This is a genomic window from Colwellia sp. NW0002-52-1 (genome assembly GCF_057550865.1).
Window position 1 is genome coordinate 1 of sequence record NZ_BAAJLU010000013.1, and the last position, 115,343, is coordinate 115,343.

At 37.7% G+C, this 115,343-nt stretch carries 108 protein-coding genes and 1 tRNA gene (1 of these 109 running past the window's edge); 83 read left to right on the forward strand and 26 right to left on the reverse strand.

From position 1 onward, the window contains the following. Window positions 1-651: 651 nt before the first annotated feature. Window positions 652-1,155 carry a type 3 dihydrofolate reductase gene (folA, locus tag AC27H3_RS12800; protein ID WP_487106758.1) on the forward strand — a complete coding sequence of 168 codons (504 nt, stop codon included), beginning with the start codon at window positions 652-654 and terminating at the stop codon, window positions 1,153-1,155. 371 nt (window positions 1,156-1,526) lie between these two features. On the opposite strand, the gene AC27H3_RS12805 is transcribed toward folA, so the two are convergent. The 7 genes from AC27H3_RS12805 to AC27H3_RS12835 all read right to left on the reverse strand — a co-directional run bounded on the left by AC27H3_RS12805 (window position 1,527) and on the right by AC27H3_RS12835 (window position 10,350). Next, complete coding sequence (locus AC27H3_RS12805; RefSeq protein ID WP_487106760.1) at window positions 1,527-3,545, reverse strand: methyl-accepting chemotaxis protein; 2,019 nt, start codon at window positions 3,543-3,545, stop codon at window positions 1,527-1,529. Window positions 3,546-3,712: 167 nt separating this feature from the next. Further along, the gene (locus tag AC27H3_RS12810) at window positions 3,713-4,525 is read right to left on the reverse strand and encodes a symmetrical bis(5'-nucleosyl)-tetraphosphatase (RefSeq protein ID WP_487106762.1); all 813 of its coding nucleotides are present in this window, start codon (window positions 4,523-4,525) and stop codon (window positions 3,713-3,715) included. Window positions 4,526-4,534: 9 nt separating this feature from the next. Next, window positions 4,535-4,927, reverse strand: coding sequence for a Co2+/Mg2+ efflux protein ApaG (apaG, locus tag AC27H3_RS12815; RefSeq protein ID WP_487106764.1), 393 nt, complete (start codon window positions 4,925-4,927; stop codon window positions 4,535-4,537). Next, window positions 4,920-5,741 (reverse strand): 16S rRNA (adenine(1518)-N(6)/adenine(1519)-N(6))-dimethyltransferase RsmA, encoded by an 822-nt coding sequence (rsmA, locus tag AC27H3_RS12820; RefSeq protein ID WP_085301588.1) that lies wholly within the window; start codon window positions 5,739-5,741, stop codon window positions 4,920-4,922. Before rsmA ends, apaG begins: the two co-directional genes overlap by 8 nt. Further along, window positions 5,738-6,748, reverse strand: a complete 1,011-nt coding sequence (gene pdxA / locus AC27H3_RS12825; RefSeq protein WP_487106766.1) for a 4-hydroxythreonine-4-phosphate dehydrogenase PdxA — start codon at window positions 6,746-6,748, stop codon at window positions 5,738-5,740. Before pdxA ends, rsmA begins: the two co-directional genes overlap by 4 nt. Further along, the gene (gene surA, locus AC27H3_RS12830; RefSeq protein WP_487106767.1) at window positions 6,748-8,049 is read right to left on the reverse strand and encodes a peptidylprolyl isomerase SurA; all 1,302 of its coding nucleotides are present in this window, start codon (window positions 8,047-8,049) and stop codon (window positions 6,748-6,750) included. The genes pdxA and surA overlap by 1 nt, the downstream gene beginning before the upstream one ends. Before the next feature lie 21 nt (window positions 8,050-8,070). Then, entirely contained in the window at window positions 8,071-10,350 is a 2,280-nt protein-coding gene (locus AC27H3_RS12835; RefSeq protein ID WP_487106769.1) for an LPS-assembly protein LptD, read from the reverse strand. A 143-nt stretch (window positions 10,351-10,493) separates the two neighbouring features. Here AC27H3_RS12835 and AC27H3_RS12840 point away from each other — a divergent pair, with 143 nt between their 5' ends. From AC27H3_RS12840 to AC27H3_RS12870, 7 genes are all read left to right on the forward strand, one after another. Continuing rightward, window positions 10,494-11,489, forward strand: a complete 996-nt coding sequence (locus tag AC27H3_RS12840; protein WP_487106770.1) for an aminoglycoside phosphotransferase family protein — start codon at window positions 10,494-10,496, stop codon at window positions 11,487-11,489. 42 nt (window positions 11,490-11,531) lie between these two features. Next, entirely contained in the window at window positions 11,532-12,203 is a 672-nt protein-coding gene (gene murU, locus AC27H3_RS12845) for an N-acetylmuramate alpha-1-phosphate uridylyltransferase MurU (RefSeq protein ID WP_487106772.1), read from the forward strand. Between the two features lie 34 nt (window positions 12,204-12,237). After that, complete coding sequence (djlA, locus tag AC27H3_RS12850; RefSeq protein WP_487106773.1) at window positions 12,238-13,047, forward strand: co-chaperone DjlA; 810 nt, start codon at window positions 12,238-12,240, stop codon at window positions 13,045-13,047. A gap of 171 nt (window positions 13,048-13,218) precedes the next feature. Next, the gene (locus tag AC27H3_RS12855; protein WP_085301595.1) at window positions 13,219-13,509 is read left to right on the forward strand and encodes a DUF2607 family protein; all 291 of its coding nucleotides are present in this window, start codon (window positions 13,219-13,221) and stop codon (window positions 13,507-13,509) included. A 95-nt stretch (window positions 13,510-13,604) separates the two neighbouring features. Continuing rightward, the gene (locus tag AC27H3_RS12860) at window positions 13,605-14,900 is read left to right on the forward strand and encodes a hypothetical protein (protein WP_487106775.1); all 1,296 of its coding nucleotides are present in this window, start codon (window positions 13,605-13,607) and stop codon (window positions 14,898-14,900) included. Then, on the forward strand, window positions 14,884-15,801 hold the full coding sequence (locus tag AC27H3_RS12865) for a metal ABC transporter solute-binding protein, Zn/Mn family (RefSeq protein WP_487106776.1): 918 nt from the start codon (window positions 14,884-14,886) through the stop codon (window positions 15,799-15,801). Before AC27H3_RS12860 ends, AC27H3_RS12865 begins: the two co-directional genes overlap by 17 nt. A gap of 18 nt (window positions 15,802-15,819) precedes the next feature. Then, complete coding sequence (locus tag AC27H3_RS12870; protein WP_487106778.1) at window positions 15,820-16,584, forward strand: metal ABC transporter permease; 765 nt, start codon at window positions 15,820-15,822, stop codon at window positions 16,582-16,584. Between the two features lie 87 nt (window positions 16,585-16,671). On the opposite strand, the gene AC27H3_RS12875 is transcribed toward AC27H3_RS12870, so the two are convergent. The 6 genes from AC27H3_RS12875 to tkt form a co-directional block, all read right to left on the reverse strand. Further along, window positions 16,672-17,451 carry a DUF481 domain-containing protein gene (locus tag AC27H3_RS12875; RefSeq protein ID WP_487106780.1) on the reverse strand — a complete coding sequence of 260 codons (780 nt, stop codon included), beginning with the start codon at window positions 17,449-17,451 and terminating at the stop codon, window positions 16,672-16,674. Beyond that, a complete protein-coding gene (locus tag AC27H3_RS12880; RefSeq protein ID WP_487106782.1) occupies window positions 17,441-18,271 on the reverse strand; it encodes a mechanosensitive ion channel family protein in 831 nt (276 codons plus the stop codon). Before AC27H3_RS12880 ends, AC27H3_RS12875 begins: the two co-directional genes overlap by 11 nt. A gap of 232 nt (window positions 18,272-18,503) precedes the next feature. After that, complete coding sequence (gene fba, locus AC27H3_RS12885; protein WP_487106783.1) at window positions 18,504-19,571, reverse strand: class II fructose-bisphosphate aldolase; 1,068 nt, start codon at window positions 19,569-19,571, stop codon at window positions 18,504-18,506. A gap of 628 nt (window positions 19,572-20,199) precedes the next feature. After that, the gene (locus AC27H3_RS12890) at window positions 20,200-21,378 is read right to left on the reverse strand and encodes a phosphoglycerate kinase (RefSeq protein ID WP_487106784.1); all 1,179 of its coding nucleotides are present in this window, start codon (window positions 21,376-21,378) and stop codon (window positions 20,200-20,202) included. A 71-nt stretch (window positions 21,379-21,449) separates the two neighbouring features. Next, a complete protein-coding gene (epd, locus tag AC27H3_RS12895) occupies window positions 21,450-22,463 on the reverse strand; it encodes an erythrose-4-phosphate dehydrogenase (protein ID WP_487106786.1) in 1,014 nt (337 codons plus the stop codon). A gap of 97 nt (window positions 22,464-22,560) precedes the next feature. Beyond that, complete coding sequence (gene tkt / locus AC27H3_RS12900; RefSeq protein ID WP_487106788.1) at window positions 22,561-24,543, reverse strand: transketolase; 1,983 nt, start codon at window positions 24,541-24,543, stop codon at window positions 22,561-22,563. Window positions 24,544-24,902: 359 nt separating this feature from the next. On the opposite strand from tkt, the gene AC27H3_RS12905 reads away from it, so the two are divergent. After that, window positions 24,903-25,037: a hypothetical protein gene (locus AC27H3_RS12905; RefSeq protein WP_487106790.1), complete on the forward strand. Its 135-nt coding sequence runs from the start codon at window positions 24,903-24,905 to the stop codon at window positions 25,035-25,037. A 214-nt stretch (window positions 25,038-25,251) separates the two neighbouring features. On the opposite strand, the gene AC27H3_RS12910 is transcribed toward AC27H3_RS12905, so the two are convergent. Both AC27H3_RS12910 and AC27H3_RS12915 read right to left on the reverse strand, forming a co-directional pair. Continuing rightward, window positions 25,252-25,326: transfer RNA gene (locus AC27H3_RS12910), tRNA-Arg, on the reverse strand. A 197-nt stretch (window positions 25,327-25,523) separates the two neighbouring features. After that, window positions 25,524-26,687 carry a flagella assembly protein FlgT gene (locus tag AC27H3_RS12915; protein ID WP_487106792.1) on the reverse strand — a complete coding sequence of 388 codons (1,164 nt, stop codon included), beginning with the start codon at window positions 26,685-26,687 and terminating at the stop codon, window positions 25,524-25,526. A gap of 310 nt (window positions 26,688-26,997) precedes the next feature. Here AC27H3_RS12915 and AC27H3_RS12920 point away from each other — a divergent pair, with 310 nt between their 5' ends. Further along, window positions 26,998-27,645 carry a FlgO family outer membrane protein gene (locus AC27H3_RS12920; protein ID WP_487106793.1) on the forward strand — a complete coding sequence of 216 codons (648 nt, stop codon included), beginning with the start codon at window positions 26,998-27,000 and terminating at the stop codon, window positions 27,643-27,645. Between the two features lie 37 nt (window positions 27,646-27,682). Further along, window positions 27,683-28,147, forward strand: a complete 465-nt coding sequence (locus AC27H3_RS12925) for an LPP20 family lipoprotein (RefSeq protein WP_487106795.1) — start codon at window positions 27,683-27,685, stop codon at window positions 28,145-28,147. A 157-nt stretch (window positions 28,148-28,304) separates the two neighbouring features. Here AC27H3_RS12925 and AC27H3_RS12930 read toward each other — a convergent pair whose 3' ends face one another. The 3 genes from AC27H3_RS12930 to flgA all read right to left on the reverse strand — a co-directional run bounded on the left by AC27H3_RS12930 (window position 28,305) and on the right by flgA (window position 29,846). Further along, complete coding sequence (locus tag AC27H3_RS12930) at window positions 28,305-28,736, reverse strand: flagella synthesis protein FlgN (protein ID WP_487106797.1); 432 nt, start codon at window positions 28,734-28,736, stop codon at window positions 28,305-28,307. Window positions 28,737-28,776: 40 nt separating this feature from the next. Further along, window positions 28,777-29,079: a flagellar biosynthesis anti-sigma factor FlgM gene (gene flgM, locus AC27H3_RS12935; RefSeq protein ID WP_487106799.1), complete on the reverse strand. Its 303-nt coding sequence runs from the start codon at window positions 29,077-29,079 to the stop codon at window positions 28,777-28,779. Window positions 29,080-29,153: 74 nt separating this feature from the next. Next, entirely contained in the window at window positions 29,154-29,846 is a 693-nt protein-coding gene (flgA, locus tag AC27H3_RS12940) for a flagellar basal body P-ring formation chaperone FlgA (protein WP_487106801.1), read from the reverse strand. Window positions 29,847-30,030: 184 nt separating this feature from the next. On the opposite strand from flgA, the gene AC27H3_RS12945 reads away from it, so the two are divergent. The 17 genes from AC27H3_RS12945 to fliD all read left to right on the forward strand — a co-directional run bounded on the left by AC27H3_RS12945 (window position 30,031) and on the right by fliD (window position 48,565). Beyond that, window positions 30,031-30,966, forward strand: a complete 936-nt coding sequence (locus AC27H3_RS12945) for a chemotaxis protein (RefSeq protein ID WP_487106803.1) — start codon at window positions 30,031-30,033, stop codon at window positions 30,964-30,966. Between the two features lie 39 nt (window positions 30,967-31,005). After that, window positions 31,006-31,836: a CheR family methyltransferase gene (locus tag AC27H3_RS12950; protein ID WP_487106805.1), complete on the forward strand. Its 831-nt coding sequence runs from the start codon at window positions 31,006-31,008 to the stop codon at window positions 31,834-31,836. Window positions 31,837-31,900: 64 nt separating this feature from the next. Beyond that, window positions 31,901-32,299, forward strand: a complete 399-nt coding sequence (flgB, locus tag AC27H3_RS12955; RefSeq protein ID WP_487106807.1) for a flagellar basal body rod protein FlgB — start codon at window positions 31,901-31,903, stop codon at window positions 32,297-32,299. Window positions 32,300-32,301: 2 nt separating this feature from the next. Beyond that, window positions 32,302-32,721: a flagellar basal body rod protein FlgC gene (flgC, locus tag AC27H3_RS12960; protein ID WP_487106809.1), complete on the forward strand. Its 420-nt coding sequence runs from the start codon at window positions 32,302-32,304 to the stop codon at window positions 32,719-32,721. Between the two features lie 18 nt (window positions 32,722-32,739). Then, on the forward strand, window positions 32,740-33,429 hold the full coding sequence (locus tag AC27H3_RS12965; RefSeq protein ID WP_487106810.1) for a flagellar hook assembly protein FlgD: 690 nt from the start codon (window positions 32,740-32,742) through the stop codon (window positions 33,427-33,429). Between the two features lie 28 nt (window positions 33,430-33,457). Beyond that, entirely contained in the window at window positions 33,458-34,837 is a 1,380-nt protein-coding gene (flgE, locus tag AC27H3_RS12970) for a flagellar hook protein FlgE (RefSeq protein ID WP_487106812.1), read from the forward strand. A 517-nt stretch (window positions 34,838-35,354) separates the two neighbouring features. Next, the gene (gene flgF, locus AC27H3_RS12975) at window positions 35,355-36,098 is read left to right on the forward strand and encodes a flagellar basal-body rod protein FlgF (RefSeq protein ID WP_487106814.1); all 744 of its coding nucleotides are present in this window, start codon (window positions 35,355-35,357) and stop codon (window positions 36,096-36,098) included. Between the two features lie 22 nt (window positions 36,099-36,120). Then, window positions 36,121-36,909: a flagellar basal-body rod protein FlgG gene (gene flgG, locus AC27H3_RS12980; protein ID WP_085301616.1), complete on the forward strand. Its 789-nt coding sequence runs from the start codon at window positions 36,121-36,123 to the stop codon at window positions 36,907-36,909. 17 nt (window positions 36,910-36,926) lie between these two features. Continuing rightward, window positions 36,927-37,634, forward strand: coding sequence for a flagellar basal body L-ring protein FlgH (flgH, locus tag AC27H3_RS12985; RefSeq protein ID WP_487106816.1), 708 nt, complete (start codon window positions 36,927-36,929; stop codon window positions 37,632-37,634). 8 nt (window positions 37,635-37,642) lie between these two features. Further along, entirely contained in the window at window positions 37,643-38,740 is a 1,098-nt protein-coding gene (locus tag AC27H3_RS12990; protein ID WP_487106818.1) for a flagellar basal body P-ring protein FlgI, read from the forward strand. Window positions 38,741-38,759: 19 nt separating this feature from the next. Further along, window positions 38,760-39,752 carry a flagellar assembly peptidoglycan hydrolase FlgJ gene (gene flgJ, locus AC27H3_RS12995; RefSeq protein WP_487106820.1) on the forward strand — a complete coding sequence of 331 codons (993 nt, stop codon included), beginning with the start codon at window positions 38,760-38,762 and terminating at the stop codon, window positions 39,750-39,752. A gap of 52 nt (window positions 39,753-39,804) precedes the next feature. After that, the gene (gene flgK, locus AC27H3_RS13000; RefSeq protein ID WP_487106822.1) at window positions 39,805-41,805 is read left to right on the forward strand and encodes a flagellar hook-associated protein FlgK; all 2,001 of its coding nucleotides are present in this window, start codon (window positions 39,805-39,807) and stop codon (window positions 41,803-41,805) included. Window positions 41,806-41,813: 8 nt separating this feature from the next. Beyond that, window positions 41,814-43,019: a flagellar hook-associated protein FlgL gene (gene flgL, locus AC27H3_RS13005; RefSeq protein WP_487106824.1), complete on the forward strand. Its 1,206-nt coding sequence runs from the start codon at window positions 41,814-41,816 to the stop codon at window positions 43,017-43,019. Between the two features lie 296 nt (window positions 43,020-43,315). Then, window positions 43,316-44,698 carry a flagellin gene (locus AC27H3_RS13010; RefSeq protein ID WP_487106826.1) on the forward strand — a complete coding sequence of 461 codons (1,383 nt, stop codon included), beginning with the start codon at window positions 43,316-43,318 and terminating at the stop codon, window positions 44,696-44,698. Window positions 44,699-45,072: 374 nt separating this feature from the next. Further along, complete coding sequence (locus AC27H3_RS13015; protein ID WP_487106828.1) at window positions 45,073-46,455, forward strand: flagellin; 1,383 nt, start codon at window positions 45,073-45,075, stop codon at window positions 46,453-46,455. Window positions 46,456-46,614: 159 nt separating this feature from the next. Beyond that, on the forward strand, window positions 46,615-47,040 hold the full coding sequence (locus tag AC27H3_RS13020; protein WP_487106830.1) for a flagellar protein FlaG: 426 nt from the start codon (window positions 46,615-46,617) through the stop codon (window positions 47,038-47,040). An 82-nt stretch (window positions 47,041-47,122) separates the two neighbouring features. Further along, the gene (fliD, locus tag AC27H3_RS13025) at window positions 47,123-48,565 is read left to right on the forward strand and encodes a flagellar filament capping protein FliD (RefSeq protein WP_487106832.1); all 1,443 of its coding nucleotides are present in this window, start codon (window positions 47,123-47,125) and stop codon (window positions 48,563-48,565) included. Window positions 48,566-48,755: 190 nt separating this feature from the next. Here fliD and AC27H3_RS13030 read toward each other — a convergent pair whose 3' ends face one another. The 3 genes from AC27H3_RS13030 to AC27H3_RS13040 all read right to left on the reverse strand — a co-directional run bounded on the left by AC27H3_RS13030 (window position 48,756) and on the right by AC27H3_RS13040 (window position 49,888). Then, window positions 48,756-49,133, reverse strand: coding sequence for a hypothetical protein (locus AC27H3_RS13030; protein WP_487106833.1), 378 nt, complete (start codon window positions 49,131-49,133; stop codon window positions 48,756-48,758). Continuing rightward, complete coding sequence (gene fliS, locus AC27H3_RS13035; RefSeq protein WP_487106834.1) at window positions 49,133-49,531, reverse strand: flagellar export chaperone FliS; 399 nt, start codon at window positions 49,529-49,531, stop codon at window positions 49,133-49,135. Before fliS ends, AC27H3_RS13030 begins: the two co-directional genes overlap by 1 nt. A 72-nt stretch (window positions 49,532-49,603) precedes the next feature. Next, window positions 49,604-49,888: a hypothetical protein gene (locus tag AC27H3_RS13040; RefSeq protein ID WP_487106835.1), complete on the reverse strand. Its 285-nt coding sequence runs from the start codon at window positions 49,886-49,888 to the stop codon at window positions 49,604-49,606. A gap of 561 nt (window positions 49,889-50,449) precedes the next feature. Between AC27H3_RS13040 and AC27H3_RS13045 the strand changes: the two genes are divergently transcribed. From AC27H3_RS13045 to AC27H3_RS13205, 33 genes are all read left to right on the forward strand, one after another. Continuing rightward, entirely contained in the window at window positions 50,450-51,928 is a 1,479-nt protein-coding gene (locus tag AC27H3_RS13045) for a sigma-54 interaction domain-containing protein (RefSeq protein WP_487106836.1), read from the forward strand. 436 nt (window positions 51,929-52,364) lie between these two features. After that, window positions 52,365-53,573 carry a sensor histidine kinase gene (locus AC27H3_RS13050; RefSeq protein ID WP_487106837.1) on the forward strand — a complete coding sequence of 403 codons (1,209 nt, stop codon included), beginning with the start codon at window positions 52,365-52,367 and terminating at the stop codon, window positions 53,571-53,573. Then, on the forward strand, window positions 53,560-54,900 hold the full coding sequence (locus AC27H3_RS13055) for a sigma-54-dependent transcriptional regulator (RefSeq protein WP_487106838.1): 1,341 nt from the start codon (window positions 53,560-53,562) through the stop codon (window positions 54,898-54,900). The genes AC27H3_RS13050 and AC27H3_RS13055 overlap by 14 nt, the downstream gene beginning before the upstream one ends. 250 nt (window positions 54,901-55,150) lie before the next feature. Next, on the forward strand, window positions 55,151-55,495 hold the full coding sequence (gene fliE / locus AC27H3_RS13060) for a flagellar hook-basal body complex protein FliE (RefSeq protein ID WP_085301632.1): 345 nt from the start codon (window positions 55,151-55,153) through the stop codon (window positions 55,493-55,495). Window positions 55,496-55,540: 45 nt separating this feature from the next. Continuing rightward, entirely contained in the window at window positions 55,541-57,265 is a 1,725-nt protein-coding gene (gene fliF / locus AC27H3_RS13065; RefSeq protein WP_487106841.1) for a flagellar basal-body MS-ring/collar protein FliF, read from the forward strand. Next, on the forward strand, window positions 57,258-58,310 hold the full coding sequence (fliG, locus tag AC27H3_RS13070) for a flagellar motor switch protein FliG (RefSeq protein ID WP_273311882.1): 1,053 nt from the start codon (window positions 57,258-57,260) through the stop codon (window positions 58,308-58,310). The genes fliF and fliG overlap by 8 nt, the downstream gene beginning before the upstream one ends. A gap of 24 nt (window positions 58,311-58,334) precedes the next feature. Continuing rightward, a complete protein-coding gene (gene fliH, locus AC27H3_RS13075) occupies window positions 58,335-59,129 on the forward strand; it encodes a flagellar assembly protein FliH (RefSeq protein WP_487106843.1) in 795 nt (264 codons plus the stop codon). Between the two features lie 194 nt (window positions 59,130-59,323). After that, entirely contained in the window at window positions 59,324-60,688 is a 1,365-nt protein-coding gene (fliI, locus tag AC27H3_RS13080) for a flagellar protein export ATPase FliI (protein WP_487106845.1), read from the forward strand. Between the two features lie 18 nt (window positions 60,689-60,706). Next, a complete protein-coding gene (gene fliJ, locus AC27H3_RS13085; protein WP_273311886.1) occupies window positions 60,707-61,141 on the forward strand; it encodes a flagellar export protein FliJ in 435 nt (144 codons plus the stop codon). Window positions 61,142-61,353: 212 nt separating this feature from the next. Beyond that, window positions 61,354-63,657 carry a flagellar hook-length control protein FliK gene (locus tag AC27H3_RS13090; protein ID WP_487106847.1) on the forward strand — a complete coding sequence of 768 codons (2,304 nt, stop codon included), beginning with the start codon at window positions 61,354-61,356 and terminating at the stop codon, window positions 63,655-63,657. 102 nt (window positions 63,658-63,759) lie between these two features. Then, complete coding sequence (gene fliL, locus AC27H3_RS13095) at window positions 63,760-64,299, forward strand: flagellar basal body-associated protein FliL (protein ID WP_487106849.1); 540 nt, start codon at window positions 63,760-63,762, stop codon at window positions 64,297-64,299. A 131-nt stretch (window positions 64,300-64,430) separates the two neighbouring features. Further along, window positions 64,431-65,492, forward strand: coding sequence for a flagellar motor switch protein FliM (fliM, locus tag AC27H3_RS13100; RefSeq protein ID WP_487106851.1), 1,062 nt, complete (start codon window positions 64,431-64,433; stop codon window positions 65,490-65,492). A 133-nt stretch (window positions 65,493-65,625) separates the two neighbouring features. After that, window positions 65,626-66,018, forward strand: coding sequence for a flagellar motor switch protein FliN (gene fliN / locus AC27H3_RS13105; protein WP_085301641.1), 393 nt, complete (start codon window positions 65,626-65,628; stop codon window positions 66,016-66,018). Between the two features lie 6 nt (window positions 66,019-66,024). Further along, complete coding sequence (fliO, locus tag AC27H3_RS13110) at window positions 66,025-66,597, forward strand: flagellar biosynthetic protein FliO (RefSeq protein ID WP_487106853.1); 573 nt, start codon at window positions 66,025-66,027, stop codon at window positions 66,595-66,597. Further along, the gene (gene fliP / locus AC27H3_RS13115; protein WP_487106854.1) at window positions 66,581-67,378 is read left to right on the forward strand and encodes a flagellar type III secretion system pore protein FliP; all 798 of its coding nucleotides are present in this window, start codon (window positions 66,581-66,583) and stop codon (window positions 67,376-67,378) included. The genes fliO and fliP overlap by 17 nt, the downstream gene beginning before the upstream one ends. After that, complete coding sequence (gene fliQ, locus AC27H3_RS13120) at window positions 67,378-67,647, forward strand: flagellar biosynthesis protein FliQ (RefSeq protein WP_085301644.1); 270 nt, start codon at window positions 67,378-67,380, stop codon at window positions 67,645-67,647. Before fliP ends, fliQ begins: the two co-directional genes overlap by 1 nt. 2 nt (window positions 67,648-67,649) lie before the next feature. Further along, window positions 67,650-68,435, forward strand: coding sequence for a flagellar biosynthetic protein FliR (gene fliR / locus AC27H3_RS13125; RefSeq protein ID WP_487106856.1), 786 nt, complete (start codon window positions 67,650-67,652; stop codon window positions 68,433-68,435). Next, window positions 68,435-69,565: a flagellar biosynthesis protein FlhB gene (gene flhB / locus AC27H3_RS13130; protein WP_487106858.1), complete on the forward strand. Its 1,131-nt coding sequence runs from the start codon at window positions 68,435-68,437 to the stop codon at window positions 69,563-69,565. The genes fliR and flhB overlap by 1 nt, the downstream gene beginning before the upstream one ends. Before the next feature lie 314 nt (window positions 69,566-69,879). Continuing rightward, entirely contained in the window at window positions 69,880-71,982 is a 2,103-nt protein-coding gene (flhA, locus tag AC27H3_RS13135) for a flagellar biosynthesis protein FlhA (protein ID WP_487106860.1), read from the forward strand. 42 nt (window positions 71,983-72,024) lie between these two features. Next, on the forward strand, window positions 72,025-73,581 hold the full coding sequence (flhF, locus tag AC27H3_RS13140; protein ID WP_487106862.1) for a flagellar biosynthesis GTPase FlhF: 1,557 nt from the start codon (window positions 72,025-72,027) through the stop codon (window positions 73,579-73,581). Between the two features lie 76 nt (window positions 73,582-73,657). Further along, window positions 73,658-74,500 carry a MinD/ParA family protein gene (locus AC27H3_RS13145; protein ID WP_085301649.1) on the forward strand — a complete coding sequence of 281 codons (843 nt, stop codon included), beginning with the start codon at window positions 73,658-73,660 and terminating at the stop codon, window positions 74,498-74,500. 18 nt (window positions 74,501-74,518) lie between these two features. After that, window positions 74,519-75,235 (forward strand): RNA polymerase sigma factor FliA, encoded by a 717-nt coding sequence (locus AC27H3_RS13150; RefSeq protein WP_487106912.1) that lies wholly within the window; start codon window positions 74,519-74,521, stop codon window positions 75,233-75,235. Between the two features lie 62 nt (window positions 75,236-75,297). After that, entirely contained in the window at window positions 75,298-75,681 is a 384-nt protein-coding gene (gene cheY / locus AC27H3_RS13155) for a chemotaxis response regulator CheY (RefSeq protein ID WP_487106864.1), read from the forward strand. Between the two features lie 30 nt (window positions 75,682-75,711). Continuing rightward, complete coding sequence (locus AC27H3_RS13160) at window positions 75,712-76,455, forward strand: protein phosphatase CheZ (protein WP_487106866.1); 744 nt, start codon at window positions 75,712-75,714, stop codon at window positions 76,453-76,455. Between the two features lie 13 nt (window positions 76,456-76,468). Continuing rightward, window positions 76,469-78,574: a chemotaxis protein CheA gene (locus tag AC27H3_RS13165; protein ID WP_487106868.1), complete on the forward strand. Its 2,106-nt coding sequence runs from the start codon at window positions 76,469-76,471 to the stop codon at window positions 78,572-78,574. Between the two features lie 44 nt (window positions 78,575-78,618). After that, a complete protein-coding gene (locus AC27H3_RS13170) occupies window positions 78,619-79,749 on the forward strand; it encodes a protein-glutamate methylesterase/protein-glutamine glutaminase (protein WP_487106870.1) in 1,131 nt (376 codons plus the stop codon). After that, complete coding sequence (locus AC27H3_RS13175; protein WP_085301654.1) at window positions 79,742-80,488, forward strand: flagellar motor protein; 747 nt, start codon at window positions 79,742-79,744, stop codon at window positions 80,486-80,488. The genes AC27H3_RS13170 and AC27H3_RS13175 overlap by 8 nt, the downstream gene beginning before the upstream one ends. Beyond that, window positions 80,485-81,474 carry a flagellar motor protein MotB gene (locus tag AC27H3_RS13180; protein WP_085301655.1) on the forward strand — a complete coding sequence of 330 codons (990 nt, stop codon included), beginning with the start codon at window positions 80,485-80,487 and terminating at the stop codon, window positions 81,472-81,474. Before AC27H3_RS13175 ends, AC27H3_RS13180 begins: the two co-directional genes overlap by 4 nt. A 12-nt stretch (window positions 81,475-81,486) precedes the next feature. Continuing rightward, complete coding sequence (locus tag AC27H3_RS13185; protein WP_085301656.1) at window positions 81,487-82,263, forward strand: ParA family protein; 777 nt, start codon at window positions 81,487-81,489, stop codon at window positions 82,261-82,263. A 4-nt stretch (window positions 82,264-82,267) separates the two neighbouring features. Next, on the forward strand, window positions 82,268-83,164 hold the full coding sequence (locus AC27H3_RS13190; protein ID WP_085301657.1) for a chemotaxis protein CheW: 897 nt from the start codon (window positions 82,268-82,270) through the stop codon (window positions 83,162-83,164). A 76-nt stretch (window positions 83,165-83,240) separates the two neighbouring features. After that, on the forward strand, window positions 83,241-83,735 hold the full coding sequence (locus AC27H3_RS13195) for a chemotaxis protein CheW (protein ID WP_085301658.1): 495 nt from the start codon (window positions 83,241-83,243) through the stop codon (window positions 83,733-83,735). Between the two features lie 57 nt (window positions 83,736-83,792). Beyond that, window positions 83,793-84,260, forward strand: a complete 468-nt coding sequence (locus AC27H3_RS13200) for a DUF2802 domain-containing protein (RefSeq protein ID WP_085301659.1) — start codon at window positions 83,793-83,795, stop codon at window positions 84,258-84,260. Between the two features lie 150 nt (window positions 84,261-84,410). After that, entirely contained in the window at window positions 84,411-85,211 is an 801-nt protein-coding gene (locus AC27H3_RS13205) for an MlaA family lipoprotein (protein WP_233131324.1), read from the forward strand. A 39-nt stretch (window positions 85,212-85,250) separates the two neighbouring features. Here the strand turns inward: AC27H3_RS13205 and AC27H3_RS13210 are convergent, their stop codons facing one another. Next, the gene (locus tag AC27H3_RS13210) at window positions 85,251-85,559 is read right to left on the reverse strand and encodes a DUF6170 family protein (protein ID WP_085301660.1); all 309 of its coding nucleotides are present in this window, start codon (window positions 85,557-85,559) and stop codon (window positions 85,251-85,253) included. 229 nt (window positions 85,560-85,788) lie between these two features. On the opposite strand from AC27H3_RS13210, the gene ribH reads away from it, so the two are divergent. From ribH to AC27H3_RS13230, 4 genes are read left to right on the forward strand one after another with little or no spacing between them, the layout of a single operon-like run. Further along, window positions 85,789-86,253, forward strand: a complete 465-nt coding sequence (gene ribH, locus AC27H3_RS13215) for a 6,7-dimethyl-8-ribityllumazine synthase (RefSeq protein ID WP_085301661.1) — start codon at window positions 85,789-85,791, stop codon at window positions 86,251-86,253. A gap of 12 nt (window positions 86,254-86,265) precedes the next feature. Then, a complete protein-coding gene (gene nusB / locus AC27H3_RS13220; protein WP_085301662.1) occupies window positions 86,266-86,682 on the forward strand; it encodes a transcription antitermination factor NusB in 417 nt (138 codons plus the stop codon). 18 nt (window positions 86,683-86,700) lie between these two features. Further along, window positions 86,701-87,672, forward strand: a complete 972-nt coding sequence (gene thiL / locus AC27H3_RS13225; RefSeq protein ID WP_273311901.1) for a thiamine-phosphate kinase — start codon at window positions 86,701-86,703, stop codon at window positions 87,670-87,672. 2 nt (window positions 87,673-87,674) lie between these two features. After that, entirely contained in the window at window positions 87,675-88,145 is a 471-nt protein-coding gene (locus AC27H3_RS13230; RefSeq protein WP_273311903.1) for a phosphatidylglycerophosphatase A family protein, read from the forward strand. A 260-nt stretch (window positions 88,146-88,405) separates the two neighbouring features. Here AC27H3_RS13230 and serA read toward each other — a convergent pair whose 3' ends face one another. The 4 genes from serA to AC27H3_RS13250 all read right to left on the reverse strand — a co-directional run bounded on the left by serA (window position 88,406) and on the right by AC27H3_RS13250 (window position 93,075). Continuing rightward, entirely contained in the window at window positions 88,406-89,635 is a 1,230-nt protein-coding gene (gene serA / locus AC27H3_RS13235) for a phosphoglycerate dehydrogenase (protein ID WP_273311904.1), read from the reverse strand. A gap of 110 nt (window positions 89,636-89,745) precedes the next feature. Further along, window positions 89,746-90,402, reverse strand: a complete 657-nt coding sequence (gene rpiA / locus AC27H3_RS13240) for a ribose-5-phosphate isomerase RpiA (RefSeq protein WP_487106874.1) — start codon at window positions 90,400-90,402, stop codon at window positions 89,746-89,748. Between the two features lie 172 nt (window positions 90,403-90,574). Then, a complete protein-coding gene (locus tag AC27H3_RS13245) occupies window positions 90,575-91,261 on the reverse strand; it encodes a 5-formyltetrahydrofolate cyclo-ligase (RefSeq protein WP_487106876.1) in 687 nt (228 codons plus the stop codon). 284 nt (window positions 91,262-91,545) lie between these two features. After that, complete coding sequence (locus AC27H3_RS13250; RefSeq protein ID WP_085301668.1) at window positions 91,546-93,075, reverse strand: peptide MFS transporter; 1,530 nt, start codon at window positions 93,073-93,075, stop codon at window positions 91,546-91,548. A gap of 665 nt (window positions 93,076-93,740) precedes the next feature. Between AC27H3_RS13250 and AC27H3_RS13255 the strand changes: the two genes are divergently transcribed. The 18 genes from AC27H3_RS13255 to rfbA all read left to right on the forward strand — a co-directional run. Next, a complete protein-coding gene (locus tag AC27H3_RS13255) occupies window positions 93,741-96,467 on the forward strand; it encodes an SLBB domain-containing protein (protein ID WP_085301669.1) in 2,727 nt (908 codons plus the stop codon). 103 nt (window positions 96,468-96,570) lie between these two features. Then, window positions 96,571-97,851: a Vi polysaccharide biosynthesis UDP-N-acetylglucosamine C-6 dehydrogenase TviB gene (gene tviB / locus AC27H3_RS13260; protein WP_085301670.1), complete on the forward strand. Its 1,281-nt coding sequence runs from the start codon at window positions 96,571-96,573 to the stop codon at window positions 97,849-97,851. Window positions 97,852-97,973: 122 nt separating this feature from the next. Then, complete coding sequence (locus tag AC27H3_RS13265) at window positions 97,974-99,020, forward strand: NAD-dependent epimerase/dehydratase family protein (RefSeq protein WP_487106878.1); 1,047 nt, start codon at window positions 97,974-97,976, stop codon at window positions 99,018-99,020. Window positions 99,021-99,449: 429 nt separating this feature from the next. Next, complete coding sequence (locus AC27H3_RS13270) at window positions 99,450-100,451, forward strand: Wzz/FepE/Etk N-terminal domain-containing protein (RefSeq protein ID WP_487106880.1); 1,002 nt, start codon at window positions 99,450-99,452, stop codon at window positions 100,449-100,451. An 11-nt stretch (window positions 100,452-100,462) separates the two neighbouring features. Beyond that, a complete protein-coding gene (gene wecA, locus AC27H3_RS13275; protein WP_487106914.1) occupies window positions 100,463-101,497 on the forward strand; it encodes a UDP-N-acetylglucosamine--undecaprenyl-phosphate N-acetylglucosaminephosphotransferase in 1,035 nt (344 codons plus the stop codon). 154 nt (window positions 101,498-101,651) lie between these two features. Continuing rightward, window positions 101,652-102,770, forward strand: coding sequence for a non-hydrolyzing UDP-N-acetylglucosamine 2-epimerase (gene wecB / locus AC27H3_RS13280; protein ID WP_487106882.1), 1,119 nt, complete (start codon window positions 101,652-101,654; stop codon window positions 102,768-102,770). Window positions 102,771-102,808: 38 nt separating this feature from the next. Then, window positions 102,809-104,083 carry a UDP-N-acetyl-D-mannosamine dehydrogenase gene (gene wecC / locus AC27H3_RS13285; protein WP_487106883.1) on the forward strand — a complete coding sequence of 425 codons (1,275 nt, stop codon included), beginning with the start codon at window positions 102,809-102,811 and terminating at the stop codon, window positions 104,081-104,083. Window position 104,084: 1 nt separating this feature from the next. Next, window positions 104,085-104,624, forward strand: a complete 540-nt coding sequence (locus AC27H3_RS13290) for an acyltransferase (protein ID WP_487106885.1) — start codon at window positions 104,085-104,087, stop codon at window positions 104,622-104,624. Window positions 104,625-104,646: 22 nt separating this feature from the next. After that, a complete protein-coding gene (locus AC27H3_RS13295; RefSeq protein WP_487106887.1) occupies window positions 104,647-106,257 on the forward strand; it encodes an aldolase catalytic domain-containing protein in 1,611 nt (536 codons plus the stop codon). After that, a complete protein-coding gene (locus tag AC27H3_RS13300; protein ID WP_487106889.1) occupies window positions 106,241-106,903 on the forward strand; it encodes an HAD family hydrolase in 663 nt (220 codons plus the stop codon). Before AC27H3_RS13295 ends, AC27H3_RS13300 begins: the two co-directional genes overlap by 17 nt. 22 nt (window positions 106,904-106,925) lie before the next feature. Beyond that, entirely contained in the window at window positions 106,926-107,651 is a 726-nt protein-coding gene (kdsB, locus tag AC27H3_RS13305) for a 3-deoxy-manno-octulosonate cytidylyltransferase (RefSeq protein WP_487106890.1), read from the forward strand. A gap of 12 nt (window positions 107,652-107,663) precedes the next feature. Continuing rightward, complete coding sequence (locus tag AC27H3_RS13310; protein ID WP_487106892.1) at window positions 107,664-108,887, forward strand: oligosaccharide flippase family protein; 1,224 nt, start codon at window positions 107,664-107,666, stop codon at window positions 108,885-108,887. After that, entirely contained in the window at window positions 108,884-110,185 is a 1,302-nt protein-coding gene (locus tag AC27H3_RS13315) for a hypothetical protein (RefSeq protein ID WP_487106893.1), read from the forward strand. The genes AC27H3_RS13310 and AC27H3_RS13315 overlap by 4 nt, the downstream gene beginning before the upstream one ends. Further along, on the forward strand, window positions 110,178-111,284 hold the full coding sequence (locus tag AC27H3_RS13320) for a hypothetical protein (RefSeq protein ID WP_487106894.1): 1,107 nt from the start codon (window positions 110,178-110,180) through the stop codon (window positions 111,282-111,284). The genes AC27H3_RS13315 and AC27H3_RS13320 overlap by 8 nt, the downstream gene beginning before the upstream one ends. Before the next feature lie 206 nt (window positions 111,285-111,490). Continuing rightward, the gene (locus AC27H3_RS13325) at window positions 111,491-112,198 is read left to right on the forward strand and encodes a WecB/TagA/CpsF family glycosyltransferase (RefSeq protein WP_487106896.1); all 708 of its coding nucleotides are present in this window, start codon (window positions 111,491-111,493) and stop codon (window positions 112,196-112,198) included. 220 nt (window positions 112,199-112,418) lie between these two features. Continuing rightward, window positions 112,419-113,585 carry a nucleotide sugar dehydrogenase gene (locus AC27H3_RS13330; RefSeq protein ID WP_487106897.1) on the forward strand — a complete coding sequence of 389 codons (1,167 nt, stop codon included), beginning with the start codon at window positions 112,419-112,421 and terminating at the stop codon, window positions 113,583-113,585. A gap of 87 nt (window positions 113,586-113,672) precedes the next feature. Continuing rightward, window positions 113,673-114,707: an NAD-dependent epimerase gene (locus AC27H3_RS13335; protein WP_487106899.1), complete on the forward strand. Its 1,035-nt coding sequence runs from the start codon at window positions 113,673-113,675 to the stop codon at window positions 114,705-114,707. A gap of 352 nt (window positions 114,708-115,059) precedes the next feature. Continuing rightward, window positions 115,060-115,343, forward strand: partial view of a glucose-1-phosphate thymidylyltransferase RfbA gene (gene rfbA, locus AC27H3_RS13340; RefSeq protein WP_487106900.1) — the 5' portion only. The gene runs 595 nt beyond the window's last position; only the first 284 of its 879 coding nucleotides appear in the window; its start codon is at window positions 115,060-115,062; its stop codon lies off the right edge, out of view.

Consider the following 115,343-nt stretch of genomic DNA (forward strand, 5'->3'; position numbering starts at 1 on the left):
TGTATAAATATACATACATGGTCTTATATGAACTATACTTACTCTCTAGGAGCTTTTCCAACTCCATCAGAACAATTTAATAGGAGGCAACTTGCCTCTTTTACAGCAAAAAAGTTTCCACCTTATTTATTTTATATATTAATAACAAATCTTTGCAGCCAACACCACTTATTACCTACAGATAAAAACAAAAATTTCACTAATAGACGAAATGAGGCAAGTTGCCTCATTTCATGACTTGGGTGGAAACAAGTTACAACTGCATTTAAATACTTAGTTATTAAACTAAATTACGAATAGGAAGATGTAGCATCAATGTCTGCTTTAGGCCCTTTTAAGCCTTTAGCTTTTAAATCACCAACGGCAACTTTGAGCATAAAGCGGAAGTAGGGGGTATCAAATTGCTAACTTGCAGCTAAGCACAAGAGATCTTTAAAATGGCATGTTGAACCTCAGCCATTGCGGCTGAAAAGCCATTTCTTAAAACAAGTGAATACTTCTATATACGTGTTGAGCTAATAGGCATCGTCGAAAACCATAATTCTTTTCGTTTGAAAGAAGAAGCGTAAACCACAAGATTGCATTTTTGTTGTTTTCTTTAATAACGTATAATATCGAAAAATTTAGTGTGTTGAGAATTAGACAAACAATATGACCATACTTTCTATGATAGTAGCGCATGCCAATGACCGTGTTATTGGTAAGAATAATGATATGCCTTGGCACTTGCCGGCAGATTTAGCCTACTTTAAAAAAACTACATTTGGTAAACCCATTATTATGGGGCGTAAAACCTTTCAGTCGATTGGTCGAGCATTACCAGGACGTAAAAATATTGTGATTTCACGAGACAGTAATTTTAACTTTGCTGGGGTTGAAGTTGTCAACTCTGTAGAAGCGGCGTTAGCGTTAGTTAATGACTTTGAAGAGGTGATGGTTATTGGTGGCGGTGCAATATATCAGCATTGCTTAGCAGCAGCACAGCGATTATATATTACGCATATTAATGCTAACGTTGATGGCGATACATACTTTCCTGAATATGACTTAGCTGTTTGGAAAAAAGTAGCGAGTGAAATTCGACCTAGCGATGAAAAAAATAAATATCAGCTGGATTTTGCAGTTTATGAAAAAGTGTCGGCTAATACTAAATAAACAAATAAGTTAATTTTTTACTCATTTTGTTCATACAGAAATAGAGCAGTTAATAAATTGATCTAACTATAATATCAATTGAAATAAATAATCGATCATTTTAAGGCGGTTTAAATCGTCAATAACTGCGTTGTTTTCAATCACACACGCCCGCTATTATTCGATAATATGCTCCTGTATTGCGCTAATGACTTGCCATTATCCATGTAAGAATCAATCAAACACCTTGCTACTGAAAATTTATCCTCGTTTAAAATTGATCGATTCATTAAATCAATTGGTATAACACGCGCTGCACGGGCTAATTTTTATCGTTATAAAAAAAGAGCGCTTAGCACTCTTTTTTTATTTAGTTATTTGAAAAATATAATTTAAATTTTAAATTCTTGCACTGAATGTTGTAACTCTTCAGCTAAACGCGCAACTTCACTGCTCGACTCAGCTGTTTGTTTTGAACCTGCTGTCGTTTGTTCTGCAATTGCTACAATAGACTCTAAGTTTTCACTAATTTCATGGGCAACAACACTTTGCTCCTCTGCCGCTGTAGCAATTTGAGAGCTGCGATCAAACGCCTCATGCACGGCATGGGTGATAGTATCAAGTGCTTGTTCGGCTTGAACACTTTGTTCTACACAGTTAGTCGCCTGCTTTTTACCTGTTTCCATTACAGACACTGCTTTCTCTGCACCGCCTTGTAATACTTCAATCATGTTTTGAATCTCTTGAGTAGATTCTTGCGTTCTACTTGCTAGTGTTCTTACTTCATCAGCAACAACGGCAAAACCACGACCTTGCTCACCAGCACGAGCCGCTTCAATAGCCGCATTTAGTGCTAATAAATTAGTTTGCTCTGCAATACCCCTAATAACATCAAGAATACTCCCAATAGACGCGCTATCTTGCTGTAATTTATTAATAACTTGTGAAGCCGACTCAACTTCGTTAGCTAACAATTCAATGGTTTGTCGATTGCGACCAGAAATCACCTTAACACGCTCAGCTTCGTCATCAGCTTGCTTAATTTCACCAAGCGCATCATTTGCACTTGATAAAACACTTTGTGCGGTACTGCTCATTTCTGTTGTTGCCGATGCTGCTTGTTCTACTTGAATACGCTGCTCTTCTATTGCTGTTGTACTTTGCGCAGTTACGGCAGAAGTTTGTTCTGCTGCTGTTGCTAGCTGAGTTGAACGACTAACAATACTTTGAATTAGCGTACGTAGGCTTTCAATCAATAAGTTACAATTGTGAGAAAGTTGAGCGAATTCGTCATTGCCACTTTCATCTAATTTACGTGACAAATCACCCGATGCTACAACATGAAGCATTTCATTTACGCGTCTTAGCGGACGAGTAATGCTGGTTAACGTTACCCAGGCAATAATGATGGCTAAAGCAATCGAAATAAAAGTGATTATGGACGTATTGCGGGTACCAGCAGATACTGATTTTTCAATTAATGCACTTGCTGTTATTGTTGTTTTATTTGCTAATTCAACTTGCTTATCTAATATTTCGTTTGCACTATAAATGCCATCTTCAGCTAATTTTAAACTTGTAGTGGCGGCCGAAATTGCAGAGAGTTGGTTGTTTTTGTTTGTGAAAATGTTTTTACTACCACTAATGTAAGCTTGAAGTGTTGAAAAACTATCGGTTAGGTCATCTGCAATATTTGGAGTTCCTTGCAGTTTTAGTTCACTGACTACATCTATGACTGATTTTTCAATGTCTTTGAAGGTGTTTTCTACCTCATGAGTTACTAAGGTAGCAGACTGCTGATCTTTAATTTCACGATACTCAAAAGATGAGCTCACAATGCTATTTAGCAGCATTTCTAAACGTTCAGCTAAACTAACAGCACGTTGTAACTTAGTAGAAGCTAGGTCGTGATCACCAAGATCTAATAAAATAGTTGCGGTATCATCAGCACTTTCTTCAATAGCATCTATTTTTTCAGTCAGTGTAATATACTGTTCAATCGAGAACTTTCTATTATTGAGGACACTTTTTATTTCTTTGTCTAATTTATTATAAATGGGATCAATTTTATGTAAATTGCTCAGAAGAGTAGGTTCGTTCTGTACTATGTTTTTAAGCTTATCTAAATGTTCTCTAAAATCGATAGTTTCTTCATTAAAAGCTTTTTGATTTACTGCAAGTGGTTCTAATGAGGTCTGATAATACGCACGTAATGTAAGATTACCAATATTGGTGAGATTTTTAGCTAATATATTGCTTTCTTTTAAAGTGGGTATAGCAAGTTGATCTTGTTGCTTTGTGGCATCACTAATAGTATTTAAACTATTCCAAGATATTACACTAGTTAGAATGAGTAAAACTGAAATAATGGTAAAACCACCAATTATTTTCATTGCTACGGTTAATTTCATAGAGCCCACCAAGATATATATTAAGTCATTATTTGCTCGCACTATAATTCGAAAATGGAAGTGTGTTTGAGCGTTAATTATTATTAGACTACAAAGGAATGTAGGTTAAGTATTCAGGTTAGTATAACAAGCTAAATTACATTTTAAACTAATGGTATGCTTTATATTTAACTTTTATGTGATTGCTCAGTAAATATTTTTTTATCATGCCATCTGATCATTGTCATGTGTTGCCCCCAAACACAGCCAGTATCAAGCGCATAGAGGTTTTTAGCACTGCATTGGCCCATTAACGCCGCCCAATGACCAAATACCCAATTTGTTTTGTCGCTAAGGTGTTTAAACTTAAACCAAGGTGTTAATTCTTTCGGCGCGTCAGCAGGAGCTTCCTTGCAATTAAAGTCTAAACTACCGTCGGCGTTACAATAACGCATACGTGTAAGAGAGTTAATGGTAAATCTAAATTGTCCTAGCTCATCTTCTGCTTGCAGCCAATTCGATGGTTGTTCACCATACATGTTATTTAGCCAAGCGGTACTTGCTGAAGAAGTTAAGTGTTGATGTGCTATTTTTGCTTGTTTGAGTGCAATGGTGGGTGTCCATTGTGGTGATATTCCAGCATGACTCATGTAAGTTTCTTCATTAGGAAGTTTTTGAATCAGTGGTTGTTGAATTAGCCACTGCATTAATGCTGGAGCATCTGAAGCAGATAGCAGGCTTGCTAATAAATCTTGCTTTTTTATTTTTTTAATCCCCTGATAAACTGCAAGTAAATGTAAGTCGTGGTTACCTAAAACTACTTTAGCATTATCACCTAGCGACTTAATAAAACGTAATGTTTCAAGAGAGTTTGGACCGCGGGCAACAAGATCACCCGCGATGTAGAGTTGGTCGCTATTATTGGAGAATCCAACCTGAGTGAGTAATGCATTTAGTTCGCTAAAGCAGCCTTGAATGTCACCGACGAAATAAATAGCCATTGTAGCTCACTAGTTCAGTATATTGGGTTTTGCCAATCGAAATGGTGGTATGTCAACTTGGATGAGTTCAGCTGAATGGGTTTGCATTTGATAGTGTCCTTGCATATTGCCTAAAGGAGACTTCAGTACGCAGCCACTCGAGTAGGTAAAGCTTTCGCCAGACTTAATATAAGGTTGTTGACCAATTACACCTTCACCTGCAACTGTGTTAGTTTCACCATTTGCATCAGAAATTAGCCAATATCGACTAAGCAACTGCACGGTTTCCGCACTATTGTTTTTCACCGTGATGGTATAGCTAAAAACAAATTGTTGATCTGCTTCGATAGACTGCTGTGCAATAAACTTGGTAACAACATCTACGTCAATATCAGTTGAATTAGCTACTTTTGTATTACGCATTTTCTAAATCTACTGGGTTGTCAGTAACGAAGTTTGCAAGCATTACAAAATCAGCTAATGCTAAGTTTTCAGGGCGTAGTCCAGGGTCTATGCCTAATTCAGTTAACTGTTCAGCAGAAATTAATTTTTTGAAACTGTTACGAATAGTTTTTCTGCGTTGATTAAAGGCAGCCAAACAAACTTTGTTAAGTGAATTAATATCTTTAACTGGGTTTTTGATGGTTTTATGCGGTATTAAACGCACGATAGCTGAATCAACCTTTGGCGCAGGTTTAAATGCTTCAGGGCCTATCTCCATTACTGGGATCACTTGGCACTGATATTGAGTCATAATCGATAAACGCCCGAACGCTTTGCTGTTTTCACCTGACGCCATACGCTCTACCACTTCTTTTTGCAGCATAAAGTGCATGTCTTTTACTTTGTCTTTAAAAGTAAGCAAGTGAAAGATTAAAGGTGTAGAAATATTGTATGGCAAGTTACCAAAAATACGTAATGGCTTGTCACTACTCGCTAATTGAGAAAAATCGAACTTTAGCGCATCTTCTTCATGAATAGTTAGCTTTGAAGCTAAAAAAGGATGATGACGAAGTCTATGGGCGAGATCTCTATCTAATTCAACAACATTAAGGTGACCAGCTCGCTCAATAACAGGCTCGGTAAGTGCGCCTAAACCAGGACCTATTTCAACTAAGTTTTCACCCGGCTCAGGGTTTATAGCATCAACAATGTCGCTAATAATTGCATCATTATGTAAAAAGTTTTGTCCGAAGCGCTTTTTTGCTTGATGACCTAAATGGGAGTTTTTGCTCATAGTGTATTTTGCTCTAATGCATCTTTTTCGTGATTATTCGCCAATGAAATTGCAGTATTTAACGCTTCGTAAAAACTACCTGCATCTGCTTGGTCTGTGCCGGCTAAATCGAAAGCTGTACCATGATCTACTGATGTTCTAATAAATGGTAGGCCAAGGGTAATGTTTACCGAAGCGCCAAAACCTTTGTATTTAAGTACCGGTAAACCTTGATCATGAAACATGGTTAAAATTGCATCGGCGTTATTTAAATATTTTTCTTGGAAAATAGTGTCAGCAGGTAAAGGCCCAATAAGATTCATGCCTTCTGCACGTAATTCTTCTAAAGCTGGGATCATTACATCTATTTCTTCACGTCCAAGGTGGCCGTCTTCACCCGCATGTGGATTAATACCACAAACATAAATTTTAGGATCGGCTATGCCAAACTTTTTGATTAAATCTTTATGTAATATTCGGGCTACTTTCTGCAGTCGTTCGTGGGTAATTGCTTTAGATACATAAGCTAAAGGAATATGCGTAGTCACCAACGCGACTCTTAAACCTTCTGTTGCTAGCATCATAACAACGTCAGAACAATTAGCTTCATGGGCAAAATATTCTGTATGACCACTAAAGGCAATGCCCGCTTGATTAATTAAGCCTTTATGAACGGGGCCAGTAACGACAGCGTCGAATTCACCTGAAATATTTTTTTCACTTGCAATACGTAAAGTTTCTACAACATAGCGGCCATTATTAGGGTTTGCTACACCAGCTTCGCAAACATCTTCTAATGGCACGGGTAATACAACCAGTGTTCCAGCTTTATGCGGGGTTACTTCGTCATTGACGTTGTATTTTTTAATAGTAAGGGGCAAATTTAACAGCTTTGCCCTTGCAATTAATAGTTCAGGTGATGCAACCGCAACCATTTGTATTGGCCAATCTTGCTGTGCCACTTTTATCATCAGGTCTGGGCCAATGCCTGCAGGTTCACCTGGCGTTATTGCAATTCTTTTTAACACTACTTTTTACCTGTTTCTATAATTTCTATATAGGCTTCATCGCGTAGTTCTTTAATCCAACGCGCACCTTCCATACCAAACTTGCGATTATAAAGCAGTTGGTAAACACGGTTTTCATTCATTTGCTCTGTTGCATCTAACGTTCTACGACCCGTTAATTTAGCAATATGCCAACCAAATGATGAACGAAACGGCTTATGTACTTCATCAATATCTAAACTGGCCAGTGCTTCAGAAAATGCGGGGTCATATTTGCTAGGCTCTGACCAACCTAAATCACCACCACGAACAGAAGTAGGGCCTTCAGAGTGTTTTTTAGCAAGTTCAGCAAAATCAGCTTCGCCAGCGTTTAGTTGATCAACAAAGCTTTGTAATAAAGCTTCAGCTTTAGCTTCGCTAAGTATAATTGAAGGCTTAATTAATATATGGCTAGCTTTAACTTCTTCAATTTCGACAACTTGACGACCACGAACATCGACTAATTTAACAATACTAAAGCCTAAGCCGGTACGTATTGGACCAAATACACTGCCTTTTTCTTGACCTGCAACGATTTCAGAAAACAGTGTTGGCATTTCATTAATCGTTTTCCAGCCTAAGTCACCACCTTCAAGCGCGTTAGAACCACCTGACGATGTCATGGCTATATTGGTAAAGTCGCTACCGTTTTCTAATAACTCTAATACAGTTTCTGCACGCACTTTGGCAGCACTAATATCTGCTTGTTTAGGGTTGTTAGGAAATTCAATTAAAATATGCCCTAGGCGATATTCAACATCAGCGCTCGTTTGCTCTTTCATTACAGCCATTAAATTGGTAATTTCTTGCGGAGAGATATAAATGCGACGACGTAAACTTGCGCGTCTTACTTCACCTGAAATTAGCTCATTTCGAACACTTTCACGATATTTTTCGTAAACTAAGCCATCTGCTACAAGTGCTTGGCGGAATGATTCAAGCGATTGATTATTTTCTCTTGCTAAATTAGCTAAGGTTTCATCAAGTTGGGCATCGCTTACTTGAACACCCATGCGTTCGCCCAGTTGAGCGATAATCGCATCGTTAATCAACTTATCCATGACTTGAATGCGCAATGCGCGATCAGACGGTAAGGTTTGGTTATTTTTCTTCGCTTGCAAAGTAATGGAGTTAATAAGATCTTTAACTTCAGACTCTAGCACTACACCACTATTAACCACTGCAGCTACTCGGTCTAGCTCAACTTCTGCAGCTAAACTTTGCTTAGGCGCGCTTAAAATAAACATTGAGCTAAGAAGTATTAATTTAAATGAATTTTTCATGTAACGTAAATTTCTTTTTAATTAGTTATTGAGGAAGTAAGGGCGTTTATAGCCGAATATACTTGAATTAAACATATCTCCAACACTGTCGGAAGATTTAGTGCTATTTATGCCATTATATACAAATTGAATATTAAAACTGCTATCAAATGCATCGCGGTTTTCATTTATGTTAAGACCGTCGTCAATTTTAGAGTTTATGTTGCGATGATAGGTAAAACGAATTCCCCAACAACAACTACTATACTCAAGACCTGCATAGCTTTCTATACTGCGCTTGCCTTGTAAATCTTGTGTAAACCGACCAACAAGTTGCCAGCGCTGGGCTATTTTTACATTCGTTGCCAACGACATTTGTTCTAACGACTCTCCTGAGACATCACGAGCGTAGCGATGGTTCAATTGAATTGTTTGATTATTATCAAATAAATAATCTAATGTGGTTTGACTTTTATTGGTAACGCCTAAATCGGTGTTGTATTGAATGTCAGAACTAAATTGCCAATTGCGACTTAAATTTATAAAAACATCGGCGGCTAATGCTGATTTATCAACTAAAGAGTCTTGCTCAGATTGGTCAAAGTTACTTTCATTGAAATAAACAATACGCCCTAAGCTAAAGCGCAACACTTCATTGTTTTCAGCAGTGAGTAGTCGACTTGTTATACCCCAAGAAACCTGATTGGCTTGAGCTATTCGGTCGATTCCGCTAAAGCGTCGATCACGAAATAACCCGCTGTAGTCATCTTGTAACGTAGTGGTATCGTATATGCCAATGTTGCTTTGATCTTTTTCTGGTATATAAAGGTACTGCAACTGTGGTTCAAGTGTTTGGTTATACTCACTGTTAAATAAAGCTATTTTACGGTCGAAATTAACACCACCGTGCAGCCTAACTTTCGGTAACGTTCGGCTAACATTTTTGTCTAATAAGCTATCGGTAGCAATATTCTTTTGGTTGTAATTTGTTTGTAGTACTTTGAGTTCTGAATTTAGAAACCATGCCGGTGTAACAATAGGGTAAAGTAAACCCGCTTCAGCATGGTATCTCTGCGCGGTAGGTTTGGTTGGATCTGAGCTGTCAAAACTTGAAAACTCACCATAAAGATCAAAAATACCACCAAAGTCATCAAATGTTTGTTGGCGACTGGCTTCTATTTGGGGCAATGTTTTATAACTCAGTTGATGGTTACCTAATAACTCGAAATCTTGCATTTTTATGGTTGTTTGCCAGTTATCAGCGAAATAAGCCAATTCACCTATTTGATATAGGTATGCATCATTAGCGTTAAATTGGCTACTGCCTAAATCAACCAGGTAGTTATCATCACTTATGGTGGTGTAATCAACATGGGCTCTAAACCTTTCTGAAAAAGTTCCAATGTGTTGAATTCGGGCTAGGTAACGTGAATCATCGTTATTGTTTAGTTTGCTATCTTTATTAAGATATTCAATATCAATTTGGCCTGATTGTAAGCCTTCTAAATATCTAAATTCAGTAATTAATTGCGTTCCTCTCTCAGACATGTAGCGCGGTGTAATGGTGGCGTCCATGTTTTCTGCGATGTTGACATAATAAGGAATTTCAACTTCTAAGCCTGAGCTGTTCGAAGTACTGATTTTAGGGTAGAGCAAACCTGACTGGCGATCTTCACCAATAGGCATAGTTAAGTAAGGTAAATAAAAAACAGGCACATCAAAAAGACTAAAGCGAGCGTTGTATGCTTCTAATGATTTTTTATCGGAAGAAATAGTAATTTCACTGGCACGCATTTGCCAATCAGGCACGGGGTCATAACAAGTAGTAAAACTTGAGTCGACAAAACTCATTGTTTTACCCTTACCATCAATAGTTATCTCTTTAGCATGTCCGTGACCAGGAGAGCCATTTAACTGATAAGAAGTTGAGGTTAACGCGGTAGATTTTTTTAATTGGTTTATGTTCAATGTTTCGGCAAAAATATCTATGCCTTTGTTTTGAAAATGAATATCACCATTTGCGTTAACGCTTGATGTACTTCTATTTACTGACAATTCATCTGCAACTATTGATCTATCTTGGTTCAGTAAAGTAACGCCACCGGTAAATGTTGCATATTCACCTTTTTTAATATTTGACGTTGAAGATAAAATAGTAAAACTGTCGTTTGATTGCTTACCTGTGGTATCAGCAATATTCGCGTAAAATGGAATTGGGCACTGACTAGCAATGTTTGTATTTATTTCCGAATCTTGCGCTTTACTATCGAAGGAAAACGAGATGAGACAAAAAAAAGGGATTTTATTTAAGGTAAAACGCATTTATTATCCGGATAATTTACTTGAAAAATACATAGCTTAGTTTCAATTCAGCATTTTAACGCTAAAGGCAATAATAATATAGCAATTTTCATTAGCCTGCGAATTAGTTATATTGGCACTATCATTTTTTAGAGATTTTTCTATTGAGTAATTTAAGAACTACAGCGTTAACGCATTGGCTTGAAAGTAAATTTTCAACGCAAAAAATAGACTTGCTGCCATTGACAGGTGATGCCGGCTTTCGACGTTATTTTCGCTTTACATACCATAACGAAAGTTATATTGCCGTTGATGCACCTGTAGCATTATCAAATAACCAAGCATTTTTAACCGTTCAACAAATATTGCAAGATGTTGGTGTTAATGTGCCTACAATTATTTATGCTGATCTTAAGTTAGGTTTTCTGTGTTTGAGTGATTTTGGTGATCTAGTATTAGCAGATAATTTATCCCAGGCTAATATGAATCAATATTATGCTAAAGCGATAGTTGAATTGAATAAAATGCTAACCTGTGCAACAGCATCGGTTGAAAATTTACCCTTATATGATGAAAAATTTATCTTTACAGAATTAGATATATTTAATGAATGGCTACTCGAAAAGCATTTAGGGATATATTTAACTGCCGATGAAAAAGCAGCGTTGAAGTGTTGTTTTGATGAATTAGTTTCAGCCATTGTTGAACAGCCTAAAACATTTATGCACCGTGATTATCATAGTCGCAATATTATGCAGCTTAAGAATGGTGAGCTGGGCATTATTGATTTTCAAGACGCGGTTAATGGGCCGGTTATCTATGATTTAGTGTCATTATTAAGAGATTGTTACGTACGTTGGCCGAATAAACTAATCGCCCCCTTAATTGAACACTACCGATTGCAAGTACAAAATTATTTCCCTAGTGAGACAATTACGAAAGAAAAATGGCAATATTGGTTTGATTTAACCGGATTGCAACGCCATATCAAAGCCAGTGGCATTTTTGCGCGCTTGTACCACCGAGATAATAAAGCAGGGTACTTAGCTGATATTCCACTTACTTTGAGCTACATACAAGATGTGAGCGCGCAATATGATAAACTCAGTTTTTTGCATGAGTTGGTGAGTAAGCGGGTAATACCGGCACTAACAAAATAACGGCATCTTGCTATTTTTTAATAAAATTTTGGATTTTTATTCATGAAAGCTATGATATTAGCAGCAGGGCGTGGTGAACGAATGCGTCCACTAACCGATAGCTGCCCTAAACCGTTATTAACAGTTAAAGGTGTGCCGTTAATAGAACATCATATTAAAAATTTGGTTGCGGCCGGTATTAAAGATATTGTAATTAACCATGCTTGGCTTGGTCAGAAAATTGTTGACTACCTTGGTAGTGGCGAGCAGTTCTCGGCCAATATAAGTTATAGCGAAGAGCCTGTTGCACTTGAAACGGCTGGTGGCATTATAAAAGCACTACCTATGTTAGCTGAGCATGACAAAGATGTTTTCTTGGTGATTAATGGTGATATTTATTGTGACGTTAATCTCCAACAGTTACCAACTTTAGCTGAAGAGTTTAACGGCCATTTGTTCTTGGTTAACAATCCAGAGCATAATCCTAATGGCGACTTTACATTGGCCAATGGTATATTGGCTAATCCGAAAAATAATAGTCAAGAAGCATACACTTTTAGTGGTATTGCCCTGTACAGAAAGCAATTTTTTCAGCAAGAACAACAAGGTGTTCAGCCATTAGCGCCGATGTTAAGAGGGGCTGCTGAACAAGGTGAGATTTCAGCAAGTTTAATAACTAGCGCTTGGACAGATGTTGGCACACCGGAGCGTTTAGCTAAGCTAAACACTATTTAACCATTTTATATTAAATTAATGATTGAGTTTTACAATGCGAATTTGGGGTAAAGTTTTAGGTTTTATATTTGGCTTAATGCTGAGTAAAAATATTTTTGGTGCACTATTAGGTGCATGGCTTGGCCATAGGTTTGATAAAGGCGTTGGTCTAAACTTCAACTCTTTAGGTGGTGCTAAAAGTGATGCTGATCGTCAAGCTATTTTCTTTTACAGCAGCTTTTCAGTCATGGGTTATATTGCCAAAGCTAATGGGCAAGTAACACAGCATGAAATTGCCTTTGCTACCGCTTATATGGATAAGTTAGGGCTGAAGGGAGCAATGCGACAGCAAGCTCAAGATGCCTTTAGAGACGGAAAAACCACAGGGTTTCCTCTTAGCGAACGTTTGAGCGAGCTAAGATCTGTAGTAGGGAATCGCCAAGATTTGTTATTACTTTTTTTAGAAATTCAAATTCAAGTTGCATTTGCGGATGGAGATTTAGATCAAGATGAACGAGAAGCGCTACATCAAATTGCTCATGGCTTAGGGTATTCAGTACACGAATTAGATAAATTATTAGAGATGATTATCGCGGGTGCTAACTTTCATCAACATGGGCAACACGGAACAAACCAAGGTTTTGCCCAGTCAGGCAAACAGCTTGAAAACGCTTATAAAGTGCTTGGTGTTTCAGAGCAAGACAGCGCGGCAGACATTAAAAAAGCTTATCGTAAACTCATGTCGCAGCACCATCCTGATAAATTGGTGGCAAAAGGCTTACCACCTGAAATGATGGAAACAGCAAAACAAAAAGCGCAAGACATTCAAGCAGCTTATGAGTTAATTAATGCACAAAATAAATAAACCCCTTTGTATTTATTAGCATATATTGCAGTAATTTCTACTCAAGAATAAACACCATAAATACGATGTAATTGCTTTTTTATGTGCTAAACAACATATCAGCGGCTTGCATGCTTAGTGGCAAGTCGCGTAAACTAATGCCGATTTTGACTTATATCTTGGATAGCACAAATGTTCATTTCAGTAACTAATAGGCGATTTATCGCAATTTGGCTTAGTGCCATATTGTTAGTATTGTCTGTGGCTGCTGCTGCACATAGTGTTGAACACGTAGATGATGGTGTTAAAAAACACTGTACGTTGTGTTTTCATCAACATCAATTCGATCAAGTACTACCGCAGCAAGATGCCAATCTTGACTTTAATAGTCAACAAGTAGAAACAAGCGAAACTGCTCAACCAATATTAACTCTAGTTCATCAGGTTAATTACCTAAGCCGCGCACCGCCAAAAAATCTTTAAAGCTAATTATTTAACAATTTTTTTAACATAACCAACTTGCCAATAGAGTAAGTGGGTTGATGTATTCGTATATAATTTATTTTAGAGGTTTCCCAATGAAAAAATTTCAACTGGCTTCACGTGCTGTATCTAAAGATATTACTAACCGTTTAACTACAATTTCTCCGAGCAAAATTACAGCCGCTTTAATCATGTCTGGTGCTTTCCCATTACTTTCGTTCGCCGAAACACCTACAGTGTCTGACGTTAATGTTAGTGCTATTTTAGATGGTTATTATCAAAGTGAAGATCGCCTAATGGCTGAAAGATCTAAAGGCTTTGGCATAGGCGAAACTGAGTTAGCAATTAGTGCCAACATCGATGATATGTTCTACGGTAAGCTTACAACTGTTTTTGAGTCACACGATGGCGAAAGCGAAGTTAATGTAGAAGAAGCATTTATACAGACGATGGCATTACCTAATGGTTTCAGTGTACGAGCGGGTCGATTTTTATCTGATATTGGTTACTTAAATAATCAGCACCTTCATACTGACTCATTTACTAGCAGACCAAGTGCTTACCGTGCATTTTTAGGTAACCATTATTTCGATGACGGCTTAAGAGTAAGCTATATTGCGCCAACAGATTTGTATTGGACTATGGGAGCTGAAGCATTTTCAGGAGATAGTTTACGTGCAGAAGATGAGACGGGTGAACGCGAGTTTGATAGCACAGGTGTTTATACCTTGTTTACAAAAATTGGTGGCGATATAGGCGTTGAAAGCTCATGGCAATTTGGCCTAAGTTATTTGCGTAATGAAAATGGTTTGTTAACTGCTGATGATCATGACGAGCACGACGAGCATGATGAACACGATGAAGAGCATGAAGAACATGACGAGCATGGTCACAGTCACTCTGCAGCCTATACAGGTAAAAATACCTTTGTTGCCGACTTTGTTTATAAGTGGGCGCCTAATGGTAACTATAAATACCAACATCTAACACTTAGTGCTGAATACTTTAGAGTCAGCGACTTTATGGTGCCTGAACTAGATGAAGATCATTTAGATGATGATCATTTAGAAGAAGAGCACCATGAAGAAGGTAGTGGAAACGACTATCATCAAGCATGGTATGTTAGTGGTGTTTATCAATTTTCGCCAAATTGGTCTGCTGGATTAAGATACGGCAAGCTTGATACTCAATTATTACATGAAGAACATTTTGATAAACAAACGCTTAAAGAAACTGAATTTAGCGTGGCATGGCACAATAGTCACTTCTCAACAGTGAGAGTTGAATTTAGCCATCAAAGTAATACTGGTTTTGAAAATGCTGATAATGACAACGTAATAACTTTACAATATGTAATGGCACTAGGAGCACATAATGCGCATCAATTTTAAATTACTTTTGAGTGGCGCTTTATTAACTTTGAGCCACAGTGCTTTCGCACAAATGAATATTTTTGCGTGTGAGCCAGAATATGCCGCCTTGGCAAAAGAACTGGCCCCTTCTGCGAAAATTTATTCTGCAACGACGGCGATGCAAGATCCACATCTTGTACAAGCACGTCCTAGCTTAATCGCTAAAATGCGCCAAGCTGATCTTGTAATTTGTGCTGGCGCAGAGCTAGAGGTAGGTTGGTTGCCTATGTTACAAATGAAAGCAGCTAATTCTAAAGTACGAAATACTGATGAAGGTTTGTTTTTTGCCGCTGATCATGCAGAAACGCTAGACAAAATGACGAATGTTGATCGCAGTATGGGTGATGTTCACCGTGCTGGAAATCCACATTTACATTTTTCACCACAGCGTATGCTTGATATTGCAAAGGCACTTACCGATAAGTTAATTCAGCTAGATACAAAGCAAAGTGATTTGTATCAGCAGCAGTTATCAAGCTTTACGGCGAGATGGCAGTTAGCTATGAAAAAATGGCAGGAAAAATCGGCTCCGTTGAACGGCATGAAAGTTATTGCTTATCACTCAACGTTTCGTTATTTATTTGCTTTCACTGGTATCGAGTCTGTTGCTGATTTAGAGCCTAAACCAGGGTTACCACCAACGAGTAGTCATCTTGCTCGCTTATTAAAGCAAGCAAATAATGGTGATATATCAGCTATTGTTTTGGCCTCTTATCAAGATCAACGTGGTGCAAAATGGCTAGCAGAAAAATCAAACTTACCCATTACTGTTCTACCTTTATCTGTAGGTGGCAATGAGCAAAGTCAAGATTTGTTCAGCCTGTATGACAGTGCGTTAGACTTATTAATTCAAATAAATAACACACAGAAAAGCTCGTGAAGACGATAGGTATTTTCTATGGATTATGAACTACTGACCATATTATTACCGGCACTTGCTGCCGGTATCTTAGTGCTTTCAACTCATGTTGTATTGGGTAAACAAGTTTTAAGACGTGGCATTATCTTTATAGACTTAGCGATAGCACAAATTGCCGCTTTAGGGGCAATTGTTGTACGTATGGATCATGATCTTGCTGAAATTGCTTATGCAAATGTTTGGGTACCTGGTTTATTTGCTTTAGCTGGCGCAGGCATTATTGCTTTGTTAGCCAAGTACATGGCAGAAGAATTAGAAGCTATGATAGGTTGCTTTTATGTTTTATCAGCCGTAACGGCAATGTTGTTGCTGTCGAATGACCCACATGGTGGCGAATTACTTAAGCAGCTTATGTCGGGCCAAATCCTTTGGGTTAGTTGGCAGCAGTTATTATTACCTTCGATTGTTTACAGCGCTATTCTTGCAGTAATACTATGGAAGCCTAAGGTGTTAGACGGCGCATTTTTCTATTTATTATTCGCTATCGTAATAACACTGTCGGTTGAGCTAGTTGGTGTATATCTTGTTTTTAGTAGCTTGATATTACCCGCACTTGCGATTAATAAACTTGAGGTAAAGCGGGTATTGTTTTGGGCATATTCCGTGGGTTTACTAGGTTATATATTAGGTTTGTACTTCTCAGCAAGCTTTGATTTACCTAGTGGTGCTGCCATTGTAGCCACTCTAGCGTTAAGTGCCATCGCTTTTAGGCTAGTAAGTCGATTGGTTGTAAAAAGCAACTAAGGTGATACGTTCAATAATAAAAAAGCCAGCATGTTAAGTGCTGGCTTTTTCAATTCTGAGTACAGAAATAATATTTTAGCGAGCTAATTAGAAGCTATAAACTAACGTCATTGCTGTTTCAGTATTAAGGTTTTCTTTATCTTCATCAACGTCAGTATTGTAATCTACGGTAAAGCTAAACTTAAGTTGTAATGTTTCAAGTAACTTTGTAGAAATTGACGTTCTTGCTTTATAAGTGCTGTTTGCATCAGACTTAGGTGCGTATTTAGCCACGAATAATTGCTTAAATAATACATGTTCATTTAATTCACGAGTATATAATGCTTGTGCTTGAACAATAAAAGCGGTGTTAATTTCTTCAGGATCAGTATCAGTTGCACTTACAACATCGCGTTTAAAACCTGGACCAATATCAGCATCTAATGTTGTTTTTTCTGTTTCATACCAACGACGACCCCAACCAGCAGAGATTGAACTTTGGTTGTCAAAACTACTAAAGCGGTCATCTTCATAAGAAGCATTACCGTAGATGTAATTTGGACTTGTCTTGTCTAGTGTATAGTTAGTTTGACCTACTACAGTCCATTTTTGATCGCTGGTCTCAAAATGATCTTCGCCATTCTCATCTTCTTCTTCACTCTTCTTTACCAACAAACCTAAGTTTAAGGTTGATTTCCAAGCGTTTGCTTGGTGAGTAAAGTCAAAACCTGCTTTAACATCTGCACTTTTTGTATCACCAGTTTTAAAAAGCATGCCCAATTCTGCTGAAGCAGTATAAGGTGATTTAGCTTTTGGTGCAGTTGCTTCTTCTGCGGCAGCGATAAGTGGCATACAACAGATGGCAGCTGATAATAACTTATGATTCATTTTCTTCTTCCTTTCTTAAATGTAAAGATAATTGTGGATAAGGGATTTCAATGCCGGCATCGTCGAGCGCAACTTTTATTTTTTCCAGTAAATCGCGATGCAATGGCCAGTAGTCGCCTGATGATACCCATGGGCGCACAACAAAGTTCACTGAACTTTCGGCCAATTCTTGAACACCAATGACTACTTCTTTGTTCTTTAATACTAATTCATGCTCGTTCGTAATTTTAGTAAGCAATGCTTTAGTCTTAGCAAGATCTGCATCGTAACTTACACCAATAACTAAATCTAAGCGGCGCTCAGGTTTAGTAGAAAAGTTAGTAATCGTACTTGAGGTAATTTTGCCGTTTGGAATGATGACTGTTTTGTTATCACCCGTTCTTAATTTTGTTGAAAAAACATGGATTTCTTCGACTATGCCTGTAACACCTGCAACATCAATGAAGTCACCACTTTTAAAAGGTTTTAATATAATAAGTAAGACACCCGAGGCGAAATTAGATAAAGAACCCTGCAGTGCTAAACCTATTGCCAAGCCAGCAGCACCAATAATAGCGACTAAAGATGTGGTGTTAAAACCTAAGTGGGAAATTGCAGCGATAATAACAATAATAAATAACGTACCATAAAGTAAGCTACCTAAAAATGAGATTATAGTTTCATCCATGCCTCTAAGACGCATGACTTTTACAACACCATCGCGAACCAAACTAGCAACAAGCTTACCGATGAAAACGATCGCCAAAGCAACGATTAATTTTACTGCAAAATCTATCAGCATTTGTTGATTGTCTATAAACCAGTGTTGAATTGTGTCCATTATGTAACCCGAGAATTTTTATGATGGAGGATTATAATGAACCTTAATTGAAATATCATTACATTGTTCAAAAATTAGCGATATTGTTCTGTCATTTAGTGTTTATTTATCGTTTTGGCTTTAAAAACAAAAAATCCGATGAAAAATTATCATCGGACTTTTAGATTAACTTCGCAATATAAGAGTAACTTTACGCTAGTAAGCGTTTACACCTACCACGCTGAGTACCACTTTATTGTTTAATTATTGCGTCTAATTTACCCGTTGAGTACTGGATAAACATGTTGTCTAAAGAAATTGGTTTAATACCAGATGCATGACCAACACTGCCGAATGCTTCATAACGCGCTTTACAAATATCATACATAGCTTGTGTTGAGGCTTTTAAAAATTTACGTGGATCAAATTCGCTAGGGTTTTGCGCTAGAAATCGACGAACAGCACCTGTTGAAGCTAAACGTAAATCTGTGTCGATGTTAATTTTACGAACACCGTTTTTAATGCCTTCTTGGATTTGCTCAACTGGTACACCATAAGTTTCTGGTATTTTTCCACCAAATTCATTAATAACCGCTAACCAGTCTTGTGGTACAGAAGAAGAACCGTGCATAACTAAATGGGTATTTGGGATACGGTTATGAATCGCTTTAATACGATCGATAGCAAGTATGTCGCCAGTAGGTGGACGGGTAAATTTATAAGCACCATGTGATGTGCCACAAGCAATTGCTAAAGCATCAACTTGTGTTTTTTGTACGAAGTCAGCCGCTTCTTCAGGATCTGTTAGCATTTGGTCCATGGTTAATTTTCCAACCGCGCCAATACCATCTTCTTCACCGGCTTCACCTGTTTCAAGTGAACCTAAACAACCTAATTCACCTTCAACTGAAACACCACAAGCGTGTGCCATTTCAACCGTGCGACGTGTTACATCAACGTTATACTCATAACTGGAAGGTGTTTTACCATCGTCCATAAGAGAGCCGTCCATCATAACTGATGAAAAACCTAATTGAATTGAACGTTGACAAACGCTAGGTGAAGTACCGTGATCTTGATGCATTACCACCGGAATATGTGGGAACTCTTCAATTGCCGCTAAGATTAAGTGACGTAAAAAAGGTGCACCAGCGTACGCACGTGCACCGGCAGAACCCTGAAGTATTACTGGGCTATTAGTATCGTTAGCAGCAAGCATAATTGCTCTTACTTGCTCCAAATTATTAACGTTAAAAGCTGGAATACCGTAACCATTTTCGGCGGCATGATCTAACATTTGGCGCATAGAAACTAAAGCCATGAATTAACTCCTGAGATTGATGATAGTGACAAAATTGATTTCAAATTTTATTTCAAAAAGTTTCATTGTGAAACTTAATGCTTTCATGTCGTAATTGTATCAGAAGAATTTGGTGCTTTGCACGAGAAAAAATTACCTGAAAGTACTTAAAAAGTAGCAATAATTTACTGTTGCTTGATTTGTTTTTTTATTACTAAAATAACAGCGAGATAAAGGGGGTTTTATCGAAGATTACGAGGATATTTATGTAATTTTACTACGGAATGTCATCGGAAAATATAATTTATTTTTAGAATAATGTTTTGTTGATGAGTAATACTAAGCCGACTGGTTTATTGAGCACCTGCAAAAACGTTATCATTCTACATTCGTTTTTTTCTTTCCTTCTATCCATATTACTATCCCTCAGCGGTCTGCTTCCACATTACATATATAGCTATACCTTTATGTAGATGTGTATCAAAGGGCTGTATGTTGAATAGTTACTTTTATTGAATGACATTAATGCACTTTTTCGGTTTGCTTTGGAAGTTGTAAATCTTAATTTACTTGTTTTTTAGCATAAAAAAATAGCAGTGTATTTCTACACTGCTATTTTCGTTGGTTATTAGTTTTGTGTAATACAGACTTATTTTTTAGCGCGAGCTTCCAAAATTGCCACAGCCGGTAATTTTTTGCCTTCTAAAAACTCTAGGAAAGCACCACCACCTGTTGAAATGTAAGAAACTTTATCTGCAATATCATATTTATCTACTGCAGCTAAGGTGTCGCCACCACCAGCAATAGAAAATGCTTTACTGTCGGCAATAGCGCGAGCGATAGTTTCTGTGCCTTGACCAAATTGGTCAAATTCAAATACGCCAACCGGGCCATTCCATACAACAGTGCCAGCATTAGCAATAATCTCTGCTAAGGCTTTAGCGCTTTGTGGACCAATATCAAAGATCATATCGCCATCAGCAACGTCATTCACATTTTTAAGTGTAGCAACGGCTGTTTCAGAAAACTCTTGTCCTACAACCACATCGGTTGGTACCGGGATTGAGCCATTATTGTCATTGGCTTGTTTAGTTAAGCGTTTAGCTTCATCAACTAAGTCAGCTTCAAATAACGACTTGCCAACATTATGGCCTTGCGCGGCAATAAACGTATTAGCAATACCACCACCAACGACTAATTGATCAACAATGCCTGCCAAAGAATCAAGTACCGTAAGTTTAGTTGAAACCTTTGATCCACCAACTATGGCAACTAATGGACGGGCAGGGTTATCAAGTGCTTGTGATAAGGCAGATAATTCTCCCGCTAATAATGGTCCTGCACAGGCAGTTGGTGCATACTTTGCAACGCCGTGCGTACTTGCTTGTGCGCGATGAGCAGTACCAAATGCGTCCATAACGAAAATGTCACATAAAGCAGCTAGTTTTTTCGATAAAGTATCATCGTTATTTTTTTCACCAGTATTAAAGCGAATATTTTCAAAAATAACTAACTCGCCAATATTAACGTCTATGCCGTCAAGATAACTTTTAGCTAAACGAACAGGTACATTTAATGCAGCACTAAGATAATCGGCTACCGGTTGTAATGAAAACTCTTTATTGTATTCGCCTTCAGTTGGGCGACCTAAGTGCGACATTACCATCACTTTAGCGCCGGCTTCTAAAGCGTGTCTAAGTGTAGGTAGAGCAGCTCTTAAACGAGCGTCTGATGTTATTTTACCATCTTTAATTGGCACGTTTAGGTCTTCACGAATAAGCACACGTTGATTGTTTAATGCTAAATCGGTCATTTTGATTACTGACATGTTTATTTCCTGTTGGTAAAGGTTTAACTGTTAAGTAAATAATAAAAAATTCATTTTTTAGTGTTATCGAATTAACCTACTTTTGACATAGTATAGGCGGTATCTAATAAACGGTTAGCAAATCCCCATTCGTTATCACACCAAATAAGTAATTTAACTAAACGTTTGTGACTAACACGGGTTTGATTGCCATCGACTATGCTTGAGTGTGGGTCATGATTAAAGTCAATAGAAACCAATGGCTCAGTGGTATAGCCTAAAATACCCGCTAAACCATTACTTTGAGCGTCGATAATTGCCTGATTAATTTGTACGATAGTGGCGTCACTTGATAAGTTTAAACTCAAGTCCATAGCGGTTACATTGATAGTTGGTACTCGCACCGCTATTGCTTCAAAGCGGCCTGCAAATTTTGGTAAAATACGCTCAATACCCGCAGCAAGCTTAGTATCAACGGGAATTATTGATTGGCTAGCCGCACGTGAGCGGCGCAAGTCAGGGTGATAAGCATCAATAACTTGTTGGTCATGCATGGAAGAATGAATAGTGGTAATAGCACCACTTTCAACACCGAAAGCTTTGTCTAGTACTTGAATAACCGGTACGACACAATTGGTGGTACAAGAGCCGTTGGAAACTATTTTTTCAGTAGGCGTAAGTAACTGATGATTTATGCCGTAAATAATAGTGGCATCTAAGTCTTGCGAACCAGGATGCGAAAAAAGCACTTTTTTTGCGCCTTGGTTAATATGTATTTGGCCATCGGCTTGGCTGCCATATTGCCCCGTGCAATCAATAACGATATCAATATTATGTTTTTGCCACGGCAAATTACTTAAATCGGCCTCATGGCTTAACGCTATTTCATCACCTGCAATAAATAATTTTCCATCACTTTGTTGTACTGAAAATGAAAAACGTCCATGGGTAGAATCGTATTTTAATAAATGTGCTATACCTTCAGGCTCAGCAAGTTCATTAATAGCAACGAGTTTAAAGTCGGCGGTTCTTCCGTGCTCATATAATGCCCGAACAACATTTCTGCCGATTCTTCCAAAACCATTTATTGCTATATTGATTGACATATTTTGGGATCTTATAGGTAACGTACCTAGAAAAGGAAATAGCCAGCTAATAAGTTATTAACTGGCTATGTATAACGTTTGACGGTAAAAAACGCGCTTAGTTTAAGCTATTTACCGTTTTTACTACGTTTTCAGCAGTAAAACCAAAGTGCTCAAGCAGTACATTACCTGGTGCTGATTCACCAAAGGTTGTCATGCCAACAACTTTGCCACTTAAACCAACATATTTATACCAAAAATCGGTATGTGCAGCTTCAATAGCCACACGCTTAGTAACTGATGTTGGTAAAATAGATTCTTTGTATTCATTGTCTTGAGCATCAAAAATATTGGTTGATGGCATAGAAACAACACGCACGTTATCGCCTAAGCTTTCAGCCGCTTTTAACGCTAAAGCTACTTCAGAGCCTGTAGCAATTAAAATAACTTCTGGGGTACCAACACTGTCTTTTAAGATGTAACCACCTTTAGCAATATCAGTAACTTGAGTACTAGTACGGCTTAATGCTGGTAAACCTTGGCGTGAGAAAATTAATGATGTTGGCGCTTTTTGGCGTTCAACAGCGTTTTTCCATGCTACCGCTGACTCGGTTGCATCAGCAGGGCGCCATGTCACCATATTTGGTGTTGTACGCAAATTAGTTAATTGCTCAATTGGCTGATGCGTTGGACCATCTTCACCTTGGCCAATTGAATCATGGGTATAAACAAAAATATTCTGAATGCCCATTAATGCAGACATACGTACCGCGTTGCGTGCATATTCCATAAACATCATAAATGTAGCGCCGTAGTTAATAAAACCACCGTGCAATGAAATACCGTTCATAATGCCGCTCATACCAAATTCACGTACACCGTAAAAAATGTAGTTACCGGCAGCGTCATCTTGAATACCTTTTGAACCAGACCAAAGTGTTAAGTTCGAACCGGCTAAATCGGCTGAACCACCTAATAATTCTGGTAACATAGCGCCAAATACTTCAATCGTATTTTGTGAAGCTTTACGAGAAGCAACATTTTCAGCTTTTTCCTGGCATTCTTGAATGTAAGCGTTGGCTTTTTCTTCAAACTCTGCAGGTAACTCACCTTTAATTACACGACGTTCATACTCTGCTGCTAATTCAGGATGAGCAGCTTGGTAAGCGGCAAATTTATCATTCCAGCTTGCTTGTTCAGTAGCGCCTTTTTCTTTTTGATCCCAATCAGCATAAATATCAGCAGGGATTTCAAAAGGTGCATGTGACCAACCCAGTTTTTCGCGTGTTGCTGCAATTTCTTCATCGCCTAAAGGTGCACCATGACAATCGTGTGTGCCTTCTTTATTTGGAGAGCCAAAACCGATAATGGTTTTACAGCAGATCATTGAAGGTTTATCCGTAACTGACTTAGCTTCAGCGATAGCGGCGGCGATAGCTTCAGCGCTATGACCGTCAACACTTACAACATGCCAGCCGTAGGCGGCAAAGCGAGCAGGAGTATCATCAGTAAACCAGCCTTCAACTTCACCATCAATTGAAATGCCGTTGTCATCCCAAAATGCAATTAGCTTACCTAAGCCTAATGTGCCGGCTAATGAACAGGCTTCATGTGAAATACCTTCCATTAAACAACCATCACCTAAAAATACATAAGTGTTGTGATCAACAATATCGTGCCCATCGCGGTTAAATTGTGCCGCTAATGTTTTTTCAGCAATTGCCATACCTACCGCATTTGAAACACCTGCGCCTAATGGGCCTGTAGTTGTTTCAACACCGGGTGTGTAACCATATTCTGGGTGACCTGGTGTTTTAGAGTGTAGTTGACGGAAGTTTTTTAACTCACCAATCGGTAAATCGTAACCCGTTAAATGCAATAATGAATAAATGAGCATTGAACCATGGCCATTTGATAAAACGAAACGGTCACGATCAGCCCATTGTGGATCTGTTGGGTTATGCTTTAGAAAGTCACGCCATAAAACTTCAGCGATATCTGCCATGCCCATTGGGGCTCCAGGGTGTCCTGATTTAGCTTTTTGCACGGCATCCATGCTTAAAACTCGAATTGCATTGGCCAGTTGTTGACGCGACGGCATAATTGCTCCAATTATTGTAAGATTTGATGGGATATAATTGCGCTTATTTTCACCTAGAGTGCCCCTTGACTGCAAATTTAATTAGCATTTTTCTGGCATTATTTTTAACTAAGTTATATTTATCGGCATTTAAATGTGAAATGACCTGATTTAATTAATGAAATAGTAATTGCTAATTTGATAGCGACGATGTGAAAGAGAGCTAATAGATCTCTTTTGTTTTTAGTATTATGTTCACTGGAATCAATAATTGTTTAATTAATGAGCTTTTTGGTTGAATATCTATATAAGTTGCTTTAATGTTAATGCGTCGTATTAATAATAATTAAAAAAAATACTACATAACACAGGATTAAAGAATGAACAGGTCGTCGTCACGCGGAATTAAGCTGACTACGGTAATATTAGCGGTATTAATATTAGCAGTATCAGCGGTGTTGAGCACAGGCTCAGCATTAGACGACAAGGAAGTTACAACAGAGCAAAACAATTAAGAGCTTATCAATTAGCTCATTAAAACTACAAGCCCCGCATTGCGGGGCTTTTTTATGTACAGGATGTACGGTATGTCACGATCACATGGATGTGAAAGAGTGACGATGACAGGATGTACGGTATGTCACGATCACATGGATGTGAAAGAGTGACGTATAACGATAATTATTGATCGTTTAAATATAATTCAATGAAGTTTCTAGTAGCAATTGCTGGCGTCCCCTACAGGAATCGAACCTGTATCTAAGACTTAGGAGGTCCTCGTTCTATCCATTGAACTAAGGGGACTAAGCGCAAGTAATCTCATCACAAATACCCAGTATTAACTCATCTGAGCAATAAAGTGCTGCTTAAAGCCCAAGTATGCTACAACGTTTTTATTTATTTGTATTCAAAAAATAAATAAAATGAGCATTAACAGAGGTTTAATTAATATAATTAGCATTAATTAAACCTCTCGGTTCATGATATTCCTAACCTACTTTTTAGTATCTTACGGCTAAATCATTTATTTGAATATTGTCGAGAATATGTTGTTCGGTCGTGGTTGCATGAGCACTATCTTGGCTAACAGAAGTAACAATAACTTTATAAGGACTAATATTAAATCCGGTATATGAACGATTGTCATCACCCACAAAACTATTAAAGTGCAGTAAAGAAAACTCATCGCCAACTTGAACCCCGTGCCTTTTGCCTAAGTTGAAGGTAATTGAGTTGCCCTGAACTTGCACAATTCTTCCTTGGGTAGGTTGGCACATCATACTTTCATCAATGTCTTGCACCATATCATCCAAAGACATATTGATTTTTTGGCCATATTCACTCTGCCAAAAATTTTGACTAGTTACGTCTACATTCTTACGCTTATCAAATGACCATGGAGCAGAATTTAGGTAATGTTTATCGAAAATTCTTTCGCCGCTTGTACCATCATGAACATAAAGTGAGATATTGAATTGTCTTTGATAGATGTTACTTTGCCAAAACTGCCATTCATTGTTTTCATGGTCTGCCATCGAAAGATCTTGAATTTCAGAGAATAAAACATATTGGCTGTTTGACATGTTAGCTAATGACATGGCTAAGTTTTTTAAGCTCTGTGTTTGTAAGCTTTGGTTATAGCGTGAAAACTCTGTTTTACTTTGCAAAGCAAGTTTGGTGTCTAAATAAATACCTTTATGTTTTATTTTGTTGGCTAACTTTTTTATCAAGACTTTGTCAATTGCGTAAATGTTGCCAATGCTAGCTTGTTCACGATGCATTATATTACTGCGGGTTAATAACATAGATTTTTTATAGTCAGCAGCAAAGCACTTTTTTTCTTGTGGGAAAATATCGGCTCGAATGGTCACGGTAACCATATCACCTTCATAGCTTTCGCTAATTAACTCTAATGAATTGACACTGCCACTAGCTCGAATACTGATTTGATCTTGAGTGAGTAGACCATTAACAACTTGTTGTACGCTTGACACTGAAGCACCCGCAACCAATAAAGCTTTTTTTAATGCATTTTGCACGGCTTGAGCTTTTGCTGATTTATTATCACCATTTCTTATATTCGCAACGCCCTGCGATTCATACCATTGGCCAAAGCTAACGCTACTGTATAAAGCAAAACATAGGGTAATTAAACTTAAGCGCATAAATGTCTCTTTTAATAGGAAAACAATTTCTTTCTTTAAATTATGCACTTTTTGTGCCCATTAATACGTTAATCATTAAGCTAAGTTTATATATAAATTTAATACCGTTAGAGCACGTTATTATTGCCCGTGTTTTGTCTGGCCTATATCCAGCCGTTTAATTGTACTTTTTTAGCGCGAGAGCGAACGCTTACTTGCTTTTCGTATATATTGATTAAGGTAAGTTCTGTTTTAATTATAATATTGGCGCGGATCATGCTTTCATATTTGTATTAATTTTATGATATTTGCATTAATTGGGGATAGCTCAATGAAAAACTGGCTTATAGCTCTACTAATACCAACGCTTATGGCATGCACTGCTAAGACCAAAAATAATGACTTTTATGGTGCTAAGTACACAGAAAAAAAAGAAATTGACAGTTATTCTTTACCTCGCCATGCGATTAACGATGTGGTTAAAGGGCTTGCCTACCAAATGCTAGAAAGTAGCTCATTTGTTAGCCCTAAAACACCAATTGCTGTGGCATCTTTTGTTGATTTAAAAAACTTAGAATCAACAAATTGGCTGGGTAATCAACTATCTGAAAGCTTTGTACATGAGATGCAACGGCATGGCATGGTGGTTATAGACTTTAAAACTACTGGGCATATTCGTGTTACTGAAGAGGGCGATTATGTATTTAGCCGAGATTGGAAAGAATTACCTGAACGACAAATAATTGACTATGTAGTTACCGGCACCATGATGCAGCAAGAATCTGGCGTATTAGTGAATGCTAGAATGATTGGTATGCAGTCACGTGTTGTTGTGGCAACAGCGCAATCTTTTATTCCGGCTTGGGTCGTTGGCGATGATTTTAAAAATGACGAGAATGTTCAAATAAAAGACGGCATGATCTTACGTGATAGTACTATGTTAGCTGACGATGCTCGTGCAATTGCTATACAAAAGTAAAACACACTTGTTTAAAATGACAATACCGAAGGTGAATATGAATACGTTACGCAATAATATCGCAGTTTTGTTAAGTGCTATAGTTTTGAGCGCATGTTCTACGGTGTTTGATCGACATGTTGAATGGCAAAACGTAAAGCCAGAGCAATTTCCAGTGTTAACAGCTATAGGCCAAGCACCTATAAGCTTGCAAAAATCAACAGATAAAACACAACGTATGTTAATGGCAATGAAGGCATCAAAAATCGCTGCTTATGCTGAGTTAGCCGAACAAGTTTATGGTCAAAGTATTGATGGTAAAACAACAATGTCTAATCTAGTTGTTGAAAATCAACAACTAAAAGCATCTGTACAGGGTATTATCCGTGGGGCTAAAGTAGTTAAAAGCTACCCCGTTGGTGACAGCTACACAACGGAGTTAAGTTTAGACTTTAAAGATGTATATGAAATATATAATGCTTCTGCTAATCGTCAAAAAATTAGAAATATTAAGTATTATTAAAGTCGTAAATTAATGCCATTAGCCAATATCGTAAAAATTCACTATAAAAAAACCAGCTTTCGCTGGTTTTTTTATAGTGAATTTTTAGATTAAAGCTTTTATATCTACACTTGAGTCATTCAAGGTTATTTAATTATTCAACCTGAATTGTTGATCGCTAAGCTTTAATACCTAGGCTACTAAGTCCGCCCGAGGTTTTTCCTTTACTGTCATAGGTCATTGAAGACTTATTGTGGTTTTCTAGTAACGAGGTTTTCATTCGTTCAACCGATAGCTGCGATTGATGAATAATCAGGCCATTAACTTGGTTTTGTTTTTTACAACGCACTAAACACGCTTCAATATCGGCTAATTCTGAGTCGAAATTACCCGCTAACTTTTCTTGCTTAAACTCAAAGCTTTGTCCTATCGCATTGTCAATTTCTTGTATCGCGATAAGTAAGCTGTTTTTATCTGCAGTAATACTAATTAGAGTATTAGGGTTTTGCTGTTGAAGTATTTCTTTCTCTGTACTTAATAACGTTTCTAGCTGCAGTAATTGTGATAACTGTTGAGAAACCAATTGCTGAGGTGTTATTTTTTCAGACACTTATTTACTCCATAAATCTAACGCGCTATTTAGGTTAAATTTAGTTAAGTTCAAATTCAAAGCTAGCAATACTTGCTGCTAATTTTTCAGGGTTAACTTTATAATCACCAGAAGCGATAGCATCTTTTAATTCAGCAATTTTTTTCTGATTTAGTACCGGTGATTCAGCTGCTTTTTTCTGCAACTCAGTCATCTGTTTTGCTTGCGGTGTAATAGACACCGAATCACGTGGTGATAACTTAGCTTGTTGCGATGCATTGGCATTTTCGCTAACTTGCTGTTTAGTTTGTACTTGTTGCTTTACTTGATTAGTGTTATTCAAGTTGTTGATATTAATAGCCATTATTGTGTCCTACTTACAACAGTTATTGGTTTCTAACCTTTTATCGGCAAAATAGCAGAAAACTTAAGCAATTATTATAAATTAATTATTACTTGGTTAATAGCGCTAACTTGCCCTTGAACTATTCGCCCTGATTGTTTATTTCGTACCGCTATAATTTCACCTAAACTACCGTCATTTAATGCCACGCCAGAAGACTTAATTTCAAAGCTTTCAGACTTAGCAATAATGTTAACGGGTTCGTCTTTACAGACAAAACAAGTATTTTTATCTGTTATAACACTGCCTTTAGATAAATTTCTTTTAATACGAGCACCGGTAACTAACGTAGCGTCAGTCATCACTGTTCCGCGTATTTGGTTCGAGTCTTTAAATATCACTTCCATGTTACTTTGATTTAGTAAAGTGCCTTTATTTACCCTTATACGAGTCACTAAAACAGGCACTATTGTTTGAATTCTTACTGGAATATATAAATACCAAGAATCTTCGTCAGCACAAACAATTTTAACATTTACGTTTCTACCGTTATGGTTTTCAGGTATATTTGCCGTTAATGGTAACAAGCATGATTGCAATGAAATTCTGGGATCTATTTCAGATACTTCAACATTCAGCTTGCCTTGAGCAGGTATAGTTACGTTGCTTTCAACATGTTTTTTGATGAAGTTATAAAGATACTCGCGATCAAATGTCATGGCTGAGCTAGTGCTAACTATAGCGAAGTATATAAAGGGTATTGCTGCTAATATCTTAAATGGGCTCATAAATTCTTATTTAACTGCTAGGGAAATGAAAATACTCGTCTACGCTTAATTTAGTTAACTTTACTTAAATTAACATGCAAAACGTCAAAGAATTTACGTTCTGCCTAGACAGTAGTCGTTTTAATGTTTGTACAATCAAGAATCGTGCCTTTGTTAGTTGCATTGGCATACAAAGAGGTTTCTTATGACAGGTATATTAGACTCAGTTAATCAGCGCACTCAATTAGTCGGTCAAAACAGATTAGAGCTGTTGTTGTTTAAACTTATAGGTCGCCAACGCTTTGGTATTAACGTATTTAAAGTGCGTGAAGTTATGCCATGCCCAAGATTGACGTTATTACCCAAACAAGACAAGTTTATTAAAGGTGTAGCGCATATTCGTGGCCAAACTATTTCGGTAATCGATTTAAGCAAAGCAACGGGCGGCCCTGACATTGTTCAAACTGACACTAGCTTTGTTATTATTGCTGAGTATAACCGTAGTGTGCAGGGGTTTCTTGTTGCCGGTGTCGAGCGTATTGTAACCCTTAGCTGGAAAGACATGATGCCACCACCTGAAGGAGCAGGTAAGTCTAGCTACCTAACCGCAGTTACTGAAATAGACAACGAAATGGTGTCGATTCTTGATGTTGAAAAAATTCTAAATGAAATTAGCCCTATCTCCACTAACTTAAGTGAAGGTATTGCTGACTCTACTGTTGGTGAAAAAATTGGTGAGCGAGTTATCATGATTGCCGATGACTCTTCTGTCGCTAGAAATCAAGTTAAGCGCTCACTTGAGCCCTTAGGGTTAAAAATGTTGCTGGCAAAAAATGGTCAAGATGCATTAGACCAACTGAAACTTCTTGCCGACGAGTGTCAAAATTGTATCACTGAAAAAGTGGCATTACTGATTTCTGATATTGAGATGCCAGAGATGGACGGTTATACATTAACATCTGAAGTTAAAAACAGTGACAAATTAAAAGCAATGCCGGTTATATTACATACCTCGTTAAGTGGTGTTTTCAATAATGCCATGGTTGAAAAAGTAGGGGCTGAAGACTTTATTCCTAAATTTCATCCCGATGAGTTAGCTACAGCAGTTAAAAAATGGTTAAAACATGATGAAGTTTCTTAAAATGTATCTACAGCCTGCGATTAAACCGGGTTATTGCAAGTGGTAGTTAATGAGATAGACAATAAAAGCTATGATCAGTTTCGTCGCTTTTTAGAGCAACAATGTGGCATCGTGTTAGGCGAAAATAAGCAGTACTTGGTTAGAAGCCGATTAACACCATTGATGTTAAAATTTGACATTAGCTCATTATCAGCATTAGTTGCGCAAACACTTAATCCGGCAAATCGGCAATTAAGGGCGGCAGTTATTGACGCTATGACGACCAATGAAACGTTATGGTTTCGAGACGAATACCCATTTGAACTGCTAAAAAAACGCATATTGACAGAGTTTAAAAGCCAGCGAACCCCATTAAGAATATGGTCAGCGGCTAGTTCATCAGGGCAAGAGCCCTATTCAATCGCTATGGCTATTTATGAATTTCAGCAAAGTAATCCGGGGGCATTTCCTGGTGGTGTTCAAATTATTGGCACTGACATCTCCAACACTATGTTAGAGCAATGCAAACATGCACATTATGACAATTTAGCGTTGTCGAGAGGTTTATCTAGTGACCGCAAAAGAAAGTTTTTTGAGACCAGTGATAATGGCATGTTAAAACTTAAAGATGTCATTAAAAATATGGTGAGCTTTCGTCAGCTAAACTTGCTTAATAGTTACAGCATAATGGGACGTTTCGATCTTGTTTTTTGTCGTAACGTATTGATTTACTTCTCGCCAGAATTAAAATCAAAAATTATTTCTCAAATTCATGGCACTTTAAATAATGGCTGTTATCTATTTTTAGGTGCCTCAGAATCACTATCGGGTATTAGCCAAGATTTTAATATGTTGCGATGTAACCCTGGTATTGTTTACCAAAAAAAATAACCTTTCTTTATACCTCTGGCATAAATCTTGAATAAATACCTTCATTAATATGGAGGTATTTTTTATGGCGATTAGTTTTGAAAAAGCATTTGGTATAAGTCCGCAAAGTTTACAAGTGCGTGCTCAGCGCGCTGAACTTATTGCGAGCAATATTGCTAATGCTGATACACCTGGCTACAAAGCTAAAGGGATGGATTTCAAAGCCGCATTAGCTCAAGCAGCCTCAAAACAACAAACCGGTATGACTCGCACAAACGAAAAACATTTTGATGTTCGTATGGAGCTCAATAACGGCGTAGGTTTCCGTGCAGCAAACCAAACTGATACCGGTGACGGTAACAGTGTAGATGTACAAGTGGAACGAAACTTGTATCTAGAAAACTCTATGGAATACCAAGCAAGCCTAGAATTCTTAAACGGTAGAATTAAAGGCTTGAGAAAAGCAATCACTGGAGGGCAATAACAATGAGCCTATTTAATGTATTTTCTATATCTGGTTCGGGCATGAGCGCACAGTCTGTGCGTTTAAATACCACGGCCAGTAATATTGCTAACGCTGATAGTGTTAGCAGTAGTGTTGATCAAACATATCGAGCGCGTCATCCAGTTTTTGCCGCTGAGATGCAAAAAGCTGCCGGCGGACAAAATGAGTCGGTAGGTGTTGAGGTGCTCGGCGTTGTTGAAAGTAACAAACCATTAAATGTTGAATACGCTCCTGATCATCCGATGGCAGACGGTGAAGGCTATATTTATAAGCCGAATGTGAACGTAATTGAAGAAATGACCAATATGATCTCTGCTTCTCGTTCATACCAAACCAATGTGCAATTAGCCGAGTCAGCAAAAAATATGCTGAATAAAACGCTAACACTTGGTCAACGCTAAGGTTAAATAGGAACTATTATGGAAACAGTATCTGGCTCTAGCCCTTTAGACAATATTCGTTGGCAACATGACACGTCTACTCCTGAGGCTGATGAAAATAGGGGGATGTTGACGCAAGCAGATTTCTTCGCGTTGCTTACTCAAGAATTGTCAAATCAAGATCCGACCAAGCCGGTAGAAAACAATGAGATGATTTCTCAAATGACCGCATTCTCAACCACTGATGGCGTAACACAGTTAAACGATCAATTTACCAGTTTTGCAGCTTCAATGTCGTCTAGCCAAGCTTTACAGGCTTCATCACTTGTCGGTCGTAGTGTACTTGTTGAAGATAACGTATTTGGTATGGAAGAAGGTCAATCGGTAAAAGGTAAATTAGTGACCGACCAGCCAGCAAGTAATGTCAATATTTACGTAGAGAATGTTGCCGGTGAAATTATTCAAACGGTACCTGTAGGTAGTGTTGCATCGGGTGAGTTTACTTTCACTTGGGATGGTCAAGCATCTAACGGTGAGCCTGCTCCAGAGGGGGCGTATCGATTTCGTGTTGCCGGCTTAGTTGAAGGTAACGCATCAGAATTGCAAGCGATGACTTATCGTAAAGTCGACAGTGTTACTTTAGCCGGAAGCGGTGGAAGTATTTTATTAAACCTTAATGGTGGTAGCACCATGAAACTTTCAGACGTAGTTGAAGTTTCTCAAGGTTAAGCAATCATTTTTTATATGAGGTGAAATTATGTCATTTAATGTAGCGTTGAGCGGATTAAACGCAGCTCAGAAAGATTTGGATGTAACATCCAACAACATAGCCAATGTAAACACCACCGGCTTTAAAGAATCACGTGCAGAATTCGTTGACGTTTACGCGGCTTCGCTTTTATCTTCGAGTAAAACTAAGGTTGGTGACGGTGTTTTAACCGCTGAAGTTGCACAACAGTTTTCACAAGGTAGCATTAAGTTTACCAACAACTCTTTAGATTTAGCGATTACGGGTAACGGTTTTTTTGCCACTGTTCCTGAGTTAAATAGCTTAGAAACCTCATATACACGTGCTGGCGAATTTAAGCTTAACCAAGATAACTTTATTGTAAACTCGCAAGGTGGTCATTTACTAGGTTTCCCGGTAAATGCTGATGGTACTTCTGCTTCGGTAAGTTTAAGTACTGCTGAACCTATTCGTATACCAACGGCTTCAGGTGCACCACAAAAGTCATCAGAAGTTGATATAAGAATGAACTTGCCGGCAGGTGATAGTTATATTTCGTCAGCGCCAGGTAACTTTGATCCAGAAGATCCATTAACATTTAATCATTCAACATCGGTAACTATCTTCGATTCATTAGGTGATAGTCATGTAATGACTTATTACTTTATTAAAGATGATCCAAGTGTAAATCCAAATGAGTGGATGCTTTTTGCCTCGGTAGATGGCAATCCAATTGACTTGGTTGACCCGGCTGCAGATGGTAGCACTAACCCTGTTGGTGGAGCCGTATCAGGCCCATTATCTGCAGGTGGCGGCTTAACGGGTGCTAGGTTAATATTTGATTCTTCGGGTGATTTTCAATCTCAAATACCAGCAGATGCTTTTGGCGGTATTACTACTGTCGACTTTACTAACCATTTGCCTAACGGTGCAGACACCTCACAAACGATTAAAATTGATTTTAACCTAGATCCACTAGGCCCGAATCCAAACGAACCTACACAGTTTGCCTCTAACTTTGAAGTTACATCATTACAGCAAGATGGTTTAGCGGTTGGTCGATTAACCGGTATAGATATTGGTACTGACGGATTAGTTAGAGCAACTTATAGTAATGGTACTTCTGAGCCATTATCGCGCATTGCCATGGTAAATTTTGCTAATGAGCAAGGCTTAAAACAGGTTGGTAGTACAGCTTGGAAAGAAAGTATTACATCAGGTGAGGCATTAGCAGGCGAGGGTGGTTCAGGCACTTTTGGTACCATAAACTCTTCCGCTTTAGAGCAATCTAACGTTAACTTAACCTCAGAATTAATTGACTTGATTTCAGCGCAACGTAATTTCCAAGCAAACTCGCGAGCACTAGAAGTAGATAATCAATTAAACCAAACGATTTTACAAATTCGTTAATTAGAAGCTAGTTACGTTATTTAAGCGCCTAGTCTAGCTTTGTCTAGCCTAGCTTAGCCTAATTAGCACAATCGTTAGTGAATTCGTATGATGAGTTCGAATATAAAAACCAGATAATCTTACCAAGATATCTGGTTTTTTAATGTCCATATTTGGGTATAGCTATTGGACTAGGTAAGCTTTGTTTGCATACAAAAATAGTTCATATTTAATCATCAAATTTTGAGTATTATCTAACGATAACTCATAGTGCTTACTATTTATTGACGGTAAAGCTTAGCTTAAATAAAGCTTAATATTATAAGTACACAAGCCAATTTATTATCAGTGTTTTAATTAACCGCTTTATTCCATCTTTTTGATTTTGATATTTTTTAGCTGCTTTATTTATATTTATCTTTACGCGAACCAGAGATAAATATCATTTCTTATTTGTGACCCAATAGCATCAGCTTCGTATCTGGCACTTTACTTGCAACAGTTCAATTATTATAACTATTATTGGGTGAATTTTATTATGGATAAGATGCTATATATCGCTATGAGCGGTGCGAAGCAGAATATGCAAGCCTTATCAGTCACTGCTAATAATCTCGCTAACGCCAAAACAACGGGCTTTAAAGCTGATTTAGCGAACGCTAGAGCAATGCAAGCTTTTGGCGAAGGCTTGCCTACTCGCGTGTTTTCTATGACCGAACGAGCAGGCCAAAACTTTGACAGTGGCGCTTTACTTACCACAGGTCGAGATCTCGATATTGCCATTAAAGGGGCTGGGTGGTTAACCGTTCAAACTAAAGACGGCAGCGAAGCTTACACCCGTAATGGCCAATTAAAGTTAAATGAAAATGGTGCATTAGAAACGTCAAATGGTGATTTAGTTATTGGCGACACTGGCCCAATTTTTTTACCGTTACCCATAAATAATATCAATATTGCTGGTGACGGAACCATTATGGTTCAGCCAGAAGGTGCTCCTGCTTCTGTACAAGAAGAAGCCGCACGTTTGAAGCTAGTGAACCCCGACAGTCGTTTGTTAGAAAAAGGTAACGACGGTCTATTTCGCCGAAAAGACGGCAACAATGAACCGGCTGATATTACCGTTACAGTAGCCAATGGTTCGTTAGAATCAAGTAACGTAAATCCGATCAGTGAAATGACCGATATGATCGCACTGCAACGTCAATTTGAAATGCAGTTAAAAATGATGAAAACCGCTGAAGAAGTTGACTCAAGTGCATCTTCATTATTACGAGCGTTCTAAATAAATTTTTTCGAGGTGATGTATGAACCCAGCATTATGGATTAGTAAAACAGGCTTAGATGCGCAAACAAAAGAAATTGCTGTTATTTCGCATAACTTAGCCAATGCGAGCACGGTAGGCTTTAAAAAGAGCCGAGCAGTATTTGAAGATTTACTGTATCAAAATATCAATCAACCAGGCGGACGTTCAGCACAAGACACTGAAATGCCATCTGGATTAATGCTAGGTGCCGGTACCAAAGTTGTAGCCACACAAAAAATTCATACCCAAGGTGACATGCTTAATACTGACAATGCCCTAGATTTAATGATCCAAGGCGAAGGTATGTTTGAGATTTTAATGCCTGATGGCTCGTCTGCCTATTCGCGCAATGGTCAATTTACCATGGACGAAGAAGGTAACATTGTTACACCGGGAGCAGGTTACTTATTGCAACCACAAGTTACGGTGCCTGAAGATGCCTTGAGTATTATTGTTTCACAAGACGGTGAAGTTTCAGTTACCTTGCAAGGCCAAGCAGAGCCAGCGGTTATTGGGCAAATTAATACCATTAATTTTATTAACCCAACAGGTTTAGAACCCATTGGTCAAAACTTGTATGTTGAAACCGCTGTTAGTGGCGCGCCTCAAGAGGGTGTTCCTGGCTTAGAAGGTTACGGGTTAATCGTGCAAGGCGCATTGGAAACATCAAACGTTAATACCACGGAAGAGCTGGTTAACTTGATTGAAAGTCAGCGTGTTTATGAAATGAACTCTAAAGTTATTTCAGCGGTTGATCAAATGCTTAGCTACATTAATCAGCAATTATAAAAGTTGAGGAAGGTATCATGAACGGCAAAAAGAATTCATTATTATTTACCTTATTAAAGGCAAGCATAGTTGCAATATTGTTCACAGGCTGTGCTAGTACTGAGCAGGCAAGAACATTGCCCAATGATCCTGACTTCGCCCCTATTTTACCTGAAATGGAAGACGAACCATTAGTACCAACGGGATCACTTTTTAAGCTGAATTATGTTAATAACATTTATTCAGATTCTAAAGCGCATCGTGTTGGCGATATTATTTCTGTCATTTTAAGTGAAAGCACACAATCACAAAAAAGTGCTAAAACTGAGTTAACTAAAGAAAACAGTGCTACGTTAAATCCTATTACAGGGTTTGGGGGCGCAGCTGTAAACTTTAATAACAAGGCGATACAGTTCGGCTATGATCAATCGTCAGACTTTTCTGGTGATGCTAAAGCTAACCAAGGCAACAGTTTATCTGGCAATATTTCTGTGCATGTTTTACGCGTACTACCCAACGGAAACCTGATGATTCGTGGCGAAAAGTGGATGTCGTTAAATAATGGTGATGAGTTTATACGCTTAACCGGTATTGTTCGGTCACAAGACATTAGCTCAAGTAATACTGTTACCTCAAGCAAAGTCGCTAATGCTCGTATCGAGTATGCTGGTACTGGCACTTTTGCAGATGTACAAGAACAAGGCTGGTTGTCTAAGTTTTTTAGTAGCTCTTGGTGGCCTCTTTAGAGGGAAATATGATGAAAAAGTATTTATATAGTTTCATTTGTTTGAGTGTGTTTTTTTTCGTATCTGAAGCAAGTGCTCAGCGTATAAAAGATCTAGCAGATGTAGCGGGTGTAAGAAGCAACCAACTTATTGGTTATGGTTTAGTGGTAGGTTTACCTGGTACAGGTGAACAAAGCCCTTTTACTGAACAAAGCTTTAAAACCATGTTAAGTAACTTCGGTATTACTATGCCGGCCAACTTAAAGCCTAAAATTAAAAATGTTGCAGCGGTAGCTGTGCATGCTGAATTACCTGCGTTTTCAAAACCAGGCCAAAAAATTGATGTAACTGTTTCTTCAATGGGTAGCGCGCAAAGCTTGCGTGGCGGTACGTTAATTCAAACCATATTAATGGGATTAGATGGTAATGCTTATGCTGTTGCACAAGGTAGTTTAATTGTCAGTGGTTTAGGTGCTGAAGGGCTAGATGGGTCAAAAGTTATAGCCAATACCCCAACGGTAGGGCGAATTGCTAATGGCGCTATGGTAGAACGAGAAGTACTTTCACCTTTTACCTCTGGCGATCATATAACCTTTAATCTTCATAATGCTGACTTTACTACCGCTAAACGACTTTCAGATACGATAAATAATTTAATTTCTGGTTCTGCTCGCGCAATTGATGCAACGTCAGTAAGAGTAACTGCGCCTAGGGATGCGGCCGACAGAGTTAGCTTTTTAGCCACATTAGAAAACTTAGAGTTTGAGCCGGGTTCACCATCTGCAAAAATTATTGTTAACTCGCGCACGGGGACCATTGTTATTGGTGCCGATGTACGTTTACTGCCTGCGGCAATAACTCATGGTGGCATTACAGTAACCATTAATGAGATTGAAGGTGTTTCGCAACCAAATGCATTTTCTGAGGGCGAAACGGTAGCAACCAATCAATCAATTATTGATGTTAAGCAAGACGACTCTCGCATGTTTGTTTTCGACCCTGGTGTTACTTTAGACGCATTAGTACGAGCAATAAACCAAGTAGGTGCTGGTCCTGGTGATGTTATGGCGATACTAGAAGCATTAGATCAAGCGGGCGCACTTCGAGGGAATTTGATCATTATTTAATGATCAAGAGAGCCTAATTATGACAACACGCATAGCAGACGCACAAAACTTTTTAGACATAAATGGTTTAAACTCTATTCGCCAAGACGCGAAAACAGGTGATAATGCCAGTAAAAAAGATGCATTAGAACAAGCTGCAAAACAGTTTGAAGCTATTTTTATGCAAATGCTGATGAAAAGTATGCGTAAAGCGCAAGCCGTATTAGAGGCAGACAGCCCACTTAATTCTGAATCAACTAAGTTTTATCGTGACATGCATGATCAACAAATGTCGCTTGAGCTTTCTAACAATGGTGCGTTAGGGCTAGCACCCTTAATTGTTCGCCAACTTGGTGGCGACACTGAAAACTTTACGCCTCATACCATTTTACGCAGCGACGGCAACCTTGATAGTAGAGGTAGCGTTCGCATTAGCGAGCCTTCACTGGTAAGTGCTAATAGCTTAGTCAAAGATTCGTCATCGGATCAGGATCCTAGTAAAGATCGTCAAACTAATGGCTCTATTGCCGCCCAAGCCGTAAACATGCTGCAAAGCCCTACATTTGCTGAGCCTAAAGATTTTGTAAGTGCCTTAACCGCAGATGCAAAACGTGTTCAAGACAAAATTAATGTTCCTTTTGAAGTGGTTATTGCACAGGCCGCGCTTGAAACCGGTTGGGGCCAAAAAATTATCAAAACCAATACCGGTGAAAGCTCAAATAACTTATTTAACATTAAAGCCGGTAGCCGTTGGACTGGCGAGAAGGTTCATAAAGAAACCTTAGAGTTTGAAGATGGCGCTATGGTGAAAAAACGTGAACCGTTTAGAGTTTACGAATCAATCGGTCAAAGTGTTAACGATTACCTAAATTTATTAACAAAAAGTGAACGCTATCAAGGTGCTTTAGAGAAATCTACAGATGTGGAGCAATTTTTGCATAACCTACAGAGTGCTGGTTATGCTACCGATCCCAATTACGCTAAAAAGATAATGGGAACACTTCGGACAGTAACCGGCTTATTAAATAAATAAGATCACCGCTAATTTCACTGTTGAAATTAAGGTTACTGTAGGAGTTTAGGTCATGTCGATTAATCTGTATCAAACTGGTGTAAGTGGTTTACTGTCCGCGCAGCAACAGTTAGCGACTACAGGGCATAACATTGCTAACGTTAATACCGAAGGCTATACCCGCCAACGCACCGAGCAGGGTGCAACGGTAGGAAACTATAACGGTGGCAACTTTGTTGGCTCTGGTACCTATGTTCAAGACATCACTCGCCTTTACGATCAATTCTCTTATAAAGAACAATTACTCAATAAAAGTAACTTGGGTAATGCTGACTCTATTAGCTTAGATCTGAACCAATTAAACGAAATAATGTCCTTCTCTAGCGAAGCTATTGGCGGTTCAATTCAGCGTTTTTATCAAGCGGTTAATAGCATAGCAGACAACCCTAACGATATTGGCTTACGCAACATCGCCCTGAGCCAAGCAAATGTATTAGCACAAGACTTTAACAGCATAAGCAATAATTTAGATCAGCTTGAAAAATCAACTAACGGCGAAATAGAAGAAATGGCGAATAAAATTTCGCAAATTTCGCTCGACTTAGCAAAAATTAATGAACAGATATTACAGAACAAAGATATCAGCCAAACGGGTCAGCCGAATGACTTATTAGATAAACGTGATCAACTCGTTAATGAGTTAGGTGAATACACCTCAGTTAGCACTATTGAAGATACTCATGGCGTAATGACGGTGATGATCGGCAACGGCGCGACTTTAGTTGCTGGCATTACACCGTTAACAGTCAGTGTAGAAGCGGGCATTTCAGACCCATTACAAACCAGATTACAGTTAAATAGTCGCAATGGTAAAGTTGCCCTTGATGCCTCAAAACTCGGTGGCGCTATTGCCGCAAAAATAGAATATCGCGATGAACATATAACCCAAGCTCGCAGCGAACTTAATCGTTTAGCGATGGCGGTTTCGCAAACATTAAATCAATCGCAAGCTCAAGGTTTAGACTTAAATGAAAAACAAGGTCTAGATATTTTTACCGATATCAACAGCACGTTATTGCAAACCTCAAGAGTTTTAGCTTCTTCAAAAAATTCAGGTAATGTTGAAGCCGGTATCAAAATTACCGATGTTTCGTTAGTACCTACCAATGAATTCACCGTTAAATACGACGGCAGTGACTACATCATGACTAATACTCGTGATGGTTCAACAACAACATTGGTAGAAACAACCACAGGTGTTTACCCAACAGAGTTTGGCTTTGAATTCACCATTAACTCAGGTACGCCAAACGCGAATGACAGTTTTACTTTGCGCCCTACAGAAAATAGCGCAGCATTATTGAAAGTAATCCTTAATGATCCAAAAGGCATAGCAGCAAGCTCTGCTATTGAAGTACAAGCGGATGATAATAATGTCAGTAATGGCTCAGTAAGTATCGTTAATGTTACCGACCCAGAAGTTGCTCGTTCTTTTACCGATACTATAAATGCAGATTTAACTGTCGATGTTTATGAAAGTGCACCAGGTGTTTTTGACTATCGAGTTTTTAATGCAGCAACGCCACCGCCTGCAGCAACCATAGCTAGCGGTAGCTTCGCGGCAGGATCAACAGCTGTAATTGATATGCCTCCATCACCAGCAACGCCAGCTTTTCAAATTGAAATAGCAGGTTTGCCGGTAGGACAAGGCGCACTAGCACGTGAAAAGTTTACTATTTCAGATGCTTTTGGTTCTGGTAATGCCAGTAATGCCACCCTTATGGCGGCAACACAAGAAGAACAAATTCTTGGTGGTGGTAAACAAACTTTCAGTCAGGCATTAGCCACGGCAACAGCCCAAGTTGGCTCAAGTGCCAGTTCAGCTGAACTGATTGCTGATACTGCTCAGGCCTTGTTTACACAAGCTTATAACCGTAATCAATCTAATTCTGGGGTAAACCTTGATGAAGAAGCAGCAAATCTTTTGAAGTATCAACAAGCTTACCAAGCGTCGTCACAGATAATTTCAGTGGCCAATACGATATTCGACACCTTATTAGCGGTCTCTAGATAGGAGTTATTATGCGCGTTTCTACAGCACAGTTTTATAATCAAAGCGGCATGCAAATGTCTAATCAGCAAAGCAGCGTTAATGACCAAATGAGCCACCTTTCTTCCGGTAAACGGGTTGAAACTGCGAAAGATGATGCCGTGGCATTTAGCACATTAGCCGGATATAAAAATGATTTAGCTAATATCGAAAAGTATCAACGAAATATTACTCAAGCTGAAAACCACAATAGTTTAATCGATACCTCATTAGGAAATGCTGAAGGTATTATGAATGAACTAAAAGATTTAATGCTACAGGCCAACAATGGTGTGTATTCAGCCGATGATCTTGCCTCTATTGGCCAGCAGGCGAGCCAAACTTTGCAACAAATTCTCGACATTGCGAACACCAAAGATGAAACCGGTGGTTACGTTTTTGCGGGTTATCAAATAGACGATGCACCTTTTGTTTTACAAACAGATAACTCGGTTGATTACCGTGGTGACAATGGTGTTCGAGAATTACAAATAGCAAAAAATGTTTCAATTGCGAGTAATCAAAGTGGCGAACATGTTTTTCAAAAAGTGCCAAATGCCATTGGTGACTTTTCAGCAACATACAACGTTAATAATTCAGGCATAGCTGTTGAACGCGCGGTAGTTGCCGATGCGAGTGTTTATGATAGTAGCGCTAACCCAGCCGACTTTATCATTGAGTTTACCTCTGAAACAGAACTTACTATTACAGATGGTGCATCAAACGTTACAACTATTACCGGCTATGTACCAGGGCAAAGCATTGCCTTTAACGGTATAGAAGTAAAGCTAAGCGGCAACCCATTGCCGGGCGATAAAATGACATTAACTCCAGAACAAGATATAGGCGTTTTTGACACCATAAAGTCTGCGATTGATTGGATTAATAACAAGGCCAGTGCCGGTGATGATCCACAGGTACAGGTTGACTTTAATCAAATAATTGAACAATTGAGCGATTCAATGAATCACTTAACATCGCGCCGAGCAGAGTCAGGTATCAACTTACAGGTTATAGATCGCCAGCAAAGTAATCATCTAGATACTGAACTCTACTTATCGTCAGGCAGAGCCTCAATTGAAGATTTAGATTTTGCTAAAGCAATATCAGTTTTCGAACAGTCGAAGGTTGCGCTGCAAGCCGCTCAGCAAACATTTACCCAAGTACAAGGGCTAAATCTTTTTAATTATATTAGATAAGTTTTATAAATTTTTCTGTTTATATAGGGTATTTGTATCAGTTTTAATTATTTTGGTACGGATGTTGCTTTTATCTAATTAGGAATACATAAAATTGGCGCTATAAGGTAATGAACCTTAATCGCAAAAACTGGCTGCTAAGGCCAATGAAGTCCAAATACATTGCAATGTTGTTTTAGTAATGATTCGCAATTAAGGATATGGACTGAAATAAAGCGTGTTAGAAGTTGAACTGGTAAGTAAACGAACTAACGCAAAGCAATGTTAAAGATAAATTAAATTTTTAGGAGTCTATCATGGCCTTATCAGTAGTAACTAACATGGCATCATTGAATGCTCAACGTAACTTGACTAAATCTGGCGAAGGCTTAGCTACATCAATGCAGCGCTTATCATCAGGTATGCGTATCAATAGCGCCAAAGATGACGCTGCAGGTTTACAAATATCTAATCGTTTAACTTCGCAAATTAACGGTTTAGCTGTAGCGCAACGAAATGCTAATGATGGTATTTCAATGGCACAAACTGCTGAAGGTGCAATGCAAGAGTCAACTAATATATTACAGCGTATGCGTGACTTGGCATTACAATCAGCTAACGGCTCTAATAGTGCAGAAGATCGTGATGCATTGCAAAAAGAAGTTACTGCATTACAAACTGAGTTGACGCGCATTGCTAAAACAACTTCTTTTGGTGGACAAAAGTTACTGGATGGTAATTTTAATACTAAAGCATTCCAGGTGGGTGCAAATGCCAATGAAACGATATCTCTTAGCCTAAATAATATTGCTGCCGACGCTATTGGGGAGCATGCAACTAATGGTGGTGGTACAGTATTTGATAACACTGTAAACGCAGGTACAGCATTTGCAAACTCAACAGCTGCATCTAATGCGGTAGTTTTATCTGGGCCGCTTAGCAACAGCACGGTCGACCTATCGATAAAAAATTCACAAGAAACTGCTGAAGCAATTAATTCAGAATCAACAGGCATTAAAGCTGAAACTAAAGTTTCCGCAACAATAGCTGCTTTTACCTCTGCTGATACCGGTACATTAACGGTTGGCGCTAAGACCTTTGACTTAGCTCAATACAGTGGTAGTGCGTCTGAGCTAGCTTCTGATCTAGGTAAATCAGGTATTGATGCAACGTATAGCTCAACGTCTAATTCAATTGTAATTAACCAAACTGGTGTCGCCGGGGTTATGATCGTTGGGGCTGCTACTAATACCATAACGCTAAATGGTCAAGCTGGTGATGATAATGGCGCAGTTGTTGATTCTCAAATAAATCTAACCGCGAGTGATAACTTTAGTGTGGGAGCTTCGGCAGAAATAGTTACAGTAGGAAACTCGACATTAGATAAAGTTTCAGATGTAAATTTAAGTACTCAATCAGGGGCTCAAGATTCAATCACAGTTATTGATGCCGCCCTTGCTGCAATTGATGAAAGTCGTGCTGGTTTAGGTGCAATTCAGAACCGATTTAGCCATACAATTAGTAACTTAGCTAATATTCAGGAAAATGTGTCGGCATCAAGAAGCAGAATTCAAGATACTGATTTTGCGATAGAAACTGCGCACATGACGAAGAATCAGATATTACAACAAGCAGGTACTTCAATTCTAGCTCAAGCTAACCAAGTACCACAAGCTGCATTAAGCTTACTGGGTGGTTAGTAAATCCATATCGTAAGTTAAAATATAAACCATCACTTTTTTAGTGGTGGTTTTTTTATCTAAACATTGAGAGCCTACATATTTTATTTTCCTCTTATTTCCTCTTTCATTTAGCGGCCTAATAAATCGCAGTTAAACGTTGTAATGCTACATATATATAAAATATTTTAAATAAAAACATAATCTAGCCGTTATTGAACAACTAAATTATACATATTTAGTTTAAATATCAAGTGGTTATGTTTTTTATGTAAAAAGATTAAAGTTATTTTCAAGGCTGCCGTTAAAGTAATTAGCACGGAGCCTAATTGATAAAATTAATGCTCCGAAGTTTAAAATTAACCATATATTATTTTGTACTTAGGAGTTTCATCATGGCTTTATCAGTAATTACTAACACTTCATCATTGAATGCACAACGTAACTTAAATAACTCAAGTGAAAGCTTGGCAACTTCAATGCAACGTTTATCATCAGGTATGCGTATTAACAGCGCAAAAGATGATGCGGCAGGTTTACAAATTGCAAACCGTTTAACATCTCAAATAAATGGTTTAGGTGTTGCACAACGTAATGCTAACGACGGTATTTCAATGGCACAAACTGCTGAAGGCGCAATGCAAGAGTCTACTAACATATTGCAACGTATGCGTGATTTAGCATTGCAATCAGCTAACGGCTCTAACTCAAGTGAAGATAGAGGCGCACTACAAAAAGAAGTGTCAGCTTTACAAGAAGAGTTGACTCGAATTGCAGATACAACATCATTTGGTGGTCAGCAATTATTAGATGGCAATTTTGGTACTCGAGCGTTCCAAGTTGGTTCAAACGCAAATGAAACTATTTCACTTTCTTTAGGTGACATATCATCAGACGCTATAGGTCAAGATGCTTTGATTGATGCTGGTACAATTTATGGTATTGCAGCTAAAGCAGGAACAGGTTTTAGTGCTGCTGCAGGTGCTACTGCGGTAAATATATCAGGTAATCTTGGTACATCAGGAGCTCAAGATCTTTCAGCTAGTGCTGATGCTCAAGCTTTAGCTAATGCTATTAATGGCTTTACTACTGGCGTGAAAGCAGAAACAACAGTATCGGTAGAATTATCAGCCTTTACTTCAGCAGATACAGGTACATTAACTGTTGGTACTGATACATATGACTTAGCAGACTACAATGGTAGTTTAAATGAGTTAGCATCAGATTTAGGTAAATCTGGCTATGATGCTACGGTTGACTCAGGTACGGGTGTACTTACATTAAATGCATCAGGCGTTGCGGGTGTTCATATTGTTGGCGGTGCCACGAATACGCTAGCTTTAGATGGTACTGCTGCTCAAGCTGCCGGTGTAGTTAAAGATTCATCAATAAACCTAACATCTAGCAGTAGTTTTAGTGTTGCTGGTGGCGGAACTTTTTCTACGGCTACTACTTCGTCTTTAAGCAAAGTGTCAGATGTTGATTTATCAACACAGGGTCAATCACAAAGTGCTATCGCTGTTATAGATGCTGCACTTGCTTCGATTGATAGTGACCGTGCTGACTTAGGTGCTGTTCAAAACCGCTTTAGCCATACACTAAGTAACTTAGCTAATATTTCAGAAAACGTTTCAGCATCACGTAGTCGTATTCAAGATACTGATTTCGCAGTTGAAACAGCCATGATGACGAAAAACCAAATATTGCAACAAGCAGGTACGTCAATTTTGGCACAATCTAACCAATTGCCACAAGCAGCATTAAGCTTGTTAGGTTAGGCCAACAAAAATACTAGCATAGTCTATATGTTAGTTGCATAAGATAAGGAAGGTGCCCAAATGTCTCCTTCCTTTTTGTGTTTTCATGGTTAATGAGTTTATAGCACCTTAAATTAGCGTTTAAAAGTGACATTATTTTAAGGTTATAAGGGGTCAGAAATGAATGTACCTAATAATGTTAATATAGCTGGTAACGTTATCAGCCCAGCGAGTGTTGAGTTAGAAAATAACAAAACGCAACAGTCGGCTTTAAATGAACAAAGTATTGAAAAGTCAGCACAAAACACATTAGAAAAAAAAGAAGATGTGGCTGCAGAAAATAAAACCAAAGCAAGCGAAGCGAGTAAAGCGGTTGTAATGACACCTGACCAGTTAGAGAAAGTGGCGCAGCAATTGCAAGACTTTATGGGTGAAATGAATCGTAGCTTAGAGTTTTCAGTCGATAAGGACTCTGGTCGAGATGTAATCAAGGTACTTGATAAAGGTACAGGTGACTTAGTTAAACAGTATCCATCTGAAGAAGTGTTGACGATGATCTCTAAGTTATCAAATGTGACTGGAAGCTTGATAGATACAGAAATATAATATTGTTATTAAAGTAGCGATTGAGTGCTAATTATTTAGCTATACTTAGCGAGAGCTTACCACTACAACAACTGGTGAAATTATGGTAGATATTGCTTTTACAGGCATAGGTTCAGGACTTCAAGTTTCTGAAATCGTTGATGCAATTGTTGGTGCTGAAAGCGTACCTTTTGAAAGTCGCCTAAACAGTCGTCAGGCAGCTATAACAACAGATATTTCTGCAGTTGGCGCTTTAAAAGCTGCATTAGAAAGTGTTGCTGATTCAATTGATGCTCTATCTACTACTGATAAATTTCAACAGAGAAGTATTAGTGGTTCAGATGATTTTGTTTCTTTAACTAGCACCAAAGCGGCAGAAGTTGGTAGTTATTCTGTTAATGTAGATCAAATTGCTAGTGCTCACAAGCTTGTATCTGATGGATTTGACAGTACTGAAGCAATGGGCGAAGGCACCATGACGTTAACCTCAGGCAGTGAAAGCTTTGATATTAATGTTTCCAGTACAGCCACTTTGAGTGATATTCGTGATTTAATTAATGATAATGACGATAACTCATCGATAACTGCAACTATTATTACTGACGATGTAGGTCAGCATTTAGTATTGACGAGTAAAGAAACAGGCGTAGAAAACGCAATAAAAGTTACAGTTGAAGAAGCTGTTGAAGTAGGTGATCTATTAGGGCCCGACAATACCGATAAAGTAGGGCTTTCACGGTTAGCTTATGATGCAGATAATACCTCAGCTACTTATGCGCCCAACCTTACTGAAGTTAGAGAAGCTAAAGACGCTCAAATAACCATTGATAATACCTTAGTTATTACTAATAGCACTAATGAGTTTGTTGATGCTATTGATGGTGTAACCATTACAGCAAAAAAACCTCATGATGTAGACGATAATATAAGCACGGCAAATATTACTGAAAATAATAGTAATATTAAGTCTGGGTTATCTGGGTTTGTGAGCAGTTATAATGAGTTAGTAGATCTTGTTTCTCAACTAGGAAGCTCTAGTGAAAGTGCTGTTGGTCCTCTTGCCGGCGATTCTTTATTGCGTGGTGTTATGGGGAAAATTCGACAAGAAATTACGCAATCATTCTCTAGTACAGGCTCTGATAGCTTAACCTTGAATCAGCTAGGGGTACGCTCCGATCGATATGGTAAGTTAGAGCTAGATGTTGAAGATTTAGACGAACAAATAGCATTAGATGTTAAAGGTATTCAAAATTTTTTCGTTGGTAGTGATGATGAACCTGGGTTTGCAGCGTCTTTTACAACCTTAACTGAATTTTATACTCAGTCAGGAGGGTTAATTGATGGTCGAATTGACAGTAAAACAGCGCAGCTATCTAAAATAGATGATGAACGTGTCGCTTTTAATCTTCGTATTGACTCCTTAGAAGCACGTTTATATTCACAATATAACGCGATGGATTTACTTGTATCTAACCTGAACTCTACAAGTAGTTATTTACAACAGCAGCTTGATAATATGCCTGGCGTGGTTAGGGACTCAAGTTAGTAAACCCTATAGTTTTACTTTGGGTTAAACTTAAGTGATTGATTGAAAAAAAGTCGTTTTAGCTTTCTAAGCTGAAACGACTTTTTAGTTGGGTATCATAACAAGCTATATTCAAATTGGTATTTAACCCCGAAAATCTAAAAGAGGCGATTACGTTGTGGGGATGCTAAGTACTTTATCGTTATTCGGACTACAATTTTTGATAAAGATTAATAGCCTTTCTATTTTTCTTTAACGTTAAAATCTCAGATTTTGCAATATCTTGAGTCTGATTTATTTTTTCTACGAGTTGATTATCTAACTTAGTAATAGTTTGAAGCTTGCTTTGATGTGTTTGTAATTCTGTTCTGTCAAAATCATTAAACAATTGATGAATCTTTTCTTCTCGAAACATCATTAACTTTAATAACTTTTCAGTGCTGGCTGAGCTTTTATTCACTCGTTCTGGCAACTCTGATAATTCAGGTGACGAAAGTTCAAGCTCTAAATCTGACGTATCTAAAAGTTCAAGTAACATTTCAGATGCGTCAATAACATGCTCTATAACTTCAACAGCCGTTATACTCACTAGAAGCTAACCTTATCTTGACTTTCAAGAGGAATTTCACTCCATCCAGACTTAATAGGAATTAATATTTGCGCTACTTCATTAAGTTTATCAATGTCGTTATCTATACTAGCTGTCAGTAATTGCTCTGAACAATAAAGATAGATAGAGGCTAAATTATTAGATATTTCGCCGCCTTGTTCAAAATCAAGCGAAGACTCTAATACACCAATAATAGCAATAGCGTTTGATAGTTCAGCCCCTTTTTTTGCATAATCTTTTTGGGTAATGGCACCTTTTGCTGTAGCGATGTTATCAAGTAGCTTTTGAAATAACAGCGCAACTAATTGATAAGGCGAAGCTTCTTGCGCACTACTCTTATTTACTTGTTGATATTTTTTTAATGACGCGTGAGTCATAGATATCTCCAGTATTAGTACATTAACGTTATTATACTAAAATACACTAAATTTAAAATTACAGACGATAAATTATATTAACGCTTGATTGTTAATTGTAACGGCAAAGCCTTCATTTTTAGCTTTTGCGTATGCACTTTGCAACACTTGGTGTTCAATCACACTTGGGTCGTCAATTATGCCATTGTTGGTCACTTCAATATTGTCCCAACCACGTGTAACCAAATAATCTTCTATTTGTACTAACTGCTCTTCTAGCGGCATATTTAATGAAAACATATTGAATTCATATCTGTCGCCTTTGTTTAAATGGTCAGTTACTTTCATCAACTCGGCTGTGCCGTTAATAATTAACATAGTGTAATCCTATTTTATTTAGCTTTTCTTTAAGTATGCGTTTAAAGGTTAATTTAAACATAGTATTTTTGATAAGCGTATTTCATGCCAGTTTTATCTTAAGTTAAATAACTACGACTAGTTCATTGAAATATATGCATTTACTCTTTATCGAGTGTTAAATGTTAAAAACATATTCATACCGCATAGACTGGCTTGATTATGTTGTTAATTTTTTGACGTTCTTAAAAACCTGAGCTGATTTCTTCATTTAGAAAGTTTATCTCGTTATTGGTTTTTATCGTCTCTATCCGTTTATATCGGCAAGTAGTCATATTTCTTGAACTGACAATAAAATGACACATCAGTGTCAATTTATTGTTGATTAATAACACCAGCAAGTTAATAATAGAGAAATATGATAATAATCAATACTTGTTAGGGCGCGTTTTTGTGTTGTCGTTATTTATTGAGAGCTATTTATTAAAAGTTATTTATTAGAGCTATTTTAAAGATAAGTATAACGCTAGTTTAAATAGAATAACCACGACCTAACATCAGCTAAAAATGCAAGGGCTATATATGCAAGGGCAAAAACATATTCTAGTTGTCGATAACGACGCTGCCAGACGCCATCAAATAGAAACTGTTTTAGCTTTTGTTGGTGAGCACTTTTATGTTTTTTCAGAAGATGAAGTTGATCAACATTTAGCCGATGTTACTAATGTACTCACGGTTATTTTATGCGGTGATACTTCTGAAAAGCTGCAAGATATTATTAAATCACACCCTACTTTGCCGTTTATTTATCACGATATTTTCGATAAAAAGCAGCTCAATGGTTACGTCAATGTTATTGGCGAACTCACTACACCATTAAATTATGCTCAATTAACAGAGCTTATACATCATAGCCACCAATACCATAACAACTTACCGTCAAAACGTGGCGCAAATGGTCCTAGCTCACTGTTTCGTTCATTAGTGGGTACTAGTGAACCTATGCAACAAGTACGATTTTTAATTGAACAAGTTGCGAGTACAGCGGCTAATGTGCTTATTTTAGGAGAGTCGGGCACAGGTAAAGAAGTTGTTGCGCGTAATATTCATAATTTATCGGATCGAAGCAAAGGTCCTTTTGTACCCGTTAACTGTGGCGCGATTCCTGCGGAATTATTAGAAAGTGAGCTGTTTGGTCACGAAAAAGGCGCTTTTACAGGAGCTATTTCTACCCGAAAAGGGCGCTTTGAAATGGCTGAAGGCGGCACGTTATTTCTTGATGAAATTGGTGATATGCCACAACCCATGCAAGTAAAATTATTAAGAGTATTACAAGAAAGAACCTTCGAGCGGGTTGGCGGTGCTAAAAGCATAAAAGCCAATGTACGCATTGTTGCCGCAACGCATCAACACCTTGAAGACATGATTAAAACCAACGATTTCCGTGAAGATTTATACTACAGATTAAATGTTTTCCCAATCGAAACACCGGCGCTAAGAGAGCGCAAAGAAGATATTCCATTATTACTAAAAGAGCTTATCTCAAGGTTTTCAGACGAACAAGGGCATTCAGTGCGCTTTACTGACAAAGCTATTGAGTCGCTTCAAGAACATCCTTGGGCGGGTAATGTTCGTGAATTATCTAACTTAATTGAACGTATGATTATTATGTATGGCGAACAAGTGGTTAACGTTGGGGAATTACCGCTTAAGTATCGCCATTTAGATGTCGATGATTATCAACCTGAGTATCCAGAAGAGTTACAAGAGCGCGAAGCAATTAATGAACTGTTTGCCGGTTTTGATTATGACGACGAAGATGATGAGAATGATGAAGCTAATGCCGAAGAAGCTGAACTAAGCAATGGAAATACTGTTGATGTGCTGCCAGCTGATGGCCTAAATTTAAAAGACTATTTAGCAGATTTAGAAGTATCTTTAATCGTACAAGCATTAGATAAAAATGACTGGGTTGTAGCTCGTTCTGCGGAACTTCTAGATATGCGCCGTACCACGCTGGTTGAAAAAATGCGTAAGTATAATCTTCAAAAAGCGGGCTAATTATTTATATTCGACAATCGAGCTATGCTATGTGTGTAATGTTTTTAATAGGATAAAACCTATACCTGCTAACTTTACACTATTAACTTTAAATAATTATGAACAGTAATTATAAGTAACAAACTATCAGCAGTAATCATTTTTTAAGTTAGTAAGAACGCCATTGTTTTTAATCATTCAATGGCGTTTTTTATGACTTACATTACGATGAAAACCACGATTACCGCTATAATAATAGCTTTCATTTGATCTTGTTTATCTGCTTTTTTAAGCTTGCTTTAGGAGCGTATTGCTCAGGCTATATCGTTTTTCAGCCATTTTATTGACAGCAGTTTTTATCGCTATGATTATTCTTAGTTATTGAAAAATAATAGTTTAATTGATTGGCACAATTCATGCTTTATTCGAGTGTACTTCTTTACTCGGGTAAAATATTATGGCTCTAGCCTTTTCGACATCGACCAACTCTTCATCAGCCAATACTGTGCTGAATCGTGTATTCACTTCTTTTGATAATGTGAATGGTAAGCGCGAGCAATCAACTCGATTAGAAAACGAAAATTACCCAGGCGAATTAGCATTTTTACGTCAGCAAAATAAACAACTACAGCATGTTATTGATGTTATGCCTACGGGGATGATAATGCTTGATGGTAACGGTATTGTTGTAAAAATGAACGACACAGCACAACGTTTGCTTGACGAGCCAATTTTAGGACAAGCATGGTTTGACGTGATCAAACGTTCTTTTAAACCTAGAGCCGATGACTGGCATGAAGTGTCTTTAAATGATGGTCGCCGAGTTAAATTAGAGATCACCGCTTTAGGAGGCCAACCTGGGCAGTTGATTATGATCACCGATTTAACCGAAACGCGATTATTACAAGATAAGTTAGGTCAACTTCAACGTCTTTCATCTTTAGGTCGAATGGTGTCTAAATTAGCGCATCAAATTCGCACGCCTTTATCAGCAGCAATGTTATATGGTGCAAATTTGCGCAATAAAAAGCTTACTGACGATGCTAGAGGCAATTTTCAAGAAAAACTCATGTTGCGCTTACACGATCTAGAGCAACAAGTTAACGACATGTTATTGTTTGCAAAAAGTGGCAGCAAAGCGGTAGTAGAACCCGTTAATATTAATGACCTTATTGAACAAGCCAAACAAGCGATTGAACCGCAGGTTAATCAAGCTGGCGCAAAAGTTAATGTAAATTTATGCCAGCCTAGCTGCGAAATTTTAGGCAATGTCAGTGCTTTGTCGGGCGCAATACAAAATTTAATTCACAATAGTTTATCGGTTATCAAAGAAAATGCCGTTATTGATATCAGTACTTATTGTCATAATGAATTTGCTTATATCAGTGTTAAAGACAACGGCCCCGGTATTAGTGAAGAGCTAACCGATAAAATATTCGAACCTTTTTATACCTCAAGAAGTCAAGGGACAGGTCTTGGCTTGGCCGTTGTTAAATCTGTTACTAATGCTCATCAAGGCGAAGTTAGCTTGATCAGTAAGCCCGGTGAAGGGGCACATTTTTGTATCAAAATACCTTTACTAGTAGGGGATAGTACACCTTTAAAAGCCTCGGAAAATACCCAAACAACATTTATGTCTAAGGAGCTTAGTAATGACCACAAGTAAAATTATGGTAGTTGAAGACGATGCTGGACTTAGAGAAGCACTCGTTGATACTTTACTATTAGCAGGCTACCAATGTGTAGCTGTTAACTCTGGTGAAGACGCCTTAATAAAACTGAAGTCGCATGCCGTTGATCTAGTGGTTAGCGATGTTCAAATGGGCGGCATGTCAGGACTATCGTTATTAAAAAGTATTCGTAATAGTTATCCTAAATTACCCGTTTTAATTATGACAGCTTATGGCACCATTGATGATGCCGTACAAGCGATGCGAGATGGTGCCTGTAATTATATGGCTAAACCTTTTGCACCAGAAGTTTTACTTAATATGGTCAGTCAGTATGTGCCATTGCAAGTAAACGACGGATTCGATCCAGTTGTGGCTGACGCTCAAAGTATTGAATTACTTAGGCTAGCGAAAAAGGTAGCCAACACAGAAGCATCGGTTATGGTGCTGGGTCCTAGTGGATCAGGTAAAGAAGTGCTAGCACAGTATATCCATAACTCTTCTCCGCGCAACCAAGCGCCTTTTGTCGCAATTAATTGTGCGGCAATTCCAGAGAATATGCTTGAAGCAACGCTATTTGGTTATGAAAAAGGCGCATTTACTGGCGCTATTCAGGCTAGTCCTGGTAAGTTTGAACAAGCTCAAGGTGGTACCATTTTACTTGATGAAATTACCGAAATGGATTTAGGCCTACAAGCCAAAATTCTTCGCGTATTGCAAGAGCGTGAAGTCGAACGTATTGGCGGTCGTAAAACTATTAATTTAGATGTTAGGGTAATCGCTACCAGTAACCGTGACTTAAAAGATGCGGTAAAAGAAGGCGTATTTAGAGAAGATTTATATTACCGACTTAATGTGTTCCCATTAACATGGTTACCGTTGAATGAACGTCGAGATGATATTTTACCGCTAGCGACGCATTTAATTTCACGTATTTGTCAAAAAGATGGCAATGTCATCCCAGAGTTCACACCAGCTGCTCGCAGTAAATTACTGGCATATACCTGGCCTGGTAATGTTCGAGAGTTAGACAATGTTATTCAACGTGCACTCATTTTACAAAGCGATCGTTGTATTGATGCAAACGACTTATTGATTGATAACTTTGAAACACCACAAGTACAAAGCGAAGAAGCTAGTGTAGATAAAGCCGACAAACTGGGCAGTGAGCTTAAACTGCAAGAGCATCAAATAATTTTAGATACTTTGCATGCTTGCAGAGGCAGTCGCAAAGATGTTGCTGAACGCTTGGGGATCAGTCCGCGAACTTTACGTTATAAAATTGCGCGTATGCGTGATAGTGGTATTCAGATCCCAGCTTAATATTTGTGTAATTATCGACATCTTGTTGATAAATTAGTAGCTAAAATTTTAAAAACGACGAATTCATCGTCGTTTTTTTTGTTTTTGATGTTTAACGTTTTTTATTGATTTTTAAGTGTTTTATTTTATGCTTAGACACTTATAACGCCTATTTTAACTCTCGTTTTATTGAATTATATAGCTTGGCACTATGCTTGCTTTAATCCTAGGTAATAGTAAGTAACAAGAAATTGACGCAAGCGAGATAGCCATGGATATCAAAACTAATTCTTTATACGCCCAGATGCAAAGTATGTCGATGGAAGCAATGGGAAATCGCCTTCCTATTGGTGAAGAAAATGGTATGGGCACACCGCCGGTAAGTAAAGCGGGTGGCGACTTTGGTAGCTTGTTAAAAGACGCAATAAATAATGTAAATGAACTACAACAAGATGTTGGTGCAAAGCGCACAGCGTTTGAAATGGGTGACCGCAGCGTTACCTTAGCCGACACTATGATTGCCGCTTCAAAAGCAGGTATTGCTTTCGATGCTACCGTTCAAGTAAGAAATAAGTTTGTTGAAGCTTATAAAGAAATTATGAGCATGCCGGTTTAGCTCCCATAGCTAAAAATAAAAAGATATTTAAGCGGAGATAAATCAGTGGCCGATACAACAGATAATACAAATTTAATGCTAGCCGATGGAAGCAATGACCTAGTAGCTAATGACAGTGGAAATGACTCTGTTGGCGAGCAAAAGTCGGGCTTAGCTGCTGCTATGGGGAATGTTGATTTTCTTCGTCAAATGACGATAGTAATTGCACTTGCTATTTGTTTCGCCATTGCAGTTTTTGTCATCATGTTGGCTAATCAGCCAGAATATCGCTTTTTAACTAAATTGCCAACCGAGCAATTAATTAAAACCATGGACTTTCTTGACAGTAATAAAGTGGAATATCGTCAAGAAAACAACACCATATCTGTTGAAAGCGATGAATATCAAAACGTTAAACTTATGCTTGCTCGAGAAGGCCTTACTGACGCACCTACTCAAGGTAGTGAAATTCTTATGCAGGATATGGGCTTTGGTGTGAGTCAACGTCTTGAGGGTGAGCGTTTAAAACACTCAAGAGAGCAACAACTTGCTCGTACCATTGAAGAATTGAAATCTATTTCACGTGCTCGCGTTTTATTAGCTATTCCGCGAGAAAACGTCTTTGCAAAACGCGAGAAAAACCCTTCAGCAACTGTTGTACTAACCTTACGTCGCGGTCGCTTGTTATCTGAAGAAGAAGTAGATGCCGTAGTTGATATTGTCGCTTCAGCCGTTCAAAACCTTGATCCAAATCGCGTAACGGTTACTGATCAAAATGGTAGATTATTAAATTCGGGCTCACAAGACTCTGTTTCATCTCGTTCTCGAAAAGAATTTGAAATAGAACAAAAACGTGAATCAGAATATATGGATAAAATTGATTCAATTTTAATTCCCGTTGTCGGCCTTGGTAATTACACCGCACAAGTTGATGTTGCGATGGACTTTACGAATACCGAAGAAACACAACGTCGTTATAATTCAGACTTACCAGCACTTCGTAGTGAAATGAAAGTTGAAGATAGCACAATAGGTGGCATGCTTGGCGGCATTCCTGGTGCGTTATCTAATCAACCACCGCTTGATAGTAATATCCCAGAAAATGCTACAGGTACAGGTCAACAAACGACTATGCCAGGACGTAAACATTCTGAGTCAACTCGCAATTATGAACTAGACGAAGCCATAAGTTATACTAAGCAGCAAACGGGCATTATCCATCGTATTAGTGTTTCTGTTGCTTTAGATTATATACCGGGTGTTAATGCAGAAGGTGAACCTATGCCAACACCACGCTCTGTACAAGAAATAGCAAATATTCGTCGAGTATTGCAAGGTAGTATTGGCTTTAATTTACAACGTGGTGACACATTAGACGTGGTAACGTTACCATTTTCTCGCCCTGACGCTGTTGTTGCTGAAACCGTACCGTTATGGAAAGATCCAACGATATATAAATATGCTAAATTACTTGGCGCGGTTATATTAATTTCAATACTGTTTTTTGCCGTTGTACGCCCTATGTTAAAACGTTTGATTCACCCAGAACAAACCCCGAATGATTATGGTGATAAATCACTTGATAGTCATATCGATTTAGGTGATGAAACCATGGATATGCTAACCGCCGAGTTTGATGCTGGCGCAGTTGGCTTCGCCCCTGACGGTAGTTTACAATTACCTGATTTACATCGCGATGAAGACGTATTAAAAGCCGTAAGAGCATTAGTGGCAAATGAACCGGAATTATCATCGCAAGTAGTTAAAAGTTGGTTGAACGAAGATGAGTGATGAAAATCAAGAATTAGCAACACAGCAGCCGTCTGGATTTGACGTCAATAAACTTGATGGTGGCGAAAAAGCCGCAATTTTATTGTTAAGCTTGTCAGAAGAAGATGCTGCGCAAATACTAAAACACTTAGAGCCTAAGCAAGTGCAAAAAGTGGGTATGATCATGGCCGGCATGGAAGATTTTTCTCAACAAAAAATCACCGCGGTACATAAGTTATTTATTAACGAAATTCAAAACTTCTCTACTATTGGTTTCCAAAGTGAAGAGTTTGTTCGAAAAGCATTAACTGCCGCATTAGGTGAAGATAAAGCTGGTAACCTTATCGACCAAATCGTTATGGGCGGCGGTGCTAAAGGCTTAGACTCTTTAAAATGGATGGACTCGAAACAAGTTGCCAATATTATTCGCAATGAACATCCTCAAATACAAACCATTGTTTTATCTTATTTAGATCCTGAACAATCTGCAGAAATAATGACCCAGTTTGCAGATAAAGTACGTTTAGATCTTATGATGCGTATCGCCAATTTAGAAGAAGTTCAACCGGCGGCATTACAAGAGCTTAACGAGATCATGGAGAAACAATTTGCTGGTCAAGCGGGCGCACAAGCAGCGAAAATGGGCGGCTTAAAAGCAGCTGCCGATATTATGAACTACCTAGATACTAATGTTGAAGGTATGTTAATGGACTCAATTCGTGAGCACGATGAAGAAATGAGCCAACAAATTCAAGACTTAATGTTTGTCTTTGAAAACCTTGCTGATGTAGACGACAGAGGTATTCAAGCGATATTAAGAGAAGTACAGCAAGACGCATTAATGAAAGCCATTAAAGGTGCAGACGAAGCGCTAAGAGAAAAAATTATGGCGAACATGTCTAAACGTGCCGCTGAAATGTTGGCTGACGATCTTGAAGCCATGGGGCCAGTGCGCATTAGTGAAGTAGAAGCCGCGCAAAAAGAAATCTTGGCGGTTGCTCGTCGATTATCTGATTCAGGTGAAATTATGCTTGGTGGCGGCGGTGGCGGCGATGAATTCTTATAATATAGTCTCATTGAGAAATAAATAATGTCGACGAACCCAACACCAAAATCTGATCAGCACGAAAATAAAAAATCAGCACAAGTTGATACTTGGTCTGTTCCAAATGTGCAATCAGACATAGAAGAAGTTCAAGGGCAAACCAATGCTTTAGGTAAGTCACGTAATTGGCGGTATGAACCGCCAGAAGAAAGCAATGTTGCCGAGCCGGTACCATTAACAGCACAAGACATTGAAGATATTCGCCAAGCGGCATTTGATGAAGGGTTCTCCCAAGGCAAAGCCGATGGTTTTGCTAAAGGTTTTGAAGAAGGCAAAGTTAGTGGTCACGAAGAAGGGCTAAGCACTGGTCACGAAGAAGGTGTAGCACAAGGTCTTGCTGAAGGTAAAGAGACAAGCGATCAGCAAGTTGCAGCCATGCAAGCGCTAATTGAACAATTACACCAGCCTTTACTTAACGTAGAAAAAAACGTTGAAGCACAATTATTACAGTTAGTTGTACAATTAACTCAAGCTGTCACTAAGCATGAAGCTAAAACCAATCCAGATATACTTTTATCAGCCATTGCAGAAGGCATTAAGGCCTTGCCAGGGCAAGAGTCTCAAACACAAATTCTATTGAACCCACAAGATATTAAATTGGTCGAACAACAATTCGGCGCAAGTCATATTAAAGAGCAAGGCTGGCGCTTACTTGCTGCTCCGCAGTTAAGTCCAGGTAGCTGCCAAATAGAAAATAGCACGTCGAATATTGATCTGAGTGTTAAATCACGTTTAAACGAAGTGTTGGAATCTTTTTTGCAAGAAGCACTACATCAGTAATTTTTGCTTTTAAACGTCAAGTTTTTAACGATATAGGCATTTTAAGTAGCGTACAAACGCCTAATTTGTCATTAATATCGTAGTAGCGCTCACTAAAGCCCAATGAGTACTTATTCTTTTCGCTTCAACAAAGCATAATAAACATAACAAAATTGCAAGTCGCATCGTTAAATCACCTAAAAGCGTAAACACCTATGGTTGACATAAATCGCATAACTGAACGTTTAAAAAACTGTGAAAAACTTATACACCCGCAAAGTGTTTCTGTTGCTGGGCGTTTAGTGCGTGTTGTAGGTTTAACGTTAGAAGCGGTTGGGGTTAAAGCACCTGTGGGCAGTCAATGTTTAGTGGAAACCTCTCAAGGTGATCTTATAGCTGAAATTGTCGGCTTTTCACAAGACACCACCTTTTTAATGCCAGAACAAAGTTTACAAGGCGTATTGCCAGGGGCACGTGTTGTGCCGTTATCAACTAAGGCGCGCTTACCGCTTTCTATGGATTTACTTGGCCGTGTAGTAGATGGTGTCGGTAAACCGCTTGATGGTAAAGGGCCAATAAAAGCGTCAGAAAATTACCAATACGACAGCAAACCTATTAATCCACTTTCAAGACGAGCCATTAGCGAACCTCTAGATGTTGGCGTGCGCTCAATTAATAGCTTTCTTACCGTTGGTGTAGGACAACGTATGGGCTTATTTGCTGGCTCAGGTGTTGGTAAAAGTGTGCTACTAGGCATGATGACCCGCGGAACAAGTGCTGACGTTATTGTTGTTGGACTTATTGGTGAACGTGGTCGAGAAGTCAAAGAATTTATAGAAGAAATTTTAGGTGAAGAAGGGAGAGCACGCTCTGTGGTGGTTGCTGCCCCTGCCGATAATTCGCCATTAATGCGCTTAAAAGGCTGTGAAACGGCGGTGCAAATTAGTGAATATTTTCGCGACCAAGGTTTAAATGTTTTATTACTGATTGATTCGCTGACCCGATACGCACAAGCACAACGTGAAATCGCCTTAGCAGTAGGTGAGCCGCCAGCGACTAAAGGTTATCCGCCTTCGGTGTTTTCTAAACTACCACAATTAGTTGAGCGTGCAGGTAACGGCGGTGATGGACAAGGTTCTATTAGTGCTTTTTTCACCGTATTAACCGAAGGTGATGACTTACAAGATCCCATTGCTGATGCCGCTCGCGCCATTTTAGATGGTCATATAGTTTTATCACGTAAATTAGCCGATGCAGGACATTATCCTGCGGTTGATATTGAAGGTTCAATCAGTCGTGTTATGCCTATGGTAACGAGTGCAGAGCATCAACAACTTGCGAGACAATTACGTCAAGTGTATGCGCTGTATCAAGAAAACAAAGATTTAATTTCTATTGGCGCCTATAGCAGAGGTACTGATCCAAGAATCGATCAAGCAATAGACTTGCAGCCGGTGATTCAATTTTTCTTACAGCAAAAAATGCTTGAAATTATTCCGTATGCTCAAAGTTTAACGCAGTTGCAAGAAGTATTGGCAGCAGCACAGGCTCATGCTCAACAAAATCAACCAGCACAATAACATTAAGGTGATAACACGATGAAACAGTTAAATACCTTATATAAATTTGAGCTCGATAAAGAGCAAAAAGCCTCGCAGGCATTACAAGCGGCTGAGCTTGATTATCAACAAAACCAAGAGCGTTTAAAAAATGTTAGTGATTATCGCTTAGAGTACATGCGTCGACTTAATCAGCGTTCATTAGAAGGAATAGACAGTGCAACCTATAGTCACTTTCATGCCTTTATTGCTAAATTAGATAATGCTGCTCAGCAAGTTAAAATCGCGGTGCATCAAGCTAAAGCGTTGGTTGAAACCAGAAAAAAACAATGGTTAGAGCAACGCCGCAAAATACAAGCGGTTGAGTTATTACGAGATAAAAAACTCGCCATTTTAGCGCTTGCTGCCAATAAGCAAGAGCAAAAAATGTTTGATGAAATTGCTACTCAACAATATGTTCGTCGCAATAGATAAAACTAACTCCCTTACCGTTAGTTGGTATTCATTTTAACTCCTGACTTCTGCAGATAAGAAAAATATTACAGACGAACAAAAAACTAAGCTATTCACATCGTACTAAGCCAAATCATACTTATTTAAATTGGTTTGGAATGATTTTTGCTTGGTTATCAGCAGCAAGTTACTTTTTAAATTGCGCTTATGTTTTAATTTAGGAAAGGTTGATTATGTACCAAGTGAGTTTATTGTCTTCTGATGTTGGTAAATCCTCTGATTTATTAGGAGGTAAAGGAGATGCCGCCAATAAAAATCAAGCTAATGGCAATGCGTTTTCTGATGCCATGGAGCAACATTACCCTAATAAAAGCACCACAGAAGCGGATGCTAAAAAAAGTACAGGTGGCAATTTTGAGTCGAAAGCGGCAGAACAGTCACCACTTATTGAAAAAAATGGTACTGCGATTAAACGAATACGTCATGAACTTAAAGATGCTCATACTTTACCTGTGCCTTTACCCGTTGAAGATGAATCATCAATAGCGGGCTCAACGAGTGTTATTAAATCAGCTACTTTGCCGGTTTCATTTGTAATTGATAACGAAGCTATGTCGGCTAAATTAAAAGCTGAAAAGGCCATAAATGATGATGCACACACTTTACCCGTGCCATTGCCGATTGATGATGAATCTTTAGTTACTCACCCATTAGCTGAAAACGCTTACATCATTACGGCACCGATAACAGCAGAAGAAAAAACATTAATATCTGCAGAAGAACCAAGTTTAGATCCTGCAATCAATAAAAAAGCTAACGAGCATACGCTACCTGTGCCCGTTGCTCCCACTCATGATAAAAATAATAGCATTATCGCTAATGAGGCAAGGTTAAATGCCGGCAGTTCAGCGGTGAGTTCTGATAAAGTAGCATTAGCAAGTGCATCCCAACAAGATCTGAAATCTGGCTTAAATGGTGGACAGGTTGTAGGTCAGAACTTGGCTGCAGGTACGGAAAAAAATGTTGAAAATGACGAAACAGTCGATCTGTTAAAAATGTTAAGTGGTGCACAGAAATTATTAACAAAATCAGCACAAGCCAACAGTGTAGAAAGCAGTATAAATAACAGTGTAAATAGCGGTATAGAAAAAAGTATAGATAACACTGAAATTAAACCTAATACACAACAAAATGTATCCGGTACAACCACTAAAATATCTGCTGAGTTATTACAAAATAAGCGTATAGAAACTGGAACTAGCGCGATCGATACCAAAATGCCTGCAAGTAATAAGTTGAATGAGCAAGCGATTAATGCCAATTCAACCGCCACAACAGATAAGCTAACAACGCCATCTGTAATTGATGAAATGACCAACCTTATCGAAAGCACTAAAAATGATAAAAACAAATTAGTAGATAATAAAGATATTACAAACGAAAAGTCAGTAGCATCAAATCTTTCTGATAATGATATTAGCGCCAACAAAAATAATGTCACTAAAACACTAGAGTTAGCTCAAAGCCAAGAAAACGCTATACATGAATCTACTGAACATAAAAAGGCTTTAGCGGCAGAACAATCCACTGAAAAGTTGACTAATATTAAAGGCGATGCAGTTGCTGTAGAACACACTAAAAAATCAACAGAAACCCAAACCTTTGTGAATAAAGTCAGTGCAGCTGAAACCAACGAGTCAAAATTACAAGTAGCAGAATTGAAAAAAGAAGCGAATGCGGGTGATACGGCTCAACGACCTCAGGTTAATCAAAGTACGGCAACAGTAATACCAACTTCACCAACAGATAAAAATGCTGACGGTTCACATAAAAATACCGTTATGGATGAAGCAACTAAACTAGCGAATACTTCAGATGAAGAACAAACAACGTTAAAGTCGACAGACGATAAAAAAGCCAATCAAACTGAAAAAGCAATATCAGCCTTTAATCCTGTCATTAACCATTCAGTTAATGCGCAAGCAGCTAGAACCTTAACAAGCGCTGCAGAATTAAATGCGCATCAAGAGCAAAGCTTTGAAAATACCCTTAACCAACTCAATACCAATACCGTACAAACACAGAAATCTATAACCGCTATTAACACTGAAACCATTGCCATTTATCGTAAAGATTTTGCAAATGCGGTTAAAGATAAAGTGATGGTAATGATTAATCAAAAAATTCAGCAGGTTGAAATACAATTAGACCCGCCTGAAATGGGTAATATTCACGTTAAAGTGAACCTACAAAATGAGCAAGCGGCAGTACAATTTGTTGTACAAAACCAACAGGCTAAAGACGCGCTAGAGCAAAATATGAACAAGCTACGCGAGATGTTAGCCCAAAGCGGTGTTGATGTTGGCGATGCAAACATAGAACAACGACAAGCCAGTGAGCAAAGCGAACAGGGCTTTAGTCAAACGGGCAATAACGGTACAAATGTAGAATCAGCTGAAGATAACTTCGGTGAAAATGACTCGGCAGTGCTTGATGTGGTTAAAGCTTCATCAACTGGTGTCGATTACTACGCTTAAATGATGAATAGAGCCACAATACTTGATAAAACTCTTTGGTTTAGCGGCTATTCAACGATATAGTTTAACAAGTACTTTAAAAAATCTTCAAAGGAAGGGCAAATGGCTGACGAAAAAGAACTTGAACTAGATAATTCAGGTAAAAAAAAGAAGCTGATTATTATTATCGCTATTGTCGTTATTTTAGCTGTTGGCGGCGGAGCTGCCGCATTTTTTATGCTAGGCGGCGAAGATGAAACTGCACAAGCAGGCGTTGATACTGAACTAAGCACTGATGGTGAAGCAGCAGAGTCTGGTGCAGTAGCTGAAGGCGCAGCACTTGGTTCAGCCTTGTATGTCCCTATGCCCCGACCATTTCGTTTTAATGTACCAGGCAATGCAAGAGATCGTTTTGTTGAAATTCGAGTGCAATTGCTTGTACGAGGAGCAGAAAATGAAGAAGCAGCCAAAAAGCATATACCACTTATTGAAAGTACCTTACTCGGTGTTTTTTCACAATCAAGCGCCGACGATTTAGCAACAAGTGCCGGAAAAACTTCATTAAAACAATCAGCTTTGGTTGAAGTTCAAAGCATTATGAAAGAAATTGAAGACGCCGATGTTGTTGAAAAAGTATTATTTACTGGCTTTGTGATGCAATAAAAAAATAACAGCCAGATTAGCTAAACGCACTTTATAAATGCATAAAGTGCTAAAAAACAACAACTAGTAATTTTTCCATAAAACACGAAGTAAACAGCGTAATTACATTAACAAGATAAAGAGACTGTCGAGTGAGTGATTTATTATCTCAAGAGGAAATTGATGCACTTTTACATGGTGTAGATGATGTTGAAGAAGAAGACATTGTAGAAGACTTTTCCTCAGCTGAGGGGACGATGGATTACGATTTTTCTTCTCAAGATCGTATTGTGCGTGGGCGCATGCCAACCTTAGAAATGGTTAATGAACGATTCGCTCGTCATATGCGTATTAGCCTATTCAATATGATGCGCCGATCCGCTGAAGTGTCGATAAACGGCATTCAAATGATTAAATTTGGCGAATACGTACATACTTTATTTGTGCCAACCAGTTTGAATATGGTGCGCTTTCGACCACTTAAAGGCACTGCACTCATTACCATGGAAGCTCGTTTGGTTTTCATTCTAGTGGATAACTTTTTTGGTGGCGACGGCCGTTATCACGCGAAAATTGAAGGTCGTGAATTTACACCAACAGAACGTCGCATTGTGCAAATGCTACTAAAAATTATTTTTGAAGATTATAAAGAAGCCTGGTCGCCTGTTATGGATGTTTCTTTTGAATATCTTGACTCAGAAGTAAACCCTTCAATGGCCAATATTGTAAGCCCAACTGAAGTGGTTGTTATTAGCTCTTTTCATATTGAACTTGATGGCGGCGGCGGCGATTTTCATGTGGCACTTCCTTATTCTATGTTAGAACCTATTCGAGAGCTGCTTGATGCCGGTGTACAAAGTGATAAAGAAGATACCGACATGCGGTGGTCGAAGGCGTTGCGCGATGAAATAATGGATGTGCCGGTTGAAATTTCAACAAAATTTATCGAAGTTAAATTGTCATTACAAAAAATTATGGATATGAAAGCCGGTGATATTATTCCAATTGAAATGCCAGATCATATAACGGTGTTAGTGGAGAGTTTACCCTCGTTTAGAGCTAAGTTAGGGCGTAGTCGTGATAATTTAGCATTAAAAATAGAATCAAAAATTAAACGTCCAGAGCAAGTTAAATCTGAACTTACCATTCTTACTAAAGGTGGCAAGCGCTTAGACAACGATTCTGATCTGCATTTATTAGAAGATGATTTATAACCCGTTTTAAAAGAAAATTTTAAAATAACTTGATTAAATGTGGTGTAAAAATCGCATAACAGCATAATAAGTAATAACAAACGAGTAGCGTGGATATTTTGACGGTACGCGATGAAAATTGAGGCAATGCAACATGAGTACAGATAACGAAGATGATTTGAGCCAATGGGATGAAGCAATGGATGAGCAAGCCGCATCTGAAGCTGCTGAAACTGTTGAGTTAGAAGACCTACAAGAAGATAGTGAAACTATTTCAGGTGAAGAGAAACATAAACTCGATGCTATTTTAGACATTCCTGTTACCATTTCAATGGAAGTAGGGCGCAGCCACATTAGTATTCGTAATTTATTACAGCTTAATCAAGGTTCAGTTGTAGAACTTGACCGCGTTGCAGGCGAAGCTTTAGATGTATTGGTTAATGGTACCTTAATCGCTCACGGCGAAGTGGTCGTGGTAAACGACAAATTTGGTATTCGTTTAACCGATGTTATCAGTCAAGTTGAACGAATTAAAAAGTTAAAATAGCTACTAATGAAACAAATTTTATCGGGCATACTTATCTGGTTAGCTTTTGTTGCACCTAGCTTTACTGCAGAAGTAGTGAGTGAAGAGTTAGCGAGTAATAAAGTAGCGAGTCATATATCATCAGTTGAAGTGCTATCAACCGCTGACGTACCTTCGGGAGAAAAATCGCCTAGTGCAGCAGAGATAGCAACCCCGGTAATAGAGAAAACAGCTCCAGTTGAAGTGGGGAAACATGTAGCCGCCAATATGGATGCCATGAGCATGATACTGTCATTACTGATGGTACTTGTGGTTATTATCATTAGTGCGGTTATTTTAAAGCGCTTTCAAGGTGTGCGCCATAGCATTAATGGGCTGAAAATAGTGACTAGTTTACATTTAGGCGCTAAAGAAAAGTTAGTTGTGGTACAAGCAGGAGAAAAGCAGCTTTTACTCGGCGTTACCACTCAACAAATTAGTTTACTAGAAACACTTGATGAACCCTTAATAAGTGCAAAAGAAAATAGCGTTGATTTTGCTCAGTCGATAGCGAAACTACTTAAACAAAAAGCGATAAAAACTTATGATAAACAAAAATAAAAAGTCATTATTATCATTAAACAAAATCGTAACTTTACTGGTTACGATTTTGTCGTTTTTACTCATCAGCAATAGCAGTTTTGCTGCTGACGATCTTTCGTTATCGGCATTAAAATTAACCACTAACCCTGATGGCTCGCAAGAATATTCAGTAACCTTACAAATATTAATTTTTATGACTGCGCTGAGCTTTATCCCTGCAGCAGTTATTATGATGACATCTTTCACCCGTATTGTGGTGGTTATGGCTATTTTGCGACAAGCTTTCGGCTTGCAGCAAACACCGTCAAACCAAGTCATTATTGGTATTACCTTATTTATGACATTGTTTATTATGACGCCGGTTTACAACGAAATTAATGAACGCGCGATTCAGCCCTATCTACAAGAACAACTCACTTCTGTTGAAGCAATTAACAAGGCAAAAGTTCCTTTACGTGCTTTTATGTTAGAGCAAACCCGTATTAAAGATCTTGATACATTGGCCCAAATGGCGGGTATTGAACAAGTCGACCAGCCTACTGATTTACCCATGACAGTTATTATTCCAGCCTTTGTGATTAGTGAGTTAAAAACGGCTTTTCAAATTGGTTTTATGTTATTCATTCCATTTTTAATTATTGATTTAGTGGTAGCGAGTATTTTAATGGCCATGGGTATGATGATGCTCTCGCCGATGATTGTATCTTTACCCTTTAAGTTAATGTTATTTGTGTTAATTGATGGTTGGAACTTAGTTATTGGTACATTAGCAACAAGTTATGGCATGGGAGCAACCTAATGGGTCCTGAGGTATTTGTTGATATTTTACGCGATGCGTTATTGCTCGTTATTATCTTGGTCAGTGCCGTTATTGTGCCCAGTTTAATTATTGGCTTGGTGGTTGCGGTGTTTCAAGCGGCAACCTCTATCAACGAACAAACTTTAAGTTTTCTACCACGTTTAATTGTAACGTTACTCGCGTTAATTATGGGCGGCCATTGGTTGGTGCAAAAATTGATGGATTATTCCATCAGACTCATTGGTAGTATTCCTAGTGTGGTGAGTTAACCATGGAGTTTACTGAGTCAGTTATTAACCAAAGTATGGCTGACTTTTTACTGCCGCTTGCGCGTATTTCAGCCATGGTTATGGCCATGATAGGGTTAGGCGCTAAAGCTATTCCTGGACGGGTTAAATTGTTTTTTTGTTTAGCCATTACTGTTGCTGTAATGCCTGCACTCCCTCCTGCTCGAGTTGACAATATGTTTTCACTCGCCACAGCCTTGCTTGTTGGCGAACAACTCATTATCGGCATCATGTTAGGTTTTGTCACCGTAATGGTGGTTAACACCTTTACTTTAGCCGGGCAAATTATTGCTATGCAAACCGGTTTAGGCTTTGCCTCTTTGGTCGATCCTGCCAGTGGTACCAGCGTGCCTGCAGTAGGGCAATTTTTCTTAATTCTATCTTCATTGTTATTTTGGGCGATGGATGGTCATTTAGCATATTTGCAATTTGTAGTTGCCAGCTTTGACACTATTCCTATTCCCGCACCTGAATTTTCCAGTATTAAGTTTAAAGAAATTGCTGAATGGGGAGGGTGGATGTTTGCTACGGCATTGTCACTGGCAATTGCACCTTTAACAGCCATGTTATTAATTAACTTCTCATTCGGTATTATGACCCGAGCAGCGCCTCAACTGAATATATTCGCCATTGGTTTCCCTATTACCATGTGTGCAGGTTTATTAATTATGTGGCTCACCATGGGTAATTTTTATAGTCACTTTGTTATGCAGTGGCAACGGGCTTTAGATTTTAGCTGTTACCTGATTGACTGTGGAGCAACGCCCTAATGGCTGAGTCAGACAGCGGTGAAAAAACCGAAGAACCCACAGCGAAAAAACTTTCCGATGCAAAAAAGAAAGGTCAAATTGCCCGTTCAAAAGATTTAGGAACCATGTTTGTATTGGTTGGCGCTGCTTTAGCGATTATGTTAATGGGGAGTTCTTTGGTTACCGGTTTGTCTACAATGATGAAGCGATTATTTAGCTTAAACCGAAAAGAAACCATGGATGTACATGCGTTATATCAAGTAGCAAGCGACGGAGTAAGTTCAATAATAGTGCCCTTTCTTTGGATACATATTATTATCGTTATAGCCGCCTTAATCGGTAATATGATATTGGGCGGGATCAGTTTTTCTTGGCAAGCTATGGCCCCTAAAGCAAGCAAGTTATCGCCAATGGCAGGCTTTAAACGAATGTTTGGCGTGCAAGCTTATGTTGAGCTTATTAAATCTATTCTCAAATTTTTTGTGGTATTTATTTCAGCTTATTTACTGTTAAGTGGTTTGTTTGATCAAATAGTAAATTTAAGCACAGAAAACATCCCTAATAACTTTTCTCATGCCGTTTCATTACTGATGTGGATGTTTCTAGCTTTGGCACTCTCTATTGGCATTATTGTTGTTATTGATGCGCCATACCAAGTTTGGAACCACAATCGCCAACTGAAAATGAGCAAGCAAGAAATTAAAGACGAAATGAAGAACTCTGAAGGTAGCCCTGAAACTAAAGGCCGCGTGAGAAGAGCACAATATGAAATGTCGCAACGACGCATGATGCAAGATGTCCCGAGTTCTGACGTGGTTATCACTAACCCAACGCATTATTCTGTGGCACTTAAATACGATGCTGAAGTCGGTGGAGCACCTATATTGGTTGCTAAAGGGATTGATGAAATGGCCCTGCATATTCGCACCATAGCCAAAGAGCACAATATTGAGATTATCGCATCTCCAGCCTTAGCAAGATCGCTCTATTACACCGCCGAGCCCAACGAAGAAATTCCAGAACAATTATTCGCAGCTGTTGCACAAATCCTCGCATTTATTTTCCAATTAGACGCACATAAAAAAGGTAAGGCAAGCCGACCAAAAGCCGTAGCCAAAAACCTCCCCATTCCCGATGATTTTAGATATTAAAAAAATAAAGATAAGCTGTCAGTTTTAAGCTATCAGCTATCAGTTAAAGGATGTTAGTTTTAAGTTTGAAGCTGTCTCTCTGTCTTAACTGACAGCTTAAAACTGATAGCTTACAGCTTTTGTATTCGTCTTTCAGTTTGAAGATAGTTCAAGAACAAAAGCAGCTGACAACTTAAAACTGTCTATCTGTCTTAACTGACAGCTTAAAACTGATAGCTTACAGCTTTTGTATTCGTCTTACAGCTCTTCTCTCCGTTAGTTGGTCTGATTATTGCTTTTGTACAGTTATGTCAAAAAATTATCCTTAAGAGCTCATGCAGTTAGCCGCTACTTTTAATAATATAAAGAAACAAAAACTTAACCTACTTTCAGGGCTAGGTACGCCATTTCTTGTCATGGCGGCACTGGGTATGGTTATTTTACCTATGCCGGCGATGTTGCTTGATATTTTATTCTCTTTCAACATCGCGCTGTCTTTGGTGGTGTTATTAATTACGGTTTATACCCTCAAGCCACTTGAGTTTGGCTCTTTCCCTGCGGTGCTCTTAATTGCCACTATTTTGCGTTTAGCACTTAATGTTGCAAGTACTCGAGTTGTTTTATTGGAAGGTCATGAAGGACCAGATGCAGCCGGTAAAGTCATTGAAGCATTTGGCTCGGTTGTTATCGGTGGAAACTATGCCGTTGGTTTAGTGGTATTTGCCATTCTTATTATTATCAATTTTGTTGTGGTAACAAAAGGTGCGGGTCGTATTGCTGAAGTTACCGCACGATTCACACTCGATGCTATGCCTGGTAAACAAATGGCGATCGATGCAGACTTAAATGCTGGTTTTATTACTGCTGATCAAGCTCGCGAACGTCGAGTTGAAGTCACCAGCGAAGCCGATTTTTATGGTTCAATGGATGGTGCTAGCAAATTTGTTAAAGGCGATGCCATCGCTGGTATTTTAATTTTATTTATCAATATTGTTGGTGGTTTAATCATCGGCATGGTTCAGCATGACTTATCGTTTGATAGTGCGGTTGAAATTTATACCTTACTTACGATTGGTGATGGTTTAGTTGCACAAATTCCTGGCTTACTATTATCTGTTGGTACAGCCATAGTCGTAACACGTCAAAACACTTCTCAAGACATGGGCGAACAAGTTAGTAGCCAACTTGGTCAAGGGAAATCACTTTACATCGCAGCAGGTGTTATGTTCGTTATGGGCATAGTGCCGGGTATGCCGCATCTTGCCTTTTTAACTTTTGCGGTATTAATTGCTGGTATCGCATTCTTTAGTAACAAATATAAAGTCGCCAAAGCCGCACAATTGGTTGAAGACACTCACGCAGAAGAAGCGCAAACCATAAAACAAGAAGCTGAGGTTAAAGACCTTGGTTGGGATGATGTTAATCATGTTGACATTATTGGTCTTGAAATAGGTTATCGACTTATTCCATTAGTAGATAAAGCTCAAGGCGGAGAGCTACTTAACCGTATTAAAGGGGTTAGGAAAAAACTTTCACAAGAGTTCGGCTTCTTGGTGCCAGCCGTACATATTCGTGACAACTTGGATTTAGACCCGAATAGCTACCGTATATCATTAATGGGCGTTACCGTTGGCGAGGCGGAAATTCGCCACGATAATGAGTTAGCGATAAACCCAGGCCAAGTGTTTGGTAAGCTTGAGGGTATTGCAACAAAAGACCCAGCCTTTGGTTTAGATGCCGTATGGATCAAGCAAGATCAACGAGAACATGCACAATCATTAGGTTATACGGTTGTTGACTCAGCAACCGTGTTGGCAACTCATTTAAGCCAAATTTTAACCAACAACACAGCACAATTGTTAGGGCATGAAGAAGTACAAAACTTACTTGATATGCTTGAGAAAAGTTATCCGAAGCTTATTGAAGGGCTTATTCCAGACGTATTATCGTTAGGCACTATCGTAAAAGTATTGCAAAACTTAATGAACGAAGGCGTTGCGGTGCGTGATATGCGCAGCATAATTCAAACATTAGTTGAATACGGCCCTAAGAGCCAAGACCCTGAAGTGTTAACCGCCGCAGTGCGTATAACCTTGCGTAAATTTATTGTTCAAGAGCTCGTAGGACCAACCGTTGAAGTACCTGTCATAACTTTGTCACCAGAGTTGGAACAAATGTTGCACCAGTCTATGCAAATGGCTGGAGACGATGGCGCAGGTATCGAACCAGGCTTAGCAGAACGATTACAAAAATCTTTGACCGACGGTGCACAACAGCAAGAAATGGCTGGCGACACACCTATTTTATTAACGTCAGGCATTTTACGTTCGGTACTTGCTAAGTTTGTTAAATATACCATCCCGGGGTTACGTGTTATTTCTTATCAAGAAATTCCGGATGACAAACAAATTAAAATTGTTAGTGCTATTGGCCAGTAAAAAATATTTCAACGTAGTTGTACTGAATGATAAGGGTTGGCGATGAAAATTAGACGTTATGTAGCAAAAGATATGAGAACTGCACTCGCGCAAATTAAAGATGAGTTGGGTGTAGATGCAGTAATTATGTCAAATAAAAAGATTGCTGAAGGTGTCGAATTAATGGCTGCGGTAGATTATAACCAAAATATTAAACCTGTTGAGTCGAAACAAGAAAATAGCGCTGCAAGCCCAGAGCCAAACGCATTCAATAATAGCCAACCAGCGAGCCGGGTTGATATAGCTGAAGACACTGTCGCCATCAGCAGCGCCCCACAAGCTGCGGAGCAAACCTCAAATGTACCTGTTGACAGTTTAGCTGCGTTATTAAGCAGACAAGTTCAGCAAAATGGCTATGATAAAGCACCGGCCACACGTGCGTTCAATAGTAATATAGAAAATTCAGCCGTTAACGTAACCACGCATTCAGCTGTAAAACCTAATGCTGCTGAACAAGTTGCCGAACAAGATATTGAACAACAGTTTAAAAACTTTACTTCTCGTTTAGAGCAAAGCTCAGCTTTTGAGCCTAGCAACGACTTCCCTAATCAACAACAAGCTAGTATTAATCATTCAGCAAACTTAAATAATGATTTTGAAAACAAGCCTGCTCCTAGTGAACGTCAAATAAGTGGCAGTGAGTTTGAAAACATGCAAAAAGAAATGTCGTCTATTCGCCAGTTATTAGAGCATCAAATGTCTGGATTAATGTGGCAAGACATGGCACAAAAAGATCCAATGCGTGCGTTACTCGTCAACAAATTAATGGCGATGGGTTTAAATGAACAAGTGGCAGATCAAATTGCGGGTTACATTCCTGCTAATAGTGAAGAAAAAGACGCATGGCAACAAGCAAAACATATTATAGCGGAACAATTAAACACAACGAATAACGATATTATTCAGCGCGGTGGCGTAGTTTCTCTTGTCGGTCCTACTGGTGTTGGCAAAACAACAACCATTGCAAAGTTAGCGGCTCGTTTTGCACAAGCACATGGTGCTGATCAAGTGGTATTAATTTCAACTGACAGTTACCGCATTGCTGGATTTGAACAACTTGCCACCTACGGGCGCATTATTGGCTGCCAAGTAAAACTTGCTAATGACGGCAATGAACTAGACACCTTGTTACAACAGTTTTCGCAAAAGAAATTAATCCTAATAGATACCGCGGGTATGGGGCAAAGAGATATGCGATTGACTGAGCATTTGACTACCTTAATTTCTAATGCGCGTGTTAGAATTCGTAATTACCTAGTGTTAGCAGCCAATACACAACAACGTGTTATGCAAGAAAATGTTGAACGTTTTAAACGTATTCCTCTTGCCGGTTGCATCTACACTAAATTAGATGAGAGTCTTAGTGCTGGTGAAATTATCACTACCTCACTACAAAATGGATTAGCTATTGGCTATCTTACTGATGGACAAAGAGTTCCAGAAGATATTAAGGTTGCAAATGCTGAGAAATTAGTTACGCTTGCAGATAGAATGGCAAATAAGTCTCAAAGCTCAAATGCTGTTTCTTGGCGCACACCCGTAACAGCTGTTGCAGTTTAGTCGCCTTTAAATTGGCAGAGCAATTATACTGATTGAATATTTATGTCAATTGGTATTATATAGAGAAATTACTTAGATGATAGATCAAGCGAGCGGCTTAAGAAAAATGCAAGATCCCCAACAAATTAAAGTCATAGCAGTGTCAGGTGGTAAAGGTGGCGTTGGCAAAACCAATGTCTCATTAAATACTGCTATTTCCCTAGCTAAACTAGGCAAGCGCGTACTCGTGCTAGATGCTGATTTAGGTTTAGCGAATGTTGACGTTATGCTAGGTTTACGGGTGCAACGAAACTTGTCTCACGTATTATCTGGCGAATGTGAACTGGACGATATTATTATCCAAGGTCCAGGTGGTATCAATATAATTCCCGCGACATCGGGCACACAATCTATGGTAGATTTAACGCCTGCTGAACATGCTGGGCTAATACGTGCCTTTAGCGATATGCAAACCAAATTTGATATTTTAATTGTTGATACAGCCGCTGGTATCTCCGATATGGTTTTGAGTTTTTGTCGAGCATCTCAAGACGTATTATTGGTTGTATGTGACGAACCTACTTCAATTACAGACTGTTATGCACTTATGAAGCTGTTAAGTCGCGATCACGGCTTATTCAAATTCAAAGTAGTGGCGAATATGGTGCGCAGTGCCAAAGAAGGCCAAAACTTATTTGCCAAGCTTTCAAAAGTTACCGATAGATTTTTAGATGTAACTTTAGAGCTTGTTGCCGTAGTACCCTTTGATGAAAATATTCGCAAATCAGTGAGAAAACAACAAGCAATTGTTGAAGCATATCCTGACTCCCCTGCATCTATTGGCTTTAAATCTCTTGCCAAAAATATTATCAGCTGGCCAGTGCCCAAAGAGGCTTCAGGACATTTAGAGTTTTTTATCGAGCAATTGCTAGAACACTAACAACCAAAAAAGTGAGCTATAGTGGGAAAACTACATACTTATAGTGTTGATAAATCGGCTTTGTTAGAACAACACACGGTGCTTGTAAAGCGTATCGCTTATCATTTACTTGCCCGATTACCCGCTAGTGTAATTGTTGATGACCTTATCCAATCAGGCATGATAGGCCTACTTGAAGCATCAAACAACTTTGACAATACCAAAGGTGCCAGCTTTGAAACTTTCGCTGGCATTCGCATTCGTGGTGCTATGTTAGATGAGATCCGACGCGGTGACTGGGTGCCTCGTTCAGTGCATAAAAATAGCCGTATGGTCAGTGAAGCAATAAAAAACTTAGAAGCTGAGCACGGTCGCGATGTGAGCGACTATGAAGTTGCTGAAAAATTAGAACTTTCAATTAATGAATATCATCAAATTTTAAACGAAGTCAGTGCAGGGAAAATACTCGGTATTGATGATTTAGGTGTGAGTGAAGATGTTATTGAAGTTGCTCATAGTCAGCAGCCAGATGAACCGTATGCTAATATTGAACAGAGCTTTTTCAAAAAGTCATTAGCTGAATGTATTTCCTCTTTACCCGAACGAGAAGCTTTAGTACTGTCATTGTATTATGATGAAGAGCTTAACCTTAGAGAAATAGGGCAAGTTCTTGACGTGAGTGAGTCTCGGGTTAGCCAAATACACAGTCAGGCGATGCATCGCTTAAAAGCACGTATGCAATCTTGGCAAAGTTAAGTAGAATAGTTAACTATAATAATAGAAACGTAGAAATTTAAATGTTCTCACCGGAGGGTGCCTTGGATAAAAATATGAAAGTACTTGTTGTTGATGATTTTTCAACAATGAGACGAATAATCAAAAACTTGTTACGTGACTTAGGTTTTACCAATATTTCAGAAGCAGACGACGGCAACACAGCACTGCCGATGCTTAAAGATGGTAACTTTGAGTTTGTTGTTACAGACTGGAATATGCCTGGCATGCAAGGTATTGATTTACTTAAAGCCATAAGAGCAGACAGTAACTTATCTCACATACCGGTATTAATGGTGACAGCTGAAGCTAAGAAAGAACAAATTATCATGGCGGCGCAAGCCGGTGTTAACGGCTATATTGTAAAACCATTTACGGCAGCAACGTTAAATACCAAGCTTGACAAAATATTCGAACGTCTTGGTTAATTATCAATTTTTGTTAGGCAAGGCTGTTTTATGAGTACAAAAACTAATGTCCATATTTCTTTAGAGCAAGCAAAGTTATTGGTTGAATACATTGAGTCTGATCAACAAGCTAAAGCGAATGAATTAATAGCAGAAATTCAAAGCCCAATTAATTCTGAACTATTCGAAGAAATAGGTAAGTTAACCCGCCAATTACATGACTCTTTGAATAACTTTCAAATTGATGAACGTTTAAATGATTTAGCGACAGCAGATATTCCTGACGCTAAAGAAAGGTTGAATTTTGTTATTAGTCATACTGAAGAAGCTGCTAATAAAACTATGGACGCCGTTGAAGCAATATTTCCGGTAGTTGATGGTATTCAAAAGCAAATTAGTACGGTTAATCCGCTGTGGCAAAAATTAATGCACAATGATCTTGATGTCGTTGAATTTAAAGCTTTATGTCAAGATATTGATGTATTATTGAAAACAACTGAAAAAGAAAGCAGTAAAATTCATCGCTTAATGACAGATGTTTTAATGGCACAAGACTTTCAAGATCTTACAGGCCAAGTTATTCGAAAAGTAATTGATTTGGTACGCGAGGTTGAAGAAAGCTTAATTTACATGTTAACCGCTTTTGGTATGTCATCAGAGAAAAATAAATCTGACCAGCTTCCTAAAGTAGGTGAAAATTTAGTTGAAGGCCCAATTATTAACAGCGAAAACCGCCAAGATGTTGTGTCAGGTCAAGACGACGTTGATGATTTATTATCAAGTTTAGGTTTTTAACAGGAGTTATTAAATGTCATTTGAACAAGATGAGGAAATTCTTCAGGATTTTTTAATTGAAGCTGGAGAAATACTTGAAACCTTGTCGGAGCAATTAGTTGAGCTTGAAAATGATCCTAATAATGCCGAGCTACTTAACGCTATTTTTAGGGGCTTTCATACGGTAAAGGGCGGCGCCGGATTTTTATCACTTACTGAGTTGGTAGAAACTTGCCATGGTGCTGAAAATGTTTTTGATACCTTAAGAAACCAACAGCGAGCGGTTACTTCAGAATTAATGGATGTGATCTTACAAGCATTAGATACCATTAATGAACAATTTGCCCAAGTGCAGAGTAAAGAAGCGTTATCAAAGCCAAACCCTGTTCTTATTACCGAATTACACCGATTATCTCAACCTGAAACTCAAGATGAGCAAGCCGCGCCGTTTGTTGATGCTTCTAATGAAGCCCCAGCTGAACCAACGGCTTCAAATGACGAAATGTCAGAAGATGAATTTGAGCGTTTATTAGACGAGCTTCATGGTGGTGGTTCACCAACTCCAAGTGCCCCTGTAGCGCCTAAAGCCCCAGTATCAAATAGTAATGATATTTCGGATGACGAATTTGAATCTTTATTAGATGAGCTTCATGGCAGAGGTTCATTTTCTTCAGATGTTAGCGCCCCAAGTCCGGCGCCAAAAGCTACTTCACCCGACGAAATAAATGATGCCGAGTTTGAGTCTTTGCTAGACGAACTCCATGGTAAAGGACAAGGCCCCAAGCCTGCAGCAGCGGCCGCTGAAAGTCCGGTCGAAAAACCAATAACACCACCAGCGGCAAATGTACCTGCCCCGAAAAGTCCTGAAGCTAAAGCTGAAGTAAAGCCTGTCGTTCAATCAGCATCGGAGGCAGGTGACAAAAAATCGGCACCAGCAAAACCAGCTCAAGCTGAAACAACCGTTAGGGTAGATACTAAGCGATTAGACCAAATTATGAATATGGTTGGTGAGTTAGTGCTAGTGCGCAACCGCTTAACTAGCCTGGGTTTGATCAAAGAAGACGAAGATTTAACTAAAGCAGTATCTAATTTAGATGCTGTAACAACTGATTTGCAAGGCGCGGTAATGAAAACGCGTATGCAGCCTATTAAAAAGGTTTTTGGCCGTTTTCCTCGGGTAGTACGTGATTTAGCACGTAGTTTAAATAAAGAAATTAAACTTATACTTGAAGGTGAAGAAACCGATTTAGATAAAAATTTGGTTGAAGCTCTTGCCGATCCATTAGTGCATCTTGTACGTAACTCGGTTGATCATGGTATTGAATCGCCAGATAAACGCGTTGCGGCAGGTAAGTCACGAGAAGGTGTTGTTGTATTATCGGCCTCACAAGAAGGTGATCATATTCTCCTCACTATTCGAGATGATGGTGCAGGCATGAACGCAAATAAACTAAAAGAAATTGCCATTGAACGAGGCGTTTTAGATGTCGATGCAGCCGCACGAATGTCTGATAAAGAAGCTTTTAGTTTAATTTTTGCTCCAGGGTTTTCAACTAAAACTGAAATTTCAGAAGTTTCTGGCCGTGGCGTTGGTATGGATGTGGTAAAAACCAAAATTACCCAACTTAATGGCACCGTTAATATCGACTCAGAAATGGGTGTTGGCACCATACTAGAAATTAAAGTGCCATTAACATTAGCAATATTACCGACATTAATGGTTGTCATTGGCAAGCAAACTTTTGCGCTACCTTTAGCTGCTGTGAATGAAATATTCCACCTTGATTTAACCAAAACCAATGTAGTTGATGGGCAGCTAACCATAATAGTACGTGAGAAAGCGATTCCACTATTCTATCTTGATCAATGGTTAGTGCGAGATTACGTTGAAAAGCCTCGAGATCGTGGTCATGTGGTAATTGTACAATTAGGTAATCAGCAAATTGGTTTTGTTGTTGACAGTTTAATCGGCCAAGAAGAAGTTGTTATTAAACCTTTAGACAGATTATTACATGGTACACCGGGTATGGCAGGCGCAACCATTACCAGCGATGGTGGTATAGCGTTAATTATTGATGTACCTAACATGCTTAAATATTATTCTAAAAAATCGATACTGAATAAGAAGTTACGTTCATAATACGTTTTAATATTAAGTTAACAGCGACAGGAAGTAGATTGTAAATGTCTTTTAAAGTATTGGTGGTTGATGACTCCAGTTTTTTTCGACGCCGAGTAACGGACATTCTCAATAATGATCCTGAGCTTGAGGTTATCGATGTTGCTATAAATGGTTTAGAAGCAGTTAAAAAAGCAATTGCGCTAAAACCTGACGTAATAACCATGGATATAGAAATGCCGTTACTAAACGGCATTGACGCTGTTAAACAAATAATGGCGCAAGCTCCTACCGCTATAATTATGTTCTCTTCGTTAACGCATTCAGGTGCTAAAGCGACACTTGAAGCTTTAGATGCCGGTGCGTTGGACTTTCTACCGAAAAAATTCAATGAAATAGCCAAAACCACAGAAGATGCAGGAAGTTTATTACGACAACGTGTCAAACAACTGGCAAGAAAGAAAGGTGCAGCATTACCTAGAATTTCTACTTTTCGATCTCGAGCTGCAGTTGATGCTAAAGCTAATTCAGATAATACAATTTCAGCTAGAACATCAAAAGCGACTGCTGATATCGGCAAATATCCTAATGAAACCGTCAGTAAAAAAACAGATAAAAGTTATAAGCTTTTAGCTATAGGAACCTCCACCGGTGGGCCTGTGGCTTTACAGCAGCTACTCGTTCAATTACCAAAAGATTTTCCCTTACCTATTATTTTAATCCAACATATGCCAGCTACATTCACCTCAGCTTTTGCTAGTCGATTAAATACACTCTGTAAAATATCGATTAAAGAAGCAAGCTCTGGCGATATTTTAAAACCTGGACATGCTTATTTAGCGCCTGGCGGTAAGCAAATGATCATTGATGGTACAGAAAATGCAGCAAAATTAAGAATACTGGAAGATAATTCTGAGCGGATTGCTTTCAAACCTAGTGTTGATATTAGTTTTGCTTCAGCTGCTAAAGTTTTTGGCGGTAATGTTTTAGGGGTAATACTCACCGGAATGGGTGCCGATGGTCGTGATGGTTCGCGGTTGTTAAAAAATAAAGGTGCTACTATCTGGTCACAAGATGAAGAGTCTTGTGTGGTATATGGTATGCCGCAAGCAGTTACCGTGGCAGGAATATCAGAACGTTCACTGGCGATTGACAGCTTTCCATCTGCAATTCTTAAGGAAATACAGCATGGATAAACTAAGTATATCAGGCTTGTTAATTGCCATTTTGGCGATATATTTGGGCTTTATAATTGATGGCGGTTCAATTTCTTCATTATTAGAATTACCCGCATTTATTATTGTTTTTGGTGGCACGCTAGGCGCAGTTATGCTGCAGTCATCACAGGTTCAATTCTTACACGCTATTACATTACTAAAATGGTTGTTTGTACCACCTAAATATGATGTTGAGCAAGGTATAGAATCAATTGTTGAATGGGCTGAAAAAGCACGAGAATCTGGTTTTTTATCTTTAGAGTATATTGCCGAAGAAGAGAACGATTTTTTTGTGAATAAAGGCTTAAATTTACTGGTTGACGGTGCCGAAGTTGAAAACCTAAGGGTTTCACTTGAGTTAGATTTAGATTTATACCGAGAACACAATTTACGCTCTGCACACGTTTTTGAATCTATGGGAGGTTATAGCCCAACAATAGGTATTTTAGGTGCGGTACTTGGCTTAATTCATGCCATGTCGAATTTAGCTGATCCTGAGTTACTAGGGCAAGGTATTGCCACAGCATTTGTTGCCACCATTTATGGTGTTGGATTTGCAAACTTAATATATTTACCGATTGCGAATAAAATTAAAGCGATTGTTCATCAACAAACCATGTATCGTGAAATGATGACAGAAGGAATAATCGCTATAGCTTTAGCAGAAAACCCACATGCCATTGAAAATAAGTTGTCGGCATTTCGGTTAGAACAATGAACCGTTTAAGAGCTCGTCGACATTTAGTTGAGCATGAAAATGTTGAGCGCTGGTTAGTCTCCTACGCAGATTATATGACATTATTGTTTGCGCTTTTTGTTGTGCTATATGCCATGGCAATGGTCAACGAAGAACCTTTTGAAACCGCCACAGAATCAATAGGTAAAGTATTTCAAGCTAATGAAGAGCAACCCAAAAATCGCGGCCATGGAGATGACATATTACCGGTAAATAGCGCTAAAACTAAAAAGCGTTTATACGGTAATGGCATTTTAACGGACGCTGGCCCTGAACTTGTAACAGGTGAAGTTACTTTATCAAATGTCTCAGATGCACAAGTAGGTACTACCTTAACGTCTTTAGAAAAAGACCTACATGAAGCATTATACGAATTAGTTGAGTCTGGTTATGCGCAATTGCAAATAGATGGCGATTGGTTAGAAATAGAATTAAATAGTGGCTTACTTTTTCCTAGTGGTTCTTCATCACCCACCAATGCCGCTAAAGATATATTGTTGGTTATTTATCAAGTTATTGCTGATGCTAGTAATTACATAAGAGTACGCGGATATACCGATAATCAAGCTATTGAAACAGAAATTTTCTCCTCTAATTGGGAATTATCGGTATTTAGAGCAACCGCAATTTTAAGAGAATTAGAAAAGCTATCTTTAAATCCTGCTCAAATGGCTATTGAAGGTTATGGACAATATTACCCAAGTGCAGATAATGCCACAGCCACTGGACGGGCAAAAAATCGCCGCGTTGTCATTGCCATTTCTAAATACGGCCTCGAAAAAGCTAATTTATTGGCAACACCTACTATTTCCGTTAAAGATGTTGAAGCCATTAAAAATATTGCTACTGAGCAAGATGATGAAATTCGCATTATTAGGCTTGAAAATGGTGGCATTCGCATAACAACAAGAGCGGAAGCTAATAACACCGAAGCCACTAATCCAACGGAAGAAAAAGAAAATGAATAATAGGAATTACGCTTGGTAGTTTGGACGGTTGCAAATCAAAAAGGTGGAGTAGGCAAAACTACCACCACGATAGCCTTGGCTGGATTATTAGCAGAACAAGGGCACCGTGTGTTGCTTGTTGACACCGACCCGCATGCCTCATTAAGTTATTATTTTGGTATTGAGTCTGAAGACTTAGAGTTAAGTGTTTATGATTTGTTTATGCAAGCTGCAAATAAAGAGCAAATTATGCAGAGCATGTGTCCCTCAAGTTACGAAAATATTGATATATTGCCGGCAACTATGGGGCTAGCGACTCTTGACCGTTCACTGGGTAACAAAGGCGGTATGGGGTTAGTATTAAAGAAAGCATTACAGGCAATTAAGAATGAATATGATTATGTCTTGATTGATTGCCCGCCTGTTTTAGGGGTGTTAATGGTAAATGCACTTGCCGCCAGTGATAGAATTATTGTGCCAGTACAAACTGAATTTTTGGCACTTAAAGGTTTAGACCGGATGATGAAAACATTAGATATCATGCAAGGGCAGCAACCCTCAGCGTTTAAATATACCATAGTACCAACCATGTTTGATAAACGCACAAAAGCATCTATATTAACTTATCAAAAACTCTTAAGAGCATACGGCGAAGCTGTTTGGACAGCTGTAATACCTATTGATACCAATTTTCGAAATGCCAGTAATGCGCAAAAAGTACCTTCAGACTTCGCGCCTAAGTCTCGTGGTATTCTCGCGTATCGAGATTTATTAACCTATCTAGTTAACTTAACTACACAGAGTAAGTAAGCACATGTCAAAATCTTTAGCAGCAAGTAAAAAATTAATGCAAAGCTATTTGTCAGAATTGCTTAATGAAGACGTAGAGCCAAAACTTGCGCCTCAAGCTAAAGAAAGCTCAGTATTGCCAGTAAAAGAAAAACAAGCACAACCATTAGAAAGTTTGCTCAATAATGCTAGTTTGTTGCAAATTGCCCAAGAGGCTGAAGAAACAGTACAAATTAAACCTTTATCATCAGCAAAAGCTAGCAATAAAGACTTACTTGAAAAATCAAAGGCTGAAGAACCACAAGTTAAAATAGAGCACGCTAACACAATACACAACGACACTATTTCACCTAGTATAAAATCGAAAGTGGCGATTAAAGAGCCCAACGTCGATGTTAATGTCAAAAATGCTGATGAAATTAAAACCCGTAAAAGCTTAGGTGGGTTCACAGAAAGCAAACCGCTAAGTTATCGCCAAGGCGATTTTCAAGCCATGTTCTTCGAAGTTGCTGGTTTAATCGTTGCAGTGCCACTTGTTGAGCTGGGTGGTATACATAGTAATAATAAAGCCACGCCACTGATGGGCAAGCCTGATTGGTTTAAAGGCGTTATGCTACACCGAGACGAAAAAATTAATGTCGTTGATACCGCGCTTTGGGTAATGCCTGAGAAATGTGACCAAGCATTGCTATCGGCACTTAATTATCAATACATTATTATGCTGAACAATTCTGAATGGGGTTTATCGGCTGAAAAATTGATAGATACCGTAACGTTAAAGCAAGAAGACGTTAAATGGTTAGATACGCCAAACAAGCGTCCATGGCTTGCTGGACTGGTAAAAAACCGTATGTGTGCACTGTTAGATGTTGATTCCTTAATTAAGTTATTGGAAAAAGGTGCAAATATAAAGCAAGATTAATTGATGAATTTAATCTTGCCAGTATACTTAGAGCATAAGAACTTTAGTTAAATAGAAATTTAAAGAGGTCAGCAGTATGTCTGATGAAAGACGCAATGCAAGTGAACGTGTAGATATTAATGATGAAGTTCTCCAATGGGTAACGTTCAAACTTGATAGCGAAACCTATGGTATAAACGTAATGCAAGTCCAAGAAGTGTTACGTTATACAGAAATAGCCCCTGTTCCTGGCGCTCCTGTATACGTTATGGGTATTATTAATCTTCGTGGCAATGTTGTTACCGTTATCGATACTCGCGCAAGATTTGGGCTTGAATCTGCAGGTATTACAGATAACACACGTATTGTGATCATTGAAGCTGACAGCCAAGTTATTGGTATTTTAGTTGATAGCGTTGCAGAAGTTGTTTATTTACGCGCTTCAGAAATAGACGTGGCACCCAATGTAGGTAACGATGAAAGTGCTAAGTTTATTCAAGGTGTATCTAATCGAGAAGGTGAACTGCTTATTTTAGTTGATTTAAATAAACTACTTTCAGATGACGAATGGGATGAATTAAAACAATTCTAACCATAACCAATCAGCCTGCCTTAGCGGGCTTTTATTTCTAGCGAAGCCAATAGTACTATGGAAAATATTCCTGCAAACTTAATCAGTTTAATCGCATTTGCCATTGTTATGCTTGTTGCCATGCTTTTATTGGCACTTAAAAATCGTTTTGCTCAACAAATCTCAGCATTAAAACTTCAAATACAAAGCCAAGATCTACAATTAATAGAATTGCAAAATTTGCTCGCTAGTAGTGAATTACAATTAAAAGCCATTCAACAACAATGTAATGACTCGCAATTAGAAAATGAACAAGTCAGTAAGCAGCTAGAACATCGTATCAAAGTAGCTCAAGAGCAGTTTACTAATCAATTTGAAACTATAAATCAGCTTTTACATCAACAACCTGAAGACAAGCTTTACTCACGTGCACAAAAATTAGTTGAACTCGGTGCCGATATAACCGAAATTATGCGTGAATGTGATATACCACGAGCAGAAGCAGAAATGCTCCTCGCAGTACATCGAAAAAATGTGGCTGAATAATTAAAAGCATTACGATGTTTTGCTAAATTTGAACGCCAATTACATTTTTAAATTAAACTCCTCAAGCTCACATGATAAACTAATCGATATAACTTAAATTTATGCTTAACCGTGGCGTATGGCTATTGGTTAAATAACAAGGAACCTGTCGTGAACAGTTCAAAAAAGATTACAATAATAAAGCCGATAAAATTAAATTTGAAAATGTTGTTTGTAATCATATTTTCTATATTTGTCAGCGCATGTTCATCAACACCTTCTAACGAAAAATCTGTATCAGATCCCAAAGATCCACTCGAAGCAATAAATCGACCTTTTTGGACATTTACCTGGGACTATGCTGATAAATATGTCTTTAAACCTGCTTCAGAAGGTTATGTAGAATACGTACCAACAGACTTACGCGCAGGCGTATATAACATGGCATTAAACTTAAATGAGCCATCAACAATCATTAACCACTTGTTACAAGCAAAGTTTACTGAAGCCGCTAAATCTACCGGACGTTTTGTTTTAAACTCTACTATCGGTCTTTTAGGTTTTTTCGACCCAGCAAGTGATTTTGGTTGGAACCGCAAAGAAGAAGAGTTTGGCGAAGTACTTGGCAGCTACGGCGTTGGCGATGGGCCATTTTTAATGGTGCCTGCTTTAGGTCCTTCTTCAGTACGTGAAGAAGTCGGCGACTTTGTTGATAGTTATTATTGGCCACTTGCCATTATAGACTTTTGGCCTAACTTAGTGCGTGCAGGTATTATCGGTTTAGAAACCAGAGCATCGCTTGCTGATCAGGAAAGTATCATTAAAGATTCTATCGACCCGTACGAATTTGTTAAAAATGCTTACTTTCAAAATATGCAATTCAAAGTTTATGATGGCAACCCACCGATTGAAGTTGACCAAGCAGAAGAAGAAAACATTGACGCCTATCTAGAAGAGCTAGAAGGCATGTAAAGTTAACTTCCTACAGTAAAGTTAGAAATAAGAAGCGAACTATTGTTCGCTTTTTTGATATTGAGCGATGGCTTTATCAAGGTATTTAACAGAGAAGTGAAGCATGATAGGTCTTAGCAGTATGAAGTACGCCGTTAATACAATCACTACCGATGCTGCTAGCGCTAATCCTTGCAAATTAGCAATAAATAGAAAGGGCGGGATCAGCAAGGCGAGTTTAATGATGTTTAATACGAACTTTTCAGGTGCAGAAAGCTTAGCCTGCGCTAAAGTTAAAATGGCTTGTCGTTGATGTAAACTAAACGCTTGTAGTGCCGGTATTTTGTTAGAAGAAAAATAAATAGTCATAAAGTTTCAATTCAGTATTCGCATAAAGCAAATATATCACTTTGATACAAAAATGACACTTAATGTGCCACGAGCAAATAAAATAGTTAACCTCATATTAAAGTGATACTCCCAAGCGTAAAACAAAGCCGTTCATTATTTAATTTTAGATAAATTTGTTAAAACGAGTTCCTCAGTGGCGTGCAATTTGCTAGAATTGCCGAAAATTTTATCAGTAGGTGATTTTTAAATGAATATCATAGAAGCTAACTTTGATGCAACCGGTAAGAAATTCGCAATTGTAGTATCTCGCTTTAACAGTTTTGTTGTTGAGAGTTTACTTGAAGGTGCAGTAGATGCACTTAAACGTCACGGAAATGTTGCAGAAAGCGATATTACCGTTATTCGTGTTCCAGGTGCATATGAGTTACCTGTAGCCGCTAAAAAAATCGCTGCTAAAGGCGGTTACGATGGCATAATTGCTATTGGCGCTGTTATTCGTGGTGGCACACCGCATTTTGATTTTGTTGCAGGCGAATGTAATAAAGGTTTAGCACAAGTTGCAATGGAGTACACATTACCCGTGGCATTTGGTGTTATTACTACAGACACTATTGAGCAAGCTATTGACCGTGCAGGCCTTAAAGTAGGTAATAAAGGCGCTGAAGCAGCGTTAAGTGCATTAGAAATGGTTAATGTGCTCGATAAGTTATAACAGGAAACTATTGTGAAACCATCACCTAGAAGAAAAGCCAGAGAATTGGCAGTACAAGCGGTTTATTCTTGGCAGCTAAGCCAAAATAATGTTGCTGAAATCGAGTTAAACTTTTTAACTGATAACAGCGCTCGTCGTTTCGACATCCCATACTTTCAACAATTATTTAATGGTGTAACAACCAACGTTGGTAGTATTGATGACAAAATAGCCCCACATGTTGATCGTCCATTAGATGATGTTGACCATGTTGAAAAAGCTGTTCTTCGTGTTGCGGTTTATGAGCTAACAAACTGTTTAGATGTACCTTATCGTGTCATTATCAATGAAGCGATTGAACTAGCTAAATCGTTTGCGGCTGACGATAGTCATAAATTTGTAAACGGCGTGTTAGACAAAGTCGTTAAGCTTGTTCGCCCGAACGAATAGTATAAAACTGGTTGTAATATGAAAGAGTTTGAATTGATCAAACGCTACTTTAGTGAGCAGATGATTAAACGCAAGGATGTTGTGCTTGGCATAGGAGATGACTGTGCAATAGTTACTCCTTCTGAGCGTCAGAATATTGCAATTACTACCGACACCTTGGTCGCTGGCGTACACTTCCCGCATGAAACTAGTGCACGCGCGATCGGCCATAAGTCGATTGCTGTAAACCTATCCGATCTAGCTGCTATGGGCGCTGAGCCTACTTGGATTTCATTGGCCATTACATTACCTGAAGTTGATGTAAAGTGGGTTGAAGAATTTTGTAAAGGGGCATTTGAATTGTGCGAGTTTTATAACGTGCAATTAATTGGTGGCGATACCACACAAGGCCCTTTAAGCATTACACTTACCGCTCAAGGTTTAGTACCTCATAATACCCACCTTAAGCGTTCTGGTGCAAAAGCGGGTGATTGGATCTATGTTACCGGTGAAATTGGCGATGCAGCCTTAGCACTTAAACATATATTTAAAGAGGTAAATGTTGCCCCTGAATATAGAGCAAGTGTACAAAAAAGTTTAGATTTTCCAACGCCTAGAATACTTGCAGGCCAAGCACTACGTAATTATGCAAGTTCTGCTATAGATCTTTCAGACGGATTAATTGCCGATTTAGGGCATATCTGTACTGCCTCTAAAGTAGGCGCTAATATTGTGCTCGACGACTTGCCTATTTCTAACGCATTGCGTGATACTGTCGGGCTAGAAAAAGCCTACGAAATGACGTTATCAGGTGGCGATGATTACGAGTTATTATTTACCGTTTCTGAAGATAATAAAGTCGGTATGGAAACTGCGTTAGCGAATACCAGTAATACAATTACCTGTATTGGTCAAATTAATGGTAGTGAAAAAATCACTACCACGCTAAACAGCAAACCCGTTGCTATTAGTACAAGCAGTTTTGAGCACTTCTCTGGTAGTAAAGCCTGAATATGACAAAATCTACGGCAAATTTTCGCCTTTTAAATCCTGTGCACTTTTTAGCGTTAGGTTTTGGTAGTGGTTTAGCACCAAAAGCACCAGGCACTTTTGGTACGCTAGCGGCTGTACCTTTGTTTTTATTAATGGCGCCGTTAAGTACGAATATTTACTTGTTGCTGTTAGTAATAATGAGCCTTGCTGGTATTTATATTTGTGGAAAAGCAGCAGAAGATGCTGGTGTGCCAGATCATGGCGCTATCGTATGGGACGAAATTGTTGGTTTGTTGATCACTATGTGCTTAATGCCAGTAACTTGGCAAACATTGCTGGTTGGTTTTGCTTTATTTCGTTTTTTCGATATTTTAAAACCTTGGCCTATTTCCTTTATCGATAAAAACTGTCATGGCGGTTTTGGCATTATGCTTGACGATATAGTGGCAGGTATTGCTGCTTGGGCGTGTATGATGCTTATTTTTTATTAAAACCAAAGCATCAGTAATACCAATTGAAATAAATAATCAATCATTTTAAGGCGGTCTAAATCGTCAATAACTGCGTTGTTTTCAATCCCAATAGCCCGCTATTGCTCAATCAAACGCCTTATTATTGAACAATTTATCCTCGCTTAAAATTGGTCAATAACTTATTACATTTGGTATCAAGTATTTATAAAGCGTTCAAATGTAATTAAAAAAGCCAAAGAAGTTATTCTTTGGCTTTTTCGTTTTAGTTATTGGTTAAATTAATTTAACAACCTAACTCTAATAGTCGCTTCAATTTGCTTTAACTCTTTAAGGGCTAATTCGCGGCTTTCAACTTCAATATCGATAACTACATAACCAATTTGTTCAGCGGTTTGTAAATATTGTGCAGCAATGTTGATATTGTGTTTAGCAAACATTTGGTTAATTTGAGTTAATACGCCCGGCTTGTTGTGGTGAATATGTAATAAACGACTCGTACCAACATGACCAGGTAGCGATACTTCAGGGAAGTTAACCGCAGACAAGGTTGAGCCATTATCTGAATATTTCGCTAGTTTACTGGCTACTTCAAGACCAATGTTTTCTTGAGCTTCTTTAGTACTACCACCAATATGAGGCGTTAAAATAACATTGTCAAAAGCGCGCAATGGGCTAACAAACTCTTCTTCGTTGCCTTTAGGTTCAACCGGAAAAACATCGATTGCGGCACCGGCAACTTTTTTACTGCTTAAAGCATCTGCTAAGGCATCGATATCAACCACAGTACCGCGAGATGCATTAATAAATATCACGCCGTCTTTCATCACTTCAAATTCAGCTGTACCCATCATGTTTTTAGTTTGAGGTGTTTCAGGCACATGTAAGCTTATAACGTCGGCTTCTTTTAATAATGCTGTCATTGTTGGTGCTTGGCTTGCGTTACCTAAAGGGAGCTTAGTTTCTATATCGAAAAAGCGAACTTTCATGCCTAACGTTTCCGCTAGAATGCCTAATTGCATGCCGATATGGCCATAACCAATAATACCTAGGGTTTTACCTCTAGCTTCAACTGAACCCGCAGCCGACTTATTCCAAACGCCACGATGTGCTTGGGCACTTTTTTCAGGAATACCGCGCAGCAACAATAACGTTTCACCTAAAACTAACTCTGCAACTGAGCGAGTATTTGAAAATGGTGCGTTAAATACGGGAATACCTAATGATTGAGCTGCAGCTTTATCGACTTGGTTGGTCCCAATACAAAAACAACCAATAGCAACTAGCTTTTTCGCATGGCTTAGTACTTTTGCATTCAAGTCTGTGCGAGAGCGTATGCCAATAAAGTGTACATTAGCAATTTTCTTAATAAGCTCGGCTTCTGAAAGGGAAGTTTTAAGATATTCAATATTTGAATAGCCTTTGTTTTTAAGCTCTTCAAGGGCGCTTTGATGAACCCCTTCTAAAAGTAATATCTTAATTTTATCTTTCGCTAGTGAATTATTGCTCATGGTTGTTAATCTTCTCTGGATCAAAAATTTACGTGTGCTAAACCTTAATTAAATAAGCGTTTAGATGGCTAGATACCTAAACTATCATATAGGGCATAAACTCTAAAGTGTTATTTTATTATTTTTGCACCGTCTTGTGTGCCGATAATTAATACATCAGCTGGACGATTAGCGAACAAACCATTAGTCACAACTCCTGCAATTGCATTAATGCTGTTTTCAAGGGCTTTAGGGTCGAGTATTTCTAGATTATGCACATCAAGAATAACATTGCTATTGTCGGTTATAACACCTTGACGATAAGCAGGATCACCGCCTAATTTAACTAATTCTCTCGCAACATAACTGCGCGCCATAGGAATAACTTCAACAGGTAATGGAAAGCGGCCTAATATAGGTACTTGTTTAGTATCGTCAGCAATACAAACAAAAGTTTTAGCAACTGCAGCAACAATTTTCTCGCGAGTAAGTGCAGCACCGCCGCCTTTAATCATATGCATATGTGGGTTAATTTCATCAGCGCCATCAACATAAACATCAATACCGTCAACATTGTTAAGTTCAAACACTTCTATGCCGTAAGACTTTAAGCGCTCGGTTGAAGCTTCTGAGCTCGACACCGCACCGACAATAGTTTCTTTAATGGTAGCAAGCGCATCAATAAAGTGATTTACCGTTGAGCCAGTACCTACGCCAACAATGGTATCTGCTTTAATATATTCTAGCGCTTTTACTGCTGCTGCTTTTTTCATTTCATCTTGAGTCATAATAGGCCTGTTAAAATCAGTTTTAAGTTATTAGGTGTCAGTTTTAAGTTATTAGCTGTCAGTTTTTAGTTATTAGGGGCCCGCTTTATGTTTTTGTCTTACTAAAGGCAGGCAACTCAAAACTAAAGATTACGCCAATATTATAACAATAGTATTAATATTGGCTTAGTCTTTATTTATCTAAATTGAGCTTATGTTTAGCTAAGGTTTTGCTAAGGTCAAACACATATTGTTTACTTGGCGTTACTATTTCTGGTAGTGGAATATCCCAAAGCTGAGAAGGTACATCTTCTATTAATTGAATATCATGTGCTAGGCCAATGGGGTAAGGCTTTAATGGTATTTTTTCATTAACATTTTTACCTTTCTGCTCACCGTTTTTGTTATCTTCAAGACAATATTTTTTGAACCATGTTGATAACGTTCTATCGTAAAATCCGCCGCCCATACCTAAGCGATTTCCTGTTTTGTCAAAAGCCACTAAAGGTGTAAAAATAATATCTATTTCATTAATATTTTTAATCAGGCGCACATCGAGCTTTGGTTCTAAAATACCGTACTTATTTGTTTGCATAATACTGCTTGGCTGATAATGCAAAAAGAGTAAATGCCCTGAGCTAAAGGGATGAAGCACAGGTAAATATACGTTTTTGTTATTTTGCCAACACCATTGAATAAAAAGCAGTGGGTCAAGCTCTCCATCGTTGGCTAAATACAATGCAATGTTATTTGCCGATAGCACATCAGGTCTTGCGGTTAATTGGTTGAGTAACTCACTCGATAGCTTTTGCTGCTCAATAATACTTAAGCTTTTTCGCTTTGCTCTGATTAACGATCTTATTTGGTTTCTAGTAGGCATAGTTTATGGCGATTTTTTGGTTAAGCTAATGAGTTAAGCTTTATGGGTTGTAAAAGTATGTTGTTAAAGCCAACCTACAAGAAATCAACAAAAATTGAAATACCTAGTTTTAGGTATGTGGTACTCGTGATAATTTCACTCAATAAAACTGTATTAGAGTAGAGCTGAATTAAGCTTTAGCTAAATAGAACAATGCTCCACACTATTATTTTAAGGCAAAAAAATAGCCAACATAATGTTGGCTATTTATCTTGATAATTTAAGCGCTAATACGTTATAAAAAATTATGCAGTAGTTGTTGTACCGTTAGTGTTCGCTGCAGGTACTTCATCATCTTCTGTTTTAAGTGCTTCCCAGAATCTAGACTTTAAACCAACTAGCAAAATAACAATACCAATACCAATGCTGAACAAGCTAATTTGGATATATAACGCAGGTATTTGTTCAACGTTATTTGGATCATAGTTACCCGCAAGTAAACCAGAAATAATATTACCAATAGAATAAGTTAGAACGAATACACCCATCATTTGGCCAGCAAATCTTCTAGGCGATAACTTACTTACCGCACTTAAAGCGATTGGGCTTAAACATAACTCACCAACCGTATGTAGGAAGTAAGTGGTAATTAACCAACCTGGAGCCACTTGTAAGCCACTTGCCGCATATTGTGCAGCAAAGAACATAACAATAAAGCCACTTGCCATGATAATTAAACCAGCAGCACATTTAATGCCGTAAGCAGGTGTTACCATTCTTTGACCTAATTTTATCCAAAAGGCAGCAAAGAAAGGCGAAAGTAAAACGATAAACATTGAGTTAGAGAACTGAAACCATGCCGTTGGTACTTCAAAAGAGCCAATCATGCGGTCAGTGTAGTCACGTGCAAATAAGTTTAATGAAGAACCTGCTTGCTCAAAACCAGACCAAAAACATGCTGAGGCAATACAAATTAATAACAACGCCCAAAGCTTTTTCTTTTCATTACCGGTTAAGCCACTACAAAAATAAATAACCGCGTAATAAATAACAAAAATTAGGGTAAATGCAATGGCAACATATTGTGCTAAGGCAATAGGGTCTATAACAATAACGCCTTGAAACGTTAATACAGTAATAACAGCAATAGAAACTAAACCAGCAATAATAACTGTCCAACTGTTACGTTGGCCTTTAGCTGATAAAGGTGCAACAGGTTTTGCTCCTACACCTTCTAACTTTGGTGCAGTCATTTTGTATTGAATAAGACCGGCAGCCATACCAATTGCAGCAGCACCAAAAGCATAATGCCAACCGAAATCAGAAGCTAAATAACCACAAATTAAATAACCAATGAAAGAGCCTAAGTTAATGCCCATATAATAAATAGCGTAACCACTGTCACGGCGTTTATCGCTTTCACTGTATAATTGGCCAACCATAGCGCCAATGTTAGGCTTTAATAAACCTGTACCTAAAATAACTAAAATTAAACCGATGAAGAAAGTTTTGTCATTTGGAATAGCCAGAACAATGTGGCCAAGCATAATAATAATGCCGCCGTACCAAACAGCACGTTGCCCGCCTAGTAGTCTGTCTGCTATCCAACCACCAGGTAAGCCCATGAAATAAACGGTACCGGTATATAAACCATAAATAGCTGTTGCTGAAGCAATTGTTATTCCTAAACCGCCTTCTTGTAACGTTGCCGTCATAAAAAGAACAAGTAAAGCGCGCATGCCGTAATAACTCATGCGTTCCCACATTTCAGTAATGAAAAGTGTTTTCAACCCGCCCGGATGGCCATAAAAGGCCTCTGAATTCTGGGTACTCATATAAAATCCTCAATAGGTAAGACTAAACACGGTTTAAAATTGTTTTTATTTCAACAGGCATAAATATCAGGTTGATTGTGTTTAGAAAAATTACAAACTTTTAATAATCAGCCCGTTTTATACCTTTGCTAGCCTTGAAAGGCAAGTCTGGCAGGTTAATCTTTTGTTAATGACGTACAACTGCCTAATTTTTGTTAGGTTAGTTGATATTGTAGCCACGCACGCCTAAGTAATGTTGAATAAAATAGGTAATTAACTCAAGACATTATTAACAGCAATTGCATGAGAAGGTTTAATAGTTATTGGTTGAACACCGTTTTTAAATGTGTAGTGAACGCATATCAATTATTAAGAATGTGTACTTAAAGTAAATTATTGTAAACAAAGTTATCCGTTACCTGTACTTCACCATATTACTTGTTACATTTTCTTCGCGATAAAAGGCGATTATTTAAGGACCTGCTATTTAACAATAGCTTTATATAAAAAACTGAAAATTAAACTAATTCGCACGGTTAGCCCTGCAGATAATCTGCGAGTTTATTTTACGAAACAGGTTAATAAAAAGTTACTTTAATCAAAGTACACTTACTGATAAACTCCACGCTGCTTTACTTTTAAATCTAAGTTCTGTCCCCCGTATATATAGGAAGAAATACGCGCCAATGATTCATTTTATTCGTCTACTGACAAGCCTTTTTGTTGTTTCAACACTCTCATTTAATGCACTTGCTGCACAAATTAGTCAACAACAAATAGCGCAATTTAAAAACTTACCTAAATCGCAGCAGCAAGCATTAGCGCAAAGCATGGGCGTTGATCTAAACGCTGTTATGGGGCAAATTTCTAGCGGGGGTCAACAAACGCAGTTATCTTCAACACCGGTAATGCCTAGACAATCTGCAACAAACAATGGCGAAGAGCAAGACTTAGCTGAAAGCACGACTTTTGACAACGATACCGAATTATTCAAACCGCTTGAAAGGTTTGGTATCGACGTTTTTGCTAATGCTCCAAGTACATTTACCCCCACTATGGATATTGCTATTCCTAATCATTATGTTTTAGGCGTAGGTGATCAGTTATCAATCCAAATTTACGGTAAAGAAAACGCAGAATATAATTTACCTATAACGCGTGAAGGCAATATTCTTATTCCTGATGTTGGACCTATTAAAATTGCGGGTTTAGCCTTTGCCGAAATGAAAAGCTTTCTAACAGAGAAAATTCAACAACGCATCATAGGTGTTAATGTTGTTGTTAGCTTAGCCGAACTGCGCTCAATGCGTATTTTTGTTTTGGGCGATGCTTATAAACCTGGCCCATACACCTTAAGTTCACTTTCAAGTGTAACGCATGCCATTTTTGCAGCAGGCGGTGTTAGTGATATTGGCTCACTTCGTAACATTGAAGTAAAACGTGCGGGTAAAGTAGTGCAAACGGTTGATCTATACGACCTGTTAATAAAGGGTGACTCATCAAGCGATATACTGTTGCAATCTGGCGATGTAGTTTTTATTCCTACTCAAAGCCAAAGTGTTTCTATATTAGGCGAAGTTAGAAGACCAGCTATATATGAATTAAAAAAAGGTGATAACTTTAACCAAGTTATAGAAATGGCTGGTGGCTTATTACCTTCAGCATATCCTCAATCAACTATGGTTGAACGTTACAACAAACAAAACTTACGCAGCATCGTTAACGTTGATTTAACGAATGTAGAAGCACGTAAACAAAAATTAAAAAGCGGTGATTACATACGCGTATTGAAAAGCTCAGGCATGTATGAAAAATCAATTACTGTTATTGGTGCCGTTTCACGTCCAGGTAAATACCAATGGCAAGAAAATATAAAAATTGCTGACTTATTACCCAGTTTAGACTCTCATATTTTACCAAGTGCAGATTTAAGTTACGGCTTAGTTATTCGCCAAAAAGATGCCGCTAGAAATATCGAAGTTTTACAATTCAATTTAGCTAAAGCAATAAATGACCATACTGACAATTCAACTGATAACTTAACCCTACAGCCAAGCGATAAAGTTTTAATATTTTCTAATGTAACCAAGTCTGTTGATGAAAAAATATCTTTAGACGAGTTAGCGTTTACCCAAGAGCAACTTTTTGCCAAAGAACGTCAAGAAGCTAAAACGTTACACAAAGAAGAAGCGTTTTGGAAAAAATACGGCGGAAATTCAACACAACGTGCATCAACCAGTGCCGAAGAAGATGAAGTAGAGCGTTTAATGAATCAATCATTAGTGCAAATTACTAATAATGCCGCTAATGGCCAAGTTGATATCCGCGAAATGGCTTTATTTTCTCGACCTCGCTTGTTAGCTCCTGTGTTAAGAAAACTTCGTCAACAAGGCGCTTCTGGGCAACCAATTCAATTGGTAGAAGTAGATGGACAAGTTAAATTTCCTGGGATTTACCCATTAGCTAAAAACGCTAAAGTAAGCGATTTACTGGCAGCCGCGGGCGGTGTAAATGAGTCTGCCTATTTAGCACGTGCAGAAGTAACACGAAATGAACTAACGGTTGAAGGTGCTGAAAAAATCTCGCTAGACGTAGACTTAGGTTTAGCCCTTAAAGAAGATAAAAGCTTTGATATAGCTTTACAAAGTAAAGACAGACTAAACGTACATAAAATTCCATCGTGGAGCGAAAATCATGTGGTTGAGCTGCGTGGTGAATTTGTATTCCCAGGTAAATACACTATTCGACGTGGCGAAACCTTGGCTGACTTAGTCGCTAAAGCGGGTGGTTTAACACAATATGCTCATCCAGACGGCTCAGTATTTACGCGAGAAAAACTGAAAGTACTTGAAAAGAAAAACCTAATAAAACTTGCGGGTGATTTACGTATTGAAATGGCGTCAAAATCATTAACAGAGCAAGGTACTTCAGCATCATACGACGATGCTCAAAAACTACTTGCAGATATTACAGAGTTAGAGCCAGTAGGGCGTTTAGTTATTGACTTACCGCACTTAATGGCTTCAGATAACAGTGAAGTTTTACTTGAAGGTGGCGATGTACTGTATGTACCAACTAAGAAGAACTCTATTAATGTTATTGGTCAGGTTCAAGTAGGCTCATCACACTTATACAGTAGCGTAATGTCAGCAGAAGATTATATCGCGCAAAGCGGTGGTATTAAAAAACGTGCAGACGAAGAACGTATTTATGTTATCTCAGCCAGTGGTAGCATTAAAATACTAGAACAAAGTAATTGGTTTGCAGGTGCAGCAGATTCTTCACTTAAACCAGGCGATACCATAGTAGTGCCGTTAGATTCTGAGTACATGAACGACCTTACTTTATGGTCAACAGCAACGCAGATTATTTATAATGCAGCGGTAGCTGTTGCAGCGATTAATGGTATTTAAGAGCACTTAAAGGTGGGGGTAATACTCAGCCTAACATTAAATTAAAGTGTGCTAAACATACACTAAAGTTAAAACTGATTAATAAGGGTAAAGGGTTGACAAAATGATACGTGATTTAAAAGATGTAAAAATAGCTATTATCGGCTTAGGTTATGTTGGTTTGCCGTTAGCCGTAGAGTTTGGTAAAAAATATCAAACGTTAGGCTTTGATATTAATCAAGCACGTATCAATGAATTAAATAATGGAAACGACAGTACCTTGGAAGTTAGCGACGAAGAACTCGCTGCAACAACTAATTTAAGCTATTCTTGCCAGCCTGAAGACTTAAGAAGTGCTAATGTTTATATCGTTACTGTTCCAACACCTATTGATCAGCATAAACAGCCGGATTTAACACCGTTAATTAAAGCGAGTGAAATGTTAGGTAAAATCGTCAGCAAAGACGATATTATTATTTATGAGTCAACTGTTTACCCAGGGGCCACAGAAGAAGCATGTATCCCCGTTGTAGAAAAAGTGTCAGGCTTAGTATTCAATAAAGATTTTTACGCTGGCTATTCACCTGAGCGTATTAATCCGGGCGATAAAGAGCACAGAGTTACTAATATTTTAAAGGTTACTTCTGGCTCTACACCTGAAATAGCCACTATTGTTGATGATTTATATCATTCAATTATTACCGCAGGAACACACAAAGCCAGTTCAATTAAAGTTGCTGAGGCTGCCAAGGTAATTGAAAACACACAGCGCGACGTAAATATTGCGTTAATTAATGAACTTTCAATTATTTTCAACAAATTAGGCATTGATACCTTGGAAGTTTTAGAAGCCGCAGGTACTAAATGGAATTTCTTACCGTTTCGCCCCGGCTTAGTTGGTGGTCATTGTATTGGTGTAGATCCTTACTATTTAACTCATAAAGCGCAATTAGTCGGTTATCACCCTGAAATGATACTCGCTGGACGACGTTTAAATGACGGTATGGGAGCTTATGTAGTATCGCAATTAGTTAAAAATATGCTCCATAAACGCATTCAGGTTGAAGGTGCCAACGTATTAATTATGGGACTTACTTTTAAAGAAAATTGCCCTGATTTACGTAACACTAAAATTGTTGATATTGTTAGTGAACTTAAAGAATACAACATTAATGTAGATATTACCGACCCTTGGTGTTCTAGCGAACAAGCCGAACATGAATATAACTTAACGTTAACAGATAAACCTGAGGCTGGTAAGTACGACGCTATTATTCTCGCCGTAGCTCATAATGAGTTTAAGGTAATGGGCGTTGAAGAAATTCGCAAGTTAGGTAAGTCACAACATGTACTTTACGATTTAAAATACATTTTACCAAAAGAGTCGGTTGATATGCGTTTGTAGTAAAGAAGCTATAAGCTATCAGTTTTAAGCTATCAGTTTTAAGCTATCAGTAAAATTATAGGGTTTATGTTTCAAACTGATAGTTTAAAACTAAATATTTAATGTAAAAAATGGAAGTAATAATGTCAAAATACGATGAAGTAAAAAAGCAACTCATTCAAACACCAAAAACTTGGCTCGTAACTGGTGTTGCGGGATTCATCGGTTCAAACTTGCTAGAAACATTACTCTTGTTAAACCAAAAGGTTATTGGTTTAGACAACTTTGCAACTGGACATCAGCATAATCTAGACGAAGTTAAAACAGAAGTATCTCAGCAGCAGTGGAATAACTTTACCTTCATAAAAGGCGACATCAGAAGCTTCGAAGACTGTGAAAAAGCACTATCAACTGAAAAGCTAACGGTAGATTACATTTTACATCAAGCGGCTTTAGGCTCTGTACCTCGTTCAATTGCAGATCCAATATTAACCAACTCGGCTAACATTACTGGTTTTGTAAATATGCTAACGGCAGCAAAAAACGCTAAAGTATCAACTTTTGTTTACGCTGCTTCAAGCTCGACTTACGGTGATCACCCCGCATTACCTAAAGTTGAAGAAAACATTGGCAAACCTTTATCTCCTTACGCGGTAACTAAATATGTTAACGAGCTGTATGCTGATGTATTTAATAAAACTTACGGTTTAAATACCACAGGCTTACGTTACTTTAATGTTTTTGGAAAGCGTCAAGATCCCGATGGCGCATACGCTGCTGTTATTCCTAAATGGACAGCAGCAATGATAGAAAACCAAGATCTATTTATTAATGGAGACGGTGATACCAGTCGCGATTTTTGTTTTGTTGAAAATGCCGTACAAGCTAATATATTAGCAGCGACAGCTAATGAAGAAGGCAAAAACCAAGTTTATAACGTAGCACTGGGTGACAGAACGACACTAAACGAACTATTTTCAAGTTTAGTTACAGCTTTAAAAAGCAATGAAGTTAATTATTCCAAACAAGCCATTTATCAAGAGTTCAGGGCTGGAGATGTTCGTCATTCACAGGCTGATATATCTAAAGCTAAAAACTTAATAGGCTACCAGCCAGAATTTAGAATTCAGCAAGGCATTAATAAAGCAATGCCTTGGTATATCGACTTTATAAACAAGCAGAAAAACTAATACCTAATAGAGAATGCCCAAATTAAGCTACAAAGGTAAGTTTGTAAGCGCAAGCGCCTATCATTTTGAAAATATTTTTGGGGTATATATTTAACGTATCCCCAAAGTTTATTATTTATATTAATAGAGTAATAGAGAATTAATATAAATACATTTCACCAAAAGTAACGCGTATATTTAACGGTAAATACTAGTAAAATCCGATTAATTTATACTCACTGATAAATATCAAATAGGAATTGGTAATAAAAAAGTAATAAACTCCTATTAACAAGTACGAAGACCTTGTTATAATGATTAATCAGTTTGGCTGTTAACACTACATGTTAATTTAAATGCCTCTAGGAATAGTTATTAAAATGAACTTAAATGCGAGTTATTGTGAAAAGTCATAAATTGCAAGGAAGTACTTCAAACGAAGTCAAGGCAATGAATTCAAACGAATATCATCATCAAACTAACCTTCCCGAAGACGACGAAATTGATCTAGCTGAGCTTTGGCATGCTATATGGTCGGGTAAGCTATTAATTATTGCTATTAGTGCTTTATTTGCTATTTCATCAGTTTTTTACGCAATTAACCAGCCAAATATTTATCAAGCAACAACTTTACTCGCGCCTACAAGTGAACAAGGAGGTGCTAGTGGTTTATCTAAAATGGCTGGTCAATTTGGTGGTTTAGCAAGTCTTGCTGGTATAAACCTTGGAGGAGGAAGTAGTAATAAGGTAAGTTTAGCTCTTGAAATACTAAAGTCTCGACTTTTTCTTGAGAATTTTATCTTTGAACATAAACTATTAATACCATTAATGGCTGCTAAAGATTGGGACTCTAAAACTAATACTTTAGTTATGGATGATGAGATTTATAATACTAGTACTGAAACTTGGTTAAGAGACGTTGATGCACCCAAAAAGCCAAAGCCATCACCTTGGGAAGCTTTTGAGGCTTTTAAAGAAATATTGTCAGTCGAAAGAGATAAAGAAAATAATATGGTAACCATAACTATAGAATACTTTTCTCCTGAAGTTTCCACACAGTGGTTGTTATGGTTAGTTGAAGATATTAATTCAACTATGCGCGAACAGGATGAGGTCGAAGCTCAAAATAGTATTGATTATTTAACGAAAAAATTAAAAGAAACCCAATTAGCAGATATGCAAACTGTTTTCTATCAGCTTATTGAAGAACAAACTAAAACAATCATGCTAGCTGAGGTTTCAAAAGAATACGTATTAAAAACCATTGATCCTGCTAATGCTCCTGAAGAAAAAGCCAAACCTAGACGCGCTTTGATTGTTGTTTTAGGTACTATGTTGGGAGGGGTGCTGTCTGTATTTATTGTATTTATTCGCTATTTTAGTAACGAAAGTAGAAAGAAAAAACTATCAAATATTAGCACCAACGCATCAAACTTAACAATAGGTAAATAGGAGTGTATTTGATGATAATTGCAGCTTTAACATCTTTTTGTTTTGCATTTTTAGCAATTAAAATATTTAAACCTATTGCTGTTGATGTCGGTTTAGTTGATAAGCCTAATGCTAGAAAACATCATGATGGTCAAATACCTTTAATTGGTGGTATTTCTATATTTGCTGCTATATTAGCCGCAAGCTTACTCTGGTTACCTAATACTTTAGAGCTTCGTATGTATTTAATAGCTTCAGCTATGATGGTGTTTATTGGAGCATTGGATGATAAATATGACCTAAAAGTACGCATACGTATCATTGGTCAAGTTATCATTGCGAGCTTAATGATTTACGGTGTCGGTGGTTATATCGCTAACTTAGGTGACTTATTTGGATTTGGTGATATCAAACTAGGTCCCGTAGGGATTGTCTTCACTTATTTTGCTATTATTGTAGTTATCAATGCCTACAACATGGTTGATGGTATCGATGGGTTAATCGGCAGTTTAAGTTTAAATACCTTTTCCGCTATAGCTATACTGTTTTTAATCAACGGAAATACTGGTTATTTAAGTTACCCGTTAATGTTAGCAACAGCAACCTTACCATATTTAGTATTTAACCTTGGATTTTTTAAGAAATATACCAATAAAATATTTATGGGCGATGCCGGTAGTATGTTTATTGGTTTAAGCGTTATTTGGTTACTATCGATGGGTACTCAAGGTGATAACGCTTCGTTTAGACCTGTAACTGCCTTATGGATCTGCGCAGTACCATTGATGGATATGTTAGCGATTGTTATACGCCGTTATCGCAAAGGTAAATCACCATTTAAGCCAGATCGTGATCATCTCCACCATATATTGCAACGTGCAGGCTTATCATCTCGCCAAACACTAATTGCGATTACAGGTTTCTCTGTTCTGATGTCCTTAATAGGTGTTTTAGGTGAGTATTTTCAAGTGCTTGAATCTATCGAGTTAGCCTTATTTGTTGTTATTTTTATTCTATATAATAAATATGCGCGACATTTTAGTTGGAAGTACAATGAGTCAGCTTAGCATCTTAAATATTTCGTTTTTTAGGAAGATGGGCTGATACTTTTTATCAACTCGTAAAACAAGCAAATACAAGATGACTAGATTTTATATTGAGCGTTATCGATATAAATTGATAAACAATCAATACTACGGTACTTAAGTGTAAACATTAATTATGATTAAAAAACGTATTTTAACAGTATTCGGTACACGTCCAGAAGCAATAAAAATGGCACCTTTAGTTCATGCGCTTGCAGCAGATGAAAGATTTGAAGCGAAAGTTTGTGTCACAGCCCAGCACAGAGAAATGTTAGATCAAGTTTTAGAACTCTTTGAAATAATACCTGACTATGACCTAAATTTGATGAAGCCTGGTCAGGACTTAACAGATGTCACCTGTGGCATTCTTCAAGGTTTAAAGCCTGTTTTAGCTGAATTTAAACCTGAACATGTATTAGTGCACGGTGATACTGCGACAACACTTTCTACAACTTTAGCCGCTTATTATCAGCAGATAAAAGTGGGACACGTGGAAGCGGGACTTCGAACTGGAAATGTCTACTCTCCATGGCCTGAAGAAGGTAATAGAAAGCTAACGGGTGCTATTGCTGATTTGCATTTTTCGCCAACAGAAATATCAAAGCAAAATCTACTAGCTGAAAATGTTGCCGTCGAAAAAATTATTGTGACTGGCAATACCGTTATTGATGCTCTGCACGATGTGATCAGTAAACTAGAAACTAATGTTGAGCTTAAATCTTCATTAAAAAAACAATTTAGTTTTTTAGATGATAAAAAACGCTTAGTACTTATTACTGGCCACCGCCGTGAGAGTTTCGGTGGCGGATTTGAACGTATATGTGAAGCGATTGCACAATTAGCAAAAGCGTTTCCTTATGTTGAATTTGTGTATCCAATGCATTTAAATCCGAATGTAAGAGAGCCAGTTAATAGGTTGCTTGCTGATTTAACAAATGTTTTCCTTATTGAGCCTCTAGATTACTTACCTTTTGTATATTTGATGAATAAATCATATGTACTATTAACAGATTCAGGCGGAATACAAGAGGAAGCACCTTCACTAGGTAAACCCGTACTTGTCATGAGAGATACAACAGAAAGACCAGAAGCAGTCGATGCTGGCACTGTTAAGTTGGTAGGTACAAAAGTGAATTCGATTGTAGAAGAACTGAGTTTACTACTATCTAACGAAGATGCTTACAAAGTGATGAGTTTTGCTCATAACCCTTATGGTGATGGTAAGGCCTGTTCACGCATTTTAGATGCTCTGTAAAGTAAAAGTTTTATCCAACTAATTTAAAAGAATTCATTATGTCATTTGATACAATTTCGGTAATTGGCCTTGGCTATATAGGCTTGCCAACAGCAGCGATGTTTGCTTCTCGTAAAAAGAAAGTTATTGGTGTTGATGTTAATCAACACGCAGTTGATACCATAAATAAAGGCAAAATACACATAGTAGAGCCTGAGTTGGACATGTTAGTGCATGCTGCTGTTACAGAAAGCTACCTTAAAGCAACAATAACCCCTCAGCCTGCAGATGCGTTTTTAATTGCTGTGCCAACGCCATTTTTACCTACTGTAAATGAAGGCGATATTCCAAAGCCGGATCTTAAATATATTGAATCCGCTGCAAAAGCAATTGCTCCTGTACTTAAAAAAGGTGATTTAGTGATTCTTGAATCAACATCACCTGTTGGTGCAACTGAACAAATGGCCGAATGGCTTGCACAAGCAAGAACAGATTTAACCTTCCCTCAAACTAATGGCGAAGAATCTGATGTTCGCATTGCTCACTGTCCTGAACGAGTTTTGCCTGGGCATGTTGTAAGAGAATTAGTAGAAAACGATCGAGTTATTGGTGGTTTAACTAATAAATGTTCAGAGGCTGCGGTAGAGTTATATAAAACCTTTGTAAAGGGAGATTGTGTAATAACAAATGCGCGTACAGCAGAAATGGCCAAGTTAACTGAAAACAGCTGTAGAGATGTACAAATTGCTTTTGCCAATGAGTTGTCAATCATTTGTGATAAGTTAGATATTGATGTGTGGGAGCTTATTTCATTAGCCAATCGTCACCCTAGAATTAATATACTTCAGCCAGGACCTGGTGTTGGTGGACATTGCATCGCTGTTGATCCATGGTTTATTGTTGCTAAGACTCCTGAGCATGCAAAATTAATACATTCCGCTCGCAAAGTGAATGATTCAAAACCGCAATGGGTTATTGATAAAGTGAAAATAGCAATAAGTGATTTTTTGCAGGCTAACCCTAATAAATTAGCCAAGGAGGTAACCATAGCATGTTATGGTCTAGCCTTTAAGCCTGATATCGATGACTTGAGAGAAAGCCCTGCGAAAAAAATCGTTCAATTGATTAGTGGCTTTCACTCAGGAACTGTTATGGTAGTTGAACCTAATATCAAAGCCTTGGGGGATGAGTTTAATTCTAATATAGTTTTACACGATATTAATTCGTCTGTTACCAATGCCGATATAGCTGTTTATCTTGTTAAACACAAAGAATTCAATAGAGATAGTTTATTTCTAAATAATAGCTTTATTATTGATGCTGTTGGTATTTAAAATGAATAAGTTACTACATTTAATTAAGTCAATCTCTAGGATGTTGCATTACTTAATGTATAGGGTTCTTATTCGATATTTTCCTAATGACTTCAGGCCTTATGCGTTTTTTCTTCCAAAAATTAGAAACTATGTTGTTAAGAGGTTTTTAATAGATGCAGGAATAAATATTAAAGTTAAATATAATGCAGATGTGTCGCCTAATATAAAATTAGGAGACAATAGTGAGCTAGGTGAGTCTTGCTTGATTTATGGAGGTGTTGAGATAGGTTCTGATGTTTTAATGGGACAAAATGTGAAGATTTTCACTAGAAATCATGTAACAACTAGCTTAGATGTTCCTATTAGACTGCAGGGAGAAATTTTTAAACCCGTAATAATTAGTAATGACATTTGGATTTGCTCAAATGTTGTGATTTTACCTGGTGTTACAATCGGCTCTCATAGCATTATTGCTAGTGGTAGCGTTGTGACAAAAAGCTTTCCTAAATACTCAGTTATAGGCGGAAATCCTGCCAAACTTATCCGTAAACGTAAATAAAAACTAATTCTGGAGTTTAAATATGAAGATACTTGATTGTACATTAAGAGATGGTGGTTACTATAATAATTGGGACTTTTCTCATGAGGTTGTTGAGGCTTATCTTAATGCAATGGAAAAAGCTAATATTGATTATGTAGAATTAGGTTTACGGAACTTTCCTAAATCAGGTTTTGATGGTGCATTTTCCTATACCACTGAGTCATTTCTTAAAACTTTAAGCTTACCAAAGGGCCCTAAATATGGAGTCATGGTTGATGCTAAAACCATTTTACAATCAACAAAGACAATTCAAGAAGCTGTTGATGCTTTATTTGTTGATGCTAAAGACAGTGTAATAGAGTTAGTTCGTGTAGCCGCACACTTCCACGAAGTTGAAAGTTCTGAAGAGATTATAACAGCCTTAAAATCTAAAGGTTATACTGTTGGTTATAACTTAATGCAAGCTGGAGGTAAGAGTGATGACGTCATTTCGGAAAAAGCAAAGATGGCTTCTCAATGGCAAGGCTTAGATTGTCTTTACTTTGCAGACTCTCTTGGCAATATGGATCATGACGAAGTAACACGAATTGTAAAAGCTTTACGTGTACATTGGGAAGGTGATATTGGGATTCATACTCATAACAATATGGGGAAAGCACTTGATAATACACTCACTGCGAGAAGTTTGGGCGTATCATGGCTTGATGTGACGATAACAGGAATGGGACGTGGAGCTGGTAATGCACAAACGGAAAGTCTTTTAGCAGTACTTGACGGAGTAGTTACTAAATATAAACCTTCAGCAGTATATGAGTTAGTGATTCGACACTTCGAAAAAATGCAAAAAGACTGTGGTTGGGGGAGCAGCTTGCTCTATTTTCTTGGTGCGCAAAATGAAGTTCACCCTACCTATATTCAGAATCTGATAGCAAACAAACACTACGGAACAGAAGAGGTAGTGGGGGCAATAAATTATTTAAGCCAGCTTGAAGGTACAACTTCATATAACGGTGACGTTATGGATACTGCACTATCTTTTAATACATCCAATAAAGAGGTCTCAGGTACGAGAGGCTTAAAAAATAAGTTTACTGGTAGAGAGTTATTGATAATTAGTAATGGTCCTAATCTTGCTCGTTACATATCAGCTATAGAGGCTTATATTGAGGAGCGAAATCCTATTGTTTTAGCTCTTAATGCTAATAGTTTAGTCGACTCTACATTCATTGATTATTATTGTGTATCACATAACAGTAAATTTTTGTCTGAAGGCGATGTTTATAAAAGTTTGAAATCACCTTTAATAATGCCTGCTCATAGATTCAGCGATGTTGAGTTAAATGATATTACAAATGAATACCATGATTATGGCTTTTTAGTTGAAGATAATAAATTTATTGTTGAAGATGAGTATTGCGGAGCACCTTTTGACTTAACATTTGGGTACGCATTAGCAATTGCTAGTCATGCTAATGCTAAAAAGATATCTTTAGTCGGTGTAGATGGCTATGAATTAGGTGATGTCCGTCAAAGTGAAATGGTTGATCTTATTGTTAGGTTTAAGCAATTCTCTCCAGACTCTGTTATGACAGCGCTAACTCCTACTAGTTACCCCGTAAAGCAAGGTTCTATTTATGCACCAAATCTATAGCTATGAAATATATATTTTTGACTGTGACGGAGTGATTCTTGATTCTAATACTTTAAAGATTCAAGCAATGAAAAAGAGCCTAGAAGTACTTTGTTTTGAGTCTAGTGAAATAGAACAGTGTATAAACTACTTCGCTAATAATTTTGGAAAATCGCGATTTCATCATGTTGAATACTTTATTGAAAGTATCCTGAATGTTAAAAAATCTGACAAAGATATAATTGCAAAAAAAATTCTGAAGTCTTTTTCTAAACAATGTAAGGAATTATATTTGACAGCGAATTTAACCCCTGGATTTCTTGAAATGATTCAATCATTACCTGGTAGAAAATACGTCGCAAGTGGATCTGAGCAAAACGAGTTAAGGTCAGTCTTCAAGGCTAGGGGGCTAGATCAGTATTTCGTTCAAGTGTTTGGCTCACCAACAGCAAAATCGTCTTTACTAGCCAATATTTTAAAATTGGAAATAGATAAAAAAGCTGTAATGATTGGTGATGCTGTATCTGACTTTGAAGCAAGTAGAGACAATGAAATAGATTTTGTTTGTTATATCCCTTTCTCGAATGTTACAGAGAAAATGCAAATGTTAGCTGTAACTCATAATTTTGATACTCTACAGTCTTGGCCTTATGGAAAGTTTAATTAAACAAAACTAGGATCTTATTAATATGAAATTTGCTGTTGTAATACCTGCACGCTTTTTATCCAGCCGCTTTCCAGGGAAGCCACTTATTGACATCCTAGGTAAACCAATGATTCAGCATGTTTGGGAGCGTTGTTGTCTTGCTGTAGGCCAAAAAAAAGTGTACGTGGCAACTGATAGCTCTGAGATAGAGAAAGTTTGTATAGGTTTTGGTGCACAGGTAGTAATGACTTCATCTGAATGTTTAACTGGTACAGATAGACTTGCAGAAGCCAATAAGCAATTGAAATGTGACTTCCTTATTAATGTACAAGGTGATGAACCCTTAATAAACCCTAAAGATATTAAAAGCGTTATTTCACAATATGAACAGATGCCGAATACTGTGATTAACGCGATGTGCCCCATAACCTCTGAAGAAGAGTTTCGATCGTTTACTGTGCCAAAAGTTGTGGCAAGTAAGACTGGAAATTTATTTTATATGAGTCGTTCAGCTATTCCTATATCTAAAAATGATGTGTTTTCTTTCGGGTTTAAGCAAGTTTGTATTTATGCTTTTTCAAAAGCACATTTGGAGTTTTTTTCCTCTCAGAGAATGAAAACACCTATTGAGAAGGTTGAAGATATAGAAATACTTCGTTTCTTAGAAAATGATATAACTGTTAAGATGATTGAAGTCGAGAGCTCAAGTGTTGCAGTAGATGTACCTTCCGATGTTGAAAAAGTTATAGCTAGATTAACTTCGAATTAAATGGGTAAGTAATTGAGTTTCGCACAAGGACGCAAGTTAGCGTTAAGCCCAAAAGTAACTTTAGCTTTATATCTGATTGCAGAAATTACTTCGAGAGCTGCCCCCTTTTTACTTATTCCGTATTTTAGTCGTTTGCTAGGAGCTACAGGCTTTGGTGAACTATCACTATATTATGGTAATATAGTGTTGTTTAGTGCATTATTCTCACTAAGTCTTGACGTCACATGCGCTCAATACTTTTACAAAAAGGGTGAGCGAAAAATAAGCAATCTAATATATATTTCTCAAGCTTATTATTTATTGTTGTTTTTTTTCTCGATAATTTTGCTTATTTTTAATGTTAATTCATTTACTTTAGCTTTTACAACTTCCGTATCGTTATCTTTTTACATGCTTTTATTAATACAAAAACAAGCTAGAAAGTACGTTTTACAATATATCCTGTGTCAGTTGTCGTATTCGCTTTTATTTGTTGTTTTATCATGCTCGTTAATTTATTATTTTAAAAGCTACATCAGTGTTGCAATCGCACAACTTATGGCTTACTCCATCCTGATTTTAATCATATCCAATAAAGAAATGATTTCTATGACAAGGGCTACTTCCTTTAGGTATTATAAATATATTATAAGCTTTGGTGGGCCGTTAATATTTCATAAATCTTCAGTTTATATAAGAGATGGGCTTGAGCGCTATTTTGTTTTTTTATTCTTTTCTAGCTACACACTTGGTGTTTTTTTTGCAGCTAAACAATTAGCGTTAATTATTTTAGTCCTAATTACAGTTATTAATAGGGCTTTATCACCTTACATTATGGAGAGCTTAAAGAATAATAAATTAACTTCTCAAATGCTAGCTTCTATTTTCTCTTTTCTAATACTGTTATTTCTAATTATTTATTATGCGCTCTATGTTTTTATTACACCAGAAGTCATGGGTTTTATCTTCGGTGATGACTATAGTGATTCTTATAAGTATGTTCCTCAAGTTGTTTTAGGAGCCTTGCTTTATCTTCCTTATACAATTTCAGTTAATATTTTATATTTTCATAAAAAAGTCAAATCAATATCATTAGTAACATTTTGTATATCTTTGCTTCATGTAGGTTATGTGTATTATTTTAGTTTAGAAGTGGATTTACTTTTTATGTCTTATTCAACGGTAATTAGTAATAGCCTTATATCACTCTGCATCTTCTTTATTGCTAGCAAAACTCTCAAGGATCAAGTGCAATGAATTTTTATGATTATAAAAAATTTGAAACGATATTGGTAAAAAACAATATTGATCTTGAATTATGGCCATTTTATAAGTTTATTTTATTTAATTCGGCACGGAAAAAGGTTATAAAAAAAGAATCAAAAAATATAAATTACTTTTACTTTTTAATTATTCTCTCTTGGTCTTTTTTATTGTTTGGTTTTTATGTATTTCGTAGTCATATTTTCTCCCCTTTAAATGGTATTGTTTTTGGTGCGTCAACTAGGCTTAATAACGAGGGAGATTGGCTATTAGGTAATAAAGCTTTAGATAATAAAATAGCACTTTATCATGTAAATGATTTTAACTTTGCTATGTTAAAAAAAACTATAATTAATAAAGTTGTAGCAATAAACCTACTTGTTGAGGTTTTTGTAAGAATTTTTTCTATAAAAGGTAAGACAAACTGCAAGTCACTATCTTGCGGCGAGTCTCAATTAATAAACCTCATTTCTGACCTGCTTATGCAACAGGAAGGTGGAGATTATGACCATATTAAAAAGACATTATTACTTGAAACGGTCAAATTCAAGTTGGCTAAAGGTGCGTACTCCAAACTCATAAGTTTAATTAAAACAGATACCAATAAAGCAATAATTATATCGGCGTACTCCAAGACGTCCGTAGTAGCAGCTTTACATCAACTTTCCTTTTATGTCTCAGAATATCAGCACGGTCTTATAGCCCCTTTTCACCCAATATCGGGTACAAACCCTTTAATTGAAAGCACCTTGTTAGTCGATGATTACTATTTGACGTCAAGGTTTTGGTTAAAAGCATTTCGTCCCTATGATAATCGACCGTTACACATCTTCACACCAGAGCATTATCAGGACTCTATTATTACTGCTTCGATTAATAAACCGTATGTGATCTTTACCTCTCAAGATGAAAATTACGATGTTGTAATTAAATTTATTGAAAATTTTTTTAGTGTGTTTTCAGAGCTTGTATTGCTTTATAGGCCTCACCCTAGAGGTGATTTGCAAGATATAAAAAGAATGTTTTCCAGTCAATCTAATTTCGTTTATGCTGATACTAGTTTTGATAAGAGTACCCGATCTTTAATTCTAAACTCCGTTGCACATGTATCTATGTATAGTGCATGTCATTTTGATGCTTTTGAATTAAAAGGTAAAAGTTATTTTTTAAAACCAATTAATGGTTTGTTATTTCCAAACCGTGTTTTTGAGAATGATCTGAAAGGAATCGCATTCATAATTAATGATGCTTATGATTTGAAAGCTAATATAGGCCATTTAATTAATGAGTAGTAATGTTAGGCTTAGTGATTTTTTTATTTTTTTTGCGATATTTTTAGATGTTTTCTCTTTTTATTTAGGTGAGCATTCTTTTTTTTATAATTACACTCAACTAGCCGCTTTTGTTAAAGTTTTGTCATTCTTTTCTTTGATTTTAGCTATCACTATCAAAGGTAAAATTTCAGTTAACCTTACTTATTTTTTACTTACTATTTTGACTCTTTTGATTGCACATCAAGTCAGTGTGTCATCAATTTCAGTAGTGTCATATTTGTTTTTTATATTTAAATACTTTTTACTTTATAATTTTCCTAAAGCATTAATTGTCAGAGCATTATTGTTTTTTGTGAGAGTCATGCTTTTGAGTTTATTGATTGTATTCTTTCTATATTATGACTCTGTGACTGTACGAGGTGCTATTGACTTCGCTTTTAGTAATGAAAATAAGCTACCTTTTTTGTTAAGTACTATTTTATTTGTCCTATTTCTTATATCTAAGGATTCCAATAAACTTCTTAAATATAAATCATTTACGTTTGTTTTTTTGGTTATTGCATCGTATATGGCATCCAGTCTTACGGCACTTGTAACTACTTTTTTATTTTTGTTTGTATACTCCTTGTTTTATTTATTTCCTACTTTAAAAAAGCTTGCATTTATTGCCCCAATATTAGTAATCATTTTTACAACTTTAGCCACATTGAAATATGATGATAATCTAATATTAAATGTTGCTTTATCATCTCGTCCTTATAATTGGGGGAAGTTTGTTGATATTGAAGAATTGAGTGTTTTACCTAGTCAACTAAAAATATCAGAATATAAAAAAGATTTATCAGATACTGATTTTAGGCGAAATGTTGGACTAGGGAGCCCTAATGCATATTTTTTTGATAATGCCTATATCAATATACTTTATCGTTGTGGACTTTTATTATCATTTATTCTGTTCTTACTTACTATTTACGTTTTTATTCATAATGTTAATTCAGGTTTCTTAGCAGTAGGTGTAGCCATTTCTTTTCAAATGTTTACAGAGTCAGCAATATTTTTTCCTCTGGGAGGTTTTATTATTTGGTTAGTGTTTGGTGTATTAAATTTAAGAAGGTAATGCATCTAATAATAAGGTGACTGCCACAAGGTTACTATGTTTTATGTTGTTTACACACCACTTCAATAAAATGCACATAAAAAGTAGGTACCAAACTAAGCTGAATTGAAGTTTAGAACAAAAATAAATATCAGCTATTAAATTGATAGCATTGTAGGGGTGGAGATCACCTTGGAAAACTGATTGCATAAATACACAAGGCGAGCATGAACATAACTAAAATTTTAAATATTCCAGTCCAGTGTTTTAATAATATGGAAGAAGCTGTAGATTATATTCTCACTAACGGAAGTGGTAAAATTGCAGTTGCAATTAACCCTGAAAAAATATTGTCAGCTTTAAAGTCATCTAAAATCAAAGATGTCATTTTATCTGCTGACATTCGATATCTTGATGGTATTGGGACTGTAAAAGTAGCACAAAGTAAGTTAAATAAAAAATTAGCTAGAATACCTGGTTGTGAGCTTTGGCAAGCACTTATGAAAGAAGCAGGTATTCAAGGCAAGTCAGTATTTTTATTAGGTGCTGAAAAAACAGTTGTTAATAACACTAAGTTAAAGTTAGAGGAAAAATATGGTACTAATGTTTTAGGTACTAATGATGGTTTTTTCCATGATGATAACTTAATGATTTCCAATATATTAAGGCTTCAACCAGACATTTTAACTGTTGCTATGGGCTCTCCTAGGCAAGAGGAATTTATGAATAAGTGTAAAGCTGCAGGGGTGACATCATTTATGATGGGGGTGGGCGGGACTTATAATGTATTTACTGGTAACGTAAAAAGAGCACCAAAAATCTGGTGTGATTTAGGATTGGAGTGGCTTTACCGGTTAATACTTGAACCTTCTCGTATAAAGCGGCAAATTAAGTTGCTATATTTTGTATGGTTATTTATCAGAAGAAAATTATAAGTAGACATCTAGACCTTGATTTTTAATGAGTGATACATGTGATTGATCCTGATAGTTTATTGGTTGTTTTGACAGCATGTCGTTAGGATTATACAGCTCTCGTTATATATTCACTTTTACGCAGAGCTGTTATTTGGCATTAAATAACAAAGAGTGTGATATAGGGTTCTTACCAAAACTGGATAGCTGAGCAGTACTCTTAATTATATTGGAACAAAAAATGAAAATAGCAATAGCTGGTACTGGTTATGTTGGTTTATCAAACGCAATGTTATTGGCGCAAAATAACGAAGTAATTGCGGTTGATATAATTAAAGAGAAAGTAGATTTATTAAATCAAAAAAAATCACCAATAGTTGATGCGGAAATTGAAGATTTTTTGACAAGTAAATCAATTAACTTTACAGCAACGCTTGATAAAACATTAGCTTATGCAGATGCCGATTTTGTTGTTATTGCGACACCAACTGATTATGACGTTGAAACTAACTATTTTAATACCTCATCTGTTGAAGCGGTTATAAAAGATGTTTTATCTGTAAACCCTGATGCTGTGATGATTATTAAGTCAACTGTGCCAGTAGGTTACACGGAAAATATTAAGCAAGAGTTTGATTGTCAAAATATTATGTTCTCGCCAGAATTCTTGCGTGAAGGTAAAGCTTTGCATGACAACCTTTACCCTTCTCGCATAATTGTTGGTGAACAAAGTGAGTGTGCAAAAGTATTTGCTAACTTGCTGGTGCAAGGTGCCATAAAAGAAGATATTGACGTTTTATTTACTGATTCAACAGAAGCTGAAGCCGTTAAGCTGTTTTCAAATACCTATTTGGCTATGCGTGTAGCTTATTTTAATGAGTTAGATAGTTACGCTGAAGCACACGGTTTAGACGCTAAACATATTATTGAAGGTGTTGGTTTAGACCCGCGTATTGGTAATCATTACAATAATCCTTCTTTTGGTTATGGTGGTTATTGTTTACCTAAAGATACTAAGCAGTTATTAGCTAATTACAATAATGTACCTAACAATATTATTCGTGCCATTGTTGATGCTAACACTACGCGTAAAGATTTTATCGCCGACTCTATTATTAGTAAAAAGCCTAAAGTCGTTGGGGTATATCGTTTGATCATGAAAACTGGCTCTGATAATTTTAGAGCCTCTTCTATTCAAGGTATTATGAAGCGAATTAAAGCGAAAGGCATTGAAGTGGTAATTTATGAGCCCGTGCTAGAAGAGAAAGAGTTTTTTAATTCTACGGTGTATAGTGACTTAGAAGCGTTCAAAAAAATATCTGATGTTATTGTTTCAAATCGTATGGATGTTGAATTAAATGATGTAAAAGATAAAGTTTATACTCGTGACTTATTTGGCAGTGACTAACTCCCGCAACGTTTATGGCATCTAACGTTTTAGAGCTTCGATATCACCTTTGGTAGAAAGTAGATTTAATAATTATATGGATTTGAAATGAAATATTTAGTGACTGGCGCAGCAGGTTTTATTGGTTTTCATGTGTCAAAAAAACTATGTGAGCAAGGTCATGAGGTTGTTGGTATTGATAACCTAAACGACTATTACGATGTTAACCTCAAGCTAGCGCGTTTAGCTGAGTTAGATAAGTTTACATTAGAAAATACTTTAGAAAATGAAGGGCTGTTTCGTTTTGTAAAGCTAGATCTTACCGATCGCGAAAATATGGCTAAATTATTTGCAGAAGAAAAGTTTGACCGCGTAATTCATTTGGCGGCGCAAGCCGGTGTTAGATATTCAATTGAAAACCCAATGGCTTATGCCGACTCTAATTTAATTGGGCATTTAACTATTCTTGAAGGTTGTCGTAATAATAAAGTTAAGCATTTAATTTATGCTTCATCTAGCTCGGTTTATGGCTTAAATAATAAAACGCCATTTTCAACAAGTGATTCAGTTGAACACCCTGTTTCGTTATACGCAGCAACCAAAAAGTCTAATGAGTTGATGGCGCATAGTTACTCGCATCTTTACGATATGCCAACCACAGGATTACGATTTTTTACCGTTTATGGCTCTTGGGGCCGACCTGATATGGCACCTTATATTTTCACTAAAAAGATTTTAGATGGTGAAACAATCGATATTAACAATAATGGTGATATGTGGCGTGACTTTACCCATGTAGATGACATTGTTGAAGGTGTTGTTCGTGTTGCTGATGTGGTACCTGAAAGAGATGCAGCATGGAAAGTTGAAAGCGGCTCACCGGCTTCTAGTTCAGCGCCATATTCTATTTATAATATTGGCCATGGTTCGCCAATAAACTTGATGGGGTTTGTAAAGGCCATTGAAGACGAGCTAGGCATTGAAGCAAAGAAAAATTTTCGTGAAATGCAACCAGGCGATGTTTACCAAACCTATGCAGAAGTGAATGACTTATTTGCCGCGATTGATTACAAATCACAAGTTAGTGTTAAAGCAGGTGTAGCTGAATTTGTGAAATGGTACAAAGCATTTTATAAAAAGTAGTTAATTACTGTTGAAATTGTAAACAAATAAAAATGATACCATGGAGTATCATTTTTTGTTTTTGATTTAAAAAAAACTTTCATTAATTTAAGTCGCCTTCTTTAAAGTGAACTATTGCTAAGTACCGATAAAATTAGTGCGAATTAAATATTTATAGCGCACGTTAATATAAAAACAACTAGTAACAGGTTTCATATATCCATTGCTATTTGTTTTTTAATTTACTTTTGTTAACAGAGCTAGCAATATAATTTACACTTAGGTATTTGATAATCGATTTATGCACGTTACATTCGTTTATTATCAGAAAACAATTTGCTAATTTATTAAAATAGAGGTTTAGATAGTGTATATGCATAAGGGAATAATACTAGCCGGCGGAAGTGGAACACGTCTTTACCCGCTAACAAAAGTTGTTAGTAAACAACTGATGCCTGTTTACGATAAACCTATGGTTTATTATCCGCTTGCAACGTTAATGCAGGCAGGCATTCAAGAAATTTTGATTATTTCAACACCCGAAGAAATTGATCGTTTTGAAGATCTTTTAGGTGATGGTGCAAATTTTGGTGTTTCCATTTCTTACAAAGTGCAACCTAGTCCTGATGGTTTAGCTCAAGCCTTTATTTTAGCAGA

Excerpts from the sequence above, each read along its gene's own strand:
- folA (WP_487106758.1), top strand. The coding sequence starts at position 652 with ATGACCATACTTTCTATGATAGTAGCGCATGCCAATGACCGTGTTATT.
- AC27H3_RS12805 (WP_487106760.1), bottom strand. The coding sequence starts at position 3,545 with ATGAAATTAACCGTAGCAATGAAAATAATTGGTGGTTTTACCATTATT.
- AC27H3_RS12810 (WP_487106762.1), bottom strand. The coding sequence starts at position 4,525 with ATGGCTATTTATTTCGTCGGTGACATTCAAGGCTGCTTTAGCGAACTA.
- apaG (WP_487106764.1), bottom strand. The coding sequence starts at position 4,927 with ATGCGTAATACAAAAGTAGCTAATTCAACTGATATTGACGTAGATGTT.
- rsmA (WP_085301588.1), bottom strand. The coding sequence starts at position 5,741 with ATGAGCAAAAACTCCCATTTAGGTCATCAAGCAAAAAAGCGCTTCGGA.
- surA (WP_487106767.1), bottom strand. The coding sequence starts at position 8,049 with ATGAAAAATTCATTTAAATTAATACTTCTTAGCTCAATGTTTATTTTA.
- AC27H3_RS12835 (WP_487106769.1), bottom strand. The coding sequence starts at position 10,350 with ATGCGTTTTACCTTAAATAAAATCCCTTTTTTTTGTCTCATCTCGTTT.
- murU (WP_487106772.1), top strand. The coding sequence starts at position 11,532 with ATGAAAGCTATGATATTAGCAGCAGGGCGTGGTGAACGAATGCGTCCA.
- djlA (WP_487106773.1), top strand. The coding sequence starts at position 12,238 with ATGCGAATTTGGGGTAAAGTTTTAGGTTTTATATTTGGCTTAATGCTG.
- AC27H3_RS12855 (WP_085301595.1), top strand. The coding sequence starts at position 13,219 with ATGTTCATTTCAGTAACTAATAGGCGATTTATCGCAATTTGGCTTAGT.
- AC27H3_RS12860 (WP_487106775.1), top strand. The coding sequence starts at position 13,605 with ATGAAAAAATTTCAACTGGCTTCACGTGCTGTATCTAAAGATATTACT.
- AC27H3_RS12865 (WP_487106776.1), top strand. The coding sequence starts at position 14,884 with ATGCGCATCAATTTTAAATTACTTTTGAGTGGCGCTTTATTAACTTTG.
- AC27H3_RS12870 (WP_487106778.1), top strand. The coding sequence starts at position 15,820 with ATGGATTATGAACTACTGACCATATTATTACCGGCACTTGCTGCCGGT.
- AC27H3_RS12875 (WP_487106780.1), bottom strand. The coding sequence starts at position 17,451 with ATGAATCATAAGTTATTATCAGCTGCCATCTGTTGTATGCCACTTATC.
- AC27H3_RS12880 (WP_487106782.1), bottom strand. The coding sequence starts at position 18,271 with ATGGACACAATTCAACACTGGTTTATAGACAATCAACAAATGCTGATA.
- fba (WP_487106783.1), bottom strand. The coding sequence starts at position 19,571 with ATGGCTTTAGTTTCTATGCGCCAAATGTTAGATCATGCCGCCGAAAAT.
- AC27H3_RS12890 (WP_487106784.1), bottom strand. The coding sequence starts at position 21,378 with ATGTCAGTAATCAAAATGACCGATTTAGCATTAAACAATCAACGTGTG.
- epd (WP_487106786.1), bottom strand. The coding sequence starts at position 22,463 with ATGTCAATCAATATAGCAATAAATGGTTTTGGAAGAATCGGCAGAAAT.
- tkt (WP_487106788.1), bottom strand. The coding sequence starts at position 24,543 with ATGCCGTCGCGTCAACAACTGGCCAATGCAATTCGAGTTTTAAGCATG.
- AC27H3_RS12905 (WP_487106790.1), top strand. The coding sequence starts at position 24,903 with ATGAACAGGTCGTCGTCACGCGGAATTAAGCTGACTACGGTAATATTA.
- AC27H3_RS12915 (WP_487106792.1), bottom strand. The coding sequence starts at position 26,687 with ATGCGCTTAAGTTTAATTACCCTATGTTTTGCTTTATACAGTAGCGTT.
- AC27H3_RS12920 (WP_487106793.1), top strand. The coding sequence starts at position 26,998 with ATGAAAAACTGGCTTATAGCTCTACTAATACCAACGCTTATGGCATGC.
- AC27H3_RS12925 (WP_487106795.1), top strand. The coding sequence starts at position 27,683 with ATGAATACGTTACGCAATAATATCGCAGTTTTGTTAAGTGCTATAGTT.
- flgM (WP_487106799.1), bottom strand. The coding sequence starts at position 29,079 with ATGGCTATTAATATCAACAACTTGAATAACACTAATCAAGTAAAGCAA.
- flgA (WP_487106801.1), bottom strand. The coding sequence starts at position 29,846 with ATGAGCCCATTTAAGATATTAGCAGCAATACCCTTTATATACTTCGCT.
- AC27H3_RS12945 (WP_487106803.1), top strand. The coding sequence starts at position 30,031 with ATGACAGGTATATTAGACTCAGTTAATCAGCGCACTCAATTAGTCGGT.
- flgB (WP_487106807.1), top strand. The coding sequence starts at position 31,901 with ATGGCGATTAGTTTTGAAAAAGCATTTGGTATAAGTCCGCAAAGTTTA.
- flgC (WP_487106809.1), top strand. The coding sequence starts at position 32,302 with ATGAGCCTATTTAATGTATTTTCTATATCTGGTTCGGGCATGAGCGCA.
- AC27H3_RS12965 (WP_487106810.1), top strand. The coding sequence starts at position 32,740 with ATGGAAACAGTATCTGGCTCTAGCCCTTTAGACAATATTCGTTGGCAA.
- flgE (WP_487106812.1), top strand. The coding sequence starts at position 33,458 with ATGTCATTTAATGTAGCGTTGAGCGGATTAAACGCAGCTCAGAAAGAT.
- flgF (WP_487106814.1), top strand. The coding sequence starts at position 35,355 with ATGGATAAGATGCTATATATCGCTATGAGCGGTGCGAAGCAGAATATG.
- flgG (WP_085301616.1), top strand. The coding sequence starts at position 36,121 with ATGAACCCAGCATTATGGATTAGTAAAACAGGCTTAGATGCGCAAACA.
- flgH (WP_487106816.1), top strand. The coding sequence starts at position 36,927 with ATGAACGGCAAAAAGAATTCATTATTATTTACCTTATTAAAGGCAAGC.
- AC27H3_RS12990 (WP_487106818.1), top strand. The coding sequence starts at position 37,643 with ATGATGAAAAAGTATTTATATAGTTTCATTTGTTTGAGTGTGTTTTTT.
- flgJ (WP_487106820.1), top strand. The coding sequence starts at position 38,760 with ATGACAACACGCATAGCAGACGCACAAAACTTTTTAGACATAAATGGT.
- flgK (WP_487106822.1), top strand. The coding sequence starts at position 39,805 with ATGTCGATTAATCTGTATCAAACTGGTGTAAGTGGTTTACTGTCCGCG.
- flgL (WP_487106824.1), top strand. The coding sequence starts at position 41,814 with ATGCGCGTTTCTACAGCACAGTTTTATAATCAAAGCGGCATGCAAATG.
- AC27H3_RS13010 (WP_487106826.1), top strand. The coding sequence starts at position 43,316 with ATGGCCTTATCAGTAGTAACTAACATGGCATCATTGAATGCTCAACGT.
- AC27H3_RS13015 (WP_487106828.1), top strand. The coding sequence starts at position 45,073 with ATGGCTTTATCAGTAATTACTAACACTTCATCATTGAATGCACAACGT.
- AC27H3_RS13020 (WP_487106830.1), top strand. The coding sequence starts at position 46,615 with ATGAATGTACCTAATAATGTTAATATAGCTGGTAACGTTATCAGCCCA.
- fliD (WP_487106832.1), top strand. The coding sequence starts at position 47,123 with ATGGTAGATATTGCTTTTACAGGCATAGGTTCAGGACTTCAAGTTTCT.
- fliS (WP_487106834.1), bottom strand. The coding sequence starts at position 49,531 with ATGACTCACGCGTCATTAAAAAAATATCAACAAGTAAATAAGAGTAGT.
- AC27H3_RS13040 (WP_487106835.1), bottom strand. The coding sequence starts at position 49,888 with ATGTTAATTATTAACGGCACAGCCGAGTTGATGAAAGTAACTGACCAT.
- AC27H3_RS13045 (WP_487106836.1), top strand. The coding sequence starts at position 50,450 with ATGCAAGGGCAAAAACATATTCTAGTTGTCGATAACGACGCTGCCAGA.
- AC27H3_RS13050 (WP_487106837.1), top strand. The coding sequence starts at position 52,365 with ATGGCTCTAGCCTTTTCGACATCGACCAACTCTTCATCAGCCAATACT.
- AC27H3_RS13055 (WP_487106838.1), top strand. The coding sequence starts at position 53,560 with ATGACCACAAGTAAAATTATGGTAGTTGAAGACGATGCTGGACTTAGA.
- fliE (WP_085301632.1), top strand. The coding sequence starts at position 55,151 with ATGGATATCAAAACTAATTCTTTATACGCCCAGATGCAAAGTATGTCG.
- fliG (WP_273311882.1), top strand. The coding sequence starts at position 57,258 with ATGAGTGATGAAAATCAAGAATTAGCAACACAGCAGCCGTCTGGATTT.
- fliH (WP_487106843.1), top strand. The coding sequence starts at position 58,335 with ATGTCGACGAACCCAACACCAAAATCTGATCAGCACGAAAATAAAAAA.
- fliI (WP_487106845.1), top strand. The coding sequence starts at position 59,324 with ATGGTTGACATAAATCGCATAACTGAACGTTTAAAAAACTGTGAAAAA.
- fliJ (WP_273311886.1), top strand. The coding sequence starts at position 60,707 with ATGAAACAGTTAAATACCTTATATAAATTTGAGCTCGATAAAGAGCAA.
- AC27H3_RS13090 (WP_487106847.1), top strand. The coding sequence starts at position 61,354 with ATGTACCAAGTGAGTTTATTGTCTTCTGATGTTGGTAAATCCTCTGAT.
- fliL (WP_487106849.1), top strand. The coding sequence starts at position 63,760 with ATGGCTGACGAAAAAGAACTTGAACTAGATAATTCAGGTAAAAAAAAG.
- fliN (WP_085301641.1), top strand. The coding sequence starts at position 65,626 with ATGAGTACAGATAACGAAGATGATTTGAGCCAATGGGATGAAGCAATG.
- fliO (WP_487106853.1), top strand. The coding sequence starts at position 66,025 with ATGAAACAAATTTTATCGGGCATACTTATCTGGTTAGCTTTTGTTGCA.
- fliP (WP_487106854.1), top strand. The coding sequence starts at position 66,581 with ATGATAAACAAAAATAAAAAGTCATTATTATCATTAAACAAAATCGTA.
- fliQ (WP_085301644.1), top strand. The coding sequence starts at position 67,378 with ATGGGTCCTGAGGTATTTGTTGATATTTTACGCGATGCGTTATTGCTC.
- fliR (WP_487106856.1), top strand. The coding sequence starts at position 67,650 with ATGGAGTTTACTGAGTCAGTTATTAACCAAAGTATGGCTGACTTTTTA.
- flhB (WP_487106858.1), top strand. The coding sequence starts at position 68,435 with ATGGCTGAGTCAGACAGCGGTGAAAAAACCGAAGAACCCACAGCGAAA.
- flhA (WP_487106860.1), top strand. The coding sequence starts at position 69,880 with ATGCAGTTAGCCGCTACTTTTAATAATATAAAGAAACAAAAACTTAAC.
- flhF (WP_487106862.1), top strand. The coding sequence starts at position 72,025 with ATGAAAATTAGACGTTATGTAGCAAAAGATATGAGAACTGCACTCGCG.
- AC27H3_RS13145 (WP_085301649.1), top strand. The coding sequence starts at position 73,658 with ATGATAGATCAAGCGAGCGGCTTAAGAAAAATGCAAGATCCCCAACAA.
- AC27H3_RS13160 (WP_487106866.1), top strand. The coding sequence starts at position 75,712 with ATGAGTACAAAAACTAATGTCCATATTTCTTTAGAGCAAGCAAAGTTA.
- AC27H3_RS13165 (WP_487106868.1), top strand. The coding sequence starts at position 76,469 with ATGTCATTTGAACAAGATGAGGAAATTCTTCAGGATTTTTTAATTGAA.
- AC27H3_RS13170 (WP_487106870.1), top strand. The coding sequence starts at position 78,619 with ATGTCTTTTAAAGTATTGGTGGTTGATGACTCCAGTTTTTTTCGACGC.
- AC27H3_RS13175 (WP_085301654.1), top strand. The coding sequence starts at position 79,742 with ATGGATAAACTAAGTATATCAGGCTTGTTAATTGCCATTTTGGCGATA.
- AC27H3_RS13180 (WP_085301655.1), top strand. The coding sequence starts at position 80,485 with ATGAACCGTTTAAGAGCTCGTCGACATTTAGTTGAGCATGAAAATGTT.
- AC27H3_RS13190 (WP_085301657.1), top strand. The coding sequence starts at position 82,268 with ATGTCAAAATCTTTAGCAGCAAGTAAAAAATTAATGCAAAGCTATTTG.
- AC27H3_RS13195 (WP_085301658.1), top strand. The coding sequence starts at position 83,241 with ATGTCTGATGAAAGACGCAATGCAAGTGAACGTGTAGATATTAATGAT.
- AC27H3_RS13200 (WP_085301659.1), top strand. The coding sequence starts at position 83,793 with ATGGAAAATATTCCTGCAAACTTAATCAGTTTAATCGCATTTGCCATT.
- AC27H3_RS13210 (WP_085301660.1), bottom strand. The coding sequence starts at position 85,559 with ATGACTATTTATTTTTCTTCTAACAAAATACCGGCACTACAAGCGTTT.
- ribH (WP_085301661.1), top strand. The coding sequence starts at position 85,789 with ATGAATATCATAGAAGCTAACTTTGATGCAACCGGTAAGAAATTCGCA.
- thiL (WP_273311901.1), top strand. The coding sequence starts at position 86,701 with ATGAAAGAGTTTGAATTGATCAAACGCTACTTTAGTGAGCAGATGATT.
- AC27H3_RS13230 (WP_273311903.1), top strand. The coding sequence starts at position 87,675 with ATGACAAAATCTACGGCAAATTTTCGCCTTTTAAATCCTGTGCACTTT.
- serA (WP_273311904.1), bottom strand. The coding sequence starts at position 89,635 with ATGAGCAATAATTCACTAGCGAAAGATAAAATTAAGATATTACTTTTA.
- rpiA (WP_487106874.1), bottom strand. The coding sequence starts at position 90,402 with ATGACTCAAGATGAAATGAAAAAAGCAGCAGCAGTAAAAGCGCTAGAA.
- AC27H3_RS13245 (WP_487106876.1), bottom strand. The coding sequence starts at position 91,261 with ATGCCTACTAGAAACCAAATAAGATCGTTAATCAGAGCAAAGCGAAAA.
- AC27H3_RS13250 (WP_085301668.1), bottom strand. The coding sequence starts at position 93,075 with ATGAGTACCCAGAATTCAGAGGCCTTTTATGGCCATCCGGGCGGGTTG.
- AC27H3_RS13255 (WP_085301669.1), top strand. The coding sequence starts at position 93,741 with ATGATTCATTTTATTCGTCTACTGACAAGCCTTTTTGTTGTTTCAACA.
- tviB (WP_085301670.1), top strand. The coding sequence starts at position 96,571 with ATGATACGTGATTTAAAAGATGTAAAAATAGCTATTATCGGCTTAGGT.
- AC27H3_RS13265 (WP_487106878.1), top strand. The coding sequence starts at position 97,974 with ATGTCAAAATACGATGAAGTAAAAAAGCAACTCATTCAAACACCAAAA.
- AC27H3_RS13270 (WP_487106880.1), top strand. The coding sequence starts at position 99,450 with ATGAATTCAAACGAATATCATCATCAAACTAACCTTCCCGAAGACGAC.
- wecA (WP_487106914.1), top strand. The coding sequence starts at position 100,463 with ATGATAATTGCAGCTTTAACATCTTTTTGTTTTGCATTTTTAGCAATT.
- wecB (WP_487106882.1), top strand. The coding sequence starts at position 101,652 with ATGATTAAAAAACGTATTTTAACAGTATTCGGTACACGTCCAGAAGCA.
- wecC (WP_487106883.1), top strand. The coding sequence starts at position 102,809 with ATGTCATTTGATACAATTTCGGTAATTGGCCTTGGCTATATAGGCTTG.
- AC27H3_RS13290 (WP_487106885.1), top strand. The coding sequence starts at position 104,085 with ATGAATAAGTTACTACATTTAATTAAGTCAATCTCTAGGATGTTGCAT.
- AC27H3_RS13295 (WP_487106887.1), top strand. The coding sequence starts at position 104,647 with ATGAAGATACTTGATTGTACATTAAGAGATGGTGGTTACTATAATAAT.
- AC27H3_RS13300 (WP_487106889.1), top strand. The coding sequence starts at position 106,241 with ATGCACCAAATCTATAGCTATGAAATATATATTTTTGACTGTGACGGA.
- kdsB (WP_487106890.1), top strand. The coding sequence starts at position 106,926 with ATGAAATTTGCTGTTGTAATACCTGCACGCTTTTTATCCAGCCGCTTT.
- AC27H3_RS13315 (WP_487106893.1), top strand. The coding sequence starts at position 108,884 with ATGAATTTTTATGATTATAAAAAATTTGAAACGATATTGGTAAAAAAC.
- AC27H3_RS13320 (WP_487106894.1), top strand. The coding sequence starts at position 110,178 with ATGAGTAGTAATGTTAGGCTTAGTGATTTTTTTATTTTTTTTGCGATA.
- AC27H3_RS13325 (WP_487106896.1), top strand. The coding sequence starts at position 111,491 with ATGAACATAACTAAAATTTTAAATATTCCAGTCCAGTGTTTTAATAAT.
- AC27H3_RS13330 (WP_487106897.1), top strand. The coding sequence starts at position 112,419 with ATGAAAATAGCAATAGCTGGTACTGGTTATGTTGGTTTATCAAACGCA.
- AC27H3_RS13335 (WP_487106899.1), top strand. The coding sequence starts at position 113,673 with ATGAAATATTTAGTGACTGGCGCAGCAGGTTTTATTGGTTTTCATGTG.